Consider the following 94,746-nt stretch of genomic DNA (forward strand, 5'->3'; position numbering starts at 1 on the left):
CGCGCTGCGCCGGGCCGACGACTTCACCACGCTGGCCGACGAGCTCACCTGCGTCGACCGCTACCTGCTTCTGGAACGTGCCAGGTTCGGCGACAAGCTGCGCTTCAGCCTCCAGGTGATGCCCGAGGTGCTGCCCGTCCCCGTGCCGTTCCTGTGCCTGCAGCCGCTGGTGGAGAACGCCATCAAGCACGGCATGCGGGGGCGCGGCGGCACCGGCGAGGTGCGCGTCGTGGCCCGCGACGCGGGCCCGGAGGCGCACATCACGGTCGAGGACGACGGCGTGGGCATGGACCCGGACCGGGCCAGGAAGGTCCTCGACGACGACCCGGGCCGCGAGGGCGCCGGGATCGGCCTGGCCAACGTGGACCTGCGGATGCGCCAGATCTACGGCGACGACTACGGCCTCGTGGTCGAGACCGCGCCCGGCACGGGCACGAAGGTGCGGCTGCGCGTGCCCAAGGCGCAACTCGGCGCGCCCTGATCGGACCCGAACTGTAATCGATTCTTTACGGAACGTGGCCGAGGGGGTTGTGAGCAAGGCTTTCTTACGGCAGCTTAGAGGGCATGCTACGTGTTCTGGCCGTTGACGACGAGGTCCCCGCGCTGGAGGAGCTGGCCTACCTGCTGCGTCAGGACAGCCGGATCGAGCACGTGCGCACCGCCTGCGACGGTGTCGCGGCGCTGCAGGACATGGTGGCGATGATCGGCGGCGGCGAGCGGCTCGACGCGGTGTTCCTCGACATCCGCATGCCCGGCCTCGACGGGCTCGACCTGGCCCGGCTGGTCGGCGGGTTCCCCAGCCCGCCCAAGCTCGTCTTCGTCACCGCCCATGACGAGTGCGCCGTCCAGGCGTTCGAGCTGGAGGCCGTCGACTACCTGCTCAAGCCGGTGCGGGCCGAGCGGCTGTCGGAGGCGGTGCGCCGGCTGGAGGTCGCCTCAGCGCCGGCCCCGCCCGCCGAGCCGGGGCAGGACGACGTCATCCCCGTCGAGCTGGGCGGGCGCACCCGGTTCGTGCCGCAGCAGGCGGTGCGCTTCGCCGAGGCCAAGGGCGACTACGTGCGCCTGCACACGGTCGACGGCAGCTACCTGGTGCGCATGTCGCTGGCGGCGCTCGAGCGCCGCTGGGCCGAGGCCGGCTTCATCCGCGTGCACCGCAGCACGCTGGTGTCGGCCCGGCACGTCAGCGAGCTGCGTTTCGAGGGCGGGCGCGTGATGCTCACCGTCGGCTCCGAGACGCTCCAGGTCAGCCGCCGCCACACCCGCCAGGTGCGCGAGCAGCTCGTCCGCCAGCATCGCGGCGCCGTCACCTGACGGTGCCGCCCGCCTGCGCCCCCCTGCGAGGGGGGCGTGATCGCCATGCGCGGCGTGCGCGGGCGGGCAGGCGTGAACGCGGGCGCGCGGGCATCCTGCCCCGTGCTCGCGCCCCTTGTCATGCCGGGGAGATTTCCCAGGTCACACCGGTCGGGCCGGGCCGTGACGGCGATCCGATGACAGTCCGGAGGGCCTGCCGGCCGACCGCTCGTCGCGCCAGGGTGACCGCTCGTCGATCGGACACGCTCCGTACATCGATGACTACGCACCGCTTACCGAGCTATGGGCCAACGGGGTTTCCCCGGCAAGATCGCGACCGTAGTGTTTCGGCATCGGAAGCCACTCCGGAGCATCGGGAGGCGAGCCGCAAGGCTCCCAGCGGATGCGCCGGACTCCCTGGTGACCACCTGGGTCACCGCGGCTGCCGGGCCCTTTACCGGGGGGTAGGGCCCGCCGGCCGACCACGTGAGGGGGTGCCCGCCGTGGCCCCGATCCGGCCACACGGGGGCGGCCGGACGGTGCCGGGCGGGCACCCCTGTCACGACAGGTCAAGGGCGTGAGCGGGGGGCGGCCGTGCGCGCCCCGTCAGCCGTCACGCAGCCGCTTGAGCGTCTCGATGTCCTCGCGGTGCTTGTCGGCCTTGCCGGGCGTCTCGATGCAGACCGGCACCCCGGCCACCGCCGGGTGGCGCATCATCTCGCCGAACGCCGCGGCGCCGATCAGCCCGGCCCCGATGTTCTCGTGGCGGTCCTTCTTCGACCCGCACGCGTCCTTGGAGTCGTTGGCGTGGATGAGCTTCAGCCGCCCCGGCGCGAGCTTGTGCAGGAGGTCGAACGTCTCCCGCACCCCGCCCTCGGCCGCCAGGTCGTGACCCGCCGCGAAGGCGTGACAGGTGTCGAAGCACACGCCGGCCCGAGGATGCCAGTCGAGCGCCGCCAGATAGGGCTCCAGGTCCTGCACGGTCGCGCACAGCATCGCCCCCTGCCCGGCCATCGGCTCCAGCAGCAGGTCGGGACCGCCGTCGGGGATCTCGTCGAGCAGCGGCAGCAGATGCTCGCGCAGCTGCCGCATCGCGTCGTCGCGCGGCTGCGTCACCGCCGAGCCGGTGTGCACCACGACCCCCTTGGCGCCGATGTCGACGCCCCGGCGCAGCGTGTGACGGACGATCGCCACCGAGTTGGCCAGCGTCTCCGCGCTGGGTGAGCCGAAGTTCGCCAGATACGGCACGTGGACGAAGGTGTCGACGCCGGACTCGGCCAGCAGCGCGTCCTGGTCGGGACGGCCCACGGCCAGCGCCCACCCGCGCGGGTTGGTGACGAACACCTGGATCATTTCGGCGCCGATGTCGGCCATGTAGGCGAGCCCGCCCTTGGCCAGGCCGCCCGTGACGGAGACGTGCCCGCCGATCAGAGAGGTAGGGGTCATGATGGCACTCAGTGTATGGCCAGGCCAGGACCCGTCCGGATGCGGCCTTGGAGCATGACACAAAAGTCTTGGCCAACCGCCGCCCCGGTTGGGAGTTCCCGGGGATGGACCGGGCACCACCGCCATGTGTGTACTCGAGTCATGCCCGACGACGCGCTGGCCCGCTTCAACGCCCTGCCTCCCGAGGAGGCGGAGCGCGACCTGCTGGCCTGCTGCGCCTCCCGCGCGTTCGCCGGCCGGGTCGCCGCCGGCCGCCCCTACCCGTCGCCGGACGCCCTGGCCGACGCCGCCGCCCTGGCCGCCCGCGAGCTCGCCTGGGACGACGTGCTGGAGGCGCTGGCCGCCCACCCGAGGATCGGCGAGCGGACCGGCGGCGCCTGGTCGCGGCAGGAGCAGTCCGGCGTCGAGGACGCCCTGCGCGCCGACCTCGCCGAGGCCAACCGCGCCTACGAGCGCCGCTTCGGCCACGTCTACCTGATCTGCGCCACCGGCCTGACCGGCGCCCAGATGCTGGCCAGGCTCCGCGCGCGGCTGCGCGACGACGACGAGACCGAACGCCGGACCGTGCGCGCCGAACTGGCCGCGATCACCCGCCTGCGGGCCGGCAAGCTCCTGGAGGCCGGCCGATGAGCTTCTCGACGCACGTGCTCGACGCGGCCACCGGCCGCCCCGCCGCCGGGATGCGCGTACGGCTGGAGCACGACGGCCGCACCCTCGCCGAGGGCCGCACCGACGCCGACGGCAGGATCACCGGCTGGCAGCCCGGCAACGGCACGAACCGCGTGGTGTTCGACACCGGCGGCCCCTTCTACCCGGAGGTCGTCGTCGCCTTCACCGTGACCGACCCCGCGGAGCACCACCACGTGCCGCTGCTGCTGAGCCCGTACGCCTACTCCACCTACCGAGGGAGCTAGATGGCGATCGTCCTGGGACCCAACCGGTACGGCAAGGCGGAGACCCGGCTCGTGCGCGTCACCAAGGACGGCGGCGTGCACCACCTCAAGGACCTCAACGTCAGCACCGCCCTGTCCGGCGACATGACGGCCGTCCACCTGACCGGCGAAAACGCCGCCGTGCTGCCGACCGACACGCAGAAGAACACCGTCTACGCCTTCGCCGCCCGCCACGGCGTCGGCGAGATCGAGGACTTCGCGCTGCTGCTCGCCCGCCACTACGTGAACGCCCGGCCCTCCATCCACCACGCCAGGGTCGAGATCGAGGAGTACGCCTGGGACCGGCTCGGCGACCACTCGTTCGTGCGCGCCGGCGGCGAGAGCCGCACCTGCCTGGTCCACCACGACCGCGACGGCCGCACCAGCGTGGTGTCGGGGCTGAGCGGCCTGGTCGTGCTCAACTCGACCGGCTCGGAGTTCCGCGGCTTCGCCGTCGACGAGTACACCACGCTGCGCCCGGCCGCCGACCGCGTCCTGGCCACCGCCGTCGACGCCCGCTGGCGCCAGCACGGCGGTCGCGCCGACCACGCGACCGTACGCCGCCACCTGCTGGAGGCCTTCGCCGGGACGCACAGCCTCTCGCTCCAGCAGACCCTGTACGCGATGGGGGAGCGGGTGCTCGCCTCCTGCCCGCAGGTGTGCGAGATCAGGCTCGTCATGCCCAACAAGCACCACGTCGCCGTGGACCTGACCCCGTTCGGGCTCGGCAACGACAACGAGGTGTTCCACGCCGCCGACCGACCCTACGGCCTGATCGAGGGCACGGTGCTGCGCGAGGACGCCCCCGACGCCGGATTCGCCTGGGAGTAGCACTGATGGACTTCTTGCGCCCCACCACGTGGGCCGAAGCGCTGGCCGCCAAGGCCGACCGGCCGGACGCCGTGCCGATCCAGGGCGGCACCGACGTCATGGTGGAGATCAACTTCGGCGTGCGCCGGCCCGCCGCGCTGCTCGACCTCACCCGGATCGCCGAGCTCGCCACCTGGACGAACCAGGACGGGCGCCTGCGCATCGGCGCCGCCGTCCCGTACAGCGTGATCATCGACCGGCTCGGCGGCGAGCTGCCCGGGCTGGCCCAGGCGGCGCGGACGGTCGGCTCGCCGCAGATCCGCAACCGCGGCTCCGTCGGCGGCAACCTGGGCGCGGCCTCGCCCGCCGGCGACAGCCACCCGCCGCTGCTGGCCGCCGGGGCGCTGGTCGAGGCCGAGTCGCGTGACGGCGGCGTCCGCATGATTCCCGCCGACGCGTTCTACACCGGCGTCAAACGCCACGCGCTGCACCCCGACGAGCTGATCAGGGCCGTGCACCTGGCCCCGGCGAGCGGCCCCCAGTACTTCTCCAAGGTCGGCACCCGCAACGCCATGGTGATCGCGGTCTGCTCGTTCGCGATCGCGCTGCACCCCGGCGAGCGCCGCGTCGGCACCGGGCTCGGCTCCGCCGCGCCCACCCCGCGCCGCGCCCTGGAAGCCGAGGAGTTCCTGGCCAAGGAGCTCGACTGGGCCGCGCCGCTCGCCCCCGCGCTGCTGGACCGCTTCGGCGAGCTGTGCGCCGCCGCGGCCTCGCCGATCGACGACGTACGCGGCAGCGCCCCCTACCGCCGCCACGCCGTCGCCGTGATGGCCCGCCGCACGCTCGCCTGGGCGTGGCGCGACCACCTGGGAAGGAGGGCCGCCTGATGCGTCTGACCTGCACCGTCAACGGCCGCGAGGAAACCGTCGAGGACGTCTGGGAAGGCGAGAGCCTGCTGTACGTGCTCCGCGAGCGGATGGGCCTGCCCGGCTCCAAGAACGCCTGCGAGCAGGGCGAATGCGGCTCCTGCACCGTCTACCTCGACGGCGTCCCCGTCTGCGCCTGCCTGGTCGCCGCCGGGCAGGCCGAGGGCCGCCGCGTCCGCACCGTCGAAGGGCTCGCCGACGGCGACCGGCTCGACCCCGTCCAGGAGGCGTTCGTCGAGTGCGGCGCCGTGCAGTGCGGCTTCTGCACCCCCGGGCTGATCGTCCAGGCGCACGACCTGCTCGCCCGCGTCGAACGGCCCTCCGACGCCGAGATCCGCGAGGCCCTGGCCGGCAACCTGTGCCGCTGCACCGGCTACGAGAAGATCCTCGACGCCGTACGGCTCGCCGCTGAGCGCAAGGCGTCCGCGTGACGACCCTGCTGATCGAGAACGCCTACCTCGCCCCCGTCGCCGGACCCGAGATCCCGCACGGCTACCTGCGGATCGACGGCGACCGGATCACCGCGCTCGGCCCCATGGACCGGCTGCCCGCCCTCCCGCACGCCGAACGCGTCGACGCCACCGGCTGCCTGGCCACGCCCGGCCTGGTCAACACCCACCATCACCTCTACCAGTGGGCCACCCAGGGCCTCGCCCAGGACGCCACCCTGTTCGACTGGCTCGTCACGCTCTATCCCGTGTGGGCCGCCATGGACGCCGAGGTCGTGCACGGGGCCGCGCTCGCCGGGCTCGCCCACCTGGCGCTGTCCGGCTGCACCACCTCCAGCGACCACCACTACCTCTTCCCGCACGGCCGCGGCGACCTGCTCGCCGCCGAGATCGCCGCCGCCCGCGACGTCGGCCTGCGCTTCCACCCGGCGCGCGGCTCCATGGACCGCGGCCGCTCGTCGGGCGGGCTGCCGCCCGACGACGTCGTCGAGCCGATCGACCGCATCCTCGACGCCACCGCCGACGCCGTCGACGCCCACCACGACCCGTCGCCCTCCTCCATGCTGCGGATCGCCGTGGCGCCCTGCTCGCCGTTCTCCGTCAGCGGCGAGCTGATGACCGAGGCGGCCCGGCTGGCCAGGGACAAGGGCGTGCGGCTGCACACCCACCTGGCCGAGACGCTGGACGAGGAGGAGCACTGCCTGGCCCAGTTCGGCGTGCGGCCCGTCGCGTACATGGAGCGGCTCGGCTGGCTCGGGCCCGACGTGTGGGTGGCGCACGCGGTGCACCTCAGCGACGGCGACATCGGCAGGCTCGCCGCCACCGGCACCGGCGTCGCCCACTGCCCCTCGTCCAACGGCCGCCTCGGCGCGGGCGTCGCCCGGGTCGCCGACCTGCTGCGGGGCGGCGCCAACGTCGGGCTCGGCGTCGACGGCAGCGCCTCCTCCGAGCTGACCACGATGGCGGGGGAGATGCGGCAGGCGCTGCTCTTCCAGCGCGCCCGCTCAGGGCCCGACGCCCTCACCGCCCGGCAGGCGCTGGAGCTCGCCACGCTCGGCGGCGCGCGCAACCTCGGCCGCGAGGCCGACCTCGGCACGCTGGAGCCCGGCAAGCTCGCCGACGTGGCGCTGTGGCGGGTCGACGGCCCCTTCACGGCCGCCGTCGACGACCCGGTGTGCGCGCTCGTCCTCGGCCCCCAGCCGCCGCTGGCCCGGCTCCTGGTCGGCGGGCGCACCGTCGTCGCCGGCGGCGAGCTGCGCACGGTCCCGCACGACGCCGCCGGCCGCGCGGGCGTCGCCGCCCACCGCCGCCTCCTGCGCCTCGCGGCGGAGCGCCGATGACGGGCCGGTGCCCGGCCGATGCCCGTGGGTGCCCGCCCGGTGCCCGTGGGTGCCCGGCCGATGCCCGCCGGCGCCCGGCCGATGCCCGCCGGTTCCCGCCCTCTGCCCGCCGGCTCCCGCCCCGGTTTTCCACAGGGGGCCGGGGCACGCGCACGGGGCCGCGGGCGGGGTGTGATGATGGGGACCGCCGGCCCGCCCGCCCCTGGCAGGGGGGCCGCCCGTGTCCGTCTCGTGTGGGAGTTCGCAGTGGTTGAGCACGTGCTTGTCGCCCCGGACAAGTTCAAGGGTTCGCTGACGGCGGCGGAGGTCGCCGCCGCCGTGTCGTCCGGGCTCGGCGTCCCGGCGGTGCAGCTGCCCGTCGCCGACGGCGGCGACGGCACCGTCGAGGCCGCCGTGGCAGGCGGCTTCACCCGGGTGACCGCCCGGGTCACCGGCCCCACCGGCGAGCCCGTCGACGCCTCCTACGCGAGGCGCGGCGACACCGCCGTCATCGAGCTCGCCGAGGCGTCCGGCCTGCGCCGCCTCCCCGGCGGCCCCGAGCCGCTCACCGCCACCAGCCACGGCACCGGCGAGCTGGTCGCCGACGCCGTCAAGCAGGGCGCCACCCGCGTCGTCCTCGGCCTGGGCGGCAGCGCCTGCACCGACGGCGGCGCCGGGATGGTCCAGGCGCTCGGCGCGCGCCTGCTCGACGCCGAGGGGCGCGAGCTGCCGCCGGGCGGCGCGGCCCTGCGCGACCTCGACCGGATCGACATGTCCGGCTTCCTCGACCTCTCGGGCGTCGAGGTGGTCGTGGCGAGCGACGTCGACAACCCGCTGCTCGGCCCGCACGGCGCCGCCGCCGTCTACGGGCCGCAGAAGGGCGCCACGCCCGACCAGGTCGCCCTGCTGGAGAGCGCGCTGTCCCGGCTGGCCGCCGTCGCCACCCGCATCCACGGCCTCGTCGGCGCCGTCGAGCACGACGACGTCCCCCGCCCGATGGGCGTCGCCGGAGCGCCGGGCGCCGGGGCCGCCGGCGGCGTCGGGTTCGCCGCGCTCGCCTTCCTGCGCGCCGACATCCAGCCGGGCATCGACTACCTGCTCGACCTGCTCGGCTTCAACGAGCAGGTCGAGGGCGCCCGCCTGGTGATCACCGGCGAGGGCTCCCTGGACGAGCAGACGCTGCGCGGCAAGGCCCCCGCCGGGGTCGCCCGGGCCGCCGCCCGCGCGGGCGTCCCCGTCGTCGCCGTCTGCGGCCGGCGCACGCTCTCCGACGACGACCTGCGGGCCGCCGGCTTCGCCGCCGCCTACGCCCTCACCGACCTGGAGCCCGACCCGGCCCGCTGCATGGCCGCCGCGGCCCCCCTCCTCCAGCAGCTCGCGGCCCGCGTGGCCGCCGCCCACCTACCCTGATGCCCCCACCCGCCCCGCCCCCGGTTCCCCCGCCCCAGGCTGCCCCGACCCCGGCGGCCTCGGTTGGGGCCGCCTCGGTCACGGCGGCTTCGGTCTCGGCTGCCTCGGTTCGGGCTGCTTCGGCCCCGGTGGCCTCAGCCGGGGCGGCCTCGGTCTCGGTGGCTTCGGTTGGGGCCGCCCCGGGCTCGGCGGACTCGGTGGCGCCCACCCAGGTCCCGCCCGCCCCGGTCCCGGTGGCCTCGGTCCCGGCCGCCCAGGTGCCGCCCGCCCAGGTGCCGTCCGCCTCGGGCTCGGCGGACTCCGTTCCGGGGTCGGCTGTCGTCGCCTCCGTCAGCTCGGGCGGGGGTGCGTACGAGCTGGTGGTGCGGTCGAGGAGGGGGGTGACGCCCGACGGGGTGCGGCCGGTGGCCGTGGCGGTGCGCGGCGGCCGGATCGAGGCGCTGTGCCCGTACGACGCGGAGCTGGCCGCCGCCGAGGACGTCGACCTGCGCGACCTGGCGCTGCTGCCCGGCCTGGTCGACACGCACGTGCACGTGAACGAGCCGGGCCGCACGCACTGGGAGGGGTTCGCCAGCGCGACCAGGGCCGCCGCGGCCGGAGGCGTCACGACGATCGTCGACATGCCGCTCAACTCGCTCCCGCCGACCGTGGACGCCGCCGCGCTGGCCGTGAAGCGGCGCGCCGCCGAGGGCCGGTGCCACGTGGACGTCGGCTTCTGGGGCGGCGCCGTGCCCGGCAACCTCAAGGAGCTGCGGCGGCTGCACGAGGCGGGCGTATACGGGTTCAAGTGCTTCCTGTCGCCGTCGGGCGTGCCGGAGTTCCCGCCGCTCGGGCCGGGCGAGCTGCGGGAGGTCATGGCGGAGATCGCCGGGTTCGGCGGGCTGCTGATCGTGCACGCGGAGGACCCGGCGCTGCTGACGGACTGCGCGGGCCCCTCGTACCGGGAGTTTTTGGCGTCGCGGCCGGGAGCGGCCGAGCGCAGCGCGGTCGAGCTGGTGGTCCGGCTGGCGGCCGAGACGGGTGCGCGGGCGCACGTCCTGCACGTCTCCAGCGCCGAGTGCCTGCCGGTGCTGGAGGCGGCGCGGGCCGCCGGGCTGCCGGTCAGCGCCGAGACCTGCCCCCACTACCTGGCGCTCGACGCCGAACGGGTGCCCGAGGGCGGCACCGCGTACAAGTGCTGCCCGCCCATCCGCTCGGCCGGTAACCGCGACCTGCTGTGGGACGGGCTCGCTCGGGGCGTGCTGAGCTGCGTCGTCTCCGACCACTCGCCCGCCACCGCCGACCTCAAGGTGCCCGACTTCGCCGCCGCGTGGGGCGGCGTCGCCTCGCTGCAGCTCGGGCTGCGCGTCGTGTGGACGGAGGCGGCGCGGCGCGGCCACGGGCTCGCCGACGTGGTCCGGTGGATGGCGGCGGGCCCGGCCGCGCTGGCGGGCCTGCCGGGCAAGGGCGGCATCGTCCCGGGCAACGACGCCGACCTGGTGGCCTTCGACCCCGACGCCGTCGAGCCCGTGGACGCCGCGCGGCTGCACCACCGCCATCCGATCACGCCCTACCACGGCCACGCGCTCAGGGGCGCCGTCCTGACCACCTGGCTGCGCGGCAGGCCCGCCGACGGCGTGCCGCACGGGACCTTGCTGAGGGGAACGTAGATGCCGAGCTTCACCCACCTGCCCGATCTCGCGCTGCGCGGCCACGGCGGAGCGGTCGTCGCCGCCAGCGACGAGGCGTTCGCCGAGAAGGAGGCGCTGATCAGGCCCGGCCGCCCGGAGTTCCGGCCCGCCACGTTCGGCGGCAAGGGGCAGGTCTACGACGGCTGGGAGACCCGCCGCCGCCGTGAGCCCGGCCACGACTGGGCGCTGGTGCGGCTCGGCCTGCCCGGCGTGATCCGCGGCGTGGTCGTCGACACCGCCTGGTTCACCGGCAACCATCCCTCGTCCGCGTCCGTCGAGGCCGCCGAGGTCGCCGGGCATCCCACGCCCGCCGAGCTGGCCGGGGCGGCGTGGACGGAGATCGTGCCGCGCAGCCCGCTCTCCGGCGACGCCGCGCACCCGTTCGAGGTCACCGGCGAGCGCCGCTGGACGCACGTGCGGCTGAACATCTTCCCCGACGGCGGCGTCGCCCGGCTGCGGGTGCACGGCGAGCCCCGGGCCGACCTGTCGGTGTACGAGGGGCTCGGCCTCGACCTGGCGGCCATGGCCAACGGCGGGCTGGTCACCGCCTGCTCCGACGCGTTCTACTCCGAGCCGCACCACGTCATCGCCCCCGGCCTGCCCCGCCACCAGGCCGAAGGCTGGGAGACCGCGCGCCGCCGCGACGGCGGCAACGACTGGCTGGTCATCCGGCTGGCCGGGCGCGGCCTCATCAGGGTCGCCGAGATCGACACCACCCACCTGCTGCACAACGCGCCCGCCGCCGTCACGCTCACCGGCCTCGACGGCGACCGCGAGGTCGAGCTGCTGCCGACGACCCCGCTGCTGCCCGACACGCCACACCGCTTCCGGCTGAGCCACACCGAGCCCGTCGAGCGCGTACGCGTCGACATCCACCCCGACGGCGGGCTGGCCAGAGTACGCCTGCTCGGCACCCTGGCCTGACCTCTCAGCGCCGGGCGCCTAGTGCCAGAGCAGCACTTCGGAGTTGGGCGGGCGCTCGCTGTTGGGAGCCGGGCGCTGGAAACGCACCACGCCGCCGCCGCCCACCGTGCGCACCCGCACCCGGAAGCCCAGCGCCCGCAGCTCGTTGCGGGCGTCGTTGACGTTCTTGCCCATCACCTGCGGCACGATGACGAACTGCTGGTCGTCGCGGGCCTCCTGGTCACCGTTGAACCAGTGCCAGAAGTCCGTCTGGCAGCGCGACACCGTGATCATCGCCGGGATGCCCTGGTCGACCTCCGCCTTGGCCTTGGGCGCCTGCGCGATCACCGTGCACGGCTCGGCGTCGTCGTCGACCTCGGTGACCTGCACCTGGAAGCCCTGCTGGCTGAGGAACGCGGCGGCCTGGTCCTTCGGCATGCCGTCGACGTCGGGCATCACCAGCCCGGCGCTCACGTACAGGTCGATCTTGGCGCCCTCCTTGACCTTCTCGCCCACCTGCGGGGAGGTGCGGATGACGGAGTTGCGCGCGACCTCCAGGTTCTGCAGGCGGCGGACCTTGCCCACGGTCAGGCCGGCGCTGCCGATGGCGTTGCGGGCGTCCTGCTCGGTCAGGCCCTGCACCTTCGGCACCAGCACCCGCTTGGGGCCGAGCGACGGCACCAGCGTGATCGTCTGCCCGGCCTCGACCTCGGTCTTGGCGGCCGGGTCCATCTCCAGGACGAGCCCCTCGGCCACCTCCTCGTCGTGGCGGCCCTCCACGCGGCGGACCTTGAAGCCCAGGTTGCGGGCGTTCTGCTCGGCGACCGCGAGGTTCTTGCCGACGAGGTCGGGCACCACGGCCAGCGTCTTCTGCGAGAAGTAGAGGCCGGTCAGCGCCACGGCGACGACCATCACCGCGGCCAGCCCCACCAGGAACCAGTTGGGCCGGAACCCGCCGCCCTTGCCGCGCCCGCGCGGCGGGGGCGGCGGCGCGGCCGGCACCTCGGCGCGCGGCTGGATCAGCGTGTGCGCGGGAGCGGCGGCGGGCGGCATCGTGAACGGCATCGGGTGCGGCCTGGAGTGGGCGCCGGACGCGCGGCCGGGCTCGCTCAGCCGGGGCAGCGTGCGGTGCGCCTCGACGGCCGCCACCAGCATCGCGGTCGCGTCGGCCGGGCGGTCGTGCGGCTCGCGGGCCGTGGCGTGCGCCACCAGCGCGTCGATCTGCGGCGGCACGTCGTGGATCAGCGACGACGGCACCGGGACCGTGTCGTGGACGTGCCGGTAGGCCACCGACATGGGCGTCTCGCCGTCGTACGGCTGCCTGCCGGTGACCAGCTCGAACAGCATGATGCCCGCCGCGTAGACGTCGCTGCGCACGTCGGCGCCGCCGGTCGTCACCTGCTCGGGCGACATGTAGCCGATCGTGCCGATCATCACGCCGGTGCGCGTCTGGTTGGTCGCCTCGATCGCCCTGGCCAGGCCGAAGTCCACGACCTTGACCCGGCCGTCGGCGGTCAGCAGAACGTTCTCGGGCTTGACGTCACGGTGGACCATCCCGGCCTGGTGGGCCGCGCCGAGCGCCGCCAGCACCGGGATCATGATCTCCAGCGCCTCGCGGGCCGGCAGCCGGTCGCGCTCGCGCAGGATGTCGCGCAGCGTCTTGCCCGGCACGTACTCCATCGACAGGTAGACCACGTCGGTGTCGGTGCCCTGGTCGAAGACGTGCACCACGTTGGGGTGGGAGAGGCTGGCCACCGACTTCGCCTCGCCGATGAACCTGCGCACGAACGCCGGGTCGTCGGCGAGCGAGCGGTGCATGACCTTCAGCGCGACGGTCCGGTCCAGCCGGATGTCGAGCGCGAGGTAGACGGTCGCCATGCCGCCCCGGGCGATCCGGGACTCGACGCGGTAGCGTCCATCGAGCAGCCGGCCGACCAACGGGTCGGCAGTCGTCGTGTCCACCCCGCTGAGTTTACGGGCGTTTCGCACCCGGGAGGGCCTGACCATCCGAAACCGATGCCGACCCGTGCCCCGCCCGGCCTCTCACGTGCCCCGCCGTCGCACAGGCCACCCCGGCACCGGCCCCGGAGAGCCGGTGCGCCTCCGGCAGACGGGAAGAACGTCCCGTCAGGGGGCCAGCGGGGAGGACGCCTCGGCGTAGCGGCGGCGCGGGATGCGCCCCGCCTGCCGCGCCATGCGGCCCGCGCGGACCGCCTCGCGCATCGCCGCCGCCATCAGGTCGGGCCGCTGGGCCCGCGTCACGGCGGTGGCCAGGAGCACGGCGTCGCAGCCCAGCTCCATCGCCAGCGCCGCGTCACTGGCCGTGCCGATGCCCGCGTCCAGGATGACCGGAACCCCGGCCGCCTCGACGATCAGCTCGATGTTGTGCGGGTTGCGGATGCCCAGCCCGGAGCCGATCGGCGCGCCCAGCGGCATCACCGCCGCGCACCCGGCCTGCTCCAGCCGGCGGGCCAGCGCCGGGTCGTCGCCGATGTACGGCAGCACGGTGAACCCGTCGGCCACGAGCCGCTCGGCCGCGTCGAACGTCTCGATCGGGTCGGGCAGCAGGGTCCGCTCGTCGGCTATGACCTCCAGCTTGACCCACGAGGTGCCCAGCGCCTCCCGGGCGAGCCGGGCCGTCAGCACCGCGTCGCCCGCGGTGAAGCAGCCCGCCGTGTTGGGCAGCACCTTGATGCCGCGCTCGCGCAGCACGTCCAGCACCGAGCCGCGGGCGGCCGGGTCGAGCCGCCGCATGGCCACCGTCGTCAGCTCGGTGCCCGACGCGGCCAGCGCCTGGTCCAGCACCTCCAGCGACGGCGCGCCGCCGGTGCCCATGATGAGCCGGGAGGAGAACTTCTCCCCGGCGATGATCAGGTCATCCACCTTGCACCGCCGTCAGCACCTCCACGCGGTCGCTGTCGCGCAGCGCCGTCGTCTCCCACGCGCCGCGCGCGACGACCTCGTCGTTCACGGCCACCGCGACGCCGGTGGTGGCGGTGGTCAGGGTCTGTACGGCCTGTGCGACGGTCATGCCGTCAGCCACGTCGTGCGTACTTCCATTGATCAGCAATTTCATGAAATATCCCGAAATCTAGCGGGTGAGCACAGGGACGCGAGGTCGCCCTCCTCGCCCTGCAGGATCGCGGCCGTGAGCGGGGCCATCAGCACCCCGCCCCGGAAATGCCCCGTGGCCAGCACCAGCCCCGGGGCCGAGCCGGGGCCGATGATCGGCAGGTTGTCCGGCGTGCCCGGCCGCAGCCCCGCCACCACGTCGGCGACCTCCAGCTCCGTCACCCCCGGGACCAGCTCCCTGGCGTCGCGCAGCAGCTCGTACAGCCCGCCGGCGGTCACCCGGGTGTCGAACCCGAGCTCCTCCTGCGTGGCCCCGACCACGAGCTCCCCGTCGCCCCGGGGCACCAGGTAGACCGGCGTGCCGTGCACCATCCCGCGCACGCACCGGCCCAGCAGCGGCTCGGGGGAGCGCAGGCGCATGATCTGCCCCTTGACCGGCCGTACCGGAACGTCGGTCAGCCCGGCGCTCCACGCCCCGGCGGCCAGGACCACCCGCTCGCCGCGGATCTCCTCCCCGGACTCCAGGCGTACGCCGGTCACCCGGCCGCCCTCGCGCGACAGCCCCGCCACGCGCTCCCGTACCAGCGGGACGCCCCGCCGCTCCAGGGCCACGAGCAGGGCGGCGGTGACGCGGCGCGGGTCCACCCACGCGTCGCCTGGCGCCAGCAGACCGCCGCGCACGGACGGCGCCAGCATTGGCTCCAGTCGCCGGCACTCGCGCCCGGTCAGCCGCTCCACCGGCAGGCCGAGCTTCTCCATGAACGCGGCCAGCTCCCCGAGCGCGGCCAGGTCGTCCCCGCCGAACGCCACGTCCAGCGTCCCGTCGGACCGCAGATCCAGCACGTCCCGCCCCTCGGCCGGCACCCCGCCGAGCAGCGGAAGCCCCCCGAACGGGTCAACCGCGGCGCCCCCGTGGGAGGACGCCTTGCCGGGGCCGGAGACGGCGGGACCGCTCGCACCCCCGGCCCGTGCCGCACTGCCGGATCCCGCGGGAGCTCCGCCCAGGGAGGCGCCCCCGGAGGGCAGGGGCGCGCCGGCGGCGGTGGGGCCGCTCGGGTGGGCGCCGGTCCGTCCAGGGGGAAGGGCGGCGTCGGCGGTGAGGTCGGCGGCGAAGGCGGGCCAGCGGCGCAGGGCGGCGATGCCGAGCCGGAGCAGCGGCTCCTCGGTGTAGGTCACCTCGCTGACCGGCGCCAGCATCCCGGCCGCGGCGTGGGAGGCGCCCGAAGCGGGGGCCGGGTCGACCACGGTGACGGCGCGGCCCGAGCGGGCCAGGCGCCAGGCGATCGACAGTCCGACGACTCCGCCGCCCACGATCACGTCCATGTCCGCTCCCTTCGCCGGCATGATCCGGATCAGGTGTCTTGCGGTCGAAGGCCCGGTGAAGCCTTCCTCTCAGCCCGGTTACGGCCGGACTCCCGCGCGTCTTACGTCCCCCAGCCTACGGCCTCGGTGCGACGCCGCGGCACCGCCCCCGTTATGGTCATGAACGTGAATCGCGTCGTGGTGGTGGGAGCGGGTCTTGCGGGCGTGCGCAGCGTCGAGGCGCTGCGGGCACGGGGGTTCGGCGGCCGGATCACGTTGATCGGCCAGGAACGGCACCGGCCCTACGATCGGCCGCCGTTGTCGAAGGCGGTGCTGCTGGGCTCCGCCGACTCCAGCTTCGTCGACTCCGACCTGGACGCGCTGGAGGTGGACTTCCGGCCGGGCGTCTCGGCCAAGTCGCTGCGCGCGGGCGTGGTGGAGACGACCGAGGGCGAGCTGGGCTACGACGGCCTGGTCATCGCGACGGGCGCGGAGCCGATCCCGCTGCCGGGTGACGGCCCGCAGCACGTGCTGCGGACGCTGGACGACTCGCTGGAGCTGCGGGCCCGCCTGGTGCCGGGCGCGCGGGTGGTGGTCGCGGGCGCGGGCTGGATCGGGGCGGAGGTGGCCACGGCCGCCCGCCGGGCCGGCTGCGCCGTCACCGTGCTGGAGGCGGGCCGGACCCCGCTGGCGCAGGCGGTCGGCGAGGAGATCGGCGCCCGGACGGAGAGCTGGTACGACGGCATCGACCTGCGGCTGGACACGATGGTCGCGTCGGTCGACGAGGGCGGCGTAGAGCTGGTCGGCGGCGGGTTCGTGGAGGCGCACGTGGTGGTGGCGGGCATCGGCGTCCGCCCGGCCGTGGAGTGGCTGGCGGGCTCGGACGTCGACCTGCACAACGGCGTGGTCACGGACGAGCGGCTGCGCACGTCGCTGCCCGGCGTGGTGGCGGTGGGCGACTGCGCCGCCTGGTGGTCGAGCCGCTACGGCACCCGGCTGCGCGTGGAGCACTGGGACACCGCGCTGAGCGCCCCGGAGGTGGCCGCCGCGACGCTGCTGGGCGAGGAGGCCGTGTACGATCCGGTCCCGTACTTCTGGTCGGAGCAGTTCGGCCACATGGTGCAGTACGCCGGCCACCACCCGGCGGGCGAGCGCCTGCTCTACCGGGGCGGTCCTGAGGGCAAGTGGTCGGCCTGCTGGCTGACGGCGGAGGGCGGGCTGGCGGCGGTGCTGGCCGTCGACCGGCCCCGCGACCTCGTGCAGGGTCGCCGGATCATCCAGGAGGGCCGTCGTCTGGACGCGGAACGCCTGGTAGATCCAGATGTACCCCTACGGGATTGTGTTGTTTGAGCAAGCGCGGCATGTGGTAGTTGTGGTTTCGTGACGCTTTCTGTTGCACAGATCGACCGGGAGACCGACCAGCTCGTTGACGAGTGGCTCACTCTCCCCGAAGTGGCCCAGCGCCTCGACCTCTCGATGGGACGGGCCAAGCAACTCCTCAAGGATCACAAGCTGCTCGGCGTGCGCCGCGGCAGCGGCGGGCCACAGGTGCCCGCGGTGTTCCTCGACGGAAAGGACGTGGTGAAAGGCCTTCCGGGCACGCTGACCGTGCTCCGCGACGCCGGGTACGACGATGTGGAGGCGCTGCGCTGGCTGTTCACCCCTGACGACTCGCTGCCGGGGTCGCCCGTTCAGGCGATCAAGGCCGGTCGTCACACCGAGGTCAAGCGCCGTGCCCAAGCCCTCGCTTTCTGACGCCCGCCTCTACCTGTGCACCGACGGGCGGCGTGACAGGGGCGACCTGGCCGAGTTCCTCGACGCGGCGCTGGCCGGCGGCGTGGACATCGTCCAGTTGCGGGAGAAGGGCCTGGAGGCGCGCGAGGAGCTCGCGCTCCTGGAGGTCTTCCGCGACGCCTGCGACCGGCACGGCCGGCTGCTGGCGGTCAACGACCGGGCCGACATCGCCTTCGCCGCCCGGCCTGACGTGCTCCATCTGGGGCAGGACGACCTTCCGGTGACGGTCGCGCGAGAAATGCTCGGCGACGACATCGTCATCGGTCGGTCCACCCACTCCGCCGCCGAGGCTTCCGCCGCGGCGGTGGAGGAGGGCGTCGACTATTTCTGCTGTGGGCCGATCTGGCCCACGCCGACCAAGCCGGGCCGGCACGCGCCGGGCCCGTCGCTGCTCCGGCACGCGGCGGCGCTCGGCAGTGACCGGCCCTGGTTCGGCATCGGCGGCATCGACCTGGCCAACCTGGACGAGGTCATGTCCTACGGGGTCCGCCGCGTCGTGGTGGTGCGCGCCATCACCGAGGCCGACGACCCCGGGGCAGCCGCCGCCGAGTTCGCCAAGCGGCTCACGTCCGCCGCGACGTAGCCGCCACGGCGAGCCCGGCCAGCGCGGTGCGGGCTTCGGGCGTGATCGGCGCCTGGTCGAGCGAGGCGAGCGCCTCGCCGAGATAGTCGCCGATCATGTCCTCGCACGCCCGCAGCGCGCCCGTGCCTTCGATGATCTCGCGCAGCGCGGCCACGCCGGGCTCGTCGAGCGCGGGGTCGCCGAGCAGGCGGCGCACCACGCCGGCCTGCTCGGGGGTGGCGGCGGCCAGGGTGCGCGCCACCAGCATCGTCCGCTTGCCCTCGCGCAGGTCGTCGCCGGCCGGCTTGCCGGTCTGCGCGGGGTCGCCGAACACGCCGAGGATGTCGTCGCGCAGCTGGAAGGCGATGCCGACCCGGGTGCCGTACGTGGTGCACAGCTCGTCGATCCACGGCTCCAGGCCGCCGGAGGCGAGCGCCAGGCCGAGACGGAGCGGGTGCTCGACGGAGTACTTGCCGCTCTTGTACAGGGCCACGCGCAGCGCCGAGTCGAAGGTGTTCTCGCCGTGCGCCTGCTCCAGCAGGTCGAGATACTGGCCGCACATGAGCTCGGTGCGCATGTGGTCGTGCACCGGCTGGGCCGCCGCCAGCGCCCGCGCGGGCAGGCCGCTGGTGCGCCACATCTCGCCCGACCAGATCAGCAGCAGGTTGCCGAGCAGGATCGCGGCGCCCTCGCCGAACTGCGTGGCCGAGCCGTGCCAGCCCGACTTCTCGTGCAGCGTCTGGAAGCGCCGGTGGGCGGCGGGCATGCCCCGGCGCAGGTCGCTCTTGTCCATCACGTCGTCGTGCACCAGGGCGCTGGCCTGCAGCAGCTCCAGCGAGGCGGCGGCGGTGAAGATCTCCGGCACGTCGCCGCCTCCGGCGCCTCGCCAGCCCCAGTAGCAGAAGGCCGGGCGCAGTCTCTTGCCGCCCGCCAGCAGCTCGTCGGCGGCGGTGCGCAGCGGTTCCAGGTCGGGGTCGCCGGTGACGGGCAACTGCCGTTCGACGAACTGCCTGATGCGACGGTCCACCTGGGCGCGCAGGTTGTCCATCTTCGCGGCGTCTGTGCTCATGCCTTGAGACTAGTGGCCGGACATATCGGCTATACCGAGCAGGTAGAGAGTCGGGCGCCGCGCGGCCACCGGGTAATCTTGTCGCATGGCCCTTGGTCGACCCTCCGTCCTGCCCGATCGCGTCCCCACCGTCCGGGAGCTGCTCGCCTCCGGCGGCCGGTCGTTCTCCTTCGAGTTCTTCCCGCCGAAGACCGACGAGGGCGAGCGCCAGCTGTGGAAGGCGATCAGGGAGCTGGAGTCGCTGCGGCCGACGTTCGTCTCGGTGACCTACGGCGCGGGCGGCACCACCCGGGACCGCACCGTCGACATCGTGGAGCGGGTCGCGCGCGGCACCACGCTGACGCCCGTCGCCCACTTCACCGCCGTCAACCACTCCGTGCGCGAGCTGCGCCACCTGGTCGGCCGCTTCGCCGACGCCGGGGTGCGCAACATCCTGGCCGTGCGCGGCGACCCGCCCGGCGACCCGGGCGGCGAGTGGGTCCAGCACCCCGAGGGCGTCCTCTACGCCGAGGAGCTGGTGCGGCTGATCCGCCAGGCCGGCGACTTCTGCGTGGGCGTGGCCGCCTTCCCCTACAAGCACCCGCGCTCGCCGTCCATCGAGTCCGACACCGAGTTCTTCGTGCGCAAGTGCCGCGCCGGGGCCGATTACGCGATCACGCAGATGTTCTTCCAGGCCGACGACTACCTGCGGCTGCGCGACAGGGTGGCGGCCCGGGGCTGCGACACGCCGATCATCCCGTGCGTGATGCCGGTGACGCAGATGAGCACGATCGCCCGCTCCGAGCAGCTGTCCGGCGCGCCGTTCCCGCCCGACGTGGCGGCCCGCTTCGAGGCCGTCGCCGACGACCCGGCCGCCGTCCGCGCGCTCGGCATCGAGCACGGCGCCGAGCTGTGCCAGCGGCTGCTCGACGAGGGCGCCCCCGGCATCCACTTCATCACCTTCAACCGCTCCAGCGCCTCGCGCGAGGTGTTCCAGCGGATCGAGCCGGCGCCCGTCCCGGGCTGATCTCCTGTTGACTGGACGGATGATCGCAGACTTCTGGCTCGACCCGTCCTGCCCCTACACGTGGCTCACCTCCCGCTGGCTCGTGGAGGTGACCCGGGTGCGGCCGGTCGAGGCACGCTGGCACGTGATGAGCCTGTCGGTGCTCAACGAGGGCCGCGACGACGATCCCGAGGGCGACCCGGAGGGCTACCTGTGGGTGCCCGCCCGGCTGTGCGCCTCCGTGGCCGACCGCTACGGCTCCGACGCGCTCGGCCGGCTCTACACCGCGCTGTGGACCACCGGCGGCGACGACCAGGACTGGCTCGGCGACCTGACGACGGCCCTGCGGGCCGCCGGCCTGCCGGAGGACCTCGCCGACGCGGCGCTCACCCCCGAGTCCGACGACCTCGTACGGGCCTCGCACGCACGGGCGATGGCCGCGATCGGCGGCGAGTCGGGCACGCCGGTCGTCGCCGTGACCACGTCACCGGGGGAGCGCGTCGCCTTCTTCGGCCCGGTGATCTCCCGCGTGCCCGAGGGCGAGGCGGCCGGGCGGCTGTGGGACGGCGTGCTGCTGGTGGCCGGCACCCCGCACTTCCACGAGCTCAAGGGCCGGCCGAGGGCGAACCCCGTGCTGCGCTGAGCGGCGCCGCCACCCGCCCGCAGGGGGACCGGGCGGGTGACGGCAGGGGACCTGCGATCGGAGAGTAAAAGAGCGTGTGCTCTCTGTAATGTTTGGTGCCCCGTGCCAAGCCTGATAAAACCTCGCGTCAGGCGAAGGGCAGCGGGAGGCGTCAGGCGGAGGCTGGCGGAAGGCGTCAGGCGGTGGGCGGCGGGAGGGGGAGCGGGCGGGCCGCGATCGCGTACGCCTCGTGGCCGCCGGGGAAGACGAAGCCGGTCAGCAGGTCGGTGAAGCCCATGCTGGCGTAGAGGTGGCGGGCGGCCGTCGGCCGGTCGTGCGTCGACAGGACCGCGGTGCGCTCGGGGCGGCCGGCGCACAGCGTGGTGATCATCGCGCGGCCGATGCCCTTGCCCTGGTAGTCGGGGTGCACGTGGATCTCGGCCAGCTCGAAGGCGTGGCCCATCCAGGCCTCGGCGGCCTCGTCGCCCGCGCGCTCGCGCAGGGCCCGCAGCACGACCTCGTGCCACCACTGGCCCGGCGCGCCGCGGAACCCGTACGCGAACCCGACGACCAGCGGACTGGCCGTACGGGGTGAATCGTGCAATTCTGCGAAATAGCACTGGAAATAGGGATATGTCCCATGATTTCGCATGATTGTGGTGCGGCCGGCGATCTGCTCGGCGGGCGGGCGCATGGCGGCGGTGTAGATGCCGATCACCGTGTCCAGCCGCTCGGCGAACTCGGCGGGCCCCGCACCGCGAAACTCGATCATCGTCGCACCCTACTCCCGTCCGGGCCACGCGCCCGGCACGCCGTCACGCGCCTACTCGACGTCGGCCGGGGTGCCGCCGGTGATGCGCACGAGCTCGTCGAACGTCGTCGGGAACACCGTGTGCGGATGGCCGCCCGCGGCCCACACCACCTCGTGCTTGCCCAGCCAGGTGTCCACCAGTGTGCGCACCGGAGCCGGGTGACCCACGGGCGCCACGCCGCCGATCGGCTGCCCGGTCGCCTCCCTGACGAACTCCGGCGTGGCCCGGCGCACCTTCCGCACGCCGGCGGTGCGTGCGACGAGCTCCACGTCGACCCGATGCGCGCCGCTGGTCAGCACCAGCAGCGGCTCGCCGTCGGCGTCGAAGATGAGGCTGTTGGCGATCGCGCCGACCTCGCAGCCGAGCTGGGCCGCCGCGGTGGCGGCGGTGGGCGCCTTCTCCGGCAGGACGACGATCTCGCCGGCCGCTCCCAGGCTCCGGAGTGCGGCTTCCACGCGTATCGCGTTGGCGGGCAACTTCTCAGACATGCGCACACTCTAAACAGGTTGAGCATCACTTGACCGTGTCCAGTGGTGGTATAGGGTCCGTTGATTCGTTTGTTAATGATTTGAGAGGTGATACCGGTGCGGGGTCGACCTGGGATGGCCGCTCTCCTGACGGCGGGGGCCGTCGCACTCGCCGGATGCGGCACGACGACGGTGGCGCACACGTCAGCAGCCGCTCCCTCCGCCGTTCCTGCCGCCGCTGTGCCCGCCGCTGTGCCCGCCGCTGTGCCCCTGGCCGCGGGCGCCGCCGCCTCGGCCCCGGTCACGGCGCCGGACAAGAAGCTCAAGCTGGGCGACAAGGGCAAGGCCGTCGTCTGGCTGCAGCAGCGCCTGCGGGACCTCGGCTACCGCCCCGGCAAGGCCGACGGCCGCTACGGCGGCACCACGCTGGCCGCCGTGTGGGCGTTCCAGAAGGTCAACGGCATCAAGCCGACCAGCACCGTCGGCAAGGCCACCTGGTCCGCCCTGGAGGCGCCCAAGGCCCCGAAGGTCCTGGCCCCCAACGGCAAGCCGACCCGCGCCGAGGTCAACCTGACCACCCAGATCCTGGTCCTATACGTGCGCGGCGAGGCCAGGCTGATCAGCCACATCTCCTCCGGCAGCGGCATCCCCTACTGCGAGACCACCGTCTGGCAGGGCAAGGAGCAGCGCTTCTGCGGCTCGGCCACCACCCCGACGGGCACGTACAAGACCACCTGGCGCCGCGACGGCTGGCACAAGTCCTACCTCGGCGAGCTGTACAACCCGATCTTCTTCAACGGCGGGATCGCCTTCCACGGCGCGCTGTCGGTGCCGCTCCAGCCCGCCTCGCACGGCTGCGTCCGGCTGCCGATGAACGTGGCCGAGGAGCTGCCCGGCCTGCTCGGCACCGGCGTCCCCGTGCACGTGCGCGGCAAGTTCCGGCGCTGACCCCGGCTCGCTGATCCCCGCATAACGTCCGCGTCACCACATCGGGTGACGTGGGGGTTATGCGGCGCTTGGTGGACTCTCCGGGCCGGCGCCGGGAGGGACCCGGTGACGGCACTGGGGGAGATCCGTGCTGTCCGCTACCGTCCCGTCCGTCGTCCCGCCGGCCGCGCCGGAACGGCCGCCGCGCGCCCGCCGCCGGTTCGCGCTCCCGAGCCTGCTGGTGGCGGGCTTCGTGGCCCAGGTGCTGGTGAGGCTGTGGCTGTCGCGCTACCACGCCGGGCCGGTGGCGAACCCGGACGAGACCGGCTATCTCGCCGGGGCGCGCTGGCTGGCCGGCGGGCCCGCCGCCGACTTCAGCGGCACCACGTTCTACCGGGGCGGCTACCCGCTGCTGCTGGCGCCGATCCACTGGCTGACCTCCGACCCCGCCACCGTCTACCGGCTGGTGGTCGTGGCCGGGTCGGTGGTCGCCGCCACGGCGTTCCCGCTGGCGTACCTGCTGCTGCGGCGGTTCGGGATCGGCCGGCGGGGCGCGTCGGCGCTGGGGTTCGCCGCCGCCCTCGCGCCGCCGGGGCTGCTGTTCTCGGGGCTGGCGCTGGCCGACGCGATCCTGCCCAGCATCGTGCTCGGCTGGCTGCTCGCCGTGCACGACCTGGTCAGGCGCGGTCCCGGCCGGGCGAGGGCATGGCCGGGAGCACGGGCAGGGGTGCTCGCGGGCGCGCTCGCCGCGTACGCCACGGCGGTGCACCTGCGCGGCACGGTCGTCCTGGCCGTCCTCGTCGTGCTCATGGCCGGGCTCGTGCTCGCCCGCCGCGGGTACGGGACCGCCGTGCTCCCCGGGGCGCTGGTGGCCGCTGCGGTGGCGGCGGCCGGGTGGGCGCTCAACGCGGCGGTGTCCGCGGCCCTCTACCCGCGCGGGCCCCGCGACCTCACCGCGCTGCTGGTCTCCCGGCTCACCACGCCGGACGGGCAGGCGTGGGCGCTGTCCGGGGCGGCCGGGCAGCTCTGGTACCTGATCGCCGGAACGTGGGGGCTCGCGGGCGTCGGCCTGGCCGGGGCCGCCGTCGTCACCGTGCGGCGCGGGCCGCTCGCGCGCCGGGTGACGGCCGCCGCGCTGCTGGCCGTGACGCTCGGCATCGCCTACGCCTCCTCGGCCGCGCTGCCCGACGAGCACCGGGTCGGCAACTACGCCTACGGCCGCTACCTGTCGTGCGTGGCGGTCGCCTGGATGCTGGCGGGGCTGCTCGTGCTGGTGCGCGCCCGGCGGGCGGCGGCGCTGCGGCACGTGGCCGCCTCGGCCGCGCTGCTGGCCGCCACCGGGGGCGTCGCCGCCTGGTACGCGGGGGACCGGCTGCGCCGCTACGCGTACATCGCCTTCGACTTCCCCGAGCCGTCCTTCCTCAGCGGCGTACGCGACGCGCTCGACCTGGTCGCGACGTCCCGGGCGGCGCTGATCCTGCTGGCCTGCCTGGCGGCCGCCTGCCTGTTCGCCCCCCGCCGTACCCGGATCGTGGTGGCCACGGCGGTGCTGGCGGCGGTGCACGTGGCCTTCGCCGCCGACCTCGCCCCGAAGGCGCCGCTCGCCCCCGCCACCGGCTGGCTGCACGCGCCGCCGCCCGGCGGCGGGTTCGCGGTCGACACGCGGGTCCACTGGGGGATCTGGGTGCCGCTCACCCACCGCGTGTGGTGGACGGCCCTGGACCTGTACGACGGCCGCAAGCAGGGGCCGCCGCCGGGCGCCTGCAGCGCGCTCGTGCCAGAGGACGCCGGGCCGCCGCCCGCCGGGTGGGTCGCCACCGGCGAGGGCGGAAAGGGGCACGGGTGGACGGCCTGGCGCGACCCGGCGTGCCCCGCGTCACCCAGGAGGTGACTCAGGCGGACATCCTCCCGGGACGGGCGCCACCCGGATCGGCCGGGTCCCAGTGGGCCAGGCCGCGCACGGCGACGCCGGCGGCCATGGCCATCACCTCCCACACCTGATCGCCGACGTCGCCCCTGTTCAGGCTCGCCATCGTGGCGAGCTTGACCGCGCCCACCAGCGAGCCGACGACGGCCGCCGCCTCCACCAGGTCGAGCTCGCCGGCGTACGCCTCGTGCACCGCCTCGGCGAGCCGCAACTGGCTGTCGAACAGCAGGCGCAGGCCACGCGCCTGGAGCGCCGGCACGCTCATGATGAGGTCCATGCGCCCCTTGGCCTCGTCCAGGACGTGGCTCGCACCGCCGACCGCGGAGTCCATGCCGTGCTGGAGCACCCGCGTCAGCAGCTCGGCCACCGGCTCGCCCGGCCGCCGGTCGGCGACGCGGGCCAGCAACTCCTCCAGCCGCGCGGCCGAGTCGTAGAAGACCACGTCCTCCTTGCTGGCGAAGTAGCCGAAGAACGTGCGCGTCGACACGTCGGCCGCGGCCGCGATCTCCGCGATCGTCGTCTCCTCGTAGCCCTTCTCGGTGAACATCCGGATCGCGGCGTCGGCCAGCGCCCGGCGTGTGCGCTGCTTCTTGCGCTCCCGCAGTCCTGACATGTGCGAACTGTACTGCATGCGAGTTCGTTTTTCACCTGTTGCAAATTTGCATCCGATGAGCTTTTCTGGAGATCGAGGCGAGAGGAGCCCATCAGATGACCGATCTGACCATGACCACCCGGCGCGAACGCCCCTTCGACCCGCCGGACACCTTCACGCGCATCCGGCAGCAGGCCGCGGTCCACCGGATGACGTACGCCGACGGCCACGAGGGCTGGCTGATCACCGGCTACGACGAGGCCCGCGCCGTGCTGGCCGACCCGCGCTTCAGCAACCGGCCCGAGCTCATGCACCCGCCGATCGCCCGGCCCGGCTTCAAGCCGGAGGACGCCGGCAGGTTCAGCGTCCCGCCCGGCTTCTTCCTGCGCATGGACCAGCCCGAGCACACCCGCTACCGCAAGCTCCTCACCGGCCAGTTCACGGTCCGCCGGATGAAACTGCTCGAACCGCGCGTCCAGGAGATCGCCGAATCCTGCCTGGACGCCATGGAGGCCGGCCCGCGCCCCGCCGACCTGGTCGAGGCGTTCGCGCTGCCGATCCCGTCCCTGGTCATCTGCGAGCTGCTGGGCGTCCCGTACGAGGACCGCGAGCGGTTCCAGGACGACTCCCGCATCCTGGTCAACCTGGAGACCAAGGCCGACGACGCGCTCGCCGCGCTCGGCCGGATCTCCGCGTACCTGAGCGGCCTCATCGGACGCAAGCGCGCACACCCCGAGGACGACCTGCTCAGCGGCCTGGCCGTGGGCGGCGAGCTGGACGACGCCGAGCTCACCGGCGTCGCGATCCTGCTGCTGATCGCCGGGCACGAGACCACCGCCAACATGCTCGGCCTCGGCACCTACGCCCTGCTCACCAACCCCGACCAGCTCGCCGCCATGCGCGACGACCCGTCGGTGGTCGACAACGGCGTCGAGGAACTGCTGCGCTACCTCAGCATCATCCACCTGGGCCCGATCCGGGCGGCGCTGGAGGACGTCGAGATCGGCGGGCGGCTCATCGCCAAGGGCGACGCCGTCACCCTCCACCTGCCGGTCGTCAACCGCGACCCCGGCCGCTTCCCCGGCGCCGACACCCTCGACGTCACCAGGCCGGCGGGCGGCCACCTGGCCTTCGGCCACGGCATCCACCAGTGCCTCGGCCAGCAGCTCGCCCGCATCGAGATGCGCATCGGCTACGCGGCCCTGCTGCGCCGCTTCCCCGGTCTGCGCCTGGCCGTGGAGCCGCACGAGGTGCCCATGCGCACGGACATGAGCATCTACGGTGTGCACCGGCTGCCCGTCACCTGGTAGGTCTAGAACATGGAGATCAAAGCCGACACCACGGTCTGCATCGGGGCGGGCATGTGCGCGCTCACCGCGCCCCAGGTGTTCGACCAGAGCGAAGACGACGGCACAGTCATGCTGCTGAAGCCCGAGCCGCCCGCCGACCAGGAGGATGCGGTCCGCCGGGCCGTGACCCTCTGCCCGTCAGGGGCGATCGCGATCGCCTGACGCCGGTGGCCGCCCGTCCTCCACGGGCCGGCGGCCACCGGCGTCACTGACGGCCGGGACGACCTCGTACACGCGGGTCGTCCCGTACACGTCGCCGGGCCGCCCGCCGCGGCGCGTCACCGTGCGCACGTGGCGGAAACGCCCGGTCCCGAGCAGGTACGCCTCCTCGACCGGGTTGAAGTAGATCACCGTGATCGGGCGGGGCCGCCGGTCGGCCGAGGCGATCAGGCCGTCCATCGTGGCCGCGAAGATCTCGCCCCTGAACGGGTTGTTCAGGAACACCACCGTGGCGTCGTCCGGGATGACGTAGTCCAGCACGTCGGAGTTGACGAACTCGACGCCGCCCGCGCGCAGCCGCAGCCGGGTGCCGGCCAGGTTCGCCCGCGCCACCTCGGTCAGCTCCGCCGACAGCTCCACGCCGATCACCCGCCTGAACGGGTAGCGGCTGGCCGCCTCCAGCGCCATCCGGCCCTTGCCCGCGCCCAGGTCCACGAACACGTCGCCGCCGCCCACGTGGTCCCGGGGCAGCGCGCGCCGCAGCGTGCCCCAGTGGGCGGGGGAGTAGTAGACCCGTTCCGGATGGTCGAGCCCGAAGTCCGACAGATCGGCGAAATCAGCCGTGCTGACGCCGAACCGCCGGTCGTACAGCAGCCGCGACAGCCGGTTGCGCACCGAGCGCAGGCTCAGCGGGCCGCCCAGGTGCATCACGTCCTCGCCGAGCTGCAGGCCCGCGTCGAAGGCGAACGCGGCGGGCGCGCCGATCGCCACCGCGCCGATCAGCAGCGGCACCCGCCCCCGCACCGCCCCGGTGAACCTGGCCAGCGAGCTCGTGTCGTACGCGACGGTCATGGAGCCTCTCCTCGGGGGGTGTGAAGTCGGGGCGGATGGCACGTTCCCGGGCGTACGCGCTCCCGGACGTCAGGAGCCGGTCGCGAGCTCCCGGTTCACCCGGGCGGCCACGAGGTGCGCGCGCCGGCCGATCAGCGCCAGCCCGCCCACCAGCAGCAGCGCCTGCGCCAGGGCGAACGCCACCCCGGCCGGCTCCGGCAGGTCCAGCGCCGCCTCGGCGGCCACGGCGGCGGCCAGCACCCCCGCCATGACCAGCGCCAGCCCGCGCATCGGCCCCCGCGCCCAGGCGTGCGCCGCGTCCCATGCCTCACGCGAGGCCAGCGTCTCGCGGGTGCGCAACCCGGCCAGGCCGTTACGGGAGTCGGCCGCGCCGGACTCGTCGTGGAACGGGACCAGCAGCAACGCGAGAGCAGGAAGGGTCAGGATCGCGGTCATCAGAACGGGGCCCATGCCGGTCATGCTAGCCAGGGCCGGGACGGGCGTCAGGCCTCCCCCAGGCGACGGTTCGGCGGCTCTTGGGACACGCTGATCGAACCTGTGTTCGTGGAACAGGTTGACACCGAGCGTGATCGAAATTATGTTCGACCTAGTGGCGTGAGGCTCGCGGCTCACGTCGTCGGACCTGGTCGTGGGTGCCGCTTCCCCCAAGCGGCACCCGCGGCCAGGCTCCACGGGCGAAGGGCGCGTCCTCGTCGTCGGCGGAGACGAGTGGGCGCGTCCTGGCCGGACGGGGAGAGGGGAAGCTCCTCGTCCGGCCGGCCCGGCGGAAATGTCGGTGCGGTCTGCGATTGTTGACCTCACCGGCTGGACGCCGGGGAGTCGCCCCACGACTCGAAGGAGGCGCGCAAGATGGCACCACGGCACAGAGACACGCCCGGGCCCCGGCTGTCGCCTGCGGTTCGGGCACACCTGACCGACTCCCGTTCCTGCCTGGCGGAGGCGGCCGCCGCCCGCACCCCGGCCTCGCGCTACGTGTCGGCCCACCTCGCGGCCCTGCGCGCGGCAGCGGCGATCCTCGCCGCCCGCCCCCGGCCCATGGAAGGCCGCCGGCGTCGCCTGCGCAGCGCCTGGGAGCTGCTGCCCGAGGCCGAGCCCCAGCTCGCCGAGTGGGCCGCCTACTTCTCGGTGAGCGCCGCCAAGCGCGCCGCCGCCGAGGCGGGCATGGTCCGCGGCGTCAGCGCCGCCGACGCCGACGAGCTGCTGGCCGAGGCCGACACGTTCGTCTCGACGGTGGAGGACCTCCTGGGCGTCCCCGCCCAGCCCCAGCTCCCCACCGCCGTCCCCCTCGCGGGCTGACACCCTCCCGCTTCGCACGCGGGTGGACCCTCACGTCCGGCACGTGAGGGCGCCGCCGCTGCCCGGCCTCACGCCCGTGGCGTGACGCCTGCGGCCGGTCCGCCTGCCGTGGCGGCGCTCCGGGCTGCCCGGCGCGGCAGCCCCCGTTCGGCGTACGCGCATGCCGTCGACGGCCCGCGCCCGATTCCGACGCGCCGCCCTCACGCCTCTCCCGGGACCGCGGACGGCCGAACCGCGTGGCGGGAAGCCCGTTGGGCCCGCAGGCAGGTCGTCCCCGGCTCCCGTGAAGGCCGCCGCCACCCTGGCCTGGTCTTCCCGGGCGCGGCCCCGGCTGGGTCCTCCGGGCGCAGCCCTGGCCCATTCTTCCCGGGCGCGCGCCCAGGGCCCGGTCTTTCCGTGCGCGTTCACGGCCCGTCCCCTTGGGGGCGTTGCCCCCGGCCGGCCTTCCCGGAGGCGATCCCAGCGGGCAGCGGCGGGCCAAGTCCTTCGCGAAGGCGGCCCCAGCGCCCGGGAAGGCGGTTTCCGCGCCCCAGGAGGGCACCTTGGGCACCTTGGGTGTGTTCGTCGCCTGGAGAGCGTTCTCCGGCCCCTAGGGAACGCTCCCACGCGCCCGCAGGGCCGGTCCTGGGCCCCGAAGAAGGGGCGGGGTGGGTTGGGGAGCGGCCGGCAGCGGGAGAGGGCGGGAATGGTGACCAGATTGGCGTGCTTTGTTGGGTTTGTCCTAAAACGGTCAACATGCCAGTAAATGAGCATGAAAAAGGGGCGCTCCGTGGGTCTCGGGCGCCCCTGGGGGAGTCGGTCGCGGTCAGAAGGACTCGACGGCGCGCCGGGCCTCGGCGTCGAGGACGCCCCAGCTGATGAGCTCCTCCGTCAGCTCACTCGGCGACTTGTCGTAGATGACCGCAAGGGAGCGCAGGTCCTCCTGGCGGATCGACAGGACCTTGCCGTTGTAGTCGCCACGCTGGCTCTGGATGGTGGCGGCGTAGCGGGCCAGGGCGCCGGCCTTCTCCTTGGGCAGGGTGGCAAGCCGCTCCAGGTCGATGACAAGCTTGGGCGTCGGCCCGAGCGGGCTCGGCGCGGCGCCGCCCGGCAGCAGCTCCGAGACGGGCACCCCGTAGAAGTCGGCAAGCTCGGCAAGCTTCTGCACGGTGACGGCGCGGTCGCCGCGCTCGTACGAGCCCACGACCACGGCTTTCCACCTGCCGCGCGACTTCTCTTCGACTCCGTGCAGGGACAGGCCCTGCTGGGTGCGGATGGCGCGGAGTCGTGCACCCAGCGACTTTGCGTACTCAGACGGCATTGTGTGGCCCCCCGGCTCTCGTATCTATAGCTCTCAGTAGATTGTGCTCCCTTGCGGCGAATGCCTGAGCCACCGGGGGTACGGTGCCGGGTCCGGCGCCATGGGGTGGCCGTGGCCCCCGGGCTGCCCCCGGGAACGCCGCGCGGTGTTGGTTACGCTCAGTGACGGTAAAGGGGTGGACGCCTAAGGTCAAGCTGATTGGAAAAAAGATGCCGAATCCGATCCGGTATGGAACGCCACTTAAGCCCCTCATGTCCCGGTGGTAACACTACTTCGTCATAGTTTGCCGAGTAACAGGGCCGGTTTCGGCACCGGGGCGAAAGCGGATCAGGGCTGACGGGTCAGGATCATGACCGGCCTGGTCGCCGCCCGTACGATCTTGATGCTGGTGTCGCCGAGGAACACCCGCCTGAGTGGCCCCGAGTCGCTGGAGGCGCAGATGACCAGCTCGCCGGGCAGCCACGTGCCCGCGCGCATGGCCTGGGCGACGTTGCGGCCCTCCAGGATCTCCACCTCCACCTGGGTGCGCCGCCGGTGGCCCCGGGCGGCCGACTTCAGGTCGGCGGCGGCCTGGTCGCGCAGCCGGGCCAGCATCTCCTCCTCGGCCCTGGCCGGGCGGCCGCTCCTGAGCACCAGCGTGACCAGGCGCAGCGGCAGGTCCAGGCCGGTGGCGATGGCGGCGGCGCGCTTGACGGCGGCGTCCGCGCCGGGGCCGCGCCGGTAGGCGACGGTGAGGCGCTCAAGCGCGGCGGGCGGCTCGTCGGCGTAGCCGCGCGGGGCCAGCAGCACCGGCACCGGCGAGGCGTGCAGGAGCTGGTCGGCGGTGCTGCCGAGGGCGATGCGGTCCTTGCCGCCGCTGGGCGCCGACCCGATGACGACCACGTCCGCCGAGCGCTTGCGCGCCAGCTCCACCAGCCCGCGCCCGCTGCCCTTGTGCGTGTAGGCGAGGTAGGCGGCGTTCTCCCCGATCTCCTTGCCGGCCAGCTCGCCGGTCAGCTCGCGCGCCTGGTCGAGGGTGGCGGCGGCCTGCTCGTCGAGGTAGGCGGCCCACGCCCCGGCGTCGGCGCGCGCCGGTCCCGGCGGGCCCCAGGCGGGCGGCTTGACGGCGGCGACCGTCAGCCGCGCGCCGGTCTGCCTGGCCAGCAGCACGGCCAGCGTCAGCCCGTCGCGGCCCCGGGCCTCCGGGATGAATCCGGTCAGCACGTTCTCGAACCGCATCAGCGCACCTCGGCGTTCAACCGCGAGTGGCGGTAGCCGTACAGGAAGTAACAGACGAGCCCGGCCAGCATCCACAGGCCGAACGCCGCCCAGGTGACCCCGGCCAGGCCGGCCATCACCAGGACGCACAGGATGACGCCGAGCACCGGCGTGAGGGGGAACAGCGGGGCGCGGAAGCTGCGCGGCAGGTCGGGGCGCCGGTAGCGGAGCACGAGCACGCCGGCGTTGACGATGGCGAAGGCGAACAGCGTGCCGATGCTGGTGGCCTCGGCGAGCTGGCCGAGCGGGACGAGCCCGGCCAGCACCGCGATGAACAGCGTGACGATGAGCGTGTTGGCGACCGGCACCTGGCGGCGCGGGTTGACCCGCTGGAAGATCCTCGGCACGAGCCCGTCGCGGGACATGGCGAACAGGATGCGCGTCTGGCCGTACATGACGGTCAGGACGACGCTGGCGATCGCGATCACCGCGCCGAACGAGACGACGAGCCCCGCCCACGTGGAGCCGGTGGCCAGGTCGGCGATGAGCGACAGGCTGGCCTCGGTGCTCTCGGGGTCGAAGTCCGTCCACGGCATGGCGCCGATGGCGGCCAGCGCGACGAGCACGTACAGCAGGGTGACGACGGCCAGTGACAGCACGATGGCCAGCGGCAGGTCGCGTTTGGGGTTCTTGGCCTCCTCGCCCGCGGTGGAGGCGGCGTCGAAGCCGATGTAGGAGAAGAACACCTGCGACGCGGCGGCCGTCACCCCGGCGACGCCCATCGGCGCGAACGGGGCGAAGTTGCCCGCCTGGAAGCCGGTGAACGCCACCACGCAGAAGAACACCAGCACGGCGATCTTGATGAGCACGAACACGCTGTTGGCCGTGGCGCTCTCGGAGGAGCCGCGCAGCAGCACCCAGGTGGCCAGCAGCACGATGAGGATCGCGGTGACGTTGACGACGCCGCCGTCCTGGCCGGGCGAGCGGGTGACGGCGTCGGGCAGCGTCCAGCCGGTCAGGCCGTACAGGAAGGCGTTGAGATACTCGCCCCAGCCGACGGCGACGGCGGCGACGGAGACGGCGTACTCCAGCATGAGGCACCAGCCGCACACCCAGGCCACGAGCTCGCCCATGGTCGCGTACGCGTAGGAGTAGGACGAGCCGGACACCGGGATGGTCCCGGCGAGCTCGGCGTACGACAGCGCGGAGAACAGGGCGGTGATCGCCGCCAGCACGAACGCCAGCACCACCGCCGGTCCGGCCTTGGGCACGGCCTGGCCGAGGATGACGAAGATGCCGGTGCCCAGCGTGGCGCCCACGCTGAAGAGCGTGAGCTGCCACAGCGACATGGTGCGGCGCAGCTCGCCGCCCTCGCCCCGGCCGCCCTCGGCGACGATGCGCTCGGCCGGCTTGGTGCGCAGCAGGCCGCGGATCAGTGACACGGCGGGCCCTCAGATGCCGTCGCGTTCGAGCGGGCAGCTCATGCAGCGCGGCCCGCCCCGGCCCCGGCCGAGCTCGCTGCCCCGGATGGTGATGACCTCGATGCCGTTGTCGCGCAGGTAGTTGTTGGTCGTGGTGTTGCGCTCGTAGGCGATGACGACGCCCGGCTCGACGGCCAGGCCGTTGCAGCCGTCGTCCCACTGCTCGCGCTCGGCGGCGGAGACGTCCTGCGTCGGCGTCAGCACGGTGATCTCCGGCAGGTCCAGCGCGTGCGCGATGGCGGCGTGCATGTCCTGCGGCGGATGGTCGGTGACCAGCAGCTCCTTGTCGTTGCGGCCGGGCTCGATCGTGTAGGCGGGCAGCATGCCGAGCCCGGCGTACTTGGTGAACACGCCCTCGTCCAGCATCGTCATGACGGTGTCGAGGTGCATGAACGCGCGGGCCTTCGGCATGTTGAGCGCCACGATGCGGCGCGCCGAGCCGGCCCTGAAGAGGTTGCGGGCCAGCATCTCCACGGCCTGCGGCTGGGTGCGCTCGCTCATCCCGACGAGCACCGCGCCGCGCCCGATGACGAGCACGTCGCCGCCCTCCAGCGTGGCCGGCGCCACCGCGTGCCCCGGCATCCACACGTGGTAGCCGCCCGGCCCCGGCCGGTCGAAGCCGCCGGCGAACATCGGGTGGAACTGGTAGATCGCCTCCATGTTCACCGTCTCGCGCATCCGCGCCTTCTTCTTCATGGCGTTGATGGACACGCCGTCGTACACCCAGCAGGAGGTGTCGCGGGTGAACAGGTGGTTGGGCAGCGGCGGCAGGATGAAGTCGTCGCGGCCGAGCGTGTGGAAGGCCACCGACCGCGGCTCGCAGCCCAGCGCGGCCAGCTCGCCGCGGGTGATGCCGCCGGTCAGGTACGTGGACAGCGTGCCGGCGTCCATGGCGTCGAGCGCGTTGCGGATGTCGTCGACCGCCACGGGGCCCAGCCACCGCTCGTCCACGACCGCGTCCAGGATGTGCTTGCGCGCCTCGGGGATCTCCACCGTCTCGCCGAGCAGGTCCGACAGCAGGTGCACGACGACGCCCCGGCCGCGCAGCACCTGCTCGAACTCGCGGTGCTCCTCGACCGCCCGCTGCACCCACAGCACGTCGTCGAAGAGGAAGGCGTCCTTGTTGGACGGCGTCAGCCTCTTCAGCGACAGCTCCGGCCGGTGCAACAGGACCTGGTGGAGCCGGCCCACCTCCGAATCGACGTGAAATGTCATTTTCCCTCTATCCCCGGAAACCCCCTGTGTGACCCATCACCTGACGCCTACCCCGCCGTTGCCGCTGGTAGCCGCCTGGTACTGTGTGTGCCGACCAGCATCCTTTAAGACCCGTCCTGTGAGGCGGGAAAGGTGGTGAATCCCTCATGTCCGAATCCAGGGCCGTGCTCGAAGGCCCGGACATCCATCGGGCGCTCACGCGCATCGCGCACGAGATCCTCGAACGAACCAAGGGCGCCGACGAAGTCGTCCTCCTCGGCATCCCGACCCGCGGCGCCACGCTGGCCCGCCGGCTCGGTGACCGCATCGAGCAGTTCGAGGGGCTGAAGATCCCCGTCGGCTCGATCGACATCACCATGTACCGCGACGACCTGCGCCGCGGCCCCGTCCGCCCGCTCGGCCGCACCGAGGTGCCCGCCGACGGCATCGACGGCCGGACCGTCGTCCTCGTCGACGACGTCCTCTACTCCGGCCGCACCGTCCGCGCCGCCCTCGACGCGCTCAACGACCTCGGCCGGCCGACCGCCGTCCAGCTCGCCACGCTCGTCGACCGCGGCCACCGCGAGCTGCCGATCCGCGCCGACTACGTCGGCAAGAACCTGCCCACGGCCAAGAGCGAGAAGGTCAAGGTCTTCCTGCAGGAGATCGACGGGCGCGACGCGGTCCTGCTCATGAAGGAGGACGCCAGATGAACCGTCATCTCATCTCCGCCGGCGACCTCACCCGCGACGACGCGCTGCTCATCCTCGACACCGCCGAGGAGCTGGCGAGAGTCTCGGAACGTTCCATCAAGAAGCTGCCCACGCTGCGCGGGCGCACGGTGGTCAACCTGTTCTTCGAGGACTCCACCCGCACCAGGATCTCGTTCGAGGCGGCGGCCAAGCGGCTGTCCGCCGACGTGATCAACTTCTCGGCGAAGGGGTCGAGCGTCTCCAAGGGCGAGTCGCTCAAGGACACCGCGCTGACGCTGGAGGCGATGGGCGCCGACGCCGTCGTCATCCGGCACGGCTCGTCCGGCGCGCCGCACCGGCTGGCCAACTGGGTGCACGGCAGCGTGGTCAACGCCGGCGACGGCACCCACGAGCACCCCACCCAGGCGCTGCTCGACGCCTTCTCGATGCGCCGCCGCCTCGGCTCGCTCGACGGGCGCCGCATCACGATCGTCGGCGACGTGCTGCACAGCCGGGTCGCCCGCTCCAACGTGCTGCTGCTGCACACGCTCGGCGCCGAGGTCACGCTGGTGGCCCCGCCGACGCTGCTGCCGGTCTCGGTCGACACCTGGCCGTGCGCGGTCTCCTACGACCTCGACGGCGTGCTGCCCAAGTCCGACGCGGTGATGATGCTGCGCGTGCAGAAGGAGCGGATGAACGCCGCCTACTTCCCCAGCGAGCGCGAATACTCCCGGCGCTACGGCCTCGACCGTGACCGGTTCGCCAAGCTGCCGGAGGAGGCCATCGTCATGCACCCGGGTCCGATGAACCGGGGCATGGAGATCGCCGCCGAGGTGGCCGACTCGCCCCGCTCGACGATCGTCGAGCAGGTCGCCAACGGGGTGACCATCCGCATGGCCGTGCTGTACCTGCTCCTCGGGGGGGAGATCGCGTGATCATTCACAACGTCCGGATTCTCGGCGGCGAGCCGGTCGACATCCGCATAGCCGACGGCGTCGTGGCCGAGGTCGGCACCGGCCTGACCGGCGGCGAGGTGATCGACGGGCAGGGCGCCGTCGCGCTGCCCGGCCTCGTCGACCTGCACACCCACCTGCGCGAGCCGGGCCGCGAGGACGCCGAGACCGTGCTCACCGGCACCCAGTCGGCGGCCCGCGGCGGCTACACCGCCGTGCACGCGATGGCCAACACCTCGCCCGTCGCCGACACCGCCGGCGTCGTGGAGCAGGTCTGGCGGCTCGGCCGCGAGTACGGCCTGTGCGACGTGCACCCGGTCGGCGCCGTCACGGTCGGCCTCGACGGCCGCCAGCTCGCCGAGCTCGGCGCGATGGCCGACTCCGCCGCCCGCGTCCGCGTCTTCTCCGACGACGGCAAGTGCGTCAGCGACGCCGTGCTCATGCGCCGCGCGCTGGAGTACGTCAAGGCGTTCGACGGCGTCGTGGCCCAGCACGCCCAGGAGCCCCGGCTCACCGAGGGCGCCCAGATGAACGAGGGCGTCGTCTCCGGCAGGCTCGGCCTGACCGGCTGGCCGGCGGTCGCCGAGGAGGCGATCATCGCGCGTGACTGCCTGCTGGCCGCCCACGTCGGCTCCCGCCTGCACGTCTGCCACGTCTCCACCGCCGGCTCGGTCGAGATCCTGCGCTGGGCCAAGTCCAAGGGCTGGAACATCACCGCCGAGGTGACCCCGCACCACCTGCTGCTGACCGACGACCTCGTCGAGGAGTCGCCGGCCGGCGCCTACAACCCCATCTACAAGGTCAACCCGCCGCTGCGCACCCGCGCCGACGTCGAGGCGCTGCGCGCGGCGCTGGCCGACGGCACCATCGACGTCGTGGCCACCGACCACGCCCCCCACCCGGTGGAGGACAAGGAGACCGAGTGGTCGGCCGCCGCCATGGGCATGGTCGGCCTGGAGACGGCGCTCAGCGTGGTGCAGGAGGCCATGATCGACACCGGCCTGCTCGACTGGGCGGGCGTCGCCGACCGCATGTCGGCCGCGCCCGCGCGCATCGGCCGCCTGGCGGGCCAGGGCCGCCCGATCGAGCCCGGCTCACCGGCCAACATCACCCTGTACGACCCGTCCGTCCGCACCGAGGTGGACCCCTCAGCGTTCGCGTCCAAGAGCCGCAACACTCCGTACACGGGCATGACCCTGCCCGGCCGGGTCGTGGCGACGTTCCTGAGGGGCAAGCCCACCGTTCTCGAAGGGAAGCTGGCGTGACCAACGCGGTTCTCGTCCTGGAAGACGGCCGAGTCTTCCACGGAACTCCCTACGGCGCCGAAGGCGAGACCTTCGGCGAGATGGTCTTCAACACCGGCATGACCGGCTACCAGGAGACCCTGACCGACCCCTCCTACCACCGTCAGATCGTCGCGATGACGGCCCCGCACATCGGCAACACCGGCGTCAACGACGAGGACCCCGAGTCGGGCCGCGCCTGGGTCGCCGGCTACGTGGTGCGCGAGCCGTCCCGGGTGGTCTCCAACTGGCGGGCCACCCGCTCGCTCGGCGACTACCTCAAGGACCAGGGCGTCGTCGGCATCGCCATCCCCGGCACCCGGGCGCTCACCCGCCACCTGCGCGAGCGCGGCGCCATGCGGGCCGGCATCTTCTCCGCCCCGTCGGAGCCGGTCGAGGAGCTCGTCGAGCGCGTCCGGCAGTCGCCCCGCATGCAGGGCGCCGACCTGTCCGGCGAGGTCACCACGGCCGAGCCGTACGTGGTGCCGGCCGTCGGCGCGAAGCGGTTCACCGTCGCCGCCGTCGACCTGGGCATCAAGGGCATGACACCACAGCGGATGGCCGAGCGCGGCTGCGAGGTGCACGTGCTGCCCGCCGGAGCCACGTTCGAGCAGATCATGGCCGTCGAGCCCGACGGGGTGTTCCTGTCCAACGGGCCGGGCGACCCCGCCACCGTCGACGTCACCGCGCTGCGGCAGGTCCTGGAGGCCCGGGTGCCGTTCTTCGGCATCTGCTTCGGCAACCAGATCTTCGGCCGCGCCCTGGGCCTTTCCACCTACAAGCTGCGCTACGGCCACCGGGGCGTCAACCAGCCCGTCCAGGACGTGCGCACCGGCAAGGTGGAGATCTCCGCCCACAACCACGGCTTCGCCGTCGAGGCGCCGCTCGACGGCCCGTTCGACACCCCGTACGGGCCGGCCGAGGTCAGCCACGTCAACCTCAACGACCGCTGCGTGGAGGGGCTGCGCCTGCTCGACGGGCGCGCCTTCAGCGTGCAGTACCACCCCGAGGCCGCCGCCGGGCCGCACGACGCGGCCTACCTGTTCGACGAGTTCTGTGAGGTCATGCGTCGTGCCCAAGCGTGAGGACATCAGCTCCGTCCTGGTGATCGGCTCCGGTCCGATCGTCATCGGGCAGGCGTGCGAGTTCGACTACTCCGGCACCCAGGCGTGCCGCGTGCTGCGGGCCGAGGGCTTCCGGGTCATCCTGGTCAACAGCAACCCGGCGACGATCATGACGGACCCGGAGTTCGCCGACGCCACCTACGTCGAGCCCATCACCCCCGAGTTCGTCGAGAAGATCATCGCCAAGGAGCGGCCCGACGCGCTGCTGCCCACGCTCGGCGGCCAGACCGCGCTCAACACCGCGGTCGCGCTGCACGAGGCGGGCGTGCTGGAGCGCTACGACGTCGAGCTGATCGGCGCCGACTTCGACGCCATCCAGGCCGGCGAGAACCGCGAGAAGTTCAAGGAGATCGTCGCCAAGGTCGCCCGCGAGCACGGCCTCAACGCCGAGTCGGCCCGCTCGCTCATCTGCCACACGATGGACGAGGTGCTGGCCGCCGCCGGCGAGCTCGGCTACCCGCTGGTGGTGCGGCCGTCGTTCACGATGGGCGGCGTCGGCTCCGGCTTCGCCTACGACGAGGAGGGCCTGCGGCGCATCGCCGGGGCCGGGCTCGACGCCTCGCCGACCACCGAGGTGCTCCTGGAGGAGTCCATCCTCGGCTGGAAGGAGTACGAGCTGGAGGTGATGCGCGACAAGGCCGACAACGTCGTCATCGTCTGCTCGATCGAGAACATCGACCCGATGGGCGTCCACACCGGCGACAGCGTCACCGTCGCGCCCGCGCTCACCCTGACCGACCGCGAATACCAGAACATGCGCGACGTGGCCATCGCGGTCATCCGCGAGGTCGGCGTCGACACCGGCGGCTGCAACATCCAGTTCGCGGTCGACCCGCGCTCCGGCCGCATGATCGTCATCGAGATGAACCCGCGCGTGTCGCGCTCGTCGGCGCTCGCCTCGAAGGCCACCGGCTTCCCGATCGCCAAGATCGCCGCCAAGCTGGCCATCGGCTACACGCTCGACGAGATCCCCAACGACATCACCAAGGAGACCCCGGCCTCCTTCGAGCCGACCCTCGACTACATCGTGGTCAAGGTGCCGCGCTTCGCCTTCGAGAAGTTCGCCGGCGCCGACCGCACGCTCACCACGCACATGAAGTCCGTGGGCGAGGCGATGGCCATCGGCCGCTCCTTCCCCGAGGCGCTGCAGAAGGCGCTGCGGTCGCTGGAGAAGAAGGACTCGTCCTTCACCTGGGCCGGCGAGGTGCGTCCCAAGGACGAGCTGCTGGAGGAGTGCCGCGTCCCGCACGACGGCCGGCTGCGCACCATGCAGCAGGCGATCAGGGCGGGCGCCACGCCCGAGGAGCTGTTCGAGGCGACCAGCGTCGACCCGTGGTTCCTCGACCAGCTCTTCCTGCTGGACGAGGAGGCCCGCGAGCTCGCCGCGGCCGACGACCTGACCGCCGAGACGCTCCAGCGGGCCAAGCGCCACGGCTTCAGCGACGCGCAGATCGGCGAGATCCGCGGCATCGACGAGGCCCGGGTCCGCGACCTGCGTCACGCGCTCGGCCTGCGGCCCGTCTACAACACCGTCGACACCTGCGCCGCCGAGTTCGCCGCCCGCACGCCCTACCTCTACTCGGCCTACGACGAGGAGAGCGAGGTCCCCTACGGCGAGCGCGAGAAGGTGATCATCCTCGGCTCCGGGCCCAACCGCATCGGGCAGGGCATCGAGTTCGACTACGCGTGCGTGCACGCCTCGTTCGAGCTGGCCAGGGCCGGGTTCGAGACCGTCATGGTCAACTGCAACCCGGAGACCGTCTCGACCGACTACGACACCTCCGACCGGCTCTACTTCGAGCCGCTCACGCTGGAGGACGTCCTGGAGGTCGTGCACGCCGAGCAGCAGACCGGCCCCGTCGCCGGGGTCATCGTGCAGCTCGGCGGCCAGACGCCGCTCGGCCTCGCGCAGGCGCTCAAGGACGCGGGCGTGCCCGTCGTCGGCACCTCGCCGGAGTCGATCCACCTGGCCGAGGAGCGCGGCGCGTTCGGCCGGGTGCTGGCCGAGGCCGGGCTGCCGGCGCCCAAGCACGGCACCGCCACCACGGTCGCCGAGGCGCTGGCCGTCGCCGAGGAGATCGGCTACCCGGTGCTCGTGCGGCCCTCGTACGTGCTCGGCGGCGCCGGCATGGCCATCGTCTACGACGACGAGACGCTCACCACCTACATGGCGGCCCAGGAGGGCGGCCACCCGGTGCTGGTCGACAAGTTCCTCGACGAGGCCATCGAGATCGACGTCGACGCGCTCTACGACGGCTCCGAGCTCTACCTGGGCGGCGTCATGGAGCACATCGAGGAGGCCGGCATCCACTCCGGCGACTCGGCGTGCGCGCTGCCGCCCATCACGCTCGGCAGCCACGACATCAAGCGCATCCGCGCCGCCACCGAGGCCATCGCCGCCGGGGTGGGCGTGCGCGGCCTGCTCAACGTCCAGTACGCGATGTCGGCCGGCGTCCTGTACGTCCTGGAGGCCAACCCGCGCGCCAGCCGCACGGTGCCGTTCGTGTCCAAGGCGACCGCGGTGCCGCTGGCCAAGGCGGCGGCCCGGGTCATGCTCGGCGCCACGCTCGCCGAGCTGCGCGCCGAGGGCATGCTGCCGACCGGCGGCGACGGCGGCACGCTGCCGCTGGACGCCTCGATCGCGGTCAAGGAGGCGGTGCTGCCGTTCAACCGCTTCCGCGGCGTCGACATCGTGCTCGGGCCGGAGATGCGCTCGACGGGCGAGGTCATGGGCATCGACGCGTTCTTCGGCACGGCTTTCGCCAAGTCGCAGGCCGCGGCGTACGGTGAGCTTCCGACGAAGGGACGCGCGTTCGTATCCGTCGCCAACCGCGACAAGCGTGCGATGATCTTCCCGGTGAAGGCGCTCGCCGACCTCGGGTTCGAGATCCTCGCCACCGAGGGCACGGCCGAGGTGCTGCGCCGCAACGGCGTCCATGCCAAGATCGTGCGAAAGCACAGCGAGGGGACCGGTCCCGGAGGTGAGCCCACGATCGTGCAGTGCATCCTGGACGGCGAGATCGACCTGATCGTCAACACGCCGTTCGGCAGCCCCGGCCAGTCCGGGCCGCGCCTCGACGGCTACGAGATCCGCACCGCGGCGGTGCTGCGCGGCGTGCCGTGCATCACCACCGTCTCCGGGCTCGCCGCCGCCGCGGCGGGCATCCAGGCGATCGTGCGGGGCGACGTCGGCGTACGGTCCCTCCAGGAGCACGCGCAGGCACTACGGGGCTAGCTCCCCCAGGAGGTGAAGCAGACTGGCCGGCACTCCGGTGCAGGTGACGGGCACGGTGCTGACGACGCGCCGGGTCGACGCCTACCATGCGCTGACCGTGGTGGCGCCCGGCATCGCCGAGCGCTACCGCCCCGGCCACTTCGTCTCCGTCGCGGCCGGGGGCGCCGGCACGTCCATGGTGACGCGGCGCGCCCTGTCCATCCACGACGTCAAGTCTGATTACGGTGGCACGGTGGAGCTGGTCTTCACCGTGCGCGGTCCCGGCACGGCGTGGCTGGCCGAGCGGCGCGCCCGCGACACGCTGGACCTGGTCGGCCCGCTGGGCCGGCCGTTCCCGCTGCCGCGCGATCCGGTGCACTGCGTGCTGGTCGGCGCCGAGTACGGCTCGGCCGTGCTGTTCCCGCTGGCCGACGCTCTGCTGGAGCGCGGCTGCCGGGTCGACTTCGTGCTCGGCGCGGCCAGCGCGGACCGGGTGTTCGGCGCGATGCGGGCCCGGCGGATGGCCGAGACGACCACGCTGACGACCGAGGACGGCTCGCTCGGCGTGCGCGGCCGGGTCACCGACGCGCTGCCGTCGGTGATCGCCGACACGCACGCCGACGCCGTCTACGCGTGCGGGCCGATGGAGTCGCTGCGGGCGGTGACCGCGGTGGCGATGGAGTTCGACATCCCGGTGCAGGTGGCGGTGGAGGAGGCGATGGCGTGCGGCATCGGCGTCTGCATGACGTGCGTGCTGCCGGTCATCGGCGACGACGGCGTCACCCGGATGGTCCGGGCGTGTGCGGAGGGGCCGGTGTTCCGGGGGGAACGGGTGCGCTTCGAGGACGTGGGAACGATCCCGTTCGACGCTCTCGGCGCCCCGGGGGGCGGTGCTCGCCATGCCGGCTGAGGGGTAACGATATGTCGGTTGATATGCGTACGTTCCTGGCGCATGTGGAGCTGGCGAACCCCGTCACCACGGCCGCCGGCTGCGCCGCCTCCGGGCGCGAGCTGGCCCAGTTCTTCGACCTGCACCGGCTGGGCGCGCTCACCACGCGCTCGATCACGATGGCGCCGCGCGCCGGCCGCCCCACGCCCCGGATGGCCGAGACGCCCTCCGGCATGCTCAACGCCGTCGGCCTCCAGGGCCCCGGCATCGACGCCTTCCTCGAACGCGAGCTGCCCTGGCTGGCCCAGCGCGGCATCAAGACCATCGTCTCCATCGGCGGCGGCACCGTGGCGGAGTATTCGGAGCTGGCCCGCAGGCTGGCCGACGCGCCCGGCGTCACCGCCCTGGAGGTCAACCTGTCGTGCCCCAACATGGAGGACCGGGGCCGCGTCTTCGCCCGCGAGGGCAGCGCCGCCGCCGAGGTGATCGCCTCCGTCCGGTCCATCATGCGCTACGACGTGCCCGTGGTGGCCAAGCTGGCCCCCGACGTGGCCGACATCGTCGCCGTCGCCCGCGCCAGCGTCGACGCCGGGGCCGACGCCCTGTCCATGATCAACAACCCGCTGGGCATGGCCATCGACACCGAGACGCTGCGGCCCTCGCTGGCCGCCGTCACCGGCGGGCTGTCCGGCCCCGCCGTCCTGCCCCTGGCCGTGCGCTGCGTGTGGCAGGTGCACGCCGCCCTGCCCGGCGTCCCCATCGTGGGCGTCGGGGGCGTCATGACGGGCCAGGACGCCTTCCAGCTCATCCTGGCGGGCGCCTGCGCCGTGGGCGTCGGCACCGCCCTGTTCCACGACCCGTACGCGTGCCTGCGCATCGAGCGCGAGCTCGAGGACCTGCTCCGGGCGCGCGGCTTCCAGCGGCTGGCCGACGCCGTCGGCCTGGCCCACCGTCCGCCGGGCAGCGCGCCCCGGCACCTGCTCGTCGACTCCGAGGAGAGCACGCCTTGACTCCCGCTCCCATAGCCGTCGCCCTCGACGCCCCCGACCTGGAGACCGCCGCCAGGTGGGCCGGGCTGGTGACCCCGCACGTCAGCACCGTCAAGGTGGGCCTGGAGCTCTATATGCGCTACGGGCCCGACGTGATCGCCTCCGTGCGCGGGGCCAGCGGGGTGCGGGTCTTCCTCGACCTCAAGCTCCACGACATCCCCAACACCGTCTCGGGCGCCGCCAGAGCCGTCTCCCGGCTGCGGCCCGCCATCCTCACCGTGCACGCCGCCGGCGGGCCCGCCATGATCAGGGCCGCCGTGGAGGCCGCCCCCCACACGCAGATCGCCGCCGTCACCGTGCTGACCTCCCTGTCGGAGGACGACCTGGCCCGCATCGGGCTGGCCGGGCCCGCCGACGACGCCGTCCGCCGCCTGGCCGCGCTCTCCGTCGAGGCCGGCGCCACCGCACTGGTCTGCTCCCCCCACGAGGTCGCCGCCGTACGCGCCGAGGTGGGGGAGGGCGTCACGCTCATCACCCCCGGCGTCCGGCCCGCGGGCTCGGCCACCCAGGACCAGGTCCGGGTGGCGACCCCGGAGCAGGCGCTCGCCGACGGCGCCGACCTCCTGGTCATCGGCCGCCCCATCACCGGCTCCCCGGACCCGGGCGCGGCGGCCGCCGCCATCGCCGCCTCCCTGCGCCGCTCCGGCCCTTCCTGACAGCCGCGGACGCTCCGGGGGCCGGGCGCGTGTCAGTGCCCGGCTCCGGACCCTCGGCGGGACGGCTCGCCAGGCGTCGCCGTGACGCCCGTGCGAGGGCACGCCGGAGGAAGATCCCGAAAGGTCCCCCACGGGTTTCGGACACAGGTCAACCCGGCTTTCGGACACAGTGCGCCCGCCCTGTCGTGATCATCGTAGCGCCCCCGGGCAGCACCGCGCGCACGGCCGAGAAGCGGGAAGTGAGGGCGATTTGATCAGCAGAAAGTGATTTTACCATCACCCAAAGTGATGAAGTCGACTTTGTGGCGAGAGAAACCGCTCTTGACGTTGCTTAGGGGGCGATGACCAGCTAGTTTCCCTTCCCGTCCGAGTACATCGACAGAAATTCGAGGTGACCCGGCGTGGCTCTTCCTCCCCTGACCCCTGAGCAGCGCGCCGCAGCCCTGGAGAAGGCTGCCAAGGCCCGTAAAGAGCGTGCCGAGGTCAAGAACCGGCTCAAGCATGGCGCGGTTTCTCTGGCTGAGGTGCTCAAGGATGGGCAGACCGACGACGTCATCGGCAAGATGAAGGTGTCGGCACTGTTGGAATCGCTCCCCGGCGTGGGCAAGGTCCGCGCCAAGCAGCTCATGGAGCGGCTCGCCATCGCCGAGTCCCGCCGCGTGCGGGGTCTCGGCGCGAACCAGAGGGCCTCCCTCGAGCGCGAGTTCGGTGGCAACGAGAGCTAATCTCGGTTCCACACGAAAACGCTGGTTCAACGGGGGGTAGGAAGTGACCGACAGGTCCTGGTCCGGCAGTGTAAGGGCCCACGAGGCAGTCGGAGCGGGCGCAAGAGTCGGCGGCTTCCTCCCCTCGCGCGAAAGGCGGCTGACGGTCCTGTCAGGGCCGTCAGGCGTCGGCAAGTCCACGGTCGTCGCCGAGCTCCGGCGGGCACACCCCGAGGTGTGGCTGTCGGTCTCGGTGACCACCAGAAGCCCCCGGCCCGGCGAGGTGCACGGGGTGCACTACTTCTTCGTCGACGGCGAGGAGTTCGACCGGCTCGTCGCGGCCGGTGAGCTGCTGGAGTGGGCGGAGTTCGCGGGCAACCGCTACGGCACGCCGCGCCAGGCCGTGCTCGAAAGGCTGGCGGCGGGCGTGCCCACGCTGCTGGAGATCGACCTGGAGGGCGCCCGGCAGGTGCGGCGCAGCATGCCGGAGTCGCTGCTGGTCTTCCTGGCCCCGCCCACCTGGGAGGAGCTGGAGAAGCGGCTGCGCGGCCGGGGCACCGAGCCCGAGGACGTCATCGCCAGGCGGCTGGCGGCCGGCCGGGTCGAGATGGCGGCCGAGGAGGAGTTCGACCTCACGCTGGTGAACACGGATGTCAAAGACGTGTGCCACCGGCTGATAGCCTTGATGACCGACCCTCAGGGGGTCATCACAACCACCAAGCGAGAGGTCTGACAATCGTGGCAGGAGTCGCCCCGGTCGCCGAGGGCATCACCAACCCTCCGATCGACGCGCTGCTCGACATCGTCGACAGCAAATACTCTCTGGTGATCATGGGCGCCAAGCGGGCCCGCCAGATCAACGCCTACTACTCCCAGCTCGGCGAGGGCCTGCTGGAGTACGTCGGCCCGCTCGTCGAGACGCACGCCCAGGAGAAGCCGCTGTCCATCGCGCTGCGCGAGGTCTCCGAGGGCCTGCTCAACGCCGAGCCCATCGAAGGCGCGGCCTGACCGCTCGATGAAGGTCGTCCTGGGCGTCGCCGGCGGCATCGCCGCGTACAAGGCGTGCGAGCTGCTGCGCCTGTTCACCGAGTCGGGGCACGAGGTCCGGGTGGTCCCCACCCGTGACGCCCTGCGGTTCGTGGGCGAGCCCACCTGGGCCGCCCTGTCGGGCAACCCGGTGACGACCGACGTGTGGGAGAGCGTCCACGAGGTGCCCCACGTGCGCATCGGCCAGGCGGCCGACCTCGTCGTGGTCGCCCCCGCCACGGCCGACCTGCTCGCCAAGGCCGCCCACGGGCTGGCCGGCGACCTGCTCACCAACACGCTGCTGACCGCGCGCTGCCCGGTGGTGTTCGCGCCCGCGATGCACACCGAGATGTGGCAGCACCCGGCCACCCGCGCCAACGTCGCCACCCTGCGCGAGCGGGGCGCGATCGTGATCGACCCGGCCGTCGGCCGGCTCACCGGGGCCGACACCGGGCCCGGCCGCCTGCCCGACCCCGCCGAGATCTTCCAGGTGTGCCTGCGCGTGCTGCGCGGCGCGCCGCGCGACCTGGCCGGGCGCAAGGTCGTCGTCTCCGCCGGCGGCACCCGCGAGGCCCTCGACCCGGTCCGCTTCATCGGCAACCGCTCCTCCGGCCTCCAGGGCTACGCGCTGGCCCGCACCGCCGCCGCCCGGGGCGCCGAGGTGACCGTGGTGGCCGCCAACGTCGCGCTGCCCGACCCGGCCGGAGCCGCCGTGGTGCGGGTGGAGACCACCGCCGAGCTGCGGGAGGCCGTCATGGCCGCCGCCGCCTCCGCCGACGTGGTCGTCATGGCCGCCGCCGTCGCCGACTTCCGGCCCGCCGACCGGCAGGACGTGAAGATCAAGAAGACCGACGGCGAGCCCGACCCGATCCGGCTGGTGAAGAACCCCGACATCCTGGCCGAGCTGGGCCGCGAGCGCGGCGCGTACCCGAAGGTGATCGTCGGCTTCGCGGCCGAGACCCACGACGTGCTCGCCAACGGGCAGGCCAAGCTCGCCCGCAAGGGCTGTGACCTGCTGGTCGTCAACCAGGTCGGCGAGCACCTGGCCTTCGGCACCCCCGACAACGCCGCGACCGTGCTCGTCGCCGGCGGCGACCCCATTGAGGTGCCCCGGGGGCCCAAGGAGGACGTGGCCGACGCCGTCTGGGACGCCGTCGCCGCCCGCCTGTCCTGAATCCCGTACGGGCAGCTAACCGCTCGGATGGATTACCTGATCACCTGTTGCGGGATCTCCCTATAGCTACGGATACTGGGCCAAAGGGGGACGGGATGCCAATAAGTGCTGCTGTCAGGGACCGATGCAGGACGGTTCTCGGCCATCGTGGCGCGATCCGCTACGTCTTCCCGGCGCTGTCCGTCGGGCCGCCGGGGGCCGCCAACTTCCTCGTCGTCGTCACCGACCTGGCCGTCTCGGTGCTCGCCACCCGGATGCTCAGGAGCGACCGCCCGGTCTCGGTGCACGCCACGTTCCCGCGCAACACGCGGCTCGGGCCCATCCGTCACGGCCCGTCGCCGGTCATCGAGCTCGGCGACATGCTCTTCGAGTTCGACGACGAGTACGCGGCCGTGGTCGCCGCCGCCGACGCCGAGGTGTTCGCGCCGGAGACGCTGCCGCTCGACCCCCTGCCCCATCTCTGAACGTGCCCCGATCGGCCCCGCCCTCCTTCCAGAGTGCCGGATCGCGGGGCGGGTTTCGCTACCTGGCGCCAGGTAGGGCTAGACTTCGGCGAGGCTCAGGTGTGCCCAGCACCCCGAGTCCCCAGCCGTCAGCAGCCGCTGCATGAGGAGCCACTGAGTTGTCACGTCGCCTGTTCACCTCCGAGTCGGTCACCGAGGGCCACCCGGACAAGATCGCCGACCAGATCAGTGACGCGATTCTCGACACCATGCTCAAGGACGACCCGCGGAGCCGGGTCGCCGTCGAGACGATGATCACTACCGGCCAGGTTCACGTCGCAGGCGAGGTCACGACCGAGACCTACGTCGACATCCCCGGCGTCATCCGGGAGAAGATCCTGGAGATCGGCTACGACGCCTCCCACAAGGGCTTCGACGGCGCCTCGTGCGGCGTGTCGGTGTCCATCGGCGCGCAGTCGCCCGACATCGCCCAGGGCGTCGACGACGCCTACGAGCACCGCGTCGGCGGCGACGCCGACGAGCTCGACCGCCAGGGCGCCGGCGACCAGGGCCTCATGTTCGGCTACGCCTGCCGCGAGACCCCCGAGCTGATGCCGCTGCCCATCACGCTCGCCCACCGCCTCGCCCAGCGCCTGTCCGAGGTCCGCAAGTCCGGCACCGTGCCCTACCTGCGCCCCGACGGCAAGACCCAGGTCACCATCGAGTACGACGGCGACCGCCCGGTCCGCCTCGACACCGTGGTCGTCTCCACGCAGCACGCCGCCGAGATCGACCTCAAGGAGATGCTGACCCCCGACATCAAGGAGCACGTGGTCGACCCCGTGCTCGCCGGCCTCGAGATCGAGACCGAGGGCTACCGCCTGCTCGTCAACCCGACCGGGCGCTTCGAGATCGGCGGCCCCATGGGCGACGCCGGCCTCACCGGCCGCAAGATCATCATCGACACCTACGGCGGCATGGCCCGCCACGGCGGCGGCGCCTTCTCGGGCAAGGACCCGTCCAAGGTCGACCGCTCGGCCGCCTACGCCATGCGCTGGGTCGCCAAGAACGTCGTCGCGGCCGGCCTCGCCGACCGCTGCGAGGTCCAGGTCGCCTACGCCATCGGCAAGGCCCAGCCGGTCGGCCTGTTCGTCGAGTGCTTCGGCACCGAGAAGCTGCCGGTCGAGAAGATCCAGGCCGCCGTGCTCGAGGTCTTCGACCTCCGCCCGGCCGCGATCATCCGCGACCTCGACCTGCTGCGTCCTATTTACTCCGAGACCGCCGCCTACGGGCACTTCGGCCGCGAGGGCTTCTCCTGGGAGTCCACCGACCGCGCCGAGGCGCTCCGCACCGCCGCGGGCCTCTGACCTGACGCCGCCGATGCCGCGCCCCCAGGAGGGGGTGCGGCATCTTCGCGTGTCCCGGGGCGGCGTCGCCGCGCTTTCAGGACCGGGCGCCTCTCAAGGCCCGGGCGGCGTCCGTACGTGGCTGCTCGGGTGCTCGTGGACGGGGTGTCCTCCGGTGGCGGACCCCCTTCCGCGGCGTTCCCCGCGGCCGGTGGCGGGAGCGTCCGCGGGCGGGCGTGGGGCGGGGCCCGAGTCTGGTAGACGTAGTGGGTGACGACCTCCGACGACGCCCTCCTGCCGCTCGACGCCGTGCGGCCCGCGGCGTCGGCGAAGGGCGCCGTCGTGCCCGCCCCGGAGCTGCCGGTGGCCAAAGTGGCCGTGGACAACCCGCTGCCCCACCTCGACCGGCCGTTCGACTACCTGGTGCCCGCCTCGATGCACGAGAGCGCCCAGCCGGGGGTGCGGGTGCGGGTGCGGTTCGCCGGCAAGCTCGTCGACGGGTTCCTGCTGGAACGGGCCGACGAGAGCGAGCACGCCGGGCGGCTGACGCCCCTCGAACGCGTCGTCTCGCCCGAGCGGGTGCTCACCCCCGAGGTGGCCGGGCTCGCCAGGGTCGTGGCCGACCGCTACGCGGGCACCCTGGCCGACGTGCTGCGCCTGGCCGTCCCGCCCCGCCACGCCAGGACGGAGACGGCCACCCGGGCCGCCGCGCCCTCTGCGGAGCCCCCCAAGGCCCCCTCCGGCCCGGCGGAGCGCTCCACGCCCCCTGACCTCCCCTCCGTCCCGGCGGACCGCGTACGGCAGCCACCGACCGCGACAGCGGCCCTGCCGACGGAGACCCCGACCTCCGAGCCTCCGCGCCCCGAGGCGGCGACCCCCGAGACGCCGACCCCCGAGGCCCCGGCGTTCCCGGCCCCGGCGTTCGAGAGCGCCACGCCCGAGGATCCGCAGGGGGCGACCTCCGGGGCCGCTCAGCAGGGTGGTCCGCCTCTCTCGAATGCCTCGCGCCAGGTCGGCGGGCCCGGCCTCGGTGCGTCCCTTCAGGACGGCGGGTCCCCGGGCGGGACGGTTGCGGCTCGGGTTGGTGAGGGCGTGCCTCAGGGGGACGGCGCGGGGGGCGTCGGTGGGGTTCAGGACGGTGGCCTGGGGGAAGGCGCGGTCCGGGGTCCCGGTGGGGCGTGGGGGGCGTACCCGATGGGGGCGTCGTTCCTGGACGCGTTGCGGCACGGGAGGGCGCCCAGGGCGGTGTGGTCGGCGCTGCCCGGGGCGCGGGGGTGGGCGGGGCCCGTCGCGGAGGCGGTGCGGGCGACGCTGGACGGCGGCCGGGGCGCGCTCGTGGTCGTGCCCGACGGGAAGGACGTGGCGCTGCTCGACGCCGAGCTGGGCCGGATGCTGGGCGCCGGGCGGCATGTCGCGCTGACCGCCGACCTCGGCCCGGCCGAGCGCTACCGGCGGTGGCTGGCGGTGCTGCGCGGGCAGGTGCGGGCGGTCGTGGGGACGCGGGCGGCGATGTTCGCGCCCGTGGAGCGGCTGGGGCTGGTGGCGATCTGGGACGACGGCGACGACCTGCACGCCGAGCGGCTCGCGCCGTACCCGCACGCGCGGGAGGTGCTGGGGCTGAGGGCGCACCGGACCGGCGCGGCGATGCTGATCGGCGCCTACGCGCGCACCGCCGAGGCCACCCAGTTGCTCGCCTCCCGCTGGGCCAGGCCGATCGTGGCCGACCGCCAGACGATCAGGAGCCTCGCCCCGCACGTCCGCCCGGCGGGGGAGGACGCCGAGCTGGCCAAGGACCAGGCGGCGCGCGCGGCCCGGCTGCCCAGCGTGGCCTGGCGGGCGCTGCGCCAGGGGCTGGAGAGCGGGCCCGTCCTCGTGCAGGTGCCCAGGCGCGGCTACCTGCCGGCGCTGGCCTGCCGGCACTGCCGCGCCCCGGCCCGCTGTTCGCACCCGCCGACCCGCACGGGCTTCCCGGCCTCGGCGGGGCCGGCGGCTCACGCGGGCGCGGCGGCGTACGCGGGCGCCCCCGGAGGGTTCGTGTCGCAGGGCCAGGGGGTTCTGGGTGGGCCCGATGGGTCCGGGACAGCCGGCTCCCCGGCTCCCGACGCGGGCGCAGGGACCGCCGGCGTGGGGGAGGCGATGCGGCTCGCCGTACCCGGGGACGCGGCGTACGGGGGCGAGGCGCGTGCGGGCGCGGCGTACGAGGGTGAGGGGCGTGCGGGCGCGGCGTACGGGGGCGAGGGGCGTGCGGGCGCGGGGGACGGGCTGTGCCGTGGGCCGCTGGCGCTCAGGGGCGGGCACGCGGCCCCGTACTGCCGCTGGTGCGGACGGGTGGACGCGGCGTGGAAGTGCGAGCACTGCGGGAGCCCGAGGCTGCGGGCGGTGGTCGTGGGCGCGCGGCGGACGGCGGAGGAGCTGGGCCGGGCCTTCCCGTCGGTGCCGGTGCGCACGTCGGGGCGTGACGGGGTGCTGGCGAGCGTGCCGGGGAGCCGGGCGCTGGTCGTGGCGACGCCCGGGGCCGAGCCGGTGGCCGAGGGCGGCTACGCGGCGGTGGTGCTGCTCGACGGGTGGGCGCTGCTGGGCCGGGCGGACCTGCGGGCGGGGGAGGAGGCGGTGCGCCGGTGGATGAACGCCGCCGCGCTGGTGCGCCCGCGCGGTGAGCTGGTGGTGCTGGCCGACGCGGGGCTGCCGGCGGTGCAGGCGCTGCTGCGCTGGGACGCGGTCACGCACGCCGAGCGGGAGCTGGCCGAGCGGGTGGAGCTCGGGTTCCCGCCTGCGGTGCGGATGGCGACGCTCACGGGCACGGCGGCGGCGGTGCGGCAGATGGTGGCCGAGGCGCGCCTGCCCGCCGACGCGCAGGTGCTCGGGCCGGTGCCGATCGACGACTCGGGCCAGGAACGCGCCATGATCCGGGTGCCGCGCGGGAGCGGTGCGGCGCTGGCCGCGGCGCTCAAAGGGGCCAGTGGGGTGCGCGCGGCCAGAAAGACACCAGATGTCGTGAGGGTAAGTGTCGACCCGCTCGACCTGATTTAGGCTGTTTCCCCGATTCGCTCATCTGTAAGCCAGCCGTTAGCGTGCCCTCTGTGTCGATCGAATGGGTGAACCTGGCCATCGACGATCTGCGTGCTTGGGGGCGCGGGCGGGGCGTCGAGGTGGACGCGGACGAGATCCGCCTGCTCTGCGATTACGCCAGCGACTACCTGAACGTCAACGAGCTGGGCGACTTCGTCCCCGCCACGTTCGACGAGCTGTTGCTGTCCATCTACCCGCGCAAGGTGATCGCGCCTCCGGAGAGCGCGCCGGAGACGGTGGCCGCCGCCCGCACGCTGGTCGACTACCTGCAGGAGTCGGGCGCGGTCAGCGGTGAGACGGCTGCGCTGATGCGTGAGCGGCTGAGCGACATCGCCACCCGGATGCCGGGGGCGCTGGCCGACACCGCCAACTTCGGCATGGCCAAGAGCCTGTTCAGCTCGATCGGGCCCGAGTCGCTGGAGCAGTCGATCGCCATCCCGTCGGGCGAGGTGCCCGACCTGGGGGAGGCGCCCTGCGACTGCCCGGGCTGCACGCCCAGGCCGGCCGTCCGGCTGCCCTCGCCCGAGGCGCTGGAGGCGGAGCTGCGCGACGTCCCGCTGCTGGCCGCGCTCGACCGGGGCGAGGTGCCCTACCTGAGCGAGGTGGCCGAGGGGGAGCCGTTGCCGCGCTGGGCGGCGGTCGTCGCCCACCTCGTCGAGCGTGACACCGGCGGCCAGGTCACCGGCCACCCGCAGGTCGACGAGGAGCTCTACGACCTGCTCGACATGCTCTACCGGCTCCAGTCGCCCGCGCCCGCCGCCGTGGCCGGCGACTACCTGGCCGACCTGGCCGAGGACACCGCCGTCGACGTGCCCGCCGTGCTGGAGCGGCTGGCCTGGTGCGGCCTGCTGCGCCTGGAGGACGGCACGGTCGCGCTCACCCCGGCCGCCGTGTGGGCGCTGCGCGAGCACTACCTCGCGCTCGGGCTCGACGCGCCGCAGGCTCCCGACCTGGCCGAGGCCGACGCGCGCGGGCTCATCGAGGGGCTGCTCGACGGCGTGCCGACCGAGCTGGCCGAGGACGACATCAGCCGCTGGCTGGCCGCCCGCCCGGCCGGCGAGGCCGCGGCCCAGTTGCTCGCCGCCGCCTCCGGCGCGCCCGCCGTGGCGCGCGGGATCGCGGTCACGATCGTGGATCGGCTCGGCGCCGAGGCCGCCGGCGAGGTGCGGCCCTGGCTCGACGACCAGGAGCTGCGCCCGCACGCCATCCACTGGCTCACCGCGCGCGGCCTGCCGGCCCCGGCGCTCAGCCAGGAGGAGCTGCTGTGGGTCAGCGTCGACATGCTCGCGCTGGCGACCCCGGCGGCCGCCGACGACCCCGAGATGTTCGCCGAGAACATCGCCGCCTCCGGCCCGCCGGCCCACCTCATCGAGGAGATGTGGCGGGTCGACCACCCCGACGTCGTCGAGGTCCTGGAGCTGCTCGGACGCTCGCTGCCCGACGGCACGGCGGCCAAGGCGGCCCGCAAGGCGGCGTTCAAGGCGCGCTCCCGGGGCATCCGATGAGTACGCCTCTGTGACTCCTGTGCAGTAAGTTTCGTGGGTGGCAAACAACGTCTTCGACCTCGCCGAGCTGCGCAAGCTGATCGATGAGCAGGCCGCCGTGCCGCCACGGCCGCCGCAGGAGAAGACCCCCGCGCAGCACGAGGCGCTCACGTTCCCGCCTGTCACGCTGGCCGGCGACGCCGAGCTCGCGCGGGTGGTCCCGACGGTCCCGCTCGTCGCCGACGCCATCCGCCTCGCCACCTGGACGGGCGAGCGCCCGGTGTCGCCGGACGGGCTGCTGCCGGAGGCCGACCGGGCGGCGGCCGTCGCCGAGCTCGGCCTGGAGCCGTCGCGGCTGCGGCTGGTCTGGATCGTCGCCGTCAACACCGGCCTGCTGCGCATCGCGCGCGGCCGGGCGTCGCGCGGCCCGCTGCCGGCGCGGCTGACGGTGGAGGCGACGCTGGAGTTCTGGGACGGCGTCGTCATGGACGTGCTCGACCGCGCCGACGAGGGCCTGACCGGCTCCACCGTGGTCGACGGCCACCTCGCCGAGATGCTCGCCACGATCTACTCCGTACGGTCCGGCGTCGCGATCGCCAACCTGGCCCGGGGCATCCTGCAGTCGCACGAGGTGGCCTGCGCGCCCGGCGACGCGGAGATGCGCAGGCTCGCCGCGGCGCTCCCGGCCGAGCTGCTGGAGGCGCTGTCGCTGCTGTCCTACTGCGGCCTCGTCGAGCAGACGTCGGCCGGGCGCACCGCGCTCACCCCGCTGGGCGTCTGGGCGATCCGCCGCGACCTGCTGCGCGAGGGCCACGACGCGCCCACGGCCGCCGAGGTCGAGGTGTTCGCCGACCTGTCGGCCGCCGAGCTGGTCGAGGCCCTGGTCAAGGGCTCGGCCACGCAGAGCGCCGTCGCCGGGTGGCTGGAGCGCCGCCCGCCCGAGGAGGCCGCCCGCGAGCTCATCGCGATCGCCGCCGAGGGCGACGCCGGCCGGCGCGGCGCGGTGGGCGCCGTCCTGGAGGAGCTCGGGCCCGAGGCCGAGGCCCCGATGCGCGAGGCGCTCGCCCTGCCGCTCATGCGCCGCTACGCCGCCTCCTGGCTGCACATCCGCGACCTTCAGGCGCCGCCGCTCAGCCCCGAGGACCACACCTGGATCGCGGTCGACTCGCTGGCCGCGCTCATGCACATGTCGGGGCCCGTCGCCGGCCGGCTCGACACGCCGGAGCCGGGCGAGGACCTCGTCAAGCTCATCACCGCGATGCCGGCCGTCGGCCACCCCGACACCGTGGCCGTCCTCGACATGCTCGCCGGCGCGCACGACGACCAGGCGGTCGTCAAGGCGGCGCGCAAAGCGGCGATGAAGGCGCGCTCCCTCGCGCACACTAAAATGGACTGATCCACCTACGAAACGGAGTGACCCCCTTGGCGATCCAGGCGATCCGGCTGTTCGGAGACCCGGTGCTGCGCACCCCGGCTGCGCCGGTGACCGACTTCGACAAGGAGCTCCGCAAGCTGGTCAAGGACCTCACCGACACGATGATGGACGCGCCGGGCGCCGGCCTGGCCGCGCCGCAGATCGGCGTGGGCCTGCGCGTGTTCACCTATTACGTCGACGACCAGCTCGGCCACCTGATCAACCCCGACCTCGACCTGTCCGACGACCTGGACGAGGAGGGCGAGGAGGGCTGCCTGTCGTTCCCCGGCCTGTCGTTCCCCACGCCGCGCGCCATCCGCGCCGTCGCCCGGGGCTTCAACATGCACGGCGAGCCGGTCACGCTGGAGGGCACCGACCTGATGGCGCGCTGCTTCCAGCACGAGACCGACCACCTCGACGGCATCCTGTTCATCGACCGGATGGACGCCAAGCAGCGCAAGCTCGCGATGAAGGCCATCCGCGAGGCCGAGTGGAGCGGCCTGGCGGCGCCCACGGTCAAGTTCTCCCCGCACGCCACCGGCGGAAAGGCGCTGTGACGATGCGCCTGGTGTTCGCGGGCACGCCCGAGACTGCGCTGCCGTCGCTGCGCACCCTGATCGACTCGCCCCGCCACGAGGTGGCCGCCGTCGTCACCCGGCCCGACGCCCAGTCCGGCCGGGGCCGCAAGGTCCACCCGTCGCCCGTGGCCGAGCTGGCCGAGGAGGCGGGCATCGAGGTGCTGCGGCCCGCCAAGGCCGGCGACCCGGCGTTCCTGGAGCGGCTGCGGGAGCTGGAGCCCGACTGCTGCCCCGTGGTCGCCTACGGCGCGCTGCTGCCCCAGTCGGCGCTCGACGTGCCCCGCCACGGCTGGATCAACCTGCACTTCTCGATCCTGCCCGCGTGGCGCGGCGCCGCCCCCGTGCAGCACGCCGTCCTGCACGGCGACGAGATCACCGGCGCGACCACGTTCCGGATCGTCAAGGAGCTCGACGCCGGGCCCGTCTACGGCGTCGTCACCGAGGAGATCCGCGCCGGCGACACCAGCGGCGCGCTGCTGGAGCGGCTGTCGGTGTCCGGGGCCGGGCTGCTGGCCGCGACGCTCGACGGCGTCGAGGACGGCACCCTGGAGGCCCGCCCGCAGCCGCACGACGGGGTGACCCTCGCCCCCAAGATCAGCGTGACCGACGCCCGGGTCGACTGGGCCAAGCCCGCCCTGCACGCCGACCGGCTCATCCGCGGCTGCACCCCCAACCCGGGGGCGTGGAGCGAGTTCCGCGGGCAGCGGGTCAAGCTCGGCCCCGTCCGGCTCGCCGAGGCCGCCGAGCGGCTCGCGCCCGGCGAGATCCTCGTCGCGGGCAAGAACACGGTGCTGGTCGGCACCGCCACCGGCCCGGTCGAGCTGGGCGAGGTCCAGCCGCAGGGCAAGCGGCTGATGAGCGCGGGCGAGTGGGCCCGCGGCACCCGCCCGGAGAGCGGCGAGCGGTTTGAGTGAGCACGCCGGCCGGCCCGCGCGGCCGCGCCGCGAGGGAAAGCCGGAAAGCATGAAAGCACGGGGGAACCGGCCGCACGGCGACAGCCGCGGCGGCCAGCCGACCGGCCGCGGCGGCGGCCGTGGCGGGGGGCGGCGGCCGCCGCGCGACCAGGCGCGCAACGCCGCCTACGACGTGCTGCGCGCCGTCGACGAGCGCGACTCCTACGCCAACCTGCTGCTGCCCCGCATGCTGCGCGAGCGCGGCATCGGCGGGCGCGACGCGGCGCTGGCCACCGAGCTGGCCTACGGCACGCTGCGCGGCCTCGGCACGTACGACGCGATCATCGAGGTGTGCAGCGACCGCGCGCCCGACCCGGAGGTGCGTGACGCGCTGCGGCTCGGCGCGCACCAGCTGCTGAAGATGCGCGTCCCGCCGCACGCGGCCGTCGGCACCACCGTCGATCTCGTACGGCTGCGCGTCGGCCCGGGGGCGGCCAAGTTCGCCAACGCCGTCGCGCGCAAGATCGCGTCCAGGTCGCTGGAGGAGTGGGTGCCGATCGTGGCGCCCGACGCCGGCGACGACCCGGCCGGGCACCTGGCCGTGGCGCACAGCCATCCCCGGTGGATCGTCAGCGCGTTCCGCGACGCGCTCGGCCCCGCCGCGCACGAGACCGCCGACCTGCTCGACGCCGACAACGCGCGGCCGCTGGTGACGCTGGTGGCCAGGCCGGGCCGCAGCTCGGTCGAGGAGCTGCGGGAGTCGGGGGCCGAGCCGGGCCGCTACTCGCCTTACGCCGCCTACCTGTCCGAGGGCGACCCGGGCCGGATCGAGGCCGTCCACGACACGCGGGCGGCGGTCCAGGACGAGGCGAGCCAGCTCGTCGCGCTGGCCCTCACCCGGGTGCCGCTCGACGGCGGCGAGGAGCTGTGGCTCGACCTGTGCGCCGGGCCGGGCGGCAAGGCGGGTCTGCTCGACGCGATCGCCCGTCACGGCGACGTCGAAGGCACCGAGGCCGGCGGCGCGGTGATGCCGCACCCGGGCGGGGCCCGGCTGCTGGCCGGTGACGTGCAGTATCACCGGGCGCGGCTCGTCTGGGAGACGACCAGGGACGCCGCGGTGATCACCGCTGACGGCACCGAGCCCGCGTGGCGGCCCGGGGTGTTCGACCGGGTGATGCTCGACGCTCCCTGCACGGGGCTCGGCGCGCTGCGGCGCCGCCCGGAGGCGCGGTGGCGGCGCGACCCGGCGAGCATCGCGGAGCTGGGCAGGCTGCAGCGGCGGCTGCTGGGCACCGCGCTCGACGCGGTGCGTCCCGGCGGGGTCGTCGCGTACGTGACGTGCTCGCCGCACCTGGCGGAGACGCGGGTGGTCGTGGGCGACGTCGCAGGCGGCAGGGACGACGTGGAGACGCTCGACGCGCGTGCCTACCTGCCGGAGGTGGGCGGGCTCGGCGACGGGCCGTACGCGCAGTTCTGGCCGCACCGGCACGGCACCGACGCGATGTTCCTGGCGCTGCTGCGCCGGGCGGGGTGAGCCGCCCCGCCGGGCGCGGGGCGGGCGGTCCGGCCGGGCGGGGCGTGGCTAGACTCTGACCATCATGGCCGTACAGATCTCGCCCAGCATCCTGTCCGCCGACTTCGCCCGGCTCGCCGACGAGGCGGCCGCCGTGCCGAACGCCGACTGGCTGCACGTGGATGTCATGGACAACCACTTCGTGCCCAACCTGACCCTCGGGCTGCCCGTGGTCGAGTCGCTGCTCAAGGCGACCTCGCTGCCGCTCGACTGCCACCTCATGATCGAGGACCCCGATCGGTGGGCCCCCGGCTACGCCGAGGCGGGGGCGGGGAGCGTGACCATCCACGCGGAGGCGTCCTCGGCGCCGGTGCGGACGCTGCGGGAGATCCGCTCGCTCGGCGCCCGCGCGGGGCTGGCGCTCAACCCGGCCACGGCGGTGGAGCCGTACGAGGATCTCGTCGGCGAGGTCGACATGCTGCTGCTGATGACGGTGGAGCCGGGGTTCGGCGGGCAGAAGTTCCTCGACATGGTGCTGCCGAAGGTGCGGCGGGCGCGGTCGATCATCGAACGGCACGGCGGGCAGGTGTGGCTGCAGGTCGACGGCGGGGTGTCCGAGAGCACGATCGAGCGGTGCGCGGAGGCGGGCGCCGACGTGTTCGTGGCGGGCAACGCCGTCTACGGCTCCGCCGACCGGGTCGCGGCCGTCGACTCCCTGCGTTCGCTGGCGGCGGGCGCCGCCTCGTAGGGCCGCCAGACGCCGACGGCCGGGCGGCACGCAGTGTGCCGCCCGGCCGCCGATCAGCGGGTGTCAGGCCTGGAGGGCCGGGTCGAGGACGATGTCCTCGCCGCGGACGCCGGGCTCCTCGGGGAAGTGGCAGGCGGTCAGGTGGCCGTCGCGGTTGCCCGACAGCTGCACCAGCGGCGGCTCCTCCGTGGCGCACTTGTCCTGCGCCTTCCAGCAGCGGGTGCGGAAGCGGCAGCCCGTCGGCGGGTTGATGGGGGAGGGTACGTCGCCCGCCAGGCGGATGCGCTCGCGCGGCGGCGCCCCGAGGTCGGCCTCCGGCACGGCCGACAGCAGGGCGTGCGTGTAGGGGTGGCGGGGGCGCTCGTAGAGGGAGTCGCGGTCGGCGATCTCCACCACCTTGCCCAGGTACATCACGGCGACCCGCTGCGAGAAGTGCCGCACCACGGCCAGGTCGTGCGCGATGAACAGGAATGCGATGCCCAGGTCGCGCTGGAGCTGCTGCAGCAGGTTGATGACCTGCGCCTGGATCGAGACGTCCAGCGCGGAGACCGGCTCGTCGGCGATGATCAGCTTGGGGTTGAGCGCGAGCGCGCGGGCCACGCCGATGCGCTGGCGCTGGCCGCCGGAGAACTCGTGCGGGAAGCGGTTGTAGTGCTCGGGGTTGAGCCCGACGATCTCCAGCAGCTCCCGGGCCTTGGCCTCGCGGCCGCCCTCCGGGTTGATGTCGTTGATGTCCATCGGGCCGCGGATGATCGAGCCGACTGTGTGCCGCGGGTTCAGCGACGAGTAGGGGTCCTGGAAGATCATCTGGATCTCGGACCTGATCGGCTTGAGCTCGCGCCGGTTGGCGTGGCTGATGTCCCGGCCCCGGTAGCTGATGGTGCCGCCGGTCGGCTCCAGCAGCCGGGCGGCCAGCCGCCCGGTGGTGGACTTGCCGCAGCCGGACTCGCCCACCAGGCCGAGCGTCTCACCCTCGTGCACGGTCAGGTCGATGCCGTCCACCGCGTGGACCGCGCCGATCTGCCGCTTGATCAGCGAGCCGCCTCTGACGGGGAAGTGCTTCACCACGCCGGACAGCTCCAGCAGCTTCTCCGTCACGACGCCTCCTTACCGGGTAGTCTCCTGAGTTCGGCCTTCTGCTTGATCGGCAGATAGCAGGCGTCGCCGTGGCCGCGGTGCGGCGACAGCTCGGGCCGCTCACCCGTGCACACGCCCGGCCCGAGCAGCTTCGCATAGTCGCAGCGCGGGTGGAACGGGCAGCCGGGCGGGACGTTGATCAGGCTGGGCGGGGTGCCGCGCACGGGTTCGAGCGGCACGTCCACCGGGTGGGTCAGGCTGGGCATCGAGCCGAGCAGCCCCCACGTGTAGGGGTGGCGGGTCTCGCGCAGCACCTCCTGCTTGGTGCCCCGCTCGACGGCGCGGCCGGCGTACATGACGAGCACGTCGTGCGCGGTGCTGGCCACCACGCCGAGGTCGTGCGTGATCATGATGATCGCGGTGCCGGTCTGCTCCTGGAGGTCGCGCAGCAGGTCGAGGATCTGCGCCTGGACGGTCACGTCCAGCGCGGTGGTCGGCTCGTCGGCGATGAGCAGGCCGGGGTCGCACACCAGCGCCATGGCGATCATGGCTCGCTGGCGCATGCCGCCGGAGAACTGGTGGGGATACTCGTCGACGCGGATCTTGGGCTGCGGGATGCCGACCCGGTCGAGCATCTCGATGGCCCGGTCGCGCGCCACCGACTTGGAGACGCCCTTGTGCTTGCGGTAGACCTCGGCGATCTGCTGGCCGACCGTGTGGAACGGCGACAGCGAGGTCAGCGGGTCCTGGAAGATCATCGCCATCTTGTTGCCGCGGAGCTTCTCCAGCTCGCGCTGCGGCGCGCCGATCAGTTCGCGGCCGTCGAGCTTGATGCTGCCCGAGAGCTTGGCGGTGTCGGGGTTGTGCAGGCCGAGGATGGCCAGGTTCGTCACCGACTTGCCCGAGCCGGACTCGCCCACGATGCCGAGGGTGCTGCCCCGGTCGACCTCGAACGACAGCCCGTCGACGGCGTGCACGACGCCGTCCTCGGTGTGGAAGTCGACGGTGAGGTCGTTGACTTCGAGAAACATCAGCTCAGCCTCACGCGGGGGTCGATGACGGCGTACAGGGAGTCCACGATCACGTTCATCACCACGATCGCACCCGCCGCGAGCAGGACCGTGGCCATCAGCGTCGGCAGGTCGGAGTAGTCCACGGCGCGGACGGCGAGGCGGCCGATGCCCTGGAGGCCGAACGTGGTCTCGGTGATGATCGCGCCGCCGATGAGCGTGCCCAGGTCGACGCCGAAGATCGTGATCACGGGCGTCAGCGCGCCGCGCAGGGCGAAGCGCAGCACCACGCTGCGGCCCGACATGCCCTTGGCGCGGGCGGTGCGCACGTAGTCCTCGTTCAGGTTCTCCACCATCGTGGAGCGGGTGATCCTGGTGTAGTTCGCGGTGAAGATGAGCGCGAGCACCAGCCAGGGCAGCAGCAGGCCGCTGAACCAGCCGACGGGGTCCTCGGTGATCGGTATGTACTTCGGCTGCCGGAAGACCTGCATCTGGTAGACGAAGAAGTACATGGCCAGGGTGCCGACGAAGTAGATCTGCACCGAGGCGCCGATCAGCGACGAGACGCTGGCGATCTTGTCGAGAGGCTTGCCCTGACGCAGCGCGGCGACGATGCCGGTGGCCACGCCGAAGATCAGGAAGATCACCGCGGCGCCGATGGTCAGCGCGATCGTGACGGGCATCCGGTCGATGATCGTCTCGAACACCGGGGCGCGGTTGACGAACGAGAAGCCCAGGCAGGGAGCCGGGCAGTGACCGAGGCCCCCGTAGTCGCGGCCGACGAAGATGCCCGCGAGCCAGCTGACGAACTGGACCATGAGCGGCTTGTCGATGCCGAGGTTCTGCCGGGCCTGCTCAAGCGTCTCGGGCGGGCAGACCTTGCCGCAGGCCAGCCGGGCCGGGTCGGCGGGGATCGCGTAGAACAGGAAGAAGGTCACCGCTGAGATGATCAGCAGGATGACCAGCGCGCCCAGTACGCGGCGGGTGAGGAATCGAAGCACGGGATGATCTCCAAGAGGGTGCTCCGGGCACCCGGTCGGGCGCCCGGAGCGGTGTCGCTACGGCTTCACGAAGATGGTGTTCGGCGAGACGATCCACATCTGCGGGTCGATCTCGGCGCCGCCCACCTTGGAGCCGTGGAGCGTGGTGGCGATCCGGTTCTCGGCCACGACCAGCGGCGTGTACTTCTCCTGGATCTCCTTGTCGAGCGCCATCCACGCGGCGTTGGCCGCGTCGATGTCGGGGTTCTCGGAGATCTCCTTCATCTTCGCCGTGAGCTCCGGCGTGTTCAGGTGCGACATGTTCTGGCCGCCGTCGGAGACCGGGCCGAAGATGATCGGCATGACGGTCGAGCCGGACGGCCAGTCGGCGCCCCAGCCGCCCCAGTACAGGTCGAACTCGTTCTTGGTCTGGCTGATCGAGTCGTAGTACGTCTTGCGGTCCAGCGGCTTGGCCACGACCTTGATGCCGGCCTTCTCCAGGGCGTTCTTGATCACGACGGTGACCTGCTCCTGGACCGGGGTCTGGTTGTAGGCGTAGACGATCGTCGGGTTCGGGTTGTCCGACTCGGCGATGAGCTGCTTGGCCTTCTCGATGTCACCCTCGGGCTTGGTGGTCTTGCCGAACAGGTCGTACGGCTTGTACCCGACCGTGGTGTTCTCGTTCAGGATGGTCGTCGGCAGAGCCGCGGCCTGCGGGCCGCCGATGGTCTGCTGGATCTGCTTGGACGGCCAGGCGTAGTTGACGGCCTGACGCAGCTTCTGGTCCTTCACCCGGTCGAGGTTGAAGTAGTAGTAGTTGCCGTACGGCGAGGGGCTGACCATGCGGCGGTCGGCCAGGCTCGCGTCGTTCAGCACCTGCTGGAGCCGCTCCGGCGGGACGGCCGCGTAGAAGGTGAACGCCTGCTGGTCAGGACCGACGTCGGCGATGAACCGGTCGGTGATCTGCAGGGCCTCCTGGCCGAACTCGAGCTTCCACACGTCCGGGTACGCGCCGCGGATCGGGTCGGTGGCCGGGTCCCAGTGCGGGTTGCGGGCCAGCTCCATCGACTTGTCGACGACGTGCGACTTGATGATGTACGGGCCGGAGGAGAAGGGCTCCTTGTCGTACTTCTCCTTGGTGTCCTTGGCCTTGGGCACGATGGCGTAGCCGCCCATGGCGAAGGCGTAGTTGGCGTCGGCGTGCGGCGCCTTGAACTTGAAGACGATCGTCTTGTCGTCCGGCGTCTCGATGTTCTCGAGCTGCTTGCCGTCGTACGGGCCGGAGTAGGCCTTCTTGTAGTCGTCCTGGGTCAGCCACTGCTGGATGTAGCTGGGGCCGAAGGTGATGAAGTCGGCGAACGACCGCTCGATCGTCCACCGCACGTCGGCGGAGGTGATCGCGCTGCCGTCCTGCCACTTCACCCCGTCCTTGAGGGTGAAGGTCCACGTCTTGCCGCCGTCGGAGACCTGGCCGGCGTCGGTGGCGAGGTCGCCCACGAGCTTGTACTCGCCCTTGGCGGTCCGCTTGTAGCCGGTGAGGCCGCGGTGGATGAGCAGGCCGAAGTTGGTGGCCGTGTTGACGTAGCTCTGCGCGGGGTCGAGGTGGGCGAAGTCGTCACGGTCGATCATCGTGACGGTGCCGCCCTTGACGACGCCCTCGGGGGCGATGGCCGGGCCCTTGGAGTCCTCGGCGGTGCCGAGGGTGATCACCGCGGGCTTGTACGGCTCCTGCGCCGGGGCCGAGGAACCGGCGGTGGGCGCGCCCGCCGGGGCGCCCTGGTTCCCCGGCGCGCAGGCGCCGACCAGGGTCAGCGTCGCGGCGGCGAGCACCGCGAGAGCCGACCGTCTACGGTAGTTCATTTCTCTCCTCTAACGCTTGATCTTGGGGTCGAAGGCGTCGCGGACGGAGTCGCCGAGCAGGTTGAAGGCGACCACGAAGATCAACAGGGCGACGCCGGGGAAGATGAGGTACGTGATGTCGTTCTGGTACACCTGCGTGGCCCGCAGGAACATGCGGCCCCAGTCGGGGACGAGCTCGCCCATGCCGACGCCCAGGAACGACAGGCCCGCCTCCGCCGTCACCATGGCCGGGAGCAGGAGGGTCGACTGGATGAGGATCGGCGTCCACAGGTTGGGCAGCAGCTCCTTGAACACGATGCGGCCGGGGGAGGCGCCGGTGACCCTGGCCGCCTCCACGTACTCGCGCTCACGCATCGACAGCACGTAGCCGCGCAGCAGCCGGGCCAGGCCGGCCCAGCCGAACGCCGAGAGCATGATGGTGAGCGTCACCGCCCGCAGCCACACCGGGGTCTCCTCGTCCGCCGGGACCAGCAGGCTCTCCACCACGGGGGTGAACGCGATGATGAAGATGGTCTGCGGGAACGACAGCGTGAGGTCGATGAGGCGGCCGACGAAGTAGTCGGTCTTGCCGCCCGCGTAGCCGGCCACGATGCCGACGACGATGCCGAGCGTGGTGGTGATGAGCGTGGCGGCCACGGCGATCCCGAGCGAGGTGCGGATGCCGTACACGAGCTGCATGAACACGTCGCGGCCGAGGCTGGGTTCGAGGCCGAACCAGAACTCGGAGCTGATGCCGCCGTTCGGCTGGATCGGGTAGCCGTAGTCGTTGAGCAGCCCCGGCATGTCCTGGCCGTACAGCGTGTACGGGTCCTTGCCGTAGACCATCGAGATCACGGGGGCCAGGAGGGCGACCAGGAAGAAGAAGATCACGATGATCGCCGAGATGACGCCGGTGCGGTCGCGCTTGAAGCGCATCCACATGAGCTGGCCGGGTGAACGGCCCACAGCACCGGAAGTCTCGGTCACGGACGTCGCGTCGATCGCGTCTTCTGTGGACGTCGGTGTCGTCATCTGGTCGGGGCTCCCCATGCACGTACAAGATTCCGGAAATTCCGGGCCATCGAGCACGTTCTCAAGGATCCTTGCGCAGCGCAATGACCTGCAGGGATTTCGCTGCGTAATCACGGATTTGCGACACAATCTTGAAAACATTGTGACATGTCGGCATCTGGGGGGTAAGCAGTTGCTTATGGAGGATCACGGACTGTTCGGCCCCGGATCCGTGACGTGGCGGGTCATGGGGGAGCCGATCCTGCTGGTCGGCGGATTCCGCGCGCTGCTCATGCAGGGCCTGCACCCGCGCACGATGCGCGGCGTGCTGCAGAACTCCGCCCTCATGGACCCCGACGAGGCGTGGGCGCGCTTCGCGCGCACGACCGAGTTCGTCCGCGTGCGCACGTACGGCACCCGCGCGGAGGTCGAGCGGGCCGGACGCCGGGTGCGCGGCATCCACGCCCGGCTGGACGCCTACGACCCCGACGCCGGCGTCCGCTACCGCCTCGACGAGCCCGAGGGGCTGCGCTGGGTGCACGTCGGCGAGGTCGACTCCTACCTGTCGGTCGCCCGCCGGGCCGGGGTGCGCCTGACCGACGCCGAGGCCGACACGTTCGTGGCCGAGTGGCGGCGCGCCGCCGAGGTCGTCGGCCTCGACCCGGACACCGTCCCCGGCACGGTCGCCGAGCTGAACGCCTACATCGACGAGCGGCGGCCCGGCCTCGCGTTCGTGCCCGAGGCCGCCCACCCGCTCGGGCTCTCGCTGCGCACGCCGCTGCCCCCGCCGCTCACCGCGCTGCGCCCGGTGCTGCCCGCCGTGACGTTCCTGGCCTTCGCCACGCTGCCGCGCTGGGCCAGACGGCTGTACGGCCTGCCCGCCACGCCGGTCGGCGACCTGTGGGCCACCGCCACCCTGCGCGCCCTGCACACCGGGCTCGGCCTCGTCCCGGCCAGGGTCCGCTACGCCCCGGACGCCAAGCGCGCCCGCCGTCTCACCGCCGCGTGACGTCAGGCGGAGTAGGGGTCGCATGTCGCTTTTCGGGCATGGCAAACTGGTAGGAGAACAGAGCTAGCGTGCTCCGGGGTCGGTGAAAGTCCGAACCGGCGGTGACAGTCCGCGACCCGGCCGATGCCATCGGCCGGTTGACCCGGTGAAATTCCGGGACCGACGGTGAAAGTCCGGATGGGAGGAAGCGCGCGGGTGCCCGGTTTTCGTCGCCGGGCGCCACCAGTGGTGCGTGCGCGCACCGCTTGTCCCCCCGGGGCCCGCCGTGGCTTGGAGCTACTGGCGAGTAGGAGGCCGGGGGTGGACCACACCGCCCACGACGGCGATGACGCCGTCCACATGGCGCGCGCGATCGAGCTGGCCGCACTCGGGCACGGCCGCACCAGCCCCAACCCCGTGGTGGGATGCGTCGTGCTCGACGCCTCCGGCCGGGTGGCAGGCGAGGGGTCCCACCCGTACGCGGGCGGCCCGCACGCCGAGGTCGTGGCGCTGCGCGAGGCGGGCGAGCGGGCCCGCGGCGGCACCGCGTACGTGACGCTGGAACCCTGCGACCACACCGGCCGGACCGGGCCGTGCAGCCTGGCGCTGCTGGACGCCGGCCTGGCCCGCGTGGTCGTCGCCGTGCCCGACCCCACCCCGCGGGCGGCCGGCGGCGCCGACCGGCTGCGCGCCGCCGGGGTCGCCGTCGAGACCGGGCTCCTCGCCGCAGAGGCCGAACGGGTCAACGCCGAGTGGCTGACCTTCGCCAGGCTCGGCCGGCCGCACGTCACCTGGAAGTACGCCGCCACCCTCGACGGGCGCTCCGCCGCCGCCGACGGCACCAGCCAGTGGATCACCTCGCCCGAGGCGCGCGCCGACGTGCACCGGATGCGCGCCCGCAGCGACGCGATCGTCGCGGGTGTCGGCACCGTGCTGGCCGACGACCCCCGCCTGACAGCCCGTCCCCCCGGCGACGGCTCGCCGGACCGGACCCCGCTGCGGGTCGTCGTCGACCCCTCCGGCCGCACCCCGCCCGGGGCGCGGGTGTTCGACGGCGAGGCGCCGACGCTCGTCGCCGTCGCCGAGGGCGTGACCACCCCGCGGGGCGCCGCCCTGCTGCCCCTGCCCCGCCACGGCGCCGGGCTGGACCTGGCGGCGCTGCTCAAGGAACTCGCCGCGCGCGACGTCGTCAGCGTGTTCCTGGAAGGCGGGCCCACCCTGGCGGGAGCGTTCCTCGCCCAGGGCCTCGTCGACCGCGTCGTGGCGTACGTGGCGCCGGCCCTCCTCGGAGCGGGGGCCGCGGCGCTGGGCGAGGCGGGGGTGGCCACGATCGCGCGGGCGCACCGCATGAGCTTCGAGGAGATTTCCCGCATCGGGCCGGACCTGAAGATCGTCGCCCGGCCGCAGCTCGCAGGCAACAGCGCATACAACAGCAGGGAGAAGTGATGTTCACCGGAATCATCGAGGAGAAGGGCGAGGTCGTCGCCCTGGAACGGGCCGGCGACGCCGCCAGGCTGACCGTGCGCGGCGCGCTCGTCACCTCCGACGCGCGCCACGGCGACTCCATCGCCGTCAACGGCGTCTGCCTGACGGTCGTCGACGTCAAGGACGACGTCTTCACCGTCGACGTGGTCAAGGAATCGCTCGACCGCAGCTCCCTCGGCGTCCTCACCGAGGGCTCGGCGGTCAACCTCGAACGCGCCGTCCGCGCCGACCAGCGGCTCGGCGGCCACATCGTGCAGGGCCACGTCGACGGCACCGCCGCGCTGCTGTCCAGGAGCCCCGGCGACAACTGGGACGACCTGCGCTTCTCGCTCCCCGAGCCGCTCAGCCGCTACGTGGCCGAGAAGGGCTCGATCGCCATCGACGGAATCAGCCTCACGGTCACGACTGTTGACGACGGAAGCTTCGGCGTGAGCCTCATCCCCGCCACGCTCCGGCTGACGACCATGGGCGAACGCCAGGTGGGCGACCTGGTGAACATCGAGGTCGACGTGATCGCTAAGTATGTGGAAAGGCTGGTGGTCAGGCAGTGAACTGGGCTGAAGCCGGATTCGAGGTGTTCGGCACACACGTGCTCTGGACGGACCTGGTCGGCAACGTCGCCGCGCTGTCCACCGTCCTGCTGGCGATGCGCAGATCCATGTGGACCTGGCCGGTGCAGTTCACCGGCTCGGTGCTGCTGCTCGTCGCCTCGGTCAACGCCGGGTTCGCCGGCAACGCGCTCAAGCAGGTGCTGTTCGGCGCGCTGGCGGTCTACGGCTGGTGGGCCTGGCGGCGCGGCACCGAGGGCGGCAGGCAGCTCGCCGTCCGCCCGGCCACCGCCCGCGAGCGCGGCACGCTGGCCGGCGTCATGCTCGCCGGCACCGTCGTCGTCGGGCTGCTGTTCTTCGTCACCGGGCTGTCGTGGGGCGCGGCCAAGCCGCTGCCCGAGGGCGCGTTCCTGGTCGCCGCCGACGCCTACATCTTCGTCGGCAGCGCCGTGGCCACCTGGGCGCAGGGCAGGGCGCTGGTCGACTTCTGGATCGTCTGGGTGGCCGTCGACCTCGTCGGCGTCCCGCTGGCCTTCAGCACCGGGCTGTACGTCACGGGCGCCGTCTACGGCGTGTTCTTCGTGCTGGTGATGATCGGTTTCGTCAAATGGTTGCGTGAATACCGGCTCGCGGCCGGTCCCGAACTGGCGGTGGCGTCATGAGCGAGATCAGGTTCGACCCGGTGGAGCGGGCCGTGGAGGACATCCGCGCCGGCAAGGCCGTCGTGGTCGTCGACGACGAGAACCGGGAGAACGAGGGCGACATCATCTTCGCCGCCTCCCGGGCGACCCCCGAGCTGCTGACCTTCACCATCCGTCACACCAGCGGCGTCATCTGCGTGCCGATGGAGGGCAAGGAGCTCGACCGGCTCGGCCTGCCCCTCATGGTGTTCCAGAACCGCGAACGGCTGCGGACCGCGTACACGATCAGCGTCGACGCCCGCGACGGCGTGACCACCGGCATCTCGGCCGCCGACCGCGCACGCACCATCCGCACCCTGGCCGACTCCGCGACCGAGCCGAACGAGCTGGTCAGGCCCGGCCACATCTTCCCGCTGCGCTACCACGAGGGCGGCGTGCTGGCCCGGCGCGGCCACACCGAGGCGGCCGTCGACCTGGCCAGGCTCGCCGGGCTCAGCCCCGCCGGCGTGCTGGCCGAGGTCGTCAACGACGACGGCACCATGGCCAGGCTGCCCGAGCTGCGCGTCTTCGCCGACGAGCACGACCTGGCGCTCATCTCCATCGAGCAGCTCGTCGACCACCGCCGCCGCACCGAGAGCATGGTCACCCGGGTCGCCGAGACGAGCCTGCCCAACACGTACGGGCTGTGGAAGGCGTACGGCTACGCCAGCGCGCTCGACGGCGGCGAGCACGTCGCGCTCGTGCTCGGCGACCTCGGCGACGGCGAGAACGTGCTGGTGCGCGCCCACTCCGAATGCCTGACCGGCGACGTGTTCGGCTCGCTGCGCTGCGACTGCGGCGTGCAGCTGGGCAACGCCATGTCGGCCGTCGCCGAGGAGGGCGCCGGGGTGATCGTCTACCTGCGCGGCCACGAGGGGCGCGGCATCGGCCTGCTGGCCAAGCTCAAGGCCTACAGCCTCCAGGACGGCGGCGTCGACACCGTGGACGCCAACGTCGAGCTGGGGCTGCCGGTCGACGCGCGCGAGTTCTCCAACGCCGCCCAGATCCTCGCCGACCTCGGCGTGAAATCGGTGCGGCTGCTCACCAACAACCCGGCCAAGCTGCGCGGCATGGACGGCTACGGCATCAAGGTGCTGGGCCGCGAGCCGATGCCGGTGGCCATGAACCCCCACAACGAGCGCTACCTGACGGCCAAGCGCGACAGGCTCGGCCACGACATCTCGGAGGCGTCATGAGCGGCGATGGACGGCCGGCGGCAGGGGCCGCGCCCGACGCGGCGGGGCTGACCGTCGGCGTGGTGGCGGCGAGCTGGCACGCCAAGATCACCGACCAGCTCGTGGCCAGGGCGGTCCAGGCGTGCGACGACTCCGGCGCCACCGCCACCGTCGTGCGCGTGCCCGGCTCGCTGGAGATCCCCGTGGTCGCCCAGGCGCTGGCCCGCCGCTGCGACGCCGTCGTGGCGCTCGGCGCGGTCATCCGGGGCGAGACGGCCCACTTCGAGTACGTCTGCGACTCGGTCACGGCGGGGCTGACCCGGATCTCGCTCGACGAGCGGACCCCCGTCGGCAACGGCGTGCTCACCTGCGAGACGCTCGACCAGGCGCTGGACCGGTCCGGGCTGCCCGGCAGCAAGGAGGACAAGGGGTACGAGTCGGCGATCGCCGCGCTGGAGACCGCACTCCTCCTGAGGGACCTGCACTGACCTGAGGTAGGTTTCCCTCGTGTCTGAGCCCGTGCCGCCTCCGCCCCTGCCCGTCACCTGGCGTCCCCGCCGGGGCAGGATCGTCGCCTACGGATTCGCCACGCTCGTCGTGATCGGGGCGGTCGTCATGGCGATCCTCATCGCCGATCCGTTCAAGCTGCCCGACCGGATCGCGATCGTGCTGTTCGGGTGCGCGGTGGCGTTCGTCCTCCACCTGCTGGGCCGGGTGCGGGTGGAGGCCGACGACGAGGGCGTCACGCTGGTCAACGCGGTGCGCTCGCACCGCTACACCTGGCCCGAGGTGATCGACGTGACGCTGCTGCCCGGCGAGCCCTGGCCGAGGGTCGACTTCTCCGACGGGCGCACGATCGGCGCCATGGGCATCCAGGGCTCGGAGAAGGCGATGGCCCGCCGCGCCACCGCCGAGCTCGCCGCGCTCATCCACGAGCGCGGCGAGGCGCGCGAGGACTGATCGGCGTAGCCTGAAGGCGTGCTGCGCCGGACAATCAGGCCCCTGGACCTCACGTCGCCGGACGAGCTCGCCGCGCTGCTCGACCGGCACGACTACCTGGCCGACGACGGCCTGGCCACCGCCGCGTTCCTGGCGCTGCGGATGCGCCGGCCGCTGTTCCTGGAGGGCGAGGCCGGGGTCGGCAAGACCGAGCTGGCCAAGACCCTGGCCGCGCTGCTCGACGCGCCGCTGATCCGGCTGCAGTGCTACGAGGGGCTCGACGCCTCCCAGGCGCTCTACGACTGGGACTTCGCCCGCCAGCTCCTGCACCTCAAGACCGCCGAGGCGGCCGGCGTGGCCGACGCCGCCCGGCTCGAAGGGGAGATCTACGACCGGCGCTTCCTCATCGCCCGGCCGCTGCTGAAGGCGCTGGAGACGCAGCCGAGCGTGCTGCTGGTCGACGAGATCGACCGGGCCGACGACGAGTTCGAGGCGTTCCTGCTGGAGGTGCTGTCCGACTTCACCATCTCCATCCCCGAGCTGGGCACCGTCAGGGCCGCCAGCCCGCCCGTCGTCGTGGTCACCTCCAACCGCACCCGCGAGGTCCACGACGCGCTCAAGCGCCGCTGCCTCTACCACTGGCTGGAGCATCCCGGCTTCGACCGGGAGGTGGCGATCCTGCTGCGCCGGCTGCCCGGCTGCACCGAGACGCTGGCCGCCCAGGTGGCCCGCGCCGCCCGGCGGCTGCGCGAGGCCGGCCTGGTCAAGCCGCCCGGCGTGGCCGAGACGCTCGACTGGACCGAGGCGCTGCTCACGCTCGGCGCCCGCGAGCTCGACCCGGGCCGCGCCGCCGCCACGCTCGGCGCGGCGCTGAAATACCGCGAGGACGTCGAGCGCGTCCTGGGCGAGGGGCTGCTCGCCCATGAATGACCTGGCGGCCACCGTCACGGCCTTCGCCCGCACGCTGCGGGCCGCCGGCGTGGCCGCCGACCAGGAGCGGGCCCAGGCCATGCTGCGCGCCCTGGACCATCTCGACCTGACCTCGCCCGGCGACGTCTACTGGGCCGGGCGGCTGACGCTCTGCGCCGGACCCGACGACCTGCCCCGCTACGACCGGTGCTTCGCCGCGTTCTTCGGCGGCGTCCGGGCCGGGCCCGGCAGGGCCGCGACCACCTCCGTCACCCGCCACACCGCCGCCGAGGACGGCGGGCGCCAGGGCGAAGGGGAGGCCGCGCCCGCCACCGCCAGCCGGGCCGAGATCCTGCGCCACCGCGACGTGGCCCGCCTCACCGAGGCCGAGCGCGCCGAGGTGCACCGGCTGCTCGCCCTGCTCAGCAGCCGCCGCCCGGTCCGCCGCTCGCGCCGCCACGAGAGCGCCCGGCGCGGCGGCCTCGACCGGCGGCGCACCGTGCGCGAGGCGCTGAAGACGGGCGAGCCCGCCCGGCTGCTGCGGCGCAGGCACACCGTCAGGCAGCGCCGGGTGGTGCTGTTCGTGGACGTCAGCGGCTCCATGAGCCCCTACGCCGAGACGCTGCTGCGCTTCGCCCACGCCCTGGTCAGGACCGGGCCGCGGGCCACCGCCGTCTACTCCATCGGCACCCGGCTCACCTGCGTCACCGCCGAGCTGCGCCACCGCGACCCCGGCACGGCGCTCGACGCGGTGTCGCGGGCCATCCCCGACTGGAGCGGCGGCACCCGGCTGGGGGAGGAGCTGCGCGAGTTCCTGACCCGGCGCAGCGCCCGTGGGTCGATCGTGGTCATCGCCTCCGACGGGTGGGAGCGCGGCGACCCGGCCCTGCTGGGCGCCCAGATGGCCCGGCTGTCCCGCCAGGCCCACCGGGTGATCTGGGTCAACCCGCACAAAGGGTACGAGGACTACCAGCCGCTGACCGGAGGCATGCGGGCCGCCCTGCCGTACCTGGACGACCTGGTGGCCGGGCACAGCCTGGCCGCCTACGAGGCACTCAGCGAAAGGCTCGCCCATGCGTGACGTGCTGCCGGAGATCATGCGCTGGTGGGAATCGGGGCTGCGGTTCGGGCTCGCGACGGTCGTGAGCACGTTCAGCAGCGCGCCCCGGCCGCCCGGGGCCGCCATGGCGGTGCGCGGCGACGAGGTGGTCGGCAGCGTCTCCGGCGGCTGCGTCGAGGGCGCGGTCTTCGAGCTCGCCGCCGAGATCGACACCCCCGTCCTGCAGAGGTACGGGGTCAGCGACGACGACGCGTTCGCCGTCGGGCTCACCTGCGGCGGCATCATCGACGTCCTCGTCGAGCCGATCTCCCTGGAGACCTTCCCCGAGCTGGGGGAGGTCGCCGCGTCCGTCGCCGCGCACGAGCCCGTGGCCGTCGCCACCGTCGTGGCGGGCCCCGGCCGCATCGGCGCCCGCCGCGTCGTCTGGCCGGACCGCTCGGCCGGCACGCTCGGGCCGCGCCGGCTCGACGAGGCCGTGGACGACGACGCCCGCGGCATGCTCGCCCAGGGCCTGACCGCCATCCGCCACTACGGCGGCGAGGGGGAGCGGCGGCTGGACGACCTGTCGGTGTTCGTGCACGCCTTCGCGCCGCCGCCGCGGATGCTGGTGTTCGGCGCGATCGACTTCGCCGCGGCCGTCGCCCGGGTCGGCAAGTTCCTCGGCTACCACGTCACCGTCTGTGACGCCCGGCCCGTCTTCGCCACCCCCAAGCGCTTCCCGGAGGCCGACGAGGTCGTGGTCAGGTGGCCGCACGACTACCTCGCCTCCGTCGCGGTGGACGAGCGCACGGTCGTCTGCGTGCTCACCCACGACCCCAAGTTCGACGTGCCGCTGCTGGAGGTGGCGCTGCGCACGGAGGCGGGCTACGTGGGCGCGATGGGCTCGCGCCGCACCCACGAGGACCGGCTGGCGCGGCTGCGCGAGGCCGGGCTGACCGAGGCCGAGCTGGCCCGGCTGCGCTCGCCCATCGGCCTCGACCTGGGCGCCCGCACCCCGGAGGAGACGGCCGTGTCGATCGCCGCCGAGCTCATCCAGCTCCGCTGGGGCGGCTCCGGCAGGCCGCTCACCCACACCGAGGGCCGCATCCACCACGAGACCACTCCCGGCGGGGCGTCATGACGTACACGAAGGTGGCCGGGCTGCTGCTCGCGGCCGGGCAGGGGGCGCGGCTGGGCCGGCCCAAGGCGCTGCTGGAGCACGCCGGCGAGCGGCTGGTCGACCGGGGCGTCCGGCTGCTGGAGGAGGGCGGCTGCCACCCGGTCGTCGTCGTGCTCGGCGCCGCCACGGTGCAGGTGCGCCGGGCCGTCACCGTGCGCAACCCCGGCTGGGCGAGCGGCATGGGCTCCTCGCTGCGCACCGGCCTGGCCGCGCTGCCCGAGGAGGCGGAGGCGGTGGTGGTCGCGCTGGTCGACCAGCCGTTCGTGCGGCCGGAGGCGGTGCGCGCGCTCATCGCCTCGGGCGCGCCCGTCGCGGTCGCCACCTACGACGGCCGCCGCCGCAACCCGGTGCTGATCGCCCGCCCGCACTTCGCCGGGGTGGCCGCGCTGGCCCGGGGCGACGTGGGCGCCAGGCCCTTCCTGAAGGCCCACCCCGAGCTCGTCGCCGAGGTGCCCTGCCCCGGCGACCCGGCCGACATCGACACGCCTGAGGACCTGCGGCTACTGCAGGCGGAGTGAGGCGATCGCGGCCCGGTGGTCGCTGCCCGTCGCCGGGGCCACGCCCGCCTTCGTCGCCGTCATGCCGCGGAACAGGATGTGGTCGGGCCTGGTGATGGGGAACTCGGCGGGCCAGGTGAAGCCGAACCCGTCGCCTGCCACCTCCTGCGCGTCGGTCAGCGGCGGCGTCAGGCCGCGCATCCCCCGGTCGGTGGTGGCCGTGTTGAGGTCGCCCAGCAGCAGGATCCGCTCGCTGCGGTCGGCGTCGATGAGCTTGCGCGCCTGGGCCAGCGAGGCGTCGCGCGAGGCCGTGTGGCCCGGCCTGGCCGAGGCCAGGTGCATCACGTAGACGGTGACCTTCCCCTTCGGCGTCGACACCACCGCACGCAGCGCGCGGGGCCAGCCCATGCCCACGTCCAGCGGGCGCTTGTCGGTGATCGGGTAGCGGCTCCACAGGCCGACCGTGCTGACCGGGTAGCGGTGCTTGAACATCTTGTTGAGCTGCTTGGCCGCCGGGCCGCCCGGCGTGAGCTCCTGGGCGGCCAGCAGGTCGAGGCCGTCGGCGACGGCCCGCACCGCCTCGCCCGAGGCGTCGTTGCGCACGCCCACGTTGACGGTGCCGACGGCCAGGTCGCTCGGCCCGCCCGGCGGCGTGCGCACCAGCGTCGAGCCGAACATCGCCGCCCACACCACGCCCGGCACCAGGGCCGCCGCCGTCGCCACCCCCGACCGGGCCACCAGGGCGGCCAGCAGCAGCACGGGCACGGCCAGCCCGATCCACGGCAGCACGCTCTCCATCACGGGGGTGAACCCGCCCAGCACGGGGATCAACCGGTGTCCTGCCAGAGCCGCGGCGACCACGACCGACACGACGACGACGCCGTTCCTCAACATTCTGACCAAGCTAGCGGCTCGCCGCTGCGATAGCCTTTCGCCATCGCAACGGAACATCATTCGGTAGGTGGGGAGTCGGGCATGCGCATCGGGATGGCACTGAACTACTCGGGCGGTTTCAAGGAGACGGTCGCCGAGCTGGCCGACTACGAGAAGGCCGGGCTCGACATCGTCTTCGTGGCCGAGGCCTACAGTTTCGACGCCGTCAGCCAGATGGGCTACATCGCGGCCAGGACCGAGCGGCTGGAGATCGCCTCCGGCATCCTGCCCATCTACTCGCGCACGCCCACGCTGCTGGCGATGACGGCCGCGGGCATGGACTACGTCTCCGACGGCCGCTTCACGCTCGGCCTGGGCGCCTCCGGCCCGCAGGTCATCGAGGGCTTCCACGGCGTCCCCTACACCGCGCCGCTGGGCCGTACCCGCGAGGTCATCGAGATCTGCCGCCAGGTGTGGCGGCGCGAGCGCGTCCAGTACGACGGCAAGCACTACACGCTGCCCCTGCCCGCCGACCGCGGCACCGGACTGGGCAAGCCGCTCAAGCTCATCAACCACCCGGTACGCCCCCGCATCCCGATCGTGGTCGCCGCCATCGGCCCCAAGAACGTCGAGCTGACCGCCGAGCTCGCCGAGGGCTGGGAGCCGATCTTCTACATGCCGGAGAAGGCCGCCGACGTGTGGGGCCCCTCGCTGGCCGCCGGGAAGGCCAGGCGCGACCCGGAGCTGGGCGAGCTGGACGTGGTCGCGCAGGCGTCGCTGGCGATCGGCGACGACGTGGCCGGGTTGCTGGAGTTCGGCCGCCCGATGGCCGCCCTGTACATCGGCGGCATGGGCGCCAAGGGCAAGAACTTCTACAACGACCTGGCCCGGCGCTACGGCTACGAGAAGGAGGCCGAGCGGATCCAGGACCTCTACCTCGACGGCAAGAAGGACGAGGCGGCGGCGCTGGTGCCGCAGGAGCTGCTGGAGAAGATGTCGCTGATCGGCGACGAGGGCTTCGTGCGCGACCGGGTGGCCGCGATGAAGGAGTCGGGCGTGACGACGCTCAACGTCGCCCCGCTGGGCCGCACGCACGAGGACCGGGTGCGGCTGATCGAGACGATCAAGGAGATCGCCGGCTGAAAGTTTTTCCGACAAGGGGCTCGTTCTTGGAATAAAGGAGAACGAGCCCCTTGTTAGGGACGTCCGTGAGGTTTTCGGTCATCATCGTGCGGCTCGTGGAGCGGCTGCACATCGATCTGTGCCGCGTGCTGGGCTCGCTCTGTCGCTGATCGCGCATTCCCGCGCTCGATCGCCAGACACCCCTTCCCACCTCCGGAGTTCTGTTTTCCGTGAAGAGATTCAGCTTTTCCCTGCAGTTGCTGCTGGGCCTCGTGCTCGGCGTGGCCCTCGGGTTCGTCGCCAGGATTTGGGACGTCGCCTGGCTCGCCGAGACGCTGACCCAGGTCGGCGCGCTCTTCGTCCAGCTCCTCAAGCTCGCGGTGCCGCCGCTGGTGTTCACCGCCGTCCTCGTCAGCGTCGCCAACCTGCGTAACGTCAACGGCGCCGCCCGGCTGGCCTCCAAGACGCTGCTGTGGTTCCTCGTCACCGCCGCCGTTTCCGTGGCCTTCGCCATCGGCCTCGGCCTGCTCGTCAACCCCGGCCGCGGCGTCACCCTCGACACCGGCGCCGCCAAGGCCCCCGAGAACACCGGTTCCTGGCTCGACTTCGTCACCGGCATCGTGCCGACCAACGTCGTCACCGCCTTCACCGAGGTCAACGTCCTGCAGATCGTGTTCCTCGGCGTGGTGGTCGGCGCCGCCGCGCTGGCCGTCGGCGAGAAGGCCGAGCCCCTGCTCAACCTCGGCCGCTCGGTGCTGGAGCTGGTCCAGAAGGCCCTGTGGTGGGTCATCCGGCTCGCCCCCATCGGCACCGCCGGGCTCATCGGCAAGGCCGTCTCCACCTACGGCTGGGACCTGCTCGCCCCGCTCGCCAAGTTCAGCGCCGCCGTCTACATCGGCTGCTTCATCGTGCTGCTGGCCGTCTACCCGACGCTGCTCGCCGTCTGGGGCAAGGTCAGCCCGATCCGCTTCTTCCGCAACGTCTGGCCCGCCATCGAGCTGGCCTTCGTCTCCCGCTCCTCCGTCGGCACCCTGCCGCTGACCCAGCGCGTCACCGTCGAGCGCAACGGCGTCGACGCCGACTACGCCTCCTTCGCCGTGCCGTTCGGCGCGACCACCAAGATGGACGGCTGCGCCTCCGTCTACCCGGCGCTGGCCGCGATCTTCGTGGCCCAGGTGTTCGGCGTGCCGCTGGGGCTGGGGGAGTACCTGCTGATCGCGTTCGTCTCGGTCGTCGGCTCCGCCGCCACCGCCGGGCTCACGGGCGCCATCGTCATGCTCACGCTCACGCTCAGCACGCTGGGCCTGCCGCTGGAGGGCGTCGGGCTGCTGCTGGCCATCGACCCGATCCTGGACATGATCCGCACCGCCACCAACGTGACGGGGCAGATGGTCGTCCCGGTGCTGGTCGCGCGCTCGGAGGGCCGCCTGGACGAGGCCGTCTTCAACGCCCCGTCCCAGCCCCTCACCGGCGGCCCCGCCGCCACGCGCTCGCCGGAGCCGGTCCCGGCCTGACCTGACATCGACGCCCGAGGGCGGGGAGCCACCCGGCTCCCCGCCCTCTTGCTGTCTCCGGACGGCGGATCTTCCCGCGCGCACGGCCGGATGTGCGGCGGGCGGGGGCTGTGGGGCCTATGGTTGGTCCGAAACTGCAGTGGTGAGTTGTGAGTATTGGCGGAGATATGTCCGACGCGACGCCGTCCCTGGTCGCAGGCCGGTATCGGCTTGACGAGCTCATCGGCAGCGGGCCGATGGGAGAGCTGTGGCGCGGCTACGACACCCGCGCCGACTGGACCGTGGCGGTCAAGGTCCTGGGCGCCAGGGCCAAGGGCGCGGCCACCCGCCAGGTGCTGCGCGAGCACGCCCAGGCGGTCGCCCGGGTCATCCACCCGAACGTGGCCATGGTGCTCGACGTGGGCGACCACGAGGGGGCGCCGTTCCTGGTGATGGAGTTCCTCACCGGGCCCAGCCTGGACGAGGAGCTGGCCGCGCGCGGGCCGCTGAAGGTCGTGGAGGTGTGCGACCTGATCGGCCAGGCCGCCGCCGGGCTGGACGCCGCGCACCGGGCCGGCGTGGTGCACGGGCACGTCCGCCCGCACAGCTTCCGGCAGGCGGGCAGCGGGGTGCTGAAGGTCGTCGGGTTCGGCCTGGGCGAGCAGGCGCCCGGCGACGGCGACCCGCACTACCGGGCCCCCGAGGGGGAGGGCGGGCCGCCCGCGGACCTGTACGCGCTCGGCGTGGTCTGCTACGAGCTCCTCACCGGCCAGAAGCCCGCCGGGCAGCCGCCGGGCGCGCTGCGCCAGGGCGTGCCCGCGGAGCTCGACCGGCTGGTGATGTCCCTGCTGTCCGCCGACCCCGGCCGCCGTCCCGCCAGCGGCGAGTCACTGCGCCGGGCGCTGGCCGCCGTCGCCAGGCCGCGCGCCACCGTGCCGCCGCCCACGACCGAGGTGCACGCGCGGCCCCCGCTCCAGGCCCCCGCCCCGCGGGCCGGTGACACGGCCGTCTTCGACGCGGCCGAGCTCGCGCCCCCGCCACCGGGCGGCGGGGGCGGCGGGAACCGGCGGCTGTACGTCCAGTTCGGCGCCGCCCTGGCCGCGATCGTCGCCATCACCGTCGTGATGATCCTCTGGGGCGCCTCCGGGGACGAGCAGCCGGTCGCCGAGAACACCCCCGCCCCGTCGGTGGCCGTGACCAGCACGCCCGACACCACGCCCGAGCCCATGCCCACCGTCGAACCCCTCCCCACCACCACCCCCGAGCCCGCCCGCGAGCCCACCTCGCTGCGGGAGACCGACGGGGCGAACCCCAAGGGCACCGTCGGCGTCGGCGTGCCGCCGGGGGGCTGGGAGGGCTACCTCAGGCAGTTCGGCTCCGCGCTGACCGCCCAGATGCGGCTGAACGGCATCGACCCCCGCGTCGCCGGCAAGGCCCAGGACAAGCTCGCCAAGGCCGCCCGCAAGTTCGCCGAGGGGCACGAGGACTCCGGGCGCGACCACGTCCGCGGCGTCCTGCGCGACCTCCTGCGCGCCCAGGAGAAGGGCGAGATCGCCAAGGAGGGGCCGCTGCCGGAGTGGCTGAGCGAATGGCGTCTGGAGTAGGCGCCCCGAGGTGATGTTCGATACGCGTACATTGGCGAAATGACGGTCAATTATCAGGAGCGACGGGCCCGGCTCGCGGCGATGCTGCCCGCGCACGAGGTCGAGGCCATGCTGGTCACCTCGGCGGTCAACGTCCGCTACCTCACCGGGCTGGCCAGCTCCAACGCCGCCGTCCTGATCAGGGCGGACGGCTCGGCCCTGCTCGTCACCGACAACCGCTACATCGACAAGACCCGCGGCCTCGACGTCGAGGCCGTGGAGGCGTCCGACGTGGCGGGCGAGCTCGCCGCCCCCGGCGTCGGCATCGAGGCCGCCAGCATGAGCGTGGCGACCTACCACCGGCTCGGCGCCGGGCTCGTCCCGCTGGAGCCCCTGGTCGAACGGCTCAGGGCGGTCAAGGACGACGACGAGCTGGAGCTCCTGCGCACCGCCTGCGCCATCACCGACCAGGCGTTCGCCGACATCATCCGCACCATCGGGCCCGGCGTCACCGAACGCGACCTGGCCCGCCTCCTCGACGCCCGGATGATCGAGCTGGGCGCCGACAAGCCCGCCTTCGAGACCATCGTCGCCGCCGGCGAGAACGGCGCCGTCCCCCACCACGCCCCCACCGACAGGGAGCTGCGCTCCGGCGACCTCGTCACCATGGACTTCGGCGCCCTCTACCAGGGCTACCACGCCGACATGACCCGTACGGTCAGCCTCGGCGAGCCCGCCGCCTGGCAGCGGGAGATCTATGAGCTGGTGGCCCAGGCGCAGCGGGCCGGCAGCCTGGCGGTGCTCCCCGGGGCCGAGGCCAAGCAGGTGGACGCCGCCTCACGCGACATCATCAAGGCCGCCGGTCACGGCGACCACTTCCGTCACGGCCTCGGCCACGGCGTCGGCCTGGAGATCCACGAGGAGCCGTTCCTCGGCCCTTCGCGTACCGGTAGACTTGAGGACCGAGTTCCGATCACCGTCGAGCCGGGGGTCTATCTCCCGGGCCGGGGCGGCGTTCGCATCGAGGACACAGTCGTGACACGCGGGGGCGGCGCGGAACTTTTCACCAAGACGACCAAGGAGCTGCTCGTTCTGTAGAGCGGCCGCACGCGGGAGATGACGAGTGGCGACGACCAACGACCTCAAGAACGGCATGGTGCTGAAGCTCGACGGTGGTGAGCTGTGGGCCGTCGTGGAGTTCCAGCACGTCAAGCCGGGCAAGGGCGGCGCGTTCGTGCGCACCAAGCTCAAGAACGTGCTGTCCGGCAAGGTCGTCGACAAGACCTTCAACGCCGGCGTCAAGGTCGACGTGGCCAACGTCGACAAGCGCGAGATGCAGTATTCCTACCGTGACGGCGACGACTTCGTGTTCATGGACACCGAGACCTACGACATGGTCAACGTCTCCAGCCGCACCGTCGGTGACGCCGCCAACTACATGCTGGAGAACACGCTCGCCACGGTGGCCTTCAACGAGGGCTCCGCGCTCTACGTGGACCTGCCCGCCGCCGTCGAGCTGACCGTCGCCGAGACCGAGCCCGGCCTGCAGGGCGACCGCTCCACCGGCGGCACCAAGCCCGCCACCCTGGAGACCGGCGCCGAGATCAAGGTGCCGCTGTTCATCACCACCGGCGAGCGGGTCAAGGTCGACACCCGCAGCGGCGAGTACCTCGGCCGGGCCTGAGGTGTCGGCACGAGGCAAAGCACGCAGGCGCGCCCTCGACATCCTCTTCGAGGCCGAACTGCGCACGGAGGACCCGCTCAAGATCCTCGCCGAGCGGGTGGAGCGGGGCGACCCGCCGGTCAACGAATACACCTCGGCCATCGTCGAGGGCGTCGCCCGGCACCACGCCCGCATCGACGAGCTCATCACGACCTACTCCGAGGGCTGGACCCTCGAACGCATGCCCGCCGTCGACCGCAACCTGCTGCGCGGCGGCACGTACGAGCTGCTGTGGATGCCCGACGTCCCCGAGGGCGTCGTCATCAGCGAGTGGGTCCACCTGGCCGGTGAGCTGTCGACGGACGAGTCGCCGCAGTTCATCAACGGGCTGCTGGCCCGCTTCAAGCAGCTCAAGCCCAGCCTGACCCTCTAGCGCGGGGCCGCCCCGGGGCCGTGCGCCCCGGCGAAGACGGCGAAGGCCGCGTCCGGCCCGGAGGCCGGCCGCGGCCCGCGTGACCCGCTGCGCCGATCAGTGGCCGGGGGCCACGGCCCGCTCCTGGGCCAGGCGCTCCTCGCCCGACAGGTCGTTGAGCGGCTTCTCCTTCAGGAACAGCACCGCCACCAGGGCCAGCGCCGTCAGCGGCACCCCGATGAGAAACAGGTCGGCGGTGGCCGTCGCGTACACGTCCTGGATGATCGCCACCACCTGCGGCGGCAGCGTGGAGATGTCCGGGACCGCGCCCTCGCCCCCGCCGCCCCCGGCGGCCAGCGGGCCGAGCCGCTCCTTCATCTGCGACGTCACCTGGCTGGCCAGCACCGCGCCCAGCGCGCTGACGCCGATCGTGCCGCCCATGCTGCGGAAGAACGACAGCGCCGAGGTGGTGACGCCCAGGTCGTGCGCGGGGACGTCGTTCTGCGCGGCCAGGACCAGGTTCTGCATGAGCATGCCGACGCCGATGCCGAGCACCGCCATGTAGACGCCGAGCAGCACCGTGCTGGTCTTGCCGTCGATGGTGCTGAGCAGGGCCATCCCGGCGAGCATCGTGACGCCGCCCGCCACCAGGAAGCCCTTCCAGCGGCCCCACTTGGTGATGAGCTGGCCCGCGACGGTCGAGGAGATCAGCAGGCCGAACACCATCGGCAGGCTCATCAGGCCCGCGACGGTCGGCGACTTGCCGAGCGCCACCTGGAAGTACTGCGACAGGAACACGGTGCCGCCGAACATCGCCACACCCACCAGCACGCTCGCCACGGTGGTGAGGGTGACGGTGCGGTTGCGGAACAGGTACAGCGGGATGATCGGCTCAGGCGCCCGCGACTCCACCCAGACGGCCAGCGCCAGGACGATCAGGCCGCCGCCCACGAGGCCCACGGTCCACCAGGAGCCCCAGGCGAACTGGTGGCCGGCCAGCGACGACCAGATGAGCAGCGTGGAGACGCCCACCGTGATGAGCAGCGCGCCCAGGTAGTCGACCTTCACGTCCTTGCGCACCACCGGCAGGTTCAGCGTGCGCTGCAGCAGGATGATGGCCACGATCGTGAACGGCACGCCGAACAGGAAGCACCAGCGCCAGCCGAGCCAGGAGGTGTCGACGAGCACGCCGCCGATCAGCGGCCCGGCGACCGTGCCGATGCCGAACACGGCGCCGAAGATGCCGGCGTAGCGGCCCAGCTCGCGCGGCGGGATCATGGCCGCCATCACGACCATCGACAGCGCCGTCATGCCGCCCGCGCCGACGCCCTGGACGACCCGGCTGACGATGAGGATCTCCACGTTCGGCGTCAGGCCCGCGATGAGCGAGCCGGCGACGAACAGTCCCAGGGAGAGCTGGATGAGCAGCTTCTTGCTGTAGAGGTCGGACATCTTCCCCCAGAGCGGCACCGTGGCCGTCATGGCCAGCAGCTCGGAGGTGACGATCCAGGTGTAGACGGTCTGGGAGCCGTTCAGGTCGGTGATGATGCGGGGCAGGGCGTTGGCCACGACGGTCGAGGCCAGGATGGACACGAACATGCCCACCATCAGCCCTGACAGAGCCTGCAGGACCTTGCGCCGGGATGTGCGCTCGGCGGGCGCGGCCTCGGGTCCGGGCTGCGCGCTGGTCGTTGTCATGTTTCCTCTCAGGCAGGGGCACGCGGCGCCCCGGTCGGGCGCCGCGCGGTCGGGCGATGGTTCAGGGAAGGTCTTGGGAGGGTCTTCGGGGCGGGTCAGGGCGTGGACAGGCCGCCGGCCAGCCGGGCGAACGCCTCGTCGAGCAGCACCGTCAGCGTGGGGACCCCGTCACCGGCGCTCCAGCGCATCATCACGGCCCGGAAGGCCGCCAGGGAGACGGCCGTCACGAGGTGGGCGTAGCCCTCGTCGCCGCTCCGCTCGGCGAGCAGGCCCGTCAGCACCAGCTCGGTCTCGACGCCGCCGGAGACGAGGTGCGGCAGGAGCGACGGGTTCTGCTCCAGCACCCTCAGCCGGAGCATCCACCACTCGCGCTGGTCCTGCACCTGCTCGGCCTGCTCGCGCAGCACCAGGTGCAGCGCGTCGAGGGCGGGCACGTCGCCGGGGACGCCGGCCAGCCGTTCCTTGAGCTCGGCGCCGACCATCCGGTTGCGGCCGATGAGGGCGTCTTCCTTGGACGGGAAGTAGTTGAAGAACGTGCGCGAGGAGACGTCCACGGCCTCCGCTATGTCCTCCACCGTGACCCCCGCGAGGCCGCGCTCGGCGACCAGCGTCAGGGCGGCGCGCTCCAGCGCCGCGCGGGTCTCGAGCTTCTTGCGGTCCCTCCGGCTGAGCTCGTCGTTGCTGTCCACGGTGGTCACAACGAACAGGGTAGGGAAGAAATTTCAGGATCTGCAATCTTTCATGATGCGAAGTACGGCAGATCACACAAGGTACGCATCCCGGACGGAGGCCCGGTTGGCGCATCCGAGGGAAAGCGCCTGCCGTCCGGGGGCGCGGAGGGCGGCGCGCACGGCGTAGGCTGGGCTGGTCGGTGGAAAGAGGGAGGCTCGACGTTGCGTGCTGAAGGCGTCACGAGGACCCCGGCGGTGCGGACCGCCGTCGTCTGGGACGCGCTACGGGCGGTGCTGGCCGAGCTGGCCGCCGCCACCGGGCGCGAGGCCCTCGACATCGTCGACGCCGGGGGCGGCACCGGCGGGTTCGCCGTGCCGCTGGCCGCGCTGGGCCACACCGTGACCGTCGTCGACCCGAGCCCCGACTCGCTGGCCGCGCTGGAGCGCCGGGCCAAGGAGCGTGACGTGGAGGTGCGCGGCCTGCAGGGCGACGCCGCCGACCTGGGCGACCTGCTCAGCCGCGACAGCGCCGACCTGGTGCTGTCGCACAGCGTGCTCGAGTACGTGGACGACCCGGTCGGCGCGCTGTCGGCGATGGCCGGGCTGCTGCGCGAGGGCGGCGCGGTGAGCGTGCTGGCCGCCAACCCCGTCGCCAGCGCCATCCACCGGGCGCTGGCCGGGCAGTTCGACGAGGCCAGGGCCGTGCTGGCCGACCCGATGGGCAGCTGGGGCGACCGCGACCCCACGCCGCGCCGCTTCACCGGCGAGACCCTGACCGGGCTGCTGACCTCGGCCGGGTTCCGGCCGGGCGCGGTGCACGGGGTGCGTGTCTTCGCCGACCTGGTGCCCAGCCGGCTGGTCGACGGCGAGGCCGGCGCCGCCGAGGCGCTGGCGGCGCTGGAGCAGGCCGCCTCCGCCCATCCGGTGCTGCGCGACATCGCGACCCAGCTGCACGTGCTGGGCCACAAGGCCTCGGCGTAGAACGCCTGTTCGGATAGACTCGGCGGCGTGTCTCGCAAGCAGATCACCGGCATCGGCCCCGCTCCGCGGACCGGGGGCGACGACAGCGGCTGCCCGATCCTGCATGTCGACATGGACGCCTTCTTCGCCAGCGTCGAGCTGCTGGAGCGGCCCGAGCTGCGCGGCCTGCCGGTGATCGTGGGCTCGCCCGCGGGCCGGGGCGTGGTGCTCAGCGCCACCTACGAGGCCAGGGCGCGGGGCGTGCACTCGGCGATGCCGATGAGCCGGGCGCGCCGGCTGTGCCCGCAGGCCACGATCATCCCGCCCAGCCACGGCAAGTACGCCGAGGTCTCCAGGGGCGTGATGGAGATCTTCCACGCGATCACGCCGCTCGTCGAGCCGATCGCCTCCGACGAGGCGTTCCTCGACGTGGCGGGGGCGCGGCGCCGGCTGGGCTCGCCCGCGGAGATCGCGGCCGGGATCAGGGCCGAGGTGCTGGAGCGCTACGGCATCACCTGCTCGGTGGGCGTCGCGGGCAGCAAATTCATCGCCAAACTCGCCTCAAAGCAGTGCAAGCCCGACGGCATGCTCGTGGTGCCGCCCGATGACGTCGTGGCCTTCCTGCACCCGTTGCCGGTCTCGGCGCTGTGGGGCGTGGGCGAGCGCACCGAGCAGTCGCTCGTGCGCCTCGGCATCCGCACCGTCGGCGACCTGGCCAGAGTGCCGGTGTCCACGCTGCAGCGCGAGCTCGGCCAGGCGGTCGGCGGCCACCTGGCGGCGCTGGCGTGGGGGCGCGACGAGCGGCCGGTGACCGCGCACGTCCCCGACAAGAGCATCGGCAACGAGGAGACCTTCGCCGCGGACGTCGACGACCCCGACGTGATCAGGCGTGAGCTGCTGAGACTGTCCGAACGTGTCGCGGCCAGGATGCGTAAGGCCGGACACGTGGGCAGGACTGTAAGTGTGAAGCTGCGCCGAGCCGACTTCTCCACGATCAGCCGGTCCCGGACTCTCAAGGAGCCGACCGACGTCGCCCAGGAGATTTACGCCACAGCGTGCGAGCTGTTCCAGGCGGCAGGTCTGGAACGGGTGCGGCTGCGCCTCGTGGGGGTCCGGATGGAGGGCCTGCGCCCGGCCGATTCGGCCTCACGCCAGCTCAGCCTGGGTGAGCGGGAGACCGGCTGGCGCGAGGCCGAGCAGGCCATGGACCGGGCCGTACGCAGATTCGGCCCCGATGCGGTGCTCCCGGCTTCGCTTGTCCGGGGCAGACTTGATGAAATGGAGGCGTGAGGAGATGTCACGACTTCCGGGGAGGAGGGCGATATGGCGCAGAATGAAGCCATGACGTCACCTCCGGTTTGGTCTGCGTTGGACGTTTGCTTTCGCCTACGTCTACAGCCTCGTATTCTGGGGATAACCGACCGCGAGGTTCGGACACCCCGTGTCGTCCGTTGCCGTCTTCCCCGTCCAGGGGCCGTCCTTGGGAGGCGCCGTGCCGCTCTCTGAGCACGAGCAGCGCTTGCTCGACCAGATCGAGCAGGCCCTCTACGCCGAGGACCCGAAGTGGGCCAACACCGTAAGGATCAGTGACCCGCGCAGCCATTACAAGCGTCGCCTGATCAAAGCCTCCGTCGGCTTTGCTCTCGGCGTCGTCCTGCTGATGGTCGGCGTTGTGATCAACCTGATCCCGCTCGGCGTCGGCGGTTTCGTGGTCATGCTCGCCGCGTGTCTGTGGGGTCTGTCCAGTTGGAAACGCATGAACGGGTTCGGCGGCGACTCCGCCCCGGCGCCCGGCGCCCCCGCTCCGGGCAAACAGGCCCGCCGGGGAAACCGGGGGACCTTCATGGAACGCATGGAGGAGCGCTGGCGCCGTCGACACGACGAGCGCTGAGCCTCAACAGCCCGTGAAACGGTCGTGCGGCCGCCCCCAGCCAGGGGAGCGGCCGCACGACCGTTTCGTCACGCGCCCTTCTGCGACGCCGTCCGGCGCAGCCTGATGTTCTCCAGCCGGTCGAACCCGTCCAGCAGGCCCTCGCCCAGGCCGCGCAGCCGGCGCATCGTCGAGGGCGGCATCAGCACCGCCCGCACCCGCCTGGCCCGCGACACGGTCGCCGCCAGCGCCTGGCGCACCCGGCGCAGATCCTTGCCCATCGGCGCGATCTCGCCCGGCTCCCTGGCGTACAGCACCCGCTCCACCGTCGAGGCGATCGCCGCGATCGACGCCGCCGCCTCCGCGTCGAACTCGTACTGCTCCGTCAGCCGCCGTGCCAGCGCGCGCGGCGTCTCGCTCGCCCCGCGCGCCATCCCGTAGTCGCACAGCGCGTCGTCCAGCTCCGCCCAGGCGGCCGCGACCGCCGGATGGCGGCTCGCCACCACCCTGGCCGTCACCTCGTCCGACGGCTCGCTCACCTTCCAGCCGAGCGCGCGCACCCGCCTGCTGCGGGTGAACAGCCGCACCGCGGCCGGGACGAGCAGCACCAGCAGGAGCACGCCTGCGCCGAGGCCGATCTGCGCGATCAGCGGGGTCGACTCCTCCGGCGGCACCCCGCCGTTGGCCAGCAGCGCCGCCTCACGGTCGAGCTGACGCGGGTTCTGGCGGTTCTGCGGGCCCAGCGCCTCGCTGTCGGGGCTGCCCGACGAGCCCGGCGTCGGCTCATCCGCGCTGCCCGTCGAGCGGGTCTGCGGGATCGTGTACGCGGGCACCCGGGCGCTGCCCTGCCCCGCCGACCCCGCCGGCGTCGGCTCGAACGGCAGCCAGCCCACGCCCTCGAAGTACAGCTCCGGCCAGGCGTGCGAGTCGTTGGTCGCCACCGTCCACTGGCCGCCGATCTGCGTGCCGCCCGTGTAGCCGATCGCCACCCGCGAGGGGATGCCGACGACCCGCGCCAGCAGCGCCATCGAGGCCGCGAACTGCTCGCAGTAGCCCGCCCGGCTGGCCAGGAGGAAGTCCTGCAGCGCCGAGTTGCTGTGCCCCTGCGTCTCGAGGCTGTAGACGAACCCGCCGGTCCTGGTGAAGAACTGCTGCAGCTTCACCGCCCGCTGGTAGCCCGTCTCGGCGCCTCTGGTCTCCTGGCGGGCCAGCTCCCTGATCTCCTCCGGCAGGTTCTCCGGCAGCTGCAGGTAGCGCGGGTCGGCCGCCTCGCCGCCCGGCGGCAGCGAGTCGAGCACCTCGGAGGTGACCTGCGGCTCGCCCGACAGCACCTGGTACTCGAGCCCGGCCGCCTCGTCGACGGTGGAGAAGACCATCAGCGTGCTGACGTCCGCGCGCCAGTCGCCGTCCACCTGGATCGCCCTCGGCGGGTACGGCAGCGGCAGGAACGACAGCTTGGAGATCTCCTCGCTCATCGTGATCTGCGTGCTGACGTCCGCCACCTTCACCTCACGCCCGAGGCCGGGCGGCGGGGGCAGCGGGCCGTTGTCCGTCCGGTTCTCCGGAGCGCCCTGCGGCTGCGTCATCCCGAACTGCTCGCCGTCGAACGTGTCGAGCGCGTAGATGCGCAGGTAGCGCGGCCTGCTGTCGTTGTTCGTGTAGGTCAGCACGGTGCGCCGCTCCGGCAGCTCCAGCCGCCCCTTCAGGTCCGCGATCGGGTCCGGGATGCTGATCGAGTTGCCCCGCCCGGAGCCGCTGCCGCCCACGCCGAAGGTGAAGAAGGAGACCGGCTCCATCGCGGGCAGCGCCGCCGGCACCACCACCGCCAGCGCGATCGCCGCGAAGCCGATGCGCTTGCCCGACAGGCGCAGCCCGCTGGTGTCGGCCTGCCCGCCCGCCCGCGGCGTCTGCTGGGCCGCGCGGGTCCGGCGCACCAGCACCGCCCGGCCCCAGTGCCCCACCCGCTCGCGCCCGTCGGCGATCAGCAGGCTGGTGAAGCCGAGCGCCGCCAGGATGAACGCCGGCCAGCTGATCGGGTCGGCCAGGATCGTGGCCGGCACCGTGGCCAGCGCCAGCAGCGGCAGCCCCGCCAGCGCCGCCCGCCGCAGCCGGGAGGCGAACAGGTCGACGATGATCGCGATCACGCCCACGCCGCCGGAGGTCAGCAGGGAGATGGGCTCGTTGGCGGGCACCGGCGCGGCGTAGCGCTGGATGTCGGCCCACCCGGTGGTCAGCAGGTCGGCCAGCTCCAGCACCGACTCCTTGGTCGGCACCACCAGCGCCCAGGCCTCCTCGGCGGTGAAGGACACCGTCAGGTACAGGCCCAGCGCGGCCACGCTCACCAGCGCCGCCGCCCACGACGGCAGCGACAGCCGTCCGCTCACCAGGCTCGCCGCCATCACCGCCAGCACCGCGCCCAGCGACGCCCAGAACCAGGAGCCGCCCTCGAAGAGCGGGTAGAGCAGGATCGCCGCGGCGAACGTCGCCACGGCGGACGCCACAGAAAGCCTCATGCCGAACCTCCGCTGAGCACGTACCTGCCGCGGCTGCCGGCGTCCTGCCAGACCGAGGCGATCGAGACGCCCGCGGGCAGCCGGACGATCCGCCAGCCGTACCCGGCCAGCACCGTCTGCACGGCGTCGTAGTTCTCCGTCTGCCCGCCGTCCCAGGTGCCCACGTCGAGCAGCACCGCCACCGCGGTGATGCCGCTGTGCCGCAGCCGGGCCAGCTCGCGGGCCTCCTCGGGGTCGAGCGAGCCGAGCACGGCCACGATCAGCCCGTCGCCGCCGCCCTGCCGCAGCGCCGAGACGCCCATCTCCAGCGACCTGGCCGAGCTGCCGCGCACCATCGCCAGCGTGTCCAGCAGCGACCAGCTCAGCCCGGTGTCCGTCAGGTGCTCGGCGCCCTGGTCGGTGACCAGCCGCAGGCCCAGCCCCTCACGCGCCAGGTGCACGCCGATCGAGGCCGCCGCCGAGACCGCCACCTCGAAGGAGGAGCGCGGGCCCTCGCCGCGGTGGGCGAAGCGGCGGGTGTCGAGCAGGAGCGCGCCGCGGCTCTGCCACTGCTGCTCCTCGCGCCGCACCATCAGCTCGCCGTGGCGGGCGGTCGAGCGCCAGTGCACCCGGCGCAGGTCGTCGCCCTGCCGGTACTCGCGCGGCGCGACGTCGTCGTCGCCCGCCGCCGCCACGCTGCGGGTGCGGCTGTCGCCGCCGCCGGTCCACTCGCCCGACAGCCGTACGTGCGGCAGCGCCACCACCTGCGGCGTCACCACCAGCGTGTCGGTGATCGTGAACGCCCGGGTCAGCTCCACCAGGCCGAACGGGTCGGCGATGCGCACCGACAGCGGCCCGATCGGGTAGCGGCCGCGCAGGTCCGAGCGCACCTTGTAGTCGATCTCCCGGACGCCGCGGGCCTCCACCCGGTCCAGCACGAACCGGGGCCGCACGCCCAGCGCGTACGGGACGGTGTCCTCGATCAGCAGCAGCCCGGTCGGCAGCCTGGTCACGTTCTCCAGGCGCAGCGTCACGGTCGCCTCGCCGCCCGCCTCCGCCCTGGCCGGGTCCAGCCGCCTGGCGCAGCTCAGCCGGTAGCGCGTGCGCGCCACCACCAGGGCGGCCAGCAGCGGCAGCGCCGTCACCAGCACGCCGATCCTGAACAGGTCGTCCTCACCCAGAAGGAACGCCATCACCAGCGCGGCGATCCCCGAGGCCAGGAACGAGCGTCCCCGCGAGGTGAGCGCCCGCAGTCCGGCTCTCACGACGCCCGGGTCTCCGGCACCGGCACGCGCCTGACCAGCTCCGCCACCACCTGCTCCGGCAGCCTGCGCTGGCCCTGCGCCTCCACGCTCGGCAGCAGCCGGTGCGCCAGCACGGGCACGGCCAGCTCCTGGAGGTCGTCCGGGATGACGTAGTCGCGGCCCGACAGCGCCGCGTTCGCCCTGGCCGCGCGGACGAGCTGCAGCGTCGACCGGGGGGAGGCGCCCAGCCGCAGGTCCGGCGAGTGCCGGGTGGCCACGACCAGGTCGATGGCGTACTTCTTGACCGGCTGCGACACGTATACCCCGCGCACGGCCGCGATCAGCGCGCGCACCTCCGCCTCGGTGGCGACCGGCTGCAGCCTGTCCAGCGGGGAGGTGCCGCCGTGCACGTCGAGCATCTCCAGCTCGGCCGTCGGCTCCGGATAGCCCATCGCCACCCTGGCGGTGAACCGGTCGCGCTGCGCCTCCGGCAGGGGATAGGTGCCCTCCATCTCGATCGGGTTCTGCGTCGCGATCACCATGAACGGCGCGTCCAGCTCGTACGTCCTGCCGTCGACGGTGACCTGGCGCTCCTCCATGCACTCCAGCAAGGCCGACTGCGTCTTCGGCGAGGCGCGGTTGATCTCGTCGCCGACCACGATGTTGGCGAACACCGGCCCGGGCTTGAACTCGAACTCCCGGGTCTGCTGGTTGTAAGCGCTCACACCGGTGATGTCGCTGGGCAACAGGTCGGGGGTGAACTGCACCCGGCGCACGGGACAGTCGATGGACCGCGCCAGGGCCTTGGCCAGCATGGTCTTGCCGACTCCCGGGACGTCCTCGATCAACAGGTGGCCCTCGGCGAGCAGGACGGTCAGCGTCAGGCGGACGGCGTCGCTCTTCCCCTCGATCACGGACTCGATGGCCTGCCGGATCCGGTGCGCGGTGGAGACAAGCTCGCCGAGCTGGGGAGGGACGTCATGGGTTACTGCCACCAGGCCTCCATGAGAGGTGCGACGGCCTGCCCCGCCCAAGGGTGCCTTTGCGGGAGACATGCCATTGTTTTCCATTATCTGTACGACCCTACGACTCTGTGGGTTCCGGAGCGACTTTTGCGGATATTCCAGAGAAGCCAGAGGTTGTTCATGTTCATGTCGCATTGCGGTGCGAATGCCGTGACACCGCCCCCCACGCGGCGCGCCACTTTCCCCCACCGCCGCCCCCTCTAGCGGCTCCGCCGGTTATTCGCCGGGCTTTTCCCGCTTCGACACGCCCACGGGCCGCCGTGCGGCCGCCCCCGCCCCCCACCCGACCCCATCGCGCTGACCTGCGATAACGCGTGGAAAACGACGGATGAACCGGGTTCGAATCAGTTGACGGTGGGGAGAAGTGGAGTATGGTGGTGCGCAGTGGAGGGCCCGGTGCACCAGCGCCGAGCGCTTCACGAGGCACGGGAGGTGGGGCCGATGTTCCTCGGCACCCATCAACCGCGTCTGGACGACAAGGGACGGCTGTTCCTGCCGGCTAAGTACCGTGAGGAGCTGGCGGAGGGTCTTGTGATCACCAAAGGCCAGGAGCGATGCCTCTACGTCTTTCCCGTGGAGGAGTTCCAGCGCATAACCGAGGCTCTCAGCACCGCCCCGGTCACCGCCAAGGCGGTGCGCGACTACAGCCGCGTCTTCTTCGCCAGCGCGTCCGACGAGAAACCAGACAAGCAGGGACGCATCACGATCCCGCAGGGGCTGCGGCAGTACGCCGGCCTGCAGCGTGACTGCGTGGTCATCGGTGCCAACACCCGGCTGGAGATCTGGGACGCGCAGGCCTGGGACACCTACCTCAACGCGCAGGAGCAGGCGTTCGCCGACCTGTCGGAGGAGGTGCTGCCAGGGATTCTCTAGAAGTCACGGTCGAGCCGTCGGAGATGTCGTTCGGCGAGGTCTCCACCCGCAACCACTGCCGGCCAGCTGATGCACCTTCCCCGGTGTCAGATGGCAGGCGTCCACGAAGAGGGTGCGGATGGGGACCTGGCCGGACGGCACCGGGGTGGGGACCCTTTGCAGGACGGACACATCGACCGGCCGCGTCATCCGCGAGCCAGGACGCGAGAGGGGGGTTTGGAGATGCACGACGACGCAGCCAAGGGCGGTCACGTTCCGGTCATGCTCGAGCGCGTACTGGAGCTGCTCGCTCCGGCGCTCACCGGCCCGGACCCCGTCGTCGTCGACGCCAACCTCGGCCTCGGCGGCCACGCGGAGGCACTGCTCGCCGCGCACCCCGCGCTGCACCTCATCGGCATCGACCGCGACCCGTTCGCGATCGACCACGCCACGCGCAGGCTCGCCCCCTACTCCGGGCGCACCACGCTCGTCCACGCCTCGTCCGACGAGATGGCCGCCGTGCTGGCCCGCGCCGGGCGCACCACGGTCGACGGGGTGCTGTTCGACCTGGGCGTCTCCTCGCCCCAGCTCGACGAGGCCGAGCGCGGTTTCGCCTATTCCTACGACGCCCCGCTCGACATGCGCATGGACACCGACCAGGAGCTCACCGCCGAGGTCGTGGTCAACACCTACCCCGCCGCCGAGCTGACCCGCATCCTGCGCGTCTACGGCGAGGAGAGGTTCGCCCCGCGTGTCGCGGGCCTGATCATCAAGGAACGGGCCAAAGACCCCATAACGTCGACGAAGCGGCTGGCCGACATCGTCCGCGAGGCGATTCCGGCCGCCACCCGGCGCACCGGGGGCAACCCCGCCAAACGAACGTTCCAGGCGCTGCGCATCGAGGTCAACGCGGAACTGGCCGCCCTGGAGGCGGCCCTGCCCGCGGCCCTCGACGCGCTGGCGCTCGGCGGGAGAGTCGTCGTGCTCTCCTACCACTCCCTGGAGGACCGGCTCACCAAGCAGGTCCTCACGGCGCGAACCAAGGACACCAGCCCGCCCGGGCTGCCCGTCCCGCTGCCGGCTCACCAGCCGCGGTTCCGCCTCCTGACGAGGGGAGCCGAGCTCCCGAGCGAAGAAGAGCTGACCCGCAACCCGCGGGCGGCTTCGGCCCGGCTCAGGGCCGCAGAGAGGATCCGTGTTGACGACCAGGACTGAGCAGGAGACCCGGCGGGGCGCGCCCGCCCGCGGCACTGTGCCCACGACCGGTCCCGCGGCCGGGAGCACGCCCGCGGCCGCGGCCGGACCGAAGACCGGCAGGCGCCGGCCCGACGTCCCGCACCCGGCCAAGCCCGTCCCCGAGACCGACCCGCGCCCGGCCCGCGGCGCCCGCCCGTCGCCCGACACCAGATCCCGCACCCCCCGCCCGGCCGCCGACCGCGCGGGCCGCCCGGGTCCTGACGCTTCCGGGCGTCCAGGACGTACGGGCGCCGAGCGTCCGGGACGTACGGGCGCCGAGCGCGCCGAGCGTCCGGGGCGGACGGCCGCCGACGCGGAGCGCTCCGGCGCGGCGCGCACGGCACGCACGGCACGCACGGCGTCCGACGGCGCGCAGCGTACGGGGCGGACGGCGGCCGAGCGGTCCGCCGGCGCGGCCTCGGAGCGCGCCGGCCGCACCAGGACCGAGGCCGCCCCGCGGTCTGCCGCCACCCGCACCCGGCCCGGCGCCGACCCCCGCACGCGCAGGCCCCGCACCGACCGCGGGCGCGGCGTCGCCGGCGGGCTGGACGGGCAGGCGCGCCCCGCCGTCCGGCGACGCCCGGCACGGCGGCAGCGCGCCCCGTTCGTGCTGCTCGTCGTCGGGCTGCTCTGCGGCGGCCTGGTGAGCCTGCTGCTGCTCAACACCGTGCTGGCCCAGGACTCCATCACCGCCTCGACCCTCGTGGACGAGATCGCCAGCGAGCGGCAGCACAACGAGGACCTCAAGCGCAAGAACGAGCAGAGCAAGCTGCCCACGGAGATCGCCAGGCAGGCCGAGGAACTCGGCATGCGCCCGGCGTGGGACAGCGTCGACCCCTACACCGCCGAGCCCGGCCAGGCGGTCCAGGGGCGGTGAGCGGCACCAGCGGCAGGGGTCAAGGTCCCGGTCGCGGCACAGGCGGCGCCGGCTCTCAAGGAGGGCCCGGCGCCGCTCGTCGTACGCCGGGCGGCCCAGGACGGGCGGGACGCAACACCTCCGCCCGCCCCACGCCGCCGGACGAGCCCCGCGAACGGCCCGACCCGTTCGACCTCCCCTTCACCCATGACTTCACCTCCGACGAGCCCGGCGACGACACCCCACCGCCCCGGGGCGACGCCTCCCGGGGCCGCTCCCGCCGCGACGGTGGGGAGCCGTCCCGGAGTGACCCCCCCGGTGGCCGCTCCCGAGATGACGGGGACGGGCCGTCCCGGGGCGACCCTTTCCGGGGCCGCTCCCGCCGGGACGGCGAGGGGCCGTCCCGGGGTGACGTCCCGGAAGGCCGCACCCGGGGTGAACGGGACGGGTCGTACCGGGGTGACGCCCCGGGAGGCCGGTCCCGTCGTGGCGGGGAGGGGCCGTACGGAGGCGACGAGGACGGGCCGCGCGGGCGGTCGCGTCGTGGTGCGGGGGAGGGACGGAACGGCGGGGCCGGTGACGGCCCGAGGGGGCGGTCGCGGGGTGACGACGGCGAGGGCCCGCGTGACGGGGCCCGCCGTGGAAGGCCCTCCGGGGGTCGCTCCGGTGATGGTGGTGAGGACGGGCCGGGCGGCAGGTTCCGGCAGGACGAGGGGCCGGGGGCGCGTGGGCGTGCCCGGCAGGATGGTGGCGATGTGGCCCGCGGGCGGGCAGGTGACGGTGGCGAGCGGCCGAGGAGCCGCGGACCCCAGGGCGACGACCGGCCGAGGGGCCGGGGCGACAGGCAGGACGCGCCGGGCAGGCGCCCCACCACGGGCGGCCGCCGCCCGTTCCCGGACGAGCGCCGCCCCGGCGCGGACGACCGGCGCGCCCCCCAGGACGACCGCCGCCCCGACGGGGGCGGGCGCAGGCC

92 protein-coding genes, 1 pseudogene and 2 riboswitches (1 of these 95 running past the window's edge) are annotated in these 94,746 nt (G+C 73.1%); of the genes and pseudogenes, 67 read left to right on the plus strand and 26 right to left on the minus strand.

Features of this window, described 5'->3' with window-relative positions; genetic code table 11:
* Together AB0G11_RS16260 and AB0G11_RS16265 are read left to right on the plus strand one after the other, a co-directional pair.
* Positions 1 to 481, plus strand: the final stretch of a protein-coding gene (locus tag AB0G11_RS16260; protein WP_357586538.1) for a histidine kinase. 653 nt of this gene lie to the left of the window's left edge; only the last 481 of its 1,134 coding nucleotides appear in the window; its start codon lies beyond the left edge, outside the window; it ends in the stop codon at positions 479 to 481.
* 83 nt (positions 482 to 564) lie between these two features.
* Complete coding sequence (locus AB0G11_RS16265) at positions 565 to 1,311, plus strand: LytTR family DNA-binding domain-containing protein (RefSeq protein ID WP_357586540.1); 747 nt, start codon at positions 565 to 567, stop codon at positions 1,309 to 1,311.
* 585 nt (positions 1,312 to 1,896) lie between these two features.
* Here the strand turns inward: AB0G11_RS16265 and AB0G11_RS16270 are convergent.
* A complete protein-coding gene (locus AB0G11_RS16270; RefSeq protein WP_219514227.1) occupies positions 1,897 to 2,736 on the minus strand; it encodes a deoxyribonuclease IV in 840 nt (279 codons plus the stop codon).
* A 141-nt stretch (positions 2,737 to 2,877) separates the two neighbouring features.
* Here AB0G11_RS16270 and uraD point away from each other — a divergent pair, with 141 nt between their 5' ends.
* From uraD to alc, 9 genes are all read left to right on the plus strand, one after another.
* Positions 2,878 to 3,366, plus strand: a complete 489-nt coding sequence (gene uraD, locus AB0G11_RS16275) for a 2-oxo-4-hydroxy-4-carboxy-5-ureidoimidazoline decarboxylase (RefSeq protein WP_219514229.1) — start codon at positions 2,878 to 2,880, stop codon at positions 3,364 to 3,366.
* Positions 3,363 to 3,650 (plus strand): hydroxyisourate hydrolase, encoded by a 288-nt coding sequence (gene uraH, locus AB0G11_RS16280; RefSeq protein ID WP_219514250.1) that lies wholly within the window; start codon positions 3,363 to 3,365, stop codon positions 3,648 to 3,650. The genes uraD and uraH overlap by 4 nt, the downstream gene beginning before the upstream one ends.
* The gene (pucL, locus tag AB0G11_RS16285) at positions 3,651 to 4,499 is read left to right on the plus strand and encodes a factor-independent urate hydroxylase (protein ID WP_357586542.1); all 849 of its coding nucleotides are present in this window, start codon (positions 3,651 to 3,653) and stop codon (positions 4,497 to 4,499) included. It begins immediately after the preceding gene.
* A gap of 5 nt (positions 4,500 to 4,504) precedes the next feature.
* A complete protein-coding gene (locus AB0G11_RS16290; RefSeq protein ID WP_357586544.1) occupies positions 4,505 to 5,365 on the plus strand; it encodes a xanthine dehydrogenase family protein subunit M in 861 nt (286 codons plus the stop codon).
* Positions 5,365 to 5,835 carry a (2Fe-2S)-binding protein gene (locus AB0G11_RS16295; RefSeq protein WP_219514257.1) on the plus strand — a complete coding sequence of 157 codons (471 nt, stop codon included), beginning with the start codon at positions 5,365 to 5,367 and terminating at the stop codon, positions 5,833 to 5,835. The genes AB0G11_RS16290 and AB0G11_RS16295 overlap by 1 nt, the downstream gene beginning before the upstream one ends.
* Positions 5,832 to 7,193, plus strand: a complete 1,362-nt coding sequence (locus tag AB0G11_RS16300) for an 8-oxoguanine deaminase (protein WP_357586546.1) — start codon at positions 5,832 to 5,834, stop codon at positions 7,191 to 7,193. The genes AB0G11_RS16295 and AB0G11_RS16300 overlap by 4 nt, the downstream gene beginning before the upstream one ends.
* Positions 7,194 to 7,439: 246 nt before the next feature.
* Positions 7,440 to 8,582, plus strand: coding sequence for a glycerate kinase (locus AB0G11_RS16305; RefSeq protein ID WP_357586548.1), 1,143 nt, complete (start codon positions 7,440 to 7,442; stop codon positions 8,580 to 8,582).
* Between the two features lie 356 nt (positions 8,583 to 8,938).
* On the plus strand, positions 8,939 to 10,231 hold the full coding sequence (gene allB / locus AB0G11_RS16310; protein ID WP_357586606.1) for an allantoinase AllB: 1,293 nt from the start codon (positions 8,939 to 8,941) through the stop codon (positions 10,229 to 10,231).
* On the plus strand, positions 10,232 to 11,176 hold the full coding sequence (gene alc / locus AB0G11_RS16315) for an allantoicase (protein WP_357586550.1): 945 nt from the start codon (positions 10,232 to 10,234) through the stop codon (positions 11,174 to 11,176).
* An 18-nt stretch (positions 11,177 to 11,194) separates the two neighbouring features.
* On the opposite strand, the gene pknB is transcribed toward alc, so the two are convergent.
* The 4 genes from pknB to AB0G11_RS16335 all read right to left on the minus strand — a co-directional run bounded on the left by pknB (position 11,195) and on the right by AB0G11_RS16335 (position 15,550).
* Entirely contained in the window at positions 11,195 to 13,117 is a 1,923-nt protein-coding gene (gene pknB / locus AB0G11_RS16320; RefSeq protein WP_357586552.1) for a Stk1 family PASTA domain-containing Ser/Thr kinase, read from the minus strand.
* 165 nt (positions 13,118 to 13,282) lie between these two features.
* Entirely contained in the window at positions 13,283 to 14,038 is a 756-nt protein-coding gene (locus AB0G11_RS16325; protein ID WP_357586554.1) for a thiazole synthase, read from the minus strand.
* Positions 14,031 to 14,231: a sulfur carrier protein ThiS gene (gene thiS / locus AB0G11_RS16330; RefSeq protein WP_219507196.1), complete on the minus strand. Its 201-nt coding sequence runs from the start codon at positions 14,229 to 14,231 to the stop codon at positions 14,031 to 14,033. Before thiS ends, AB0G11_RS16325 begins: the two co-directional genes overlap by 8 nt.
* Positions 14,228 to 15,550, minus strand: coding sequence for an FAD-dependent oxidoreductase (locus AB0G11_RS16335; RefSeq protein ID WP_357586556.1), 1,323 nt, complete (start codon positions 15,548 to 15,550; stop codon positions 14,228 to 14,230). Before AB0G11_RS16335 ends, thiS begins: the two co-directional genes overlap by 4 nt.
* Positions 15,540 to 15,656: riboswitch (TPP riboswitch) on the minus strand. (Overlaps the previous gene by 11 nt.)
* 53 nt (positions 15,657 to 15,709) lie before the next feature.
* Here AB0G11_RS16335 and AB0G11_RS16340 point away from each other — a divergent pair.
* From AB0G11_RS16340 to thiE, 3 genes are read left to right on the plus strand one after another with little or no spacing between them, the layout of a single operon-like run.
* Entirely contained in the window at positions 15,710 to 16,879 is a 1,170-nt protein-coding gene (locus AB0G11_RS16340; RefSeq protein WP_246645233.1) for an FAD-dependent oxidoreductase, read from the plus strand.
* A 30-nt stretch (positions 16,880 to 16,909) separates the two neighbouring features.
* The gene (locus AB0G11_RS16345; RefSeq protein WP_219507199.1) at positions 16,910 to 17,284 is read left to right on the plus strand and encodes an Rv2175c family DNA-binding protein; all 375 of its coding nucleotides are present in this window, start codon (positions 16,910 to 16,912) and stop codon (positions 17,282 to 17,284) included.
* Positions 17,262 to 17,906: a thiamine phosphate synthase gene (gene thiE, locus AB0G11_RS16350; RefSeq protein WP_357586558.1), complete on the plus strand. Its 645-nt coding sequence runs from the start codon at positions 17,262 to 17,264 to the stop codon at positions 17,904 to 17,906. Before AB0G11_RS16345 ends, thiE begins: the two co-directional genes overlap by 23 nt.
* On the opposite strand, the gene AB0G11_RS16355 is transcribed toward thiE, so the two are convergent.
* Positions 17,887 to 18,954: a polyprenyl synthetase family protein gene (locus tag AB0G11_RS16355; RefSeq protein ID WP_219507202.1), complete on the minus strand. Its 1,068-nt coding sequence runs from the start codon at positions 18,952 to 18,954 to the stop codon at positions 17,887 to 17,889. The genes thiE and AB0G11_RS16355 overlap by 20 nt on opposite strands.
* Before the next feature lie 85 nt (positions 18,955 to 19,039).
* On the opposite strand from AB0G11_RS16355, the gene metF reads away from it, so the two are divergent.
* Both metF and AB0G11_RS16365 read left to right on the plus strand, forming a co-directional pair.
* Positions 19,040 to 19,960, plus strand: a complete 921-nt coding sequence (gene metF, locus AB0G11_RS16360; RefSeq protein ID WP_219507204.1) for a methylenetetrahydrofolate reductase [NAD(P)H] — start codon at positions 19,040 to 19,042, stop codon at positions 19,958 to 19,960.
* Positions 19,961 to 19,979: 19 nt separating this feature from the next.
* Entirely contained in the window at positions 19,980 to 20,582 is a 603-nt protein-coding gene (locus tag AB0G11_RS16365) for a disulfide bond formation protein DsbA (protein WP_219507206.1), read from the plus strand.
* Positions 20,583 to 20,757: 175 nt separating this feature from the next.
* On the opposite strand, the gene AB0G11_RS16370 is transcribed toward AB0G11_RS16365, so the two are convergent.
* Together AB0G11_RS16370 and AB0G11_RS16375 are read right to left on the minus strand one after the other, a co-directional pair.
* Positions 20,758 to 21,333, minus strand: coding sequence for a GNAT family N-acetyltransferase (locus tag AB0G11_RS16370; protein ID WP_357586561.1), 576 nt, complete (start codon positions 21,331 to 21,333; stop codon positions 20,758 to 20,760).
* 51 nt (positions 21,334 to 21,384) lie between these two features.
* A complete protein-coding gene (locus tag AB0G11_RS16375) occupies positions 21,385 to 21,861 on the minus strand; it encodes a YbaK/EbsC family protein (RefSeq protein WP_219507209.1) in 477 nt (158 codons plus the stop codon).
* A 114-nt stretch (positions 21,862 to 21,975) separates the two neighbouring features.
* Here AB0G11_RS16375 and AB0G11_RS16380 point away from each other — a divergent pair, with 114 nt between their 5' ends.
* Positions 21,976 to 22,788 (plus strand): L,D-transpeptidase family protein, encoded by an 813-nt coding sequence (locus tag AB0G11_RS16380; protein WP_357586563.1) that lies wholly within the window; start codon positions 21,976 to 21,978, stop codon positions 22,786 to 22,788.
* A gap of 127 nt (positions 22,789 to 22,915) precedes the next feature.
* Complete coding sequence (locus AB0G11_RS16385) at positions 22,916 to 24,658, plus strand: hypothetical protein (RefSeq protein WP_357586565.1); 1,743 nt, start codon at positions 22,916 to 22,918, stop codon at positions 24,656 to 24,658.
* 1 nt (position 24,659) lies between these two features.
* Here the strand turns inward: AB0G11_RS16385 and AB0G11_RS16390 are convergent, their stop codons facing one another.
* On the minus strand, positions 24,660 to 25,307 hold the full coding sequence (locus AB0G11_RS16390) for a TetR/AcrR family transcriptional regulator (protein ID WP_219507214.1): 648 nt from the start codon (positions 25,305 to 25,307) through the stop codon (positions 24,660 to 24,662).
* 95 nt (positions 25,308 to 25,402) lie between these two features.
* Here AB0G11_RS16390 and AB0G11_RS16395 point away from each other — a divergent pair, with 95 nt between their 5' ends.
* Both AB0G11_RS16395 and AB0G11_RS16400 read left to right on the plus strand, forming a co-directional pair.
* Positions 25,403 to 26,596 (plus strand): cytochrome P450, encoded by a 1,194-nt coding sequence (locus tag AB0G11_RS16395; RefSeq protein ID WP_219507215.1) that lies wholly within the window; start codon positions 25,403 to 25,405, stop codon positions 26,594 to 26,596.
* Between the two features lie 9 nt (positions 26,597 to 26,605).
* Positions 26,606 to 26,797, plus strand: a complete 192-nt coding sequence (locus AB0G11_RS16400) for a ferredoxin (protein ID WP_219507217.1) — start codon at positions 26,606 to 26,608, stop codon at positions 26,795 to 26,797.
* Here the strand turns inward: AB0G11_RS16400 and AB0G11_RS16405 are convergent.
* Both AB0G11_RS16405 and AB0G11_RS16410 read right to left on the minus strand, forming a co-directional pair.
* Positions 26,774 to 27,646 carry a class I SAM-dependent methyltransferase gene (locus AB0G11_RS16405; RefSeq protein ID WP_246645234.1) on the minus strand — a complete coding sequence of 291 codons (873 nt, stop codon included), beginning with the start codon at positions 27,644 to 27,646 and terminating at the stop codon, positions 26,774 to 26,776. The genes AB0G11_RS16400 and AB0G11_RS16405 overlap by 24 nt on opposite strands.
* A 69-nt stretch (positions 27,647 to 27,715) precedes the next feature.
* Positions 27,716 to 28,096 (minus strand): SdpI family protein, encoded by a 381-nt coding sequence (locus tag AB0G11_RS16410; RefSeq protein WP_219507218.1) that lies wholly within the window; start codon positions 28,094 to 28,096, stop codon positions 27,716 to 27,718.
* A 399-nt stretch (positions 28,097 to 28,495) separates the two neighbouring features.
* Between AB0G11_RS16410 and AB0G11_RS16415 the strand changes: the two genes are divergently transcribed.
* Positions 28,496 to 28,942 carry an SAV_6107 family HEPN domain-containing protein gene (locus tag AB0G11_RS16415; RefSeq protein ID WP_219507219.1) on the plus strand — a complete coding sequence of 149 codons (447 nt, stop codon included), beginning with the start codon at positions 28,496 to 28,498 and terminating at the stop codon, positions 28,940 to 28,942.
* Positions 28,943 to 29,747: 805 nt separating this feature from the next.
* Here AB0G11_RS16415 and AB0G11_RS16420 read toward each other — a convergent pair.
* The 4 genes from AB0G11_RS16420 to AB0G11_RS16435 form a co-directional block, all read right to left on the minus strand.
* Positions 29,748 to 30,242, minus strand: coding sequence for a transcriptional regulator (locus tag AB0G11_RS16420; protein ID WP_026214021.1), 495 nt, complete (start codon positions 30,240 to 30,242; stop codon positions 29,748 to 29,750).
* Positions 30,243 to 30,569: 327 nt separating this feature from the next.
* Positions 30,570 to 31,460: a universal stress protein gene (locus AB0G11_RS16425; protein ID WP_357586567.1), complete on the minus strand. Its 891-nt coding sequence runs from the start codon at positions 31,458 to 31,460 to the stop codon at positions 30,570 to 30,572.
* Positions 31,460 to 32,881 (minus strand): amino acid permease, encoded by a 1,422-nt coding sequence (locus AB0G11_RS16430; RefSeq protein ID WP_219507222.1) that lies wholly within the window; start codon positions 32,879 to 32,881, stop codon positions 31,460 to 31,462. The genes AB0G11_RS16425 and AB0G11_RS16430 overlap by 1 nt, the downstream gene beginning before the upstream one ends.
* Positions 32,882 to 32,890: 9 nt before the next feature.
* On the minus strand, positions 32,891 to 34,135 hold the full coding sequence (locus AB0G11_RS16435; RefSeq protein ID WP_219507223.1) for an arginine deiminase: 1,245 nt from the start codon (positions 34,133 to 34,135) through the stop codon (positions 32,891 to 32,893).
* A gap of 146 nt (positions 34,136 to 34,281) precedes the next feature.
* Between AB0G11_RS16435 and pyrR the strand changes: the two genes are divergently transcribed.
* The 21 genes from pyrR to rpe all read left to right on the plus strand — a co-directional run bounded on the left by pyrR (position 34,282) and on the right by rpe (position 58,366).
* Positions 34,282 to 34,827 carry a bifunctional pyr operon transcriptional regulator/uracil phosphoribosyltransferase PyrR gene (gene pyrR / locus AB0G11_RS16440; RefSeq protein ID WP_219507225.1) on the plus strand — a complete coding sequence of 182 codons (546 nt, stop codon included), beginning with the start codon at positions 34,282 to 34,284 and terminating at the stop codon, positions 34,825 to 34,827.
* Positions 34,824 to 35,741 (plus strand): aspartate carbamoyltransferase catalytic subunit, encoded by a 918-nt coding sequence (locus AB0G11_RS16445; RefSeq protein WP_219507227.1) that lies wholly within the window; start codon positions 34,824 to 34,826, stop codon positions 35,739 to 35,741. Before pyrR ends, AB0G11_RS16445 begins: the two co-directional genes overlap by 4 nt.
* Positions 35,738 to 37,024 (plus strand): dihydroorotase, encoded by a 1,287-nt coding sequence (locus tag AB0G11_RS16450; protein WP_219507228.1) that lies wholly within the window; start codon positions 35,738 to 35,740, stop codon positions 37,022 to 37,024. Before AB0G11_RS16445 ends, AB0G11_RS16450 begins: the two co-directional genes overlap by 4 nt.
* Complete coding sequence (gene carA, locus AB0G11_RS16455; protein WP_219507230.1) at positions 37,021 to 38,127, plus strand: glutamine-hydrolyzing carbamoyl-phosphate synthase small subunit; 1,107 nt, start codon at positions 37,021 to 37,023, stop codon at positions 38,125 to 38,127. Before AB0G11_RS16450 ends, carA begins: the two co-directional genes overlap by 4 nt.
* A complete protein-coding gene (gene carB / locus AB0G11_RS16460) occupies positions 38,114 to 41,401 on the plus strand; it encodes a carbamoyl-phosphate synthase large subunit (protein ID WP_219507231.1) in 3,288 nt (1,095 codons plus the stop codon). The genes carA and carB overlap by 14 nt, the downstream gene beginning before the upstream one ends.
* A gap of 37 nt (positions 41,402 to 41,438) precedes the next feature.
* The gene (locus AB0G11_RS16465; RefSeq protein WP_219507233.1) at positions 41,439 to 42,290 is read left to right on the plus strand and encodes a dihydroorotate dehydrogenase electron transfer subunit; all 852 of its coding nucleotides are present in this window, start codon (positions 41,439 to 41,441) and stop codon (positions 42,288 to 42,290) included.
* Between the two features lie 11 nt (positions 42,291 to 42,301).
* A complete protein-coding gene (locus AB0G11_RS16470) occupies positions 42,302 to 43,279 on the plus strand; it encodes a dihydroorotate dehydrogenase (protein ID WP_219507234.1) in 978 nt (325 codons plus the stop codon).
* Positions 43,276 to 43,974, plus strand: a complete 699-nt coding sequence (gene pyrF / locus AB0G11_RS16475; protein WP_219507235.1) for an orotidine-5'-phosphate decarboxylase — start codon at positions 43,276 to 43,278, stop codon at positions 43,972 to 43,974. The genes AB0G11_RS16470 and pyrF overlap by 4 nt, the downstream gene beginning before the upstream one ends.
* A gap of 401 nt (positions 43,975 to 44,375) precedes the next feature.
* On the plus strand, positions 44,376 to 44,699 hold the full coding sequence (gene mihF, locus AB0G11_RS16480; RefSeq protein WP_020541698.1) for an integration host factor, actinobacterial type: 324 nt from the start codon (positions 44,376 to 44,378) through the stop codon (positions 44,697 to 44,699).
* A gap of 139 nt (positions 44,700 to 44,838) precedes the next feature.
* Positions 44,839 to 45,411 carry a guanylate kinase gene (gmk, locus tag AB0G11_RS16485; RefSeq protein WP_246645243.1) on the plus strand — a complete coding sequence of 191 codons (573 nt, stop codon included), beginning with the start codon at positions 44,839 to 44,841 and terminating at the stop codon, positions 45,409 to 45,411.
* Positions 45,412 to 45,416: 5 nt separating this feature from the next.
* Entirely contained in the window at positions 45,417 to 45,686 is a 270-nt protein-coding gene (gene rpoZ / locus AB0G11_RS16490; protein ID WP_219507237.1) for a DNA-directed RNA polymerase subunit omega, read from the plus strand.
* Positions 45,687 to 45,693: 7 nt separating this feature from the next.
* Positions 45,694 to 46,878: a bifunctional phosphopantothenoylcysteine decarboxylase/phosphopantothenate--cysteine ligase CoaBC gene (coaBC, locus tag AB0G11_RS16495; RefSeq protein WP_357586569.1), complete on the plus strand. Its 1,185-nt coding sequence runs from the start codon at positions 45,694 to 45,696 to the stop codon at positions 46,876 to 46,878.
* 95 nt (positions 46,879 to 46,973) lie between these two features.
* Entirely contained in the window at positions 46,974 to 47,342 is a 369-nt protein-coding gene (locus tag AB0G11_RS16500) for a hypothetical protein (protein ID WP_219507239.1), read from the plus strand.
* A gap of 158 nt (positions 47,343 to 47,500) precedes the next feature.
* Positions 47,501 to 48,688: a methionine adenosyltransferase gene (gene metK / locus AB0G11_RS16505; protein ID WP_219507240.1), complete on the plus strand. Its 1,188-nt coding sequence runs from the start codon at positions 47,501 to 47,503 to the stop codon at positions 48,686 to 48,688.
* 249 nt (positions 48,689 to 48,937) lie between these two features.
* Positions 48,938 to 51,697 carry a primosomal protein N' gene (locus AB0G11_RS16510; RefSeq protein ID WP_357586571.1) on the plus strand — a complete coding sequence of 920 codons (2,760 nt, stop codon included), beginning with the start codon at positions 48,938 to 48,940 and terminating at the stop codon, positions 51,695 to 51,697.
* Between the two features lie 50 nt (positions 51,698 to 51,747).
* Positions 51,748 to 53,241: a hypothetical protein gene (locus tag AB0G11_RS16515; protein WP_357586573.1), complete on the plus strand. Its 1,494-nt coding sequence runs from the start codon at positions 51,748 to 51,750 to the stop codon at positions 53,239 to 53,241.
* Positions 53,242 to 53,278: 37 nt separating this feature from the next.
* Positions 53,279 to 54,616: a hypothetical protein gene (locus AB0G11_RS16520; RefSeq protein ID WP_219507243.1), complete on the plus strand. Its 1,338-nt coding sequence runs from the start codon at positions 53,279 to 53,281 to the stop codon at positions 54,614 to 54,616.
* A gap of 26 nt (positions 54,617 to 54,642) precedes the next feature.
* Entirely contained in the window at positions 54,643 to 55,191 is a 549-nt protein-coding gene (gene def / locus AB0G11_RS16525) for a peptide deformylase (RefSeq protein ID WP_219507245.1), read from the plus strand.
* A 2-nt stretch (positions 55,192 to 55,193) separates the two neighbouring features.
* Complete coding sequence (gene fmt, locus AB0G11_RS16530; RefSeq protein WP_357586575.1) at positions 55,194 to 56,126, plus strand: methionyl-tRNA formyltransferase; 933 nt, start codon at positions 55,194 to 55,196, stop codon at positions 56,124 to 56,126.
* Between the two features lie 49 nt (positions 56,127 to 56,175).
* Positions 56,176 to 57,639 carry a transcription antitermination factor NusB gene (locus AB0G11_RS16535; protein WP_357586577.1) on the plus strand — a complete coding sequence of 488 codons (1,464 nt, stop codon included), beginning with the start codon at positions 56,176 to 56,178 and terminating at the stop codon, positions 57,637 to 57,639.
* 64 nt (positions 57,640 to 57,703) lie between these two features.
* Positions 57,704 to 58,366 carry a ribulose-phosphate 3-epimerase gene (gene rpe, locus AB0G11_RS16540; protein WP_357586579.1) on the plus strand — a complete coding sequence of 221 codons (663 nt, stop codon included), beginning with the start codon at positions 57,704 to 57,706 and terminating at the stop codon, positions 58,364 to 58,366.
* A 63-nt stretch (positions 58,367 to 58,429) separates the two neighbouring features.
* Here the strand turns inward: rpe and AB0G11_RS16545 are convergent, their stop codons facing one another.
* The 5 genes from AB0G11_RS16545 to AB0G11_RS16565 are packed head-to-tail and all read right to left on the minus strand — an operon-like array spanning position 58,430 to position 64,304.
* The gene (locus AB0G11_RS16545) at positions 58,430 to 59,464 is read right to left on the minus strand and encodes an oligopeptide/dipeptide ABC transporter ATP-binding protein (RefSeq protein ID WP_219507250.1); all 1,035 of its coding nucleotides are present in this window, start codon (positions 59,462 to 59,464) and stop codon (positions 58,430 to 58,432) included.
* Entirely contained in the window at positions 59,461 to 60,474 is a 1,014-nt protein-coding gene (locus AB0G11_RS16550) for an ABC transporter ATP-binding protein (RefSeq protein ID WP_219507251.1), read from the minus strand. Before AB0G11_RS16550 ends, AB0G11_RS16545 begins: the two co-directional genes overlap by 4 nt.
* Entirely contained in the window at positions 60,474 to 61,454 is a 981-nt protein-coding gene (locus AB0G11_RS16555; protein WP_219507252.1) for an ABC transporter permease, read from the minus strand. The genes AB0G11_RS16550 and AB0G11_RS16555 overlap by 1 nt, the downstream gene beginning before the upstream one ends.
* A gap of 57 nt (positions 61,455 to 61,511) precedes the next feature.
* Positions 61,512 to 63,293: an ABC transporter substrate-binding protein gene (locus AB0G11_RS16560; RefSeq protein WP_219507253.1), complete on the minus strand. Its 1,782-nt coding sequence runs from the start codon at positions 63,291 to 63,293 to the stop codon at positions 61,512 to 61,514.
* Positions 63,294 to 63,302: 9 nt separating this feature from the next.
* Positions 63,303 to 64,304, minus strand: coding sequence for an ABC transporter permease (locus AB0G11_RS16565; protein WP_219507254.1), 1,002 nt, complete (start codon positions 64,302 to 64,304; stop codon positions 63,303 to 63,305).
* 178 nt (positions 64,305 to 64,482) lie between these two features.
* On the opposite strand from AB0G11_RS16565, the gene AB0G11_RS16570 reads away from it, so the two are divergent.
* The 11 genes from AB0G11_RS16570 to AB0G11_RS16620 all read left to right on the plus strand — a co-directional run bounded on the left by AB0G11_RS16570 (position 64,483) and on the right by AB0G11_RS16620 (position 73,744).
* Positions 64,483 to 65,292 (plus strand): oxygenase MpaB family protein, encoded by an 810-nt coding sequence (locus AB0G11_RS16570; protein WP_219507255.1) that lies wholly within the window; start codon positions 64,483 to 64,485, stop codon positions 65,290 to 65,292.
* A gap of 64 nt (positions 65,293 to 65,356) precedes the next feature.
* Positions 65,357 to 65,487, plus strand: a riboswitch (FMN riboswitch).
* 105 nt (positions 65,488 to 65,592) lie between these two features.
* A complete protein-coding gene (gene ribD, locus AB0G11_RS16575; protein ID WP_357586581.1) occupies positions 65,593 to 66,717 on the plus strand; it encodes a bifunctional diaminohydroxyphosphoribosylaminopyrimidine deaminase/5-amino-6-(5-phosphoribosylamino)uracil reductase RibD in 1,125 nt (374 codons plus the stop codon).
* Positions 66,717 to 67,307, plus strand: coding sequence for a riboflavin synthase (locus tag AB0G11_RS16580; protein ID WP_357586583.1), 591 nt, complete (start codon positions 66,717 to 66,719; stop codon positions 67,305 to 67,307). Before ribD ends, AB0G11_RS16580 begins: the two co-directional genes overlap by 1 nt.
* The gene (locus AB0G11_RS16585) at positions 67,304 to 67,966 is read left to right on the plus strand and encodes a nicotinamide mononucleotide transporter family protein (protein WP_357586585.1); all 663 of its coding nucleotides are present in this window, start codon (positions 67,304 to 67,306) and stop codon (positions 67,964 to 67,966) included. Before AB0G11_RS16580 ends, AB0G11_RS16585 begins: the two co-directional genes overlap by 4 nt.
* On the plus strand, positions 67,963 to 69,180 hold the full coding sequence (locus tag AB0G11_RS16590; RefSeq protein ID WP_219507258.1) for a bifunctional 3,4-dihydroxy-2-butanone-4-phosphate synthase/GTP cyclohydrolase II: 1,218 nt from the start codon (positions 67,963 to 67,965) through the stop codon (positions 69,178 to 69,180). Before AB0G11_RS16585 ends, AB0G11_RS16590 begins: the two co-directional genes overlap by 4 nt.
* Positions 69,177 to 69,647 carry a 6,7-dimethyl-8-ribityllumazine synthase gene (gene ribH / locus AB0G11_RS16595; RefSeq protein ID WP_219507259.1) on the plus strand — a complete coding sequence of 157 codons (471 nt, stop codon included), beginning with the start codon at positions 69,177 to 69,179 and terminating at the stop codon, positions 69,645 to 69,647. Before AB0G11_RS16590 ends, ribH begins: the two co-directional genes overlap by 4 nt.
* A gap of 19 nt (positions 69,648 to 69,666) precedes the next feature.
* Entirely contained in the window at positions 69,667 to 70,119 is a 453-nt protein-coding gene (locus AB0G11_RS16600) for a PH domain-containing protein (RefSeq protein WP_219507260.1), read from the plus strand.
* 18 nt (positions 70,120 to 70,137) lie between these two features.
* Complete coding sequence (locus AB0G11_RS16605; RefSeq protein WP_308125839.1) at positions 70,138 to 71,028, plus strand: MoxR family ATPase; 891 nt, start codon at positions 70,138 to 70,140, stop codon at positions 71,026 to 71,028.
* Positions 71,021 to 72,088 (plus strand): VWA domain-containing protein, encoded by a 1,068-nt coding sequence (locus tag AB0G11_RS16610; RefSeq protein WP_357586587.1) that lies wholly within the window; start codon positions 71,021 to 71,023, stop codon positions 72,086 to 72,088. Before AB0G11_RS16605 ends, AB0G11_RS16610 begins: the two co-directional genes overlap by 8 nt.
* Positions 72,081 to 73,187, plus strand: coding sequence for an XdhC/CoxI family protein (locus AB0G11_RS16615; RefSeq protein WP_219507263.1), 1,107 nt, complete (start codon positions 72,081 to 72,083; stop codon positions 73,185 to 73,187). Before AB0G11_RS16610 ends, AB0G11_RS16615 begins: the two co-directional genes overlap by 8 nt.
* Positions 73,184 to 73,744: a nucleotidyltransferase family protein gene (locus tag AB0G11_RS16620; RefSeq protein ID WP_219507264.1), complete on the plus strand. Its 561-nt coding sequence runs from the start codon at positions 73,184 to 73,186 to the stop codon at positions 73,742 to 73,744. The genes AB0G11_RS16615 and AB0G11_RS16620 overlap by 4 nt, the downstream gene beginning before the upstream one ends.
* Here AB0G11_RS16620 and AB0G11_RS16625 read toward each other — a convergent pair.
* Positions 73,727 to 74,617 (minus strand): endonuclease/exonuclease/phosphatase family protein, encoded by an 891-nt coding sequence (locus AB0G11_RS16625; RefSeq protein ID WP_357586589.1) that lies wholly within the window; start codon positions 74,615 to 74,617, stop codon positions 73,727 to 73,729. The two genes, AB0G11_RS16620 and AB0G11_RS16625, sit on opposite strands and share 18 nt — an antisense overlap.
* Before the next feature lie 81 nt (positions 74,618 to 74,698).
* On the opposite strand from AB0G11_RS16625, the gene AB0G11_RS16630 reads away from it, so the two are divergent.
* The 7 genes from AB0G11_RS16630 (at position 74,699) to nusB (ending at position 80,890) form a co-directional block, all read left to right on the plus strand.
* Positions 74,699 to 75,739, plus strand: a complete 1,041-nt coding sequence (locus AB0G11_RS16630; RefSeq protein WP_357586592.1) for an LLM class F420-dependent oxidoreductase — start codon at positions 74,699 to 74,701, stop codon at positions 75,737 to 75,739.
* An 86-nt stretch (positions 75,740 to 75,825) separates the two neighbouring features.
* Positions 75,826 to 75,888 (plus strand): putative leader peptide, encoded by a 63-nt coding sequence (locus tag AB0G11_RS16635; RefSeq protein WP_357586608.1) that lies wholly within the window; start codon positions 75,826 to 75,828, stop codon positions 75,886 to 75,888.
* A gap of 60 nt (positions 75,889 to 75,948) precedes the next feature.
* Positions 75,949 to 77,232 carry a dicarboxylate/amino acid:cation symporter gene (locus tag AB0G11_RS16640; RefSeq protein ID WP_357586594.1) on the plus strand — a complete coding sequence of 428 codons (1,284 nt, stop codon included), beginning with the start codon at positions 75,949 to 75,951 and terminating at the stop codon, positions 77,230 to 77,232.
* 167 nt (positions 77,233 to 77,399) lie between these two features.
* Positions 77,400 to 78,815: a protein kinase gene (locus tag AB0G11_RS16645; protein WP_357586596.1), complete on the plus strand. Its 1,416-nt coding sequence runs from the start codon at positions 77,400 to 77,402 to the stop codon at positions 78,813 to 78,815.
* A gap of 39 nt (positions 78,816 to 78,854) precedes the next feature.
* Positions 78,855 to 79,892, plus strand: coding sequence for a Xaa-Pro peptidase family protein (locus tag AB0G11_RS16650; RefSeq protein ID WP_357586598.1), 1,038 nt, complete (start codon positions 78,855 to 78,857; stop codon positions 79,890 to 79,892).
* A gap of 25 nt (positions 79,893 to 79,917) precedes the next feature.
* The gene (gene efp, locus AB0G11_RS16655; RefSeq protein WP_219507269.1) at positions 79,918 to 80,478 is read left to right on the plus strand and encodes an elongation factor P; all 561 of its coding nucleotides are present in this window, start codon (positions 79,918 to 79,920) and stop codon (positions 80,476 to 80,478) included.
* Position 80,479: 1 nt separating this feature from the next.
* On the plus strand, positions 80,480 to 80,890 hold the full coding sequence (gene nusB / locus AB0G11_RS16660; RefSeq protein ID WP_219507271.1) for a transcription antitermination factor NusB: 411 nt from the start codon (positions 80,480 to 80,482) through the stop codon (positions 80,888 to 80,890).
* Positions 80,891 to 80,986: 96 nt separating this feature from the next.
* Here nusB and AB0G11_RS16665 read toward each other — a convergent pair whose 3' ends face one another.
* Together AB0G11_RS16665 and AB0G11_RS16670 are read right to left on the minus strand one after the other, a co-directional pair.
* Positions 80,987 to 82,567: an MDR family MFS transporter gene (locus AB0G11_RS16665; protein WP_219507273.1), complete on the minus strand. Its 1,581-nt coding sequence runs from the start codon at positions 82,565 to 82,567 to the stop codon at positions 80,987 to 80,989.
* Positions 82,568 to 82,662: 95 nt separating this feature from the next.
* Complete coding sequence (locus AB0G11_RS16670) at positions 82,663 to 83,265, minus strand: TetR family transcriptional regulator (protein ID WP_308125841.1); 603 nt, start codon at positions 83,263 to 83,265, stop codon at positions 82,663 to 82,665.
* 195 nt (positions 83,266 to 83,460) lie between these two features.
* Between AB0G11_RS16670 and AB0G11_RS16675 the strand changes: the two genes are divergently transcribed.
* The 3 genes from AB0G11_RS16675 to AB0G11_RS16685 all read left to right on the plus strand — a co-directional run bounded on the left by AB0G11_RS16675 (position 83,461) and on the right by AB0G11_RS16685 (position 86,089).
* Positions 83,461 to 84,219 (plus strand): methyltransferase domain-containing protein, encoded by a 759-nt coding sequence (locus AB0G11_RS16675; protein WP_219507275.1) that lies wholly within the window; start codon positions 83,461 to 83,463, stop codon positions 84,217 to 84,219.
* 27 nt (positions 84,220 to 84,246) lie between these two features.
* Complete coding sequence (dinB, locus tag AB0G11_RS16680) at positions 84,247 to 85,488, plus strand: DNA polymerase IV (RefSeq protein WP_219507277.1); 1,242 nt, start codon at positions 84,247 to 84,249, stop codon at positions 85,486 to 85,488.
* A gap of 202 nt (positions 85,489 to 85,690) precedes the next feature.
* Positions 85,691 to 86,089 carry a DUF3040 domain-containing protein gene (locus AB0G11_RS16685; protein WP_219507278.1) on the plus strand — a complete coding sequence of 133 codons (399 nt, stop codon included), beginning with the start codon at positions 85,691 to 85,693 and terminating at the stop codon, positions 86,087 to 86,089.
* A 68-nt stretch (positions 86,090 to 86,157) separates the two neighbouring features.
* Here AB0G11_RS16685 and AB0G11_RS16690 read toward each other — a convergent pair whose 3' ends face one another.
* From AB0G11_RS16690 to AB0G11_RS16700, 3 genes are read right to left on the minus strand one after another with little or no spacing between them, the layout of a single operon-like run.
* A complete protein-coding gene (locus tag AB0G11_RS16690; RefSeq protein WP_357586600.1) occupies positions 86,158 to 88,581 on the minus strand; it encodes a DUF3488 and transglutaminase-like domain-containing protein in 2,424 nt (807 codons plus the stop codon).
* On the minus strand, positions 88,578 to 89,825 hold the full coding sequence (locus AB0G11_RS16695) for a DUF58 domain-containing protein (RefSeq protein ID WP_219507281.1): 1,248 nt from the start codon (positions 89,823 to 89,825) through the stop codon (positions 88,578 to 88,580). The genes AB0G11_RS16690 and AB0G11_RS16695 overlap by 4 nt, the downstream gene beginning before the upstream one ends.
* Entirely contained in the window at positions 89,822 to 90,799 is a 978-nt protein-coding gene (locus AB0G11_RS16700) for a MoxR family ATPase (RefSeq protein WP_219507282.1), read from the minus strand. Before AB0G11_RS16700 ends, AB0G11_RS16695 begins: the two co-directional genes overlap by 4 nt.
* A gap of 471 nt (positions 90,800 to 91,270) precedes the next feature.
* On the opposite strand from AB0G11_RS16700, the gene mraZ reads away from it, so the two are divergent.
* The 4 genes and pseudogenes from mraZ to AB0G11_RS16720 form a co-directional block, all read left to right on the plus strand.
* The gene (mraZ, locus tag AB0G11_RS16705) at positions 91,271 to 91,702 is read left to right on the plus strand and encodes a division/cell wall cluster transcriptional repressor MraZ (RefSeq protein WP_219507284.1); all 432 of its coding nucleotides are present in this window, start codon (positions 91,271 to 91,273) and stop codon (positions 91,700 to 91,702) included.
* A gap of 222 nt (positions 91,703 to 91,924) precedes the next feature.
* Positions 91,925 to 92,896 (plus strand): 16S rRNA (cytosine(1402)-N(4))-methyltransferase RsmH, encoded by a 972-nt coding sequence (rsmH, locus tag AB0G11_RS16710; RefSeq protein WP_219507286.1) that lies wholly within the window; start codon positions 91,925 to 91,927, stop codon positions 92,894 to 92,896.
* Complete coding sequence (locus AB0G11_RS16715) at positions 92,880 to 93,794, plus strand: hypothetical protein (RefSeq protein WP_357586602.1); 915 nt, start codon at positions 92,880 to 92,882, stop codon at positions 93,792 to 93,794. The genes rsmH and AB0G11_RS16715 overlap by 17 nt, the downstream gene beginning before the upstream one ends.
* Positions 93,795 to 94,528: 734 nt before the next feature.
* A pseudogene (locus tag AB0G11_RS16720) lies at positions 94,529 to 94,746 on the plus strand (hypothetical protein); the annotation flags it as partial.

Origin of the sequence: Nonomuraea sp. NPDC023979 (genome assembly GCF_040639085.1) — a bacterium.
GTDB lineage: Bacteria > Actinomycetota > Actinomycetes > Streptosporangiales > Streptosporangiaceae > Nonomuraea > Nonomuraea ceibae.

Excerpts from the sequence above, each read along its gene's own strand:
- AB0G11_RS16410 (WP_219507218.1), bottom strand. The coding sequence starts at position 28,096 with ATGGGCCCCGTTCTGATGACCGCGATCCTGACCCTTCCTGCTCTCGCG.
- AB0G11_RS16610 (WP_357586587.1), top strand. The coding sequence starts at position 71,021 with ATGAATGACCTGGCGGCCACCGTCACGGCCTTCGCCCGCACGCTGCGG.
- AB0G11_RS16690 (WP_357586600.1), bottom strand. The coding sequence starts at position 88,581 with ATGAGGCTTTCTGTGGCGTCCGCCGTGGCGACGTTCGCCGCGGCGATC.
- rpe (WP_357586579.1), top strand. The coding sequence starts at position 57,704 with ATGGCCGTACAGATCTCGCCCAGCATCCTGTCCGCCGACTTCGCCCGG.
- AB0G11_RS16380 (WP_357586563.1), top strand. The coding sequence starts at position 21,976 with ATGGCCGCTCTCCTGACGGCGGGGGCCGTCGCACTCGCCGGATGCGGC.
- AB0G11_RS16500 (WP_219507239.1), top strand. The coding sequence starts at position 46,974 with ATGCCAATAAGTGCTGCTGTCAGGGACCGATGCAGGACGGTTCTCGGC.
- AB0G11_RS16425 (WP_357586567.1), bottom strand. The coding sequence starts at position 31,460 with ATGCGGTTCGAGAACGTGCTGACCGGATTCATCCCGGAGGCCCGGGGC.
- AB0G11_RS16435 (WP_219507223.1), bottom strand. The coding sequence starts at position 34,135 with ATGACATTTCACGTCGATTCGGAGGTGGGCCGGCTCCACCAGGTCCTG.
- uraH (WP_219514250.1), top strand. The coding sequence starts at position 3,363 with ATGAGCTTCTCGACGCACGTGCTCGACGCGGCCACCGGCCGCCCCGCC.
- AB0G11_RS16645 (WP_357586596.1), top strand. The coding sequence starts at position 77,400 with ATGTCCGACGCGACGCCGTCCCTGGTCGCAGGCCGGTATCGGCTTGAC.
- AB0G11_RS16665 (WP_219507273.1), bottom strand. The coding sequence starts at position 82,567 with ATGACAACGACCAGCGCGCAGCCCGGACCCGAGGCCGCGCCCGCCGAG.
- AB0G11_RS16395 (WP_219507215.1), top strand. The coding sequence starts at position 25,403 with ATGACCGATCTGACCATGACCACCCGGCGCGAACGCCCCTTCGACCCG.
- AB0G11_RS16335 (WP_357586556.1), bottom strand. The coding sequence starts at position 15,550 with ATGGACGTGATCGTGGGCGGCGGAGTCGTCGGACTGTCGATCGCCTGG.
- AB0G11_RS16355 (WP_219507202.1), bottom strand. The coding sequence starts at position 18,954 with ATGAGCACAGACGCCGCGAAGATGGACAACCTGCGCGCCCAGGTGGAC.
- ribH (WP_219507259.1), top strand. The coding sequence starts at position 69,177 with ATGAGCGGCGATGGACGGCCGGCGGCAGGGGCCGCGCCCGACGCGGCG.
- AB0G11_RS16445 (WP_219507227.1), top strand. The coding sequence starts at position 34,824 with ATGAACCGTCATCTCATCTCCGCCGGCGACCTCACCCGCGACGACGCG.
- AB0G11_RS16620 (WP_219507264.1), top strand. The coding sequence starts at position 73,184 with ATGACGTACACGAAGGTGGCCGGGCTGCTGCTCGCGGCCGGGCAGGGG.
- pucL (WP_357586542.1), top strand. The coding sequence starts at position 3,651 with ATGGCGATCGTCCTGGGACCCAACCGGTACGGCAAGGCGGAGACCCGG.
- AB0G11_RS16570 (WP_219507255.1), top strand. The coding sequence starts at position 64,483 with ATGGAGGATCACGGACTGTTCGGCCCCGGATCCGTGACGTGGCGGGTC.
- coaBC (WP_357586569.1), top strand. The coding sequence starts at position 45,694 with ATGAAGGTCGTCCTGGGCGTCGCCGGCGGCATCGCCGCGTACAAGGCG.
- pyrR (WP_219507225.1), top strand. The coding sequence starts at position 34,282 with ATGTCCGAATCCAGGGCCGTGCTCGAAGGCCCGGACATCCATCGGGCG.
- AB0G11_RS16340 (WP_246645233.1), top strand. The coding sequence starts at position 15,710 with ATGAACGTGAATCGCGTCGTGGTGGTGGGAGCGGGTCTTGCGGGCGTG.
- AB0G11_RS16550 (WP_219507251.1), bottom strand. The coding sequence starts at position 60,474 with ATGTTTCTCGAAGTCAACGACCTCACCGTCGACTTCCACACCGAGGAC.
- metF (WP_219507204.1), top strand. The coding sequence starts at position 19,040 with ATGGCCCTTGGTCGACCCTCCGTCCTGCCCGATCGCGTCCCCACCGTC.
- AB0G11_RS16265 (WP_357586540.1), top strand. The coding sequence starts at position 565 with ATGCTACGTGTTCTGGCCGTTGACGACGAGGTCCCCGCGCTGGAGGAG.
- AB0G11_RS16365 (WP_219507206.1), top strand. The coding sequence starts at position 19,980 with ATGATCGCAGACTTCTGGCTCGACCCGTCCTGCCCCTACACGTGGCTC.
- AB0G11_RS16565 (WP_219507254.1), bottom strand. The coding sequence starts at position 64,304 with ATGACGACACCGACGTCCACAGAAGACGCGATCGACGCGACGTCCGTG.
- rsmH (WP_219507286.1), top strand. The coding sequence starts at position 91,925 with ATGCACGACGACGCAGCCAAGGGCGGTCACGTTCCGGTCATGCTCGAG.
- uraD (WP_219514229.1), top strand. The coding sequence starts at position 2,878 with ATGCCCGACGACGCGCTGGCCCGCTTCAACGCCCTGCCTCCCGAGGAG.
- AB0G11_RS16580 (WP_357586583.1), top strand. The coding sequence starts at position 66,717 with ATGTTCACCGGAATCATCGAGGAGAAGGGCGAGGTCGTCGCCCTGGAA.
- AB0G11_RS16405 (WP_246645234.1), bottom strand. The coding sequence starts at position 27,646 with ATGACCGTCGCGTACGACACGAGCTCGCTGGCCAGGTTCACCGGGGCG.
- AB0G11_RS16630 (WP_357586592.1), top strand. The coding sequence starts at position 74,699 with ATGCGCATCGGGATGGCACTGAACTACTCGGGCGGTTTCAAGGAGACG.
- AB0G11_RS16470 (WP_219507234.1), top strand. The coding sequence starts at position 42,302 with ATGTCGGTTGATATGCGTACGTTCCTGGCGCATGTGGAGCTGGCGAAC.
- AB0G11_RS16270 (WP_219514227.1), bottom strand. The coding sequence starts at position 2,736 with ATGACCCCTACCTCTCTGATCGGCGGGCACGTCTCCGTCACGGGCGGC.
- AB0G11_RS16295 (WP_219514257.1), top strand. The coding sequence starts at position 5,365 with ATGCGTCTGACCTGCACCGTCAACGGCCGCGAGGAAACCGTCGAGGAC.
- AB0G11_RS16415 (WP_219507219.1), top strand. The coding sequence starts at position 28,496 with ATGGCACCACGGCACAGAGACACGCCCGGGCCCCGGCTGTCGCCTGCG.
- AB0G11_RS16615 (WP_219507263.1), top strand. The coding sequence starts at position 72,081 with ATGCGTGACGTGCTGCCGGAGATCATGCGCTGGTGGGAATCGGGGCTG.
- AB0G11_RS16390 (WP_219507214.1), bottom strand. The coding sequence starts at position 25,307 with ATGTCAGGACTGCGGGAGCGCAAGAAGCAGCGCACACGCCGGGCGCTG.
- AB0G11_RS16560 (WP_219507253.1), bottom strand. The coding sequence starts at position 63,293 with ATGAACTACCGTAGACGGTCGGCTCTCGCGGTGCTCGCCGCCGCGACG.
- AB0G11_RS16625 (WP_357586589.1), bottom strand. The coding sequence starts at position 74,617 with ATGTTGAGGAACGGCGTCGTCGTCGTGTCGGTCGTGGTCGCCGCGGCT.
- AB0G11_RS16420 (WP_026214021.1), bottom strand. The coding sequence starts at position 30,242 with ATGCCGTCTGAGTACGCAAAGTCGCTGGGTGCACGACTCCGCGCCATC.
- fmt (WP_357586575.1), top strand. The coding sequence starts at position 55,194 with ATGCGCCTGGTGTTCGCGGGCACGCCCGAGACTGCGCTGCCGTCGCTG.
- AB0G11_RS16290 (WP_357586544.1), top strand. The coding sequence starts at position 4,505 with ATGGACTTCTTGCGCCCCACCACGTGGGCCGAAGCGCTGGCCGCCAAG.
- AB0G11_RS16590 (WP_219507258.1), top strand. The coding sequence starts at position 67,963 with ATGAGCGAGATCAGGTTCGACCCGGTGGAGCGGGCCGTGGAGGACATC.
- AB0G11_RS16650 (WP_357586598.1), top strand. The coding sequence starts at position 78,855 with ATGACGGTCAATTATCAGGAGCGACGGGCCCGGCTCGCGGCGATGCTG.
- AB0G11_RS16400 (WP_219507217.1), top strand. The coding sequence starts at position 26,606 with ATGGAGATCAAAGCCGACACCACGGTCTGCATCGGGGCGGGCATGTGC.
- mraZ (WP_219507284.1), top strand. The coding sequence starts at position 91,271 with ATGTTCCTCGGCACCCATCAACCGCGTCTGGACGACAAGGGACGGCTG.
- AB0G11_RS16535 (WP_357586577.1), top strand. The coding sequence starts at position 56,176 with ATGAAAGCACGGGGGAACCGGCCGCACGGCGACAGCCGCGGCGGCCAG.
- AB0G11_RS16375 (WP_219507209.1), bottom strand. The coding sequence starts at position 21,861 with ATGTCTGAGAAGTTGCCCGCCAACGCGATACGCGTGGAAGCCGCACTC.
- AB0G11_RS16370 (WP_357586561.1), bottom strand. The coding sequence starts at position 21,333 with ATGATCGAGTTTCGCGGTGCGGGGCCCGCCGAGTTCGCCGAGCGGCTG.
- thiS (WP_219507196.1), bottom strand. The coding sequence starts at position 14,231 with ATGAAATTGCTGATCAATGGAAGTACGCACGACGTGGCTGACGGCATG.
- alc (WP_357586550.1), top strand. The coding sequence starts at position 10,232 with ATGCCGAGCTTCACCCACCTGCCCGATCTCGCGCTGCGCGGCCACGGC.